This window comes from Kribbella sp. NPDC104740, assembly GCF_055583505.1.
Genome location: NZ_JBVJNV010000004.1, coordinates 1 through 112,242, shown reverse-complemented (window position 1 = coordinate 112,242; position 112,242 = coordinate 1). Strand labels below are relative to the sequence as shown.

The 112,242-nt window shown below is 70.5% G+C and carries 105 protein-coding genes (1 of these 105 only partly in view); 54 read left to right on the top strand and 51 right to left on the bottom strand.

Annotated elements, in window-relative coordinates; all coding sequences use genetic code 11:
- The 6 genes from ACZ6Z4_RS21555 to ACZ6Z4_RS21530 all read right to left on the bottom strand — a co-directional run.
- Positions 1 to 1,293 carry the 5' portion of a hypothetical protein gene (locus ACZ6Z4_RS21555; protein WP_465567141.1) on the bottom strand. 204 nt of this gene lie to the left of the window's left edge, so only the first 1,293 of its 1,497 coding nucleotides appear in the window; the start codon lies at positions 1,291 to 1,293; its stop codon lies off the left edge, out of view.
- On the bottom strand, positions 1,290 to 2,282 hold the full coding sequence (locus ACZ6Z4_RS21550) for a hypothetical protein (protein ID WP_465567138.1): 993 nt from the start codon (positions 2,280 to 2,282) through the stop codon (positions 1,290 to 1,292). The genes ACZ6Z4_RS21555 and ACZ6Z4_RS21550 overlap by 4 nt, the downstream gene beginning before the upstream one ends.
- A 27-nt stretch (positions 2,283 to 2,309) precedes the next feature.
- On the bottom strand, positions 2,310 to 4,979 hold the full coding sequence (locus ACZ6Z4_RS21545) for an alpha-L-fucosidase (RefSeq protein ID WP_465567134.1): 2,670 nt from the start codon (positions 4,977 to 4,979) through the stop codon (positions 2,310 to 2,312).
- 59 nt (positions 4,980 to 5,038) lie between these two features.
- A complete protein-coding gene (locus ACZ6Z4_RS21540; protein WP_465567131.1) occupies positions 5,039 to 7,561 on the bottom strand; it encodes a family 20 glycosylhydrolase in 2,523 nt (840 codons plus the stop codon).
- Between the two features lie 104 nt (positions 7,562 to 7,665).
- The gene (locus tag ACZ6Z4_RS21535) at positions 7,666 to 8,559 is read right to left on the bottom strand and encodes a MurR/RpiR family transcriptional regulator (RefSeq protein WP_465567128.1); all 894 of its coding nucleotides are present in this window, start codon (positions 8,557 to 8,559) and stop codon (positions 7,666 to 7,668) included.
- A gap of 68 nt (positions 8,560 to 8,627) precedes the next feature.
- A complete protein-coding gene (locus tag ACZ6Z4_RS21530) occupies positions 8,628 to 9,821 on the bottom strand; it encodes an MFS transporter (RefSeq protein WP_465567126.1) in 1,194 nt (397 codons plus the stop codon).
- A gap of 86 nt (positions 9,822 to 9,907) precedes the next feature.
- Between ACZ6Z4_RS21530 and ACZ6Z4_RS21525 the strand changes: the two genes are divergently transcribed.
- Entirely contained in the window at positions 9,908 to 10,222 is a 315-nt protein-coding gene (locus ACZ6Z4_RS21525; RefSeq protein ID WP_465567123.1) for an ArsR/SmtB family transcription factor, read from the top strand.
- Position 10,223: 1 nt separating this feature from the next.
- On the opposite strand, the gene ACZ6Z4_RS21520 is transcribed toward ACZ6Z4_RS21525, so the two are convergent.
- Complete coding sequence (locus tag ACZ6Z4_RS21520) at positions 10,224 to 11,354, bottom strand: mandelate racemase/muconate lactonizing enzyme family protein (RefSeq protein ID WP_465567120.1); 1,131 nt, start codon at positions 11,352 to 11,354, stop codon at positions 10,224 to 10,226.
- 123 nt (positions 11,355 to 11,477) lie between these two features.
- Here ACZ6Z4_RS21520 and ACZ6Z4_RS21515 point away from each other — a divergent pair, with 123 nt between their 5' ends.
- Positions 11,478 to 13,739, top strand: a complete 2,262-nt coding sequence (locus ACZ6Z4_RS21515; RefSeq protein ID WP_465567117.1) for an outer membrane protein assembly factor BamB family protein — start codon at positions 11,478 to 11,480, stop codon at positions 13,737 to 13,739.
- Here ACZ6Z4_RS21515 and ACZ6Z4_RS21510 read toward each other — a convergent pair.
- Positions 13,736 to 14,611, bottom strand: coding sequence for a Gfo/Idh/MocA family protein (locus ACZ6Z4_RS21510; RefSeq protein WP_465567114.1), 876 nt, complete (start codon positions 14,609 to 14,611; stop codon positions 13,736 to 13,738). The two genes, ACZ6Z4_RS21515 and ACZ6Z4_RS21510, sit on opposite strands and share 4 nt — an antisense overlap.
- Before the next feature lie 130 nt (positions 14,612 to 14,741).
- Between ACZ6Z4_RS21510 and ACZ6Z4_RS21505 the strand changes: the two genes are divergently transcribed.
- Positions 14,742 to 17,141 carry a hypothetical protein gene (locus ACZ6Z4_RS21505; RefSeq protein WP_465567111.1) on the top strand — a complete coding sequence of 800 codons (2,400 nt, stop codon included), beginning with the start codon at positions 14,742 to 14,744 and terminating at the stop codon, positions 17,139 to 17,141.
- A gap of 364 nt (positions 17,142 to 17,505) precedes the next feature.
- Complete coding sequence (gene tuf, locus ACZ6Z4_RS21500; protein WP_465567108.1) at positions 17,506 to 18,693, top strand: elongation factor Tu; 1,188 nt, start codon at positions 17,506 to 17,508, stop codon at positions 18,691 to 18,693.
- Between the two features lie 20 nt (positions 18,694 to 18,713).
- On the opposite strand, the gene ACZ6Z4_RS21495 is transcribed toward tuf, so the two are convergent.
- Together ACZ6Z4_RS21495 and ACZ6Z4_RS21490 are read right to left on the bottom strand one after the other, a co-directional pair.
- The gene (locus tag ACZ6Z4_RS21495) at positions 18,714 to 18,980 is read right to left on the bottom strand and encodes a DUF4031 domain-containing protein (protein ID WP_465567105.1); all 267 of its coding nucleotides are present in this window, start codon (positions 18,978 to 18,980) and stop codon (positions 18,714 to 18,716) included.
- Entirely contained in the window at positions 18,977 to 19,690 is a 714-nt protein-coding gene (locus ACZ6Z4_RS21490) for a copper homeostasis protein CutC (protein ID WP_465567101.1), read from the bottom strand. Before ACZ6Z4_RS21490 ends, ACZ6Z4_RS21495 begins: the two co-directional genes overlap by 4 nt.
- Before the next feature lie 98 nt (positions 19,691 to 19,788).
- Here ACZ6Z4_RS21490 and ACZ6Z4_RS21485 point away from each other — a divergent pair, with 98 nt between their 5' ends.
- The 10 genes from ACZ6Z4_RS21485 (at position 19,789) to ACZ6Z4_RS21440 (ending at position 26,037) form a co-directional block, all read left to right on the top strand.
- Positions 19,789 to 20,829, top strand: coding sequence for a LacI family DNA-binding transcriptional regulator (locus ACZ6Z4_RS21485; RefSeq protein WP_465567098.1), 1,041 nt, complete (start codon positions 19,789 to 19,791; stop codon positions 20,827 to 20,829).
- Between the two features lie 76 nt (positions 20,830 to 20,905).
- Positions 20,906 to 21,109 (top strand): hypothetical protein, encoded by a 204-nt coding sequence (locus tag ACZ6Z4_RS21480; protein WP_363665997.1) that lies wholly within the window; start codon positions 20,906 to 20,908, stop codon positions 21,107 to 21,109.
- A 222-nt stretch (positions 21,110 to 21,331) separates the two neighbouring features.
- The gene (locus tag ACZ6Z4_RS21475; RefSeq protein WP_184798424.1) at positions 21,332 to 21,676 is read left to right on the top strand and encodes a hypothetical protein; all 345 of its coding nucleotides are present in this window, start codon (positions 21,332 to 21,334) and stop codon (positions 21,674 to 21,676) included.
- 60 nt (positions 21,677 to 21,736) lie between these two features.
- Complete coding sequence (locus tag ACZ6Z4_RS21470; RefSeq protein WP_465567093.1) at positions 21,737 to 22,081, top strand: hypothetical protein; 345 nt, start codon at positions 21,737 to 21,739, stop codon at positions 22,079 to 22,081.
- Positions 22,078 to 22,455: a hypothetical protein gene (locus ACZ6Z4_RS21465; protein WP_465567089.1), complete on the top strand. Its 378-nt coding sequence runs from the start codon at positions 22,078 to 22,080 to the stop codon at positions 22,453 to 22,455. The genes ACZ6Z4_RS21470 and ACZ6Z4_RS21465 overlap by 4 nt, the downstream gene beginning before the upstream one ends.
- Positions 22,452 to 23,969: a multicopper oxidase family protein gene (locus ACZ6Z4_RS21460; RefSeq protein WP_465567086.1), complete on the top strand. Its 1,518-nt coding sequence runs from the start codon at positions 22,452 to 22,454 to the stop codon at positions 23,967 to 23,969. The genes ACZ6Z4_RS21465 and ACZ6Z4_RS21460 overlap by 4 nt, the downstream gene beginning before the upstream one ends.
- A 62-nt stretch (positions 23,970 to 24,031) precedes the next feature.
- Complete coding sequence (locus ACZ6Z4_RS21455; protein ID WP_465567083.1) at positions 24,032 to 24,373, top strand: ArsR/SmtB family transcription factor; 342 nt, start codon at positions 24,032 to 24,034, stop codon at positions 24,371 to 24,373.
- Positions 24,366 to 24,845: an SRPBCC family protein gene (locus ACZ6Z4_RS21450; protein ID WP_465567081.1), complete on the top strand. Its 480-nt coding sequence runs from the start codon at positions 24,366 to 24,368 to the stop codon at positions 24,843 to 24,845. The genes ACZ6Z4_RS21455 and ACZ6Z4_RS21450 overlap by 8 nt, the downstream gene beginning before the upstream one ends.
- Positions 24,842 to 25,447, top strand: a complete 606-nt coding sequence (locus ACZ6Z4_RS21445; RefSeq protein ID WP_465567078.1) for a dihydrofolate reductase family protein — start codon at positions 24,842 to 24,844, stop codon at positions 25,445 to 25,447. Before ACZ6Z4_RS21450 ends, ACZ6Z4_RS21445 begins: the two co-directional genes overlap by 4 nt.
- Positions 25,447 to 26,037 carry a dihydrofolate reductase family protein gene (locus tag ACZ6Z4_RS21440; protein ID WP_465567075.1) on the top strand — a complete coding sequence of 197 codons (591 nt, stop codon included), beginning with the start codon at positions 25,447 to 25,449 and terminating at the stop codon, positions 26,035 to 26,037. The genes ACZ6Z4_RS21445 and ACZ6Z4_RS21440 overlap by 1 nt, the downstream gene beginning before the upstream one ends.
- Here the strand turns inward: ACZ6Z4_RS21440 and ACZ6Z4_RS21435 are convergent.
- Positions 26,016 to 26,672 (bottom strand): peptidyl-tRNA hydrolase, encoded by a 657-nt coding sequence (locus ACZ6Z4_RS21435; RefSeq protein ID WP_465567072.1) that lies wholly within the window; start codon positions 26,670 to 26,672, stop codon positions 26,016 to 26,018. The two genes, ACZ6Z4_RS21440 and ACZ6Z4_RS21435, sit on opposite strands and share 22 nt — an antisense overlap.
- A gap of 51 nt (positions 26,673 to 26,723) precedes the next feature.
- Between ACZ6Z4_RS21435 and ACZ6Z4_RS21430 the strand changes: the two genes are divergently transcribed.
- The 13 genes from ACZ6Z4_RS21430 (at position 26,724) to ACZ6Z4_RS21370 (ending at position 41,639) form a co-directional block, all read left to right on the top strand.
- Positions 26,724 to 27,515 (top strand): thymidylate synthase, encoded by a 792-nt coding sequence (locus ACZ6Z4_RS21430; RefSeq protein ID WP_465567067.1) that lies wholly within the window; start codon positions 26,724 to 26,726, stop codon positions 27,513 to 27,515.
- The gene (locus ACZ6Z4_RS21425; RefSeq protein WP_465567064.1) at positions 27,512 to 27,979 is read left to right on the top strand and encodes a dihydrofolate reductase; all 468 of its coding nucleotides are present in this window, start codon (positions 27,512 to 27,514) and stop codon (positions 27,977 to 27,979) included. Before ACZ6Z4_RS21430 ends, ACZ6Z4_RS21425 begins: the two co-directional genes overlap by 4 nt.
- Positions 27,980 to 28,101: 122 nt before the next feature.
- Complete coding sequence (locus ACZ6Z4_RS21420) at positions 28,102 to 29,373, top strand: toxic anion resistance protein (RefSeq protein ID WP_465567061.1); 1,272 nt, start codon at positions 28,102 to 28,104, stop codon at positions 29,371 to 29,373.
- 31 nt (positions 29,374 to 29,404) lie between these two features.
- Positions 29,405 to 29,980: a hypothetical protein gene (locus ACZ6Z4_RS21415; RefSeq protein ID WP_465567058.1), complete on the top strand. Its 576-nt coding sequence runs from the start codon at positions 29,405 to 29,407 to the stop codon at positions 29,978 to 29,980.
- Positions 29,977 to 31,389 carry an AAA family ATPase gene (locus ACZ6Z4_RS21410; RefSeq protein ID WP_465567055.1) on the top strand — a complete coding sequence of 471 codons (1,413 nt, stop codon included), beginning with the start codon at positions 29,977 to 29,979 and terminating at the stop codon, positions 31,387 to 31,389. The genes ACZ6Z4_RS21415 and ACZ6Z4_RS21410 overlap by 4 nt, the downstream gene beginning before the upstream one ends.
- Positions 31,386 to 32,714 carry a hypothetical protein gene (locus ACZ6Z4_RS21405; RefSeq protein ID WP_465567050.1) on the top strand — a complete coding sequence of 443 codons (1,329 nt, stop codon included), beginning with the start codon at positions 31,386 to 31,388 and terminating at the stop codon, positions 32,712 to 32,714. The genes ACZ6Z4_RS21410 and ACZ6Z4_RS21405 overlap by 4 nt, the downstream gene beginning before the upstream one ends.
- Positions 32,711 to 33,685, top strand: a complete 975-nt coding sequence (locus tag ACZ6Z4_RS21400; protein WP_465567046.1) for a glutamate ABC transporter substrate-binding protein — start codon at positions 32,711 to 32,713, stop codon at positions 33,683 to 33,685. Before ACZ6Z4_RS21405 ends, ACZ6Z4_RS21400 begins: the two co-directional genes overlap by 4 nt.
- Complete coding sequence (locus tag ACZ6Z4_RS21395; RefSeq protein WP_465567044.1) at positions 33,685 to 34,833, top strand: hypothetical protein; 1,149 nt, start codon at positions 33,685 to 33,687, stop codon at positions 34,831 to 34,833. Before ACZ6Z4_RS21400 ends, ACZ6Z4_RS21395 begins: the two co-directional genes overlap by 1 nt.
- Complete coding sequence (locus tag ACZ6Z4_RS21390; protein ID WP_465567041.1) at positions 34,830 to 37,160, top strand: serine/threonine-protein kinase; 2,331 nt, start codon at positions 34,830 to 34,832, stop codon at positions 37,158 to 37,160. The genes ACZ6Z4_RS21395 and ACZ6Z4_RS21390 overlap by 4 nt, the downstream gene beginning before the upstream one ends.
- Entirely contained in the window at positions 37,157 to 38,221 is a 1,065-nt protein-coding gene (locus tag ACZ6Z4_RS21385) for a protein phosphatase 2C domain-containing protein (RefSeq protein WP_465567037.1), read from the top strand. Before ACZ6Z4_RS21390 ends, ACZ6Z4_RS21385 begins: the two co-directional genes overlap by 4 nt.
- Before the next feature lie 29 nt (positions 38,222 to 38,250).
- Entirely contained in the window at positions 38,251 to 39,528 is a 1,278-nt protein-coding gene (locus ACZ6Z4_RS21380; RefSeq protein ID WP_363666035.1) for a vWA domain-containing protein, read from the top strand.
- A complete protein-coding gene (locus ACZ6Z4_RS21375) occupies positions 39,525 to 40,253 on the top strand; it encodes an FHA domain-containing protein (protein ID WP_465567032.1) in 729 nt (242 codons plus the stop codon). The genes ACZ6Z4_RS21380 and ACZ6Z4_RS21375 overlap by 4 nt, the downstream gene beginning before the upstream one ends.
- Before the next feature lie 171 nt (positions 40,254 to 40,424).
- Entirely contained in the window at positions 40,425 to 41,639 is a 1,215-nt protein-coding gene (locus ACZ6Z4_RS21370; RefSeq protein ID WP_465567029.1) for an epoxide hydrolase family protein, read from the top strand.
- Between the two features lie 3 nt (positions 41,640 to 41,642).
- On the opposite strand, the gene ACZ6Z4_RS21365 is transcribed toward ACZ6Z4_RS21370, so the two are convergent.
- Together ACZ6Z4_RS21365 and ACZ6Z4_RS21360 are read right to left on the bottom strand one after the other, a co-directional pair.
- A complete protein-coding gene (locus ACZ6Z4_RS21365; RefSeq protein WP_363666040.1) occupies positions 41,643 to 42,083 on the bottom strand; it encodes a hypothetical protein in 441 nt (146 codons plus the stop codon).
- A gap of 165 nt (positions 42,084 to 42,248) precedes the next feature.
- Entirely contained in the window at positions 42,249 to 43,181 is a 933-nt protein-coding gene (locus ACZ6Z4_RS21360) for a GNAT family N-acetyltransferase (protein WP_465567025.1), read from the bottom strand.
- Positions 43,182 to 43,392: 211 nt separating this feature from the next.
- On the opposite strand from ACZ6Z4_RS21360, the gene ACZ6Z4_RS21355 reads away from it, so the two are divergent.
- On the top strand, positions 43,393 to 43,812 hold the full coding sequence (locus ACZ6Z4_RS21355; protein ID WP_465567022.1) for a guanyl-specific ribonuclease: 420 nt from the start codon (positions 43,393 to 43,395) through the stop codon (positions 43,810 to 43,812).
- A gap of 32 nt (positions 43,813 to 43,844) precedes the next feature.
- Complete coding sequence (locus ACZ6Z4_RS21350; RefSeq protein WP_465567018.1) at positions 43,845 to 44,357, top strand: DinB family protein; 513 nt, start codon at positions 43,845 to 43,847, stop codon at positions 44,355 to 44,357.
- 75 nt (positions 44,358 to 44,432) lie between these two features.
- On the opposite strand, the gene groL (ACZ6Z4_RS21345) is transcribed toward ACZ6Z4_RS21350, so the two are convergent.
- Both groL (ACZ6Z4_RS21345) and ACZ6Z4_RS21340 read right to left on the bottom strand, forming a co-directional pair.
- Positions 44,433 to 46,058 carry a chaperonin GroEL gene (groL, locus tag ACZ6Z4_RS21345; protein ID WP_465567015.1) on the bottom strand — a complete coding sequence of 542 codons (1,626 nt, stop codon included), beginning with the start codon at positions 46,056 to 46,058 and terminating at the stop codon, positions 44,433 to 44,435.
- Between the two features lie 239 nt (positions 46,059 to 46,297).
- Positions 46,298 to 46,723, bottom strand: a complete 426-nt coding sequence (locus ACZ6Z4_RS21340) for a Rid family hydrolase (protein ID WP_465567012.1) — start codon at positions 46,721 to 46,723, stop codon at positions 46,298 to 46,300.
- 140 nt (positions 46,724 to 46,863) lie between these two features.
- On the opposite strand from ACZ6Z4_RS21340, the gene ACZ6Z4_RS21335 reads away from it, so the two are divergent.
- Positions 46,864 to 47,787, top strand: a complete 924-nt coding sequence (locus tag ACZ6Z4_RS21335) for a GlxA family transcriptional regulator (protein WP_465567008.1) — start codon at positions 46,864 to 46,866, stop codon at positions 47,785 to 47,787.
- A gap of 312 nt (positions 47,788 to 48,099) precedes the next feature.
- Here ACZ6Z4_RS21335 and ACZ6Z4_RS21330 read toward each other — a convergent pair whose 3' ends face one another.
- Positions 48,100 to 48,435 carry an MmcQ/YjbR family DNA-binding protein gene (locus ACZ6Z4_RS21330; RefSeq protein ID WP_465567005.1) on the bottom strand — a complete coding sequence of 112 codons (336 nt, stop codon included), beginning with the start codon at positions 48,433 to 48,435 and terminating at the stop codon, positions 48,100 to 48,102.
- A 139-nt stretch (positions 48,436 to 48,574) separates the two neighbouring features.
- Between ACZ6Z4_RS21330 and ACZ6Z4_RS21325 the strand changes: the two genes are divergently transcribed.
- The 3 genes from ACZ6Z4_RS21325 (at position 48,575) to ACZ6Z4_RS21315 (ending at position 51,498) form a co-directional block, all read left to right on the top strand.
- The gene (locus ACZ6Z4_RS21325; RefSeq protein ID WP_465567002.1) at positions 48,575 to 48,910 is read left to right on the top strand and encodes a PspC domain-containing protein; all 336 of its coding nucleotides are present in this window, start codon (positions 48,575 to 48,577) and stop codon (positions 48,908 to 48,910) included.
- A 71-nt stretch (positions 48,911 to 48,981) separates the two neighbouring features.
- On the top strand, positions 48,982 to 50,211 hold the full coding sequence (locus ACZ6Z4_RS21320) for a M48 family metalloprotease (protein ID WP_465566998.1): 1,230 nt from the start codon (positions 48,982 to 48,984) through the stop codon (positions 50,209 to 50,211).
- Positions 50,212 to 50,232: 21 nt separating this feature from the next.
- Positions 50,233 to 51,498: a M48 family metalloprotease gene (locus ACZ6Z4_RS21315; protein ID WP_465566995.1), complete on the top strand. Its 1,266-nt coding sequence runs from the start codon at positions 50,233 to 50,235 to the stop codon at positions 51,496 to 51,498.
- On the opposite strand, the gene ACZ6Z4_RS21310 is transcribed toward ACZ6Z4_RS21315, so the two are convergent.
- Both ACZ6Z4_RS21310 and ACZ6Z4_RS21305 read right to left on the bottom strand, forming a co-directional pair.
- Positions 51,495 to 52,463 (bottom strand): glycerophosphodiester phosphodiesterase, encoded by a 969-nt coding sequence (locus ACZ6Z4_RS21310; protein ID WP_465566991.1) that lies wholly within the window; start codon positions 52,461 to 52,463, stop codon positions 51,495 to 51,497. The genes ACZ6Z4_RS21315 and ACZ6Z4_RS21310 overlap by 4 nt on opposite strands.
- Before the next feature lie 64 nt (positions 52,464 to 52,527).
- Positions 52,528 to 53,154 (bottom strand): lysoplasmalogenase, encoded by a 627-nt coding sequence (locus tag ACZ6Z4_RS21305; protein WP_465566988.1) that lies wholly within the window; start codon positions 53,152 to 53,154, stop codon positions 52,528 to 52,530.
- A gap of 61 nt (positions 53,155 to 53,215) precedes the next feature.
- On the opposite strand from ACZ6Z4_RS21305, the gene ACZ6Z4_RS21300 reads away from it, so the two are divergent.
- The 3 genes from ACZ6Z4_RS21300 to ACZ6Z4_RS21290 all read left to right on the top strand — a co-directional run bounded on the left by ACZ6Z4_RS21300 (position 53,216) and on the right by ACZ6Z4_RS21290 (position 57,797).
- Positions 53,216 to 54,277 (top strand): spore photoproduct lyase family protein, encoded by a 1,062-nt coding sequence (locus ACZ6Z4_RS21300; RefSeq protein WP_465566985.1) that lies wholly within the window; start codon positions 53,216 to 53,218, stop codon positions 54,275 to 54,277.
- Positions 54,278 to 54,342: 65 nt separating this feature from the next.
- Positions 54,343 to 56,064, top strand: coding sequence for an ABC transporter ATP-binding protein (locus tag ACZ6Z4_RS21295; RefSeq protein WP_465566982.1), 1,722 nt, complete (start codon positions 54,343 to 54,345; stop codon positions 56,062 to 56,064).
- Positions 56,061 to 57,797 (top strand): ABC transporter ATP-binding protein, encoded by a 1,737-nt coding sequence (locus ACZ6Z4_RS21290; RefSeq protein WP_465566979.1) that lies wholly within the window; start codon positions 56,061 to 56,063, stop codon positions 57,795 to 57,797. The genes ACZ6Z4_RS21295 and ACZ6Z4_RS21290 overlap by 4 nt, the downstream gene beginning before the upstream one ends.
- Positions 57,798 to 57,833: 36 nt before the next feature.
- Here the strand turns inward: ACZ6Z4_RS21290 and ACZ6Z4_RS21285 are convergent, their stop codons facing one another.
- Both ACZ6Z4_RS21285 and ACZ6Z4_RS21280 read right to left on the bottom strand, forming a co-directional pair.
- Positions 57,834 to 58,370, bottom strand: coding sequence for an rRNA adenine N(6)-methyltransferase family protein (locus ACZ6Z4_RS21285; RefSeq protein WP_465566976.1), 537 nt, complete (start codon positions 58,368 to 58,370; stop codon positions 57,834 to 57,836).
- A 61-nt stretch (positions 58,371 to 58,431) separates the two neighbouring features.
- Positions 58,432 to 59,589, bottom strand: a complete 1,158-nt coding sequence (locus tag ACZ6Z4_RS21280) for a CapA family protein (protein ID WP_465566973.1) — start codon at positions 59,587 to 59,589, stop codon at positions 58,432 to 58,434.
- 121 nt (positions 59,590 to 59,710) lie between these two features.
- Between ACZ6Z4_RS21280 and map the strand changes: the two genes are divergently transcribed.
- Positions 59,711 to 60,478, top strand: coding sequence for a type I methionyl aminopeptidase (gene map / locus ACZ6Z4_RS21275; RefSeq protein WP_465566970.1), 768 nt, complete (start codon positions 59,711 to 59,713; stop codon positions 60,476 to 60,478).
- Positions 60,479 to 60,791: 313 nt separating this feature from the next.
- Positions 60,792 to 60,983, top strand: coding sequence for a hypothetical protein (locus tag ACZ6Z4_RS21270; RefSeq protein WP_465566968.1), 192 nt, complete (start codon positions 60,792 to 60,794; stop codon positions 60,981 to 60,983).
- Between the two features lie 139 nt (positions 60,984 to 61,122).
- Here the strand turns inward: ACZ6Z4_RS21270 and ACZ6Z4_RS21265 are convergent, their stop codons facing one another.
- Both ACZ6Z4_RS21265 and ACZ6Z4_RS21260 read right to left on the bottom strand, forming a co-directional pair.
- Positions 61,123 to 62,277 (bottom strand): Rv2578c family radical SAM protein, encoded by a 1,155-nt coding sequence (locus ACZ6Z4_RS21265; protein WP_465566965.1) that lies wholly within the window; start codon positions 62,275 to 62,277, stop codon positions 61,123 to 61,125.
- Positions 62,278 to 62,314: 37 nt separating this feature from the next.
- Positions 62,315 to 63,154 (bottom strand): NAD(P)H-binding protein, encoded by an 840-nt coding sequence (locus tag ACZ6Z4_RS21260; protein ID WP_465566962.1) that lies wholly within the window; start codon positions 63,152 to 63,154, stop codon positions 62,315 to 62,317.
- An 87-nt stretch (positions 63,155 to 63,241) separates the two neighbouring features.
- On the opposite strand from ACZ6Z4_RS21260, the gene ACZ6Z4_RS21255 reads away from it, so the two are divergent.
- The 9 genes from ACZ6Z4_RS21255 to cpt all read left to right on the top strand — a co-directional run bounded on the left by ACZ6Z4_RS21255 (position 63,242) and on the right by cpt (position 71,786).
- Positions 63,242 to 64,027: a TetR/AcrR family transcriptional regulator gene (locus ACZ6Z4_RS21255; protein ID WP_465566959.1), complete on the top strand. Its 786-nt coding sequence runs from the start codon at positions 63,242 to 63,244 to the stop codon at positions 64,025 to 64,027.
- A gap of 208 nt (positions 64,028 to 64,235) precedes the next feature.
- Complete coding sequence (locus tag ACZ6Z4_RS21250; protein ID WP_465566956.1) at positions 64,236 to 64,733, top strand: hypothetical protein; 498 nt, start codon at positions 64,236 to 64,238, stop codon at positions 64,731 to 64,733.
- A 79-nt stretch (positions 64,734 to 64,812) separates the two neighbouring features.
- The gene (locus ACZ6Z4_RS21245) at positions 64,813 to 66,576 is read left to right on the top strand and encodes an HSP90 family protein (RefSeq protein ID WP_465566951.1); all 1,764 of its coding nucleotides are present in this window, start codon (positions 64,813 to 64,815) and stop codon (positions 66,574 to 66,576) included.
- On the top strand, positions 66,573 to 69,218 hold the full coding sequence (locus ACZ6Z4_RS21240; protein WP_465566948.1) for a tetratricopeptide repeat protein: 2,646 nt from the start codon (positions 66,573 to 66,575) through the stop codon (positions 69,216 to 69,218). Before ACZ6Z4_RS21245 ends, ACZ6Z4_RS21240 begins: the two co-directional genes overlap by 4 nt.
- A 56-nt stretch (positions 69,219 to 69,274) precedes the next feature.
- On the top strand, positions 69,275 to 69,652 hold the full coding sequence (locus ACZ6Z4_RS21235) for a hypothetical protein (RefSeq protein WP_465566945.1): 378 nt from the start codon (positions 69,275 to 69,277) through the stop codon (positions 69,650 to 69,652).
- 122 nt (positions 69,653 to 69,774) lie between these two features.
- Complete coding sequence (locus tag ACZ6Z4_RS21230) at positions 69,775 to 70,035, top strand: hypothetical protein (RefSeq protein WP_465566942.1); 261 nt, start codon at positions 69,775 to 69,777, stop codon at positions 70,033 to 70,035.
- A 75-nt stretch (positions 70,036 to 70,110) separates the two neighbouring features.
- Positions 70,111 to 70,614 (top strand): SigE family RNA polymerase sigma factor, encoded by a 504-nt coding sequence (locus ACZ6Z4_RS21225; RefSeq protein ID WP_465566939.1) that lies wholly within the window; start codon positions 70,111 to 70,113, stop codon positions 70,612 to 70,614.
- Positions 70,611 to 71,243, top strand: a complete 633-nt coding sequence (locus tag ACZ6Z4_RS21220; RefSeq protein ID WP_465566935.1) for a hypothetical protein — start codon at positions 70,611 to 70,613, stop codon at positions 71,241 to 71,243. The genes ACZ6Z4_RS21225 and ACZ6Z4_RS21220 overlap by 4 nt, the downstream gene beginning before the upstream one ends.
- 9 nt (positions 71,244 to 71,252) lie before the next feature.
- Complete coding sequence (gene cpt / locus ACZ6Z4_RS21215) at positions 71,253 to 71,786, top strand: chloramphenicol phosphotransferase CPT (protein WP_465566932.1); 534 nt, start codon at positions 71,253 to 71,255, stop codon at positions 71,784 to 71,786.
- 4 nt (positions 71,787 to 71,790) lie between these two features.
- Here the strand turns inward: cpt and guaA are convergent, their stop codons facing one another.
- The 8 genes from guaA to ACZ6Z4_RS21175 form a co-directional block, all read right to left on the bottom strand.
- Positions 71,791 to 73,341 carry a glutamine-hydrolyzing GMP synthase gene (guaA, locus tag ACZ6Z4_RS21210; protein WP_465566929.1) on the bottom strand — a complete coding sequence of 517 codons (1,551 nt, stop codon included), beginning with the start codon at positions 73,339 to 73,341 and terminating at the stop codon, positions 71,791 to 71,793.
- A gap of 61 nt (positions 73,342 to 73,402) precedes the next feature.
- On the bottom strand, positions 73,403 to 74,077 hold the full coding sequence (gene bioD / locus ACZ6Z4_RS21205) for a dethiobiotin synthase (protein WP_465566926.1): 675 nt from the start codon (positions 74,075 to 74,077) through the stop codon (positions 73,403 to 73,405).
- Complete coding sequence (locus ACZ6Z4_RS21200; protein WP_465566923.1) at positions 74,074 to 75,219, bottom strand: 8-amino-7-oxononanoate synthase; 1,146 nt, start codon at positions 75,217 to 75,219, stop codon at positions 74,074 to 74,076. Before ACZ6Z4_RS21200 ends, bioD begins: the two co-directional genes overlap by 4 nt.
- A complete protein-coding gene (gene bioA / locus ACZ6Z4_RS21195) occupies positions 75,219 to 76,520 on the bottom strand; it encodes an adenosylmethionine--8-amino-7-oxononanoate transaminase (protein ID WP_465566920.1) in 1,302 nt (433 codons plus the stop codon). The genes ACZ6Z4_RS21200 and bioA overlap by 1 nt, the downstream gene beginning before the upstream one ends.
- Positions 76,513 to 76,698 carry a biotin synthase auxiliary protein BsaP gene (gene bsaP / locus ACZ6Z4_RS21190; protein WP_363666103.1) on the bottom strand — a complete coding sequence of 62 codons (186 nt, stop codon included), beginning with the start codon at positions 76,696 to 76,698 and terminating at the stop codon, positions 76,513 to 76,515. The genes bioA and bsaP overlap by 8 nt, the downstream gene beginning before the upstream one ends.
- Complete coding sequence (bioB, locus tag ACZ6Z4_RS21185; RefSeq protein ID WP_465566914.1) at positions 76,695 to 77,684, bottom strand: biotin synthase BioB; 990 nt, start codon at positions 77,682 to 77,684, stop codon at positions 76,695 to 76,697. Before bioB ends, bsaP begins: the two co-directional genes overlap by 4 nt.
- Positions 77,685 to 78,129: 445 nt before the next feature.
- Positions 78,130 to 79,833, bottom strand: a complete 1,704-nt coding sequence (locus ACZ6Z4_RS21180) for a GMC oxidoreductase (protein WP_465566912.1) — start codon at positions 79,831 to 79,833, stop codon at positions 78,130 to 78,132.
- Positions 79,834 to 79,869: 36 nt separating this feature from the next.
- Entirely contained in the window at positions 79,870 to 81,462 is a 1,593-nt protein-coding gene (locus ACZ6Z4_RS21175; protein WP_465566909.1) for a succinic semialdehyde dehydrogenase, read from the bottom strand.
- Positions 81,463 to 81,599: 137 nt separating this feature from the next.
- On the opposite strand from ACZ6Z4_RS21175, the gene ACZ6Z4_RS21170 reads away from it, so the two are divergent.
- Positions 81,600 to 83,045: a hypothetical protein gene (locus ACZ6Z4_RS21170; protein WP_465566907.1), complete on the top strand. Its 1,446-nt coding sequence runs from the start codon at positions 81,600 to 81,602 to the stop codon at positions 83,043 to 83,045.
- A gap of 117 nt (positions 83,046 to 83,162) precedes the next feature.
- A complete protein-coding gene (locus ACZ6Z4_RS21165; RefSeq protein ID WP_465566904.1) occupies positions 83,163 to 83,741 on the top strand; it encodes a TIGR03086 family metal-binding protein in 579 nt (192 codons plus the stop codon).
- A 17-nt stretch (positions 83,742 to 83,758) separates the two neighbouring features.
- On the opposite strand, the gene ACZ6Z4_RS21160 is transcribed toward ACZ6Z4_RS21165, so the two are convergent.
- From ACZ6Z4_RS21160 to groES, 7 genes are all read right to left on the bottom strand, one after another.
- Positions 83,759 to 84,139, bottom strand: a complete 381-nt coding sequence (locus ACZ6Z4_RS21160; RefSeq protein WP_465566901.1) for a hypothetical protein — start codon at positions 84,137 to 84,139, stop codon at positions 83,759 to 83,761.
- Positions 84,140 to 84,242: 103 nt separating this feature from the next.
- On the bottom strand, positions 84,243 to 85,349 hold the full coding sequence (locus ACZ6Z4_RS21155; RefSeq protein ID WP_363666116.1) for a GuaB3 family IMP dehydrogenase-related protein: 1,107 nt from the start codon (positions 85,347 to 85,349) through the stop codon (positions 84,243 to 84,245).
- Positions 85,350 to 85,375: 26 nt separating this feature from the next.
- Positions 85,376 to 86,887 (bottom strand): IMP dehydrogenase, encoded by a 1,512-nt coding sequence (gene guaB, locus ACZ6Z4_RS21150; protein WP_465566896.1) that lies wholly within the window; start codon positions 86,885 to 86,887, stop codon positions 85,376 to 85,378.
- A 129-nt stretch (positions 86,888 to 87,016) separates the two neighbouring features.
- On the bottom strand, positions 87,017 to 88,462 hold the full coding sequence (locus ACZ6Z4_RS21145) for a hypothetical protein (RefSeq protein WP_465566893.1): 1,446 nt from the start codon (positions 88,460 to 88,462) through the stop codon (positions 87,017 to 87,019).
- Entirely contained in the window at positions 88,455 to 89,075 is a 621-nt protein-coding gene (gene shbA / locus ACZ6Z4_RS21140; protein ID WP_465566890.1) for an RNA polymerase sigma factor ShbA, read from the bottom strand. The genes ACZ6Z4_RS21145 and shbA overlap by 8 nt, the downstream gene beginning before the upstream one ends.
- Positions 89,076 to 89,286: 211 nt before the next feature.
- Positions 89,287 to 90,906 carry a chaperonin GroEL gene (groL, locus tag ACZ6Z4_RS21135; protein WP_465566886.1) on the bottom strand — a complete coding sequence of 540 codons (1,620 nt, stop codon included), beginning with the start codon at positions 90,904 to 90,906 and terminating at the stop codon, positions 89,287 to 89,289.
- Positions 90,907 to 91,026: 120 nt separating this feature from the next.
- Complete coding sequence (groES, locus tag ACZ6Z4_RS21130; RefSeq protein ID WP_184798551.1) at positions 91,027 to 91,323, bottom strand: co-chaperone GroES; 297 nt, start codon at positions 91,321 to 91,323, stop codon at positions 91,027 to 91,029.
- Positions 91,324 to 91,607: 284 nt separating this feature from the next.
- Between groES and ACZ6Z4_RS21125 the strand changes: the two genes are divergently transcribed.
- The 3 genes from ACZ6Z4_RS21125 to ACZ6Z4_RS21115 all read left to right on the top strand — a co-directional run bounded on the left by ACZ6Z4_RS21125 (position 91,608) and on the right by ACZ6Z4_RS21115 (position 93,997).
- Positions 91,608 to 92,120 (top strand): peptidoglycan-binding domain-containing protein, encoded by a 513-nt coding sequence (locus tag ACZ6Z4_RS21125; RefSeq protein ID WP_465566882.1) that lies wholly within the window; start codon positions 91,608 to 91,610, stop codon positions 92,118 to 92,120.
- 82 nt (positions 92,121 to 92,202) lie between these two features.
- Positions 92,203 to 92,811: a peptidoglycan-binding domain-containing protein gene (locus tag ACZ6Z4_RS21120; protein WP_465566879.1), complete on the top strand. Its 609-nt coding sequence runs from the start codon at positions 92,203 to 92,205 to the stop codon at positions 92,809 to 92,811.
- Between the two features lie 22 nt (positions 92,812 to 92,833).
- Positions 92,834 to 93,997, top strand: a complete 1,164-nt coding sequence (locus tag ACZ6Z4_RS21115) for a class I SAM-dependent methyltransferase (RefSeq protein WP_465566876.1) — start codon at positions 92,834 to 92,836, stop codon at positions 93,995 to 93,997.
- Between the two features lie 182 nt (positions 93,998 to 94,179).
- Here ACZ6Z4_RS21115 and ACZ6Z4_RS21110 read toward each other — a convergent pair whose 3' ends face one another.
- The 13 genes from ACZ6Z4_RS21110 to ACZ6Z4_RS21050 form a co-directional block, all read right to left on the bottom strand.
- Positions 94,180 to 94,860 carry an NUDIX domain-containing protein gene (locus ACZ6Z4_RS21110; RefSeq protein WP_465566873.1) on the bottom strand — a complete coding sequence of 227 codons (681 nt, stop codon included), beginning with the start codon at positions 94,858 to 94,860 and terminating at the stop codon, positions 94,180 to 94,182.
- Positions 94,857 to 96,590, bottom strand: coding sequence for a CTP synthase (locus ACZ6Z4_RS21105; RefSeq protein WP_465566870.1), 1,734 nt, complete (start codon positions 96,588 to 96,590; stop codon positions 94,857 to 94,859). The genes ACZ6Z4_RS21110 and ACZ6Z4_RS21105 overlap by 4 nt, the downstream gene beginning before the upstream one ends.
- Positions 96,591 to 96,611: 21 nt before the next feature.
- Positions 96,612 to 97,637 carry a glycosyltransferase family 4 protein gene (locus ACZ6Z4_RS21100; RefSeq protein WP_465566867.1) on the bottom strand — a complete coding sequence of 342 codons (1,026 nt, stop codon included), beginning with the start codon at positions 97,635 to 97,637 and terminating at the stop codon, positions 96,612 to 96,614.
- Entirely contained in the window at positions 97,634 to 99,223 is a 1,590-nt protein-coding gene (gene murJ, locus ACZ6Z4_RS21095; protein WP_465566864.1) for a murein biosynthesis integral membrane protein MurJ, read from the bottom strand. Before murJ ends, ACZ6Z4_RS21100 begins: the two co-directional genes overlap by 4 nt.
- A 28-nt stretch (positions 99,224 to 99,251) precedes the next feature.
- Positions 99,252 to 100,058, bottom strand: a complete 807-nt coding sequence (locus ACZ6Z4_RS21090; RefSeq protein WP_465566862.1) for a hypothetical protein — start codon at positions 100,056 to 100,058, stop codon at positions 99,252 to 99,254.
- On the bottom strand, positions 100,058 to 101,002 hold the full coding sequence (locus ACZ6Z4_RS21085) for a copper transporter (protein ID WP_465566859.1): 945 nt from the start codon (positions 101,000 to 101,002) through the stop codon (positions 100,058 to 100,060). The genes ACZ6Z4_RS21090 and ACZ6Z4_RS21085 overlap by 1 nt, the downstream gene beginning before the upstream one ends.
- Complete coding sequence (steA, locus tag ACZ6Z4_RS21080) at positions 100,999 to 102,180, bottom strand: putative cytokinetic ring protein SteA (protein ID WP_363666145.1); 1,182 nt, start codon at positions 102,178 to 102,180, stop codon at positions 100,999 to 101,001. The genes ACZ6Z4_RS21085 and steA overlap by 4 nt, the downstream gene beginning before the upstream one ends.
- Before the next feature lie 106 nt (positions 102,181 to 102,286).
- Positions 102,287 to 104,011 (bottom strand): DNA repair protein RecN, encoded by a 1,725-nt coding sequence (recN, locus tag ACZ6Z4_RS21075; RefSeq protein ID WP_465566856.1) that lies wholly within the window; start codon positions 104,009 to 104,011, stop codon positions 102,287 to 102,289.
- A gap of 4 nt (positions 104,012 to 104,015) precedes the next feature.
- A complete protein-coding gene (locus ACZ6Z4_RS21070) occupies positions 104,016 to 104,960 on the bottom strand; it encodes an NAD kinase (protein WP_465566854.1) in 945 nt (314 codons plus the stop codon).
- A gap of 18 nt (positions 104,961 to 104,978) precedes the next feature.
- Positions 104,979 to 105,797 carry a TlyA family RNA methyltransferase gene (locus ACZ6Z4_RS21065; protein ID WP_465566851.1) on the bottom strand — a complete coding sequence of 273 codons (819 nt, stop codon included), beginning with the start codon at positions 105,795 to 105,797 and terminating at the stop codon, positions 104,979 to 104,981.
- A 7-nt stretch (positions 105,798 to 105,804) separates the two neighbouring features.
- A complete protein-coding gene (locus ACZ6Z4_RS21060) occupies positions 105,805 to 107,166 on the bottom strand; it encodes a hypothetical protein (RefSeq protein ID WP_465566848.1) in 1,362 nt (453 codons plus the stop codon).
- Position 107,167: 1 nt separating this feature from the next.
- Positions 107,168 to 107,689: a phasin family protein gene (locus ACZ6Z4_RS21055; protein WP_465566845.1), complete on the bottom strand. Its 522-nt coding sequence runs from the start codon at positions 107,687 to 107,689 to the stop codon at positions 107,168 to 107,170.
- A gap of 198 nt (positions 107,690 to 107,887) precedes the next feature.
- Positions 107,888 to 108,997, bottom strand: coding sequence for an HAD-IIA family hydrolase (locus tag ACZ6Z4_RS21050; protein ID WP_465566841.1), 1,110 nt, complete (start codon positions 108,995 to 108,997; stop codon positions 107,888 to 107,890).
- A 24-nt stretch (positions 108,998 to 109,021) separates the two neighbouring features.
- Between ACZ6Z4_RS21050 and ACZ6Z4_RS21045 the strand changes: the two genes are divergently transcribed.
- The gene (locus ACZ6Z4_RS21045; RefSeq protein ID WP_465566838.1) at positions 109,022 to 110,176 is read left to right on the top strand and encodes a DUF1015 domain-containing protein; all 1,155 of its coding nucleotides are present in this window, start codon (positions 109,022 to 109,024) and stop codon (positions 110,174 to 110,176) included.
- A gap of 46 nt (positions 110,177 to 110,222) precedes the next feature.
- Here the strand turns inward: ACZ6Z4_RS21045 and ACZ6Z4_RS21040 are convergent, their stop codons facing one another.
- A complete protein-coding gene (locus ACZ6Z4_RS21040; protein WP_465566835.1) occupies positions 110,223 to 110,963 on the bottom strand; it encodes a hypothetical protein in 741 nt (246 codons plus the stop codon).
- Between ACZ6Z4_RS21040 and ACZ6Z4_RS21035 the strand changes: the two genes are divergently transcribed.
- Positions 110,928 to 111,578 (top strand): hypothetical protein, encoded by a 651-nt coding sequence (locus ACZ6Z4_RS21035; RefSeq protein WP_465566832.1) that lies wholly within the window; start codon positions 110,928 to 110,930, stop codon positions 111,576 to 111,578. The genes ACZ6Z4_RS21040 and ACZ6Z4_RS21035 overlap by 36 nt on opposite strands.
- The last annotated feature ends 664 nt before the right edge of the window (positions 111,579 to 112,242 follow it).

Genomic DNA, 112,242 nt, shown 5'->3' with positions numbered 1-112,242 from the left:
CCGCCGGGAGGCCCAGCGGGCTCGCATCTCGTTGCCGGCGCGGCGGGCGTCCTCGTCGGGGAACCACCAGCGGCGGCCGTCGCCCCGCGACCAGTAGCCGTCGATGTACGACGCCAGTTCCTCGCCGAGCGTCCAGTACGGGCGCGCGCGGTCCCGCACGGTCACCATGCGGATGTCCGGCTGCTCGTTGGCCGCCAGCCGCGCAGCGCACGCGTCGCACACGTCGACAGCCCTCTCGGCGCCGTGCTCAGGCGTCCAGTTCGCCGTACCGGTGCTGGGGCCGTGGCGCGGGTCGAAGAAGCACGGGGCCGTCGGCTCCGGCATCGGCTTGCCCGCTCGTACGGCGTCCAGGCAGAGCAGCCCGTAACGAGCAGAGCCGAGCAGCGTCGCCACCGCCTCCGTGTCGCTGTCGCCCTCGGCAGCGTCGAGCCGGTGCCGCGCCTTCTCCACCGCGTCGAGCACGTCCTTCGACAGCTTCGCCTGCTGCGCGTCACCTGTCGTCGGCAGCGCCGACACCTGCTGCGACAGCGCGATGATCTCCTCGTTCAGCAGCGGCTTCGAGACCTCCAGGTGCTCCCGCTCCTCCTTGCGGCGAGCCCGGCGAGCGCCCAGCGCAGTCACACCCCACCAGAGCCCACCGAGCCCAGCAGCTCCTCCAGCCCAGGGCGCAGCGTCGACGTAGAACGGCTTGTCGATCACCTGTCCGCGCTGGATGAACCGCTCGAGCATCTCCTCGTAGTCCGGCGCGCAGCAGTCCACCGCCTGGTCGACGGCGTCGCCCACGTAGTACGTCGGCCCCTTGTCGGCCCGCTGCACCGCGTGGAACCCGCGCCCGGCCGACTCCGACCGCGCATCCACCAGTACGGCGTACACACCCTCGACGCCGACCCGGTCGTACAGCTGGTCGGCGATCTCCTCGCCGTCCCAGGCCAACCGCGTGTACGACGAGATGCTGCTCGGCGCCGTGTCGATGGCCTCGGCCGGGATCACCGCGATCCGCATCGGCGCGGCAGCGGCCTTCGCGGCCCGGTCCAGCTCGGCGGTCTCGGTAGCGGTCAGCTTCTTCACCGCCGGGTCGACCCAGACCCCGGTGTCGCCGAGTGCGGCCGCCACCTTGTCCAGGTAGCGGCCCGCCTCCGCCTCTGCGCGCTTCCGGTCGCCCACGATGTCCGGCGGGGTGTAGCGGAAGGTAGGCCTCGGCTTGGTGGGAGTAGGCGTAGAAGCAGCGTGAGCAGCAGCCACTGGGAAGGCGGAGAGCAGCACTGCACCCAGCAGCACTCTGGCGATCGTCATCGGGTTCCTCCCGAGAGGCGGGCTTGGCAGGCAGCGCAGACAGGGACCTCGCGGCTCTTGCCACCGGGCGGCGTGTACATCCAGTCGGTCACGGACGTCCCATGGGCCGCGTCGAAGAAGCACAGCGCGCGCCGGGCGGGCTTCGGCGTACCGGCGACGAGTGCCTGCGCGCAGGCGAGCCTCCACCGCCCGTACTCGACCGTGGACCGGACCTCGCGCAGCTGCTCGTCGCTGGGCGCTGCGTCGACCACACGGCCGGCGTCGGCGTACGCGTCCATCGCCGCTTGCACGTCCGCACCTGTGTCCACGCCGTCCAGACGCACGTCCGCCGCATCCAGTTCCTCGCCGAACCGCGTCACGTCCTCCCGCGCCAGCGCCTGGCGCTCCTCCAGGCTGTCCGCCTCGTCCGGCAGTACGTCGTACGACGGCCGGTAGAGCGCAGGCCCCTCCTCCTGGCGCGGCCGGCGCCTCCACCACCACAGCCCGGCACCACCAGCGACCACCACCACGAGCAGCACGACCAGCCAGACCGGGAAGCCACCGTTGTCCGCCTTCGGCACGTCCAGCTGATCCAGTACGCCGTTGAGCGTGCCGACCGGGTCGGACCGGCTGTGCTTGCCCAGCTCGTCGGTGAGGATCCGGTCGATCGGGGTGTCCACCCCGACCGCGCTCCCCCACACGATCGCTCCGCCGAACACGACCAGGTAGATCCCGTCCTGCCGCTGCAGGTCGACCACCTGGTCGACGTACGAGCGTGCTGCCTGCTCCCGCGACCCGGTGGTCGCCAGCGACGCCGCCGGGACCACAGCGATCTGGATGGCCGGGTCCTGTCCCTCCACCCGCTCAGCGAGCTGGTCGGCCTGCTTGTCGGTGACCAGGGCTCGCTGGGTCGGGTCGACGTACACCGGACTGCTCTGCCAGCCCTCCACGACGGTGCTGGGACCAGTCAGTGGAACGGCGAGCAGGAGCAGTCCGGCCAGAAGACGCATGCGGGCTAGCTTGCCCCACGCAGGGTCCTAGTAGATCGACAGGGACAGCAGGTGGACCTTGCCGCGGGCCTGAGTGATCCGCACCCGCACCTGGTCGGTCGTCACCGGGCTGTCGAGCGTGAGGATCCGCTTGTGGCCGACGGCACCGAACGTGGCGACCTGCTGCCAGCTGCCCTGCGACCGGACTTCGACCACACCGGCCTCCACCTGCTGGCCGTGGCGGATGTCCTCGCCCAGCCACACCCGCCGCACTGTCGACGGGTGAGCCAGCCGAACGGTCATGCCGTCGTCGCTGACCCGCCCACCAGCGGCGAGATCGGTCGGCATGTCAGCAGCCAGTCTGGCTCGCCACTCGGCCAGCCGGGTCACGTCCTGGTCGTCCAGCCGGCCCTGGCGGTCCGGCGGGATGTTGAGCAGCAGCACCGAGTTCCGGCCGACCGACTTGTAGTAGATGTCGGCCAGCTCGTCCACCGACCGCGGCGACTGCTCCGGGTGGTGGAACCAGCCCTCCCGGATCGACACGTCCGACTCGGCCGGCCACCAGGCCAGCTCGGTCGCACCGGCGTCCCGCCCGGCCAGCAGCGCCTTCCGGCTGCCCTGGTCGGCAGCGGCGTACCCGAGGGCGTAGTCCGGTGCGCCGTTCGGCTTGGTGATCGTCGGTACGACGTTGAACTCGTCCGGCCGGGCCAGACCGGACTCGTTGCCGACCCAGCGCACGTCCGGTCCACTGACCGCGATCGTCGCCTGCGGAGCGAGCTCCCGGATCAGCTGGTACCAGCTGGGGAAGTCGTAGGTCTCCACCTTGTCCGGTGGGATCCGCCCCTGGGCTCCGTCGAACCAGACCTCGTCCACCGGCCCGTACTCGGTCAGCAGCTCGTACAGCTGGTTCAGCATGTAGGCGCCGTAGTCGGACGCGGTCAGCGTGTACTGCGGCAGGTCCTGCCCGGTGCGGTCGTCGCCGGGCACCAGCGTCGGAATGGTGCGCGCGGTGTGCGCGCTGCCGTTGGCGTAGACGCCGTCGAGGAACTGGTTCTCGTCGGCCGGGGACAGGTAGAGACCGACCTTCAGCCCGTACTTGCGCATCGACTTCACGAACGCCTCGACCACGTCGCCCTTGCCACCTTGCCAGGAGCTGGAGGCGACACTGTGGTCGCTGTAGCGCGACGGGTAGAGCAGGAAGCCGTCGTGGTGCTTGACGGTCAGGATGGCCAGCTTGAAGCCCGAGTCGCGCAGCGTGCGGGCCCACTGGTCGGTGTCCAGCCCGGTCGGCTGGAACAGGTTGGGGTCCTCGTCGCCGTGTCCCCATTCCAGCCCGGTGAACGTGTTGACGCCGAAGTGCAGGAACGCCGTCTGCTCCATCCGCTGCCACTCGACCTGCCGCGGCTCCGGCCGGATCGCGGAAGCCTTGGCGACCAGCGAGGTCACGCACTCGCCCTCCGCCACCGGCATCGTCTGCGCGGGCTTCAGCTTGCCCACCACACACGGCAGCGCCTTCAGCCCGGCCGGCGGCCGGCCCAGGAAGCTGCTGAGCCCGACCCCGTACGCCGTACCGCGTGCGCCGGTCAGCCAGCGCACCTCCTCGACCGGGCCGGTGGCACCGCTCGTGCTGAGCGCCGTCACCCCAGGAGCAGTCAGCACCCTGACCGCGCCCTCATCGACCACCACCCCCAAGTAGTGGTAGGCGACACCTTCCTTCACCGCAGCGGCCGGCAGCTTGAGCTCGGTCGACTTTCCACCCGCCCGAAGCATCACCGCATGCTTGCTCTGAGCAACCAGTTCCACGCCGCCCAGGTCGATCAGTGAGATCCCGCGGTCGAGCACATCAGGCGACACAACGGTCTCCGCCAGTACCCCGCCGTCGAGCTCCCCACGCCAGCTGACACCACCGCCGGCCAGCTTCAGCCGGCCAGGCTCGGTGATCTTCCCACCGGCCACCGCGAGCTGCGACGCCTTCTCCCCCAGGCCCGGCGCGTACTGCCCTTGGCTGATCGTCCCCTCGAACCCGACGCTCACCTTCGCCGTCGAAGCGATCGGCTTCGCCAGTCGCAGATCAGCCGGGTTGAACGCACCAGTGAACGTCGCCAGCCGCACCTGGCGGACCGACCCCGCCAGACCACGCTGCAGCGCCGACGGGTGCACCTCGTTGCCCACACCGATCTCCGCACCCGCGTCGGGGTGCCAGGTCGCCGTACCGGCTGTGCTGGTTGCAGCGGGGAGCTGCTGGCCGTCGAGGAAGGCGTGCAGCGTCGCACCGGCGCCGTCGACCTCGTAGGCCAGCGCCAGCACGTGCTGCTCACCAGCACTTGGCACCGGGACCGACTGGACGACGTCCGTCCACTGCCCGTTGACCTCCGAGCTGAAGCCGTACTGGAGGTTGCTGCCGCTGTAGCGGCCGAACACCGCGCCACCGACAGCGGTGACCGTCGCCAGGTCGGACTGGGTCGCCGCCGGGGTGAACGCCGTCTCGACCAGGAACGAGCGCTGCACCGCGCCGCCGCTGATCGGCGTACCGGGCTGGAACCGTACGCCGTCGGCAGCACCAGCGAGCACCACGCCACGGGCCGGGTCCAGCGACTCCGCGCCGGTCCGACGGGTCAGCGTGCCGCCCATCACCTCACCGGTCGCGGCTGTGTAGGTGTTGCCGCTGGAGAATGAACCGCCGAACGACACGTCGAGCACATCAGGATCAGCTGCCACAGCGGGCACGGTACCCATCACTCCGATCAACAGGGCCGAGGCCAGCAGGAGGCGGGCCTTCACTTCGCGTCCACGGTGATCTCAGCGGCGGTCCCGAACGGGTTGCCGCTCGCCTCGCTCAGCTGGACCAGCCGCACGTACCGGGCGGTCGTCGCCGCGACCGGCACCCACTTGGCGTCCGGGCTGTTGCCGAACGTGCCCTTGGACACCGGCTGCCCCCAGCTGACGCCGTCGCTGCTCAGGTAGAGCTCGTAGTCGGCAATGCGACCGTTGGTGGCGTTCTGCCGGGTCAGGTAGGTCACCGCACAGACCGACTTGTCAGCGCCCAGGTCCAGCTGGATCTCGTGCGGCGGCTGCGGCTGACGCGCCGACCACTCGGTGTGCCAGAACGTCGCCGGGTTCCCGTCGATCGCGTTGACCGCGCGGCCGTCCTCACCGGCGGTCTCCTCGCTGTCCACGAACTTCACCGCGACAGGACTGGTCGGCGCGGTCGCACAGCTCAGCCGTACGCCGGCTGTGGTGCTCAGCCGATGCGTTGTCCCGTTCTGCTTGTACGACGTGGTTGCGCCGAGCGCCGCCGTACCTGCTGGTGCGTCGGCCGGAGGGGTCGCGGTGAACGTCGCCGTGAAGCTCCCACCGGCAGCGATCGCCGCCGTGGACCTGCTGGCCGGGGTGACGCTCCAGCCGGCCGGAACCGTCGGCTGGACGGTGACGGACGTAGCGCGGTCCTTGGCCGTGACGGTGACCGACAGCTGCGCAGTGGAGCCCGCCACGACCGTTTGGCGGTCGACCGACGCCACAGCCCGCAGTACCGGCCTCAGCGTCAGCGGGGTCGCCCGATGGCCGTCGGGGACCTGCTGAACCAGCCCGCCGGAGCTGTCGAGGGTGGCGACCATGCGGGTGATCGCGTTGACCAGCGTGATCCTGCTGCCCGATTTGGTGACCTGCCAACGCTGCAGGCGGTTGGTGGAGTCGCAGGCCTCGGCGGTGATGGGCGTGCCGGGCTCCAGCGGGGTGTTGAGGTAGCGAACGCCGACCCGGGACTCGGCGCAGCGGCCGGTCGCGAGGTCGGTCAGCGTGTAGTAGCCGTCGGTGGTGGGCCTGACGTCCCAGGCCGACTCGGTGCGCGACAGCTTCAGCTGCGTCGTCGAGGTGCCGAGGTAGTCACGGCTGACGGAGAGCGAGTAGGTGCCAGCGGCAACCGGCGTACGGTCGACGTTGGCGAAGCCCGGCGCGCGGCCGACGGCGTCGGCGCGGGCGGAGAAGGCGGCGTACGTCGGGTCGGGCTTCACCGTGCTCCAGGTCGCCTGCGCGACCAGCCGCAGCGGCATCCGGACCTCGGCCTCGATCTCGTTCTCGGTGTTGCCCGAACCGTTGTCCGGCCAGAGGGTGAGCTTCGCGCCGGTGACACCGTTGCTATTGGCAAGCGTTTCACCTTCGAAGCGGAGCGGCGTCCAGTTCGAGTCGTAGAGCTGCTGCGCGTTGGTCTTGAAACCGCCGCGGACGTTGTAGAGAGCGTAGGCGGAGTTCATCACCTTGCGGCCCTCGGCGATCAGCCGGCTCGGCTTCACACCGCCGCTGAGCCAGTGCTCGACCACGATGTCGCGGTCGAGCGGGACGGTCGCGGCGTCGGTGATGCCGTCGTTCCAGATCCGCAGCGTCTTGCCCTGGGCCTTCACGTGCGCGTTGACCCGGTTGATGAAGTCGACGAACGCGTCCTGCGGGACGGCGTTCGGGCCGAACTTCTTCTGCGCGTACTCGAGGAGTTGCGGGTACTTCGCGTAGTCCGAGCCGAGCATGTACTCGTCGGCGCCCATGTGCCAGTACGGCGTACGGAACGTCTTCAGGTTCTCGTCGATGATCGCGGTCAGGAAGTCGAACGCCTCGGGCTTGGTGATGTCGAGCCGGGAGACCTGCTTGGCGCCGGTGTTGTCGGTCAGCTGCAGATCGGGGCGGTTGCGGATCCACGGCTCGATGTGACCGGGCGAGTTGACCTCGGGGACGATCGTGACGTGGTACTTGTCCGCGAGCCTTTGCAGGGCGGCGATCTGGGGTTTGGTGTAGTAGCCCCACTCGATCGACTCGGGGTGGGTGTCGCTCTTCACCTTGAGCTCGACCCAGAGCTGGTTGAGCTTGAGGTAGGCGGCGTCCTTGACGAGACGCTCGAACCATTGGGTCGAGACGTTGATCAGGCAGGCGCAGACGCCGACACCGCGTTCGGCGTACGCCGGGACGTCGATCACGCGGCCGGCGGGGACCTTGTCGTTCTTCAGCATCTGGAGGATGGTCCGGGTGCCGTAAAAGACGCCTGCGTTGGTCTTGGCGATGACGCTGATGGTCTTCCCGACGGAGAGCTCGTAGCCCTCGGCGCCGAGGTCTGTGCGCTTGGAGTCAACCGCGAGGACGATGTCGCCGGTCTTCGCACGACCGCTGACCACTGGTAGCCGAACATCCTCGGCGAACGTCGCAGCTTCTGCGCGTGCGGAGGTGGAGACGATTCTGCTGTGCTTGCTCAACTCGAACTGCCCAGCAGCAGACTGCCAACCAGACAAAGCAGGCAGTACCTGCGGAACACTCTTCACTTCAACAGCTTGTGCAGGAACAGCAAGACCTACAGCTGCCAGTACTGCGACCAGTAGAAGACGGATGGTGTGCTGCGGGCGGTGCAGCTTCACTGTGGGGCTCCTCAGCGGCGGCGGCGGGTGTGGTGGGGGCTGATGGATTTGGTGAGGTCGATGGAGTTGGCGGCTCTGTCCGAGGTCAGCTGGGCGACTCGGATGTAGAGGCAGTCGGTGACGACCAGTTGGGAGTGGCGGGCGGCCAGGCCTCCGCTGCGGAAGGTGGTTTCCAGGACGGCGGTGGCCAGGACCTCGTCGGCGGCTGCGGCCAGTGGGGAGCGCGGGTCGCTGGTGATGGCTATGACCTGGGCGCCTCGGTCCTGGGCCAGCTCTACCGGCTCCATGACCTCGGCGGTGGCGCCGGAGTGGGAGATGGCGACGACCGCGTCAGCTGAGGTGAGGAGGGCGGCGGACGTGGCGGCGCCGTGGATCTCCGGCCAGGCGCGCACCTGGCAGCCGATGCGGAACAGGCGCATCTCCAGCTCGGCGGCGATCGTCGAGCTGCCGCCGACGCCGTACACGTCGATCCGGCGAGCAGCTGCCAGTACGTGGGCGGCCCGGTCGAGCGCCTCCAGGTCGAGCTGGTCGACGGTCTGGGTGATCGCGCGGATGTCGGCGTTCGCCACCACCGTCGCGACCCGGGCGACGGTGTCGTCGTCGTTGATCAGCGGACCGAGGTCCGTGCTCCAGCCAGGCACCTCCGCGCGGCCCAGCTGTGCAGCCAGCGCGATCCGCAGTTGCTGATGGCTGGACAACCCCACAGCCTGCGCGAACCGCGTGACGCTCGCCTGCGAAACCCCCGCCCGCTCAGCCAGCGCAGCCGTCGACAGCTCCGCTGCAACAGCCGGCTCCGCCAGGACGAAGTCCGCCACCAACCGCAGCGCGCCCGTCAGCCGCGGCAGCGTCGCGCGGACGCGATCGGCGATGTCCGGGCCGGCGCCAACCGCGGAAGGATCGGACATGAAACAACCATTCATCGAAGGGCAGGTTCGATGAATGGTTGCGTCAGAGGCGAGCGGGTGTCAAGGGATCAGTCCGCGAGAACTCCCACGACCTCGTCGGAAGACTCCAGATCCTCGACCCGCTGCAGCTCCGGGTTCCGGCGCAGCTGCAGGATCAGCCCGAGCACGATCAGCCCCAGGACGGCGGCGATCGGCGGCAGCAACTCCACGCCGACCAGGTTGATCACCACGCCGCCGATGATCGCCGACAGCCCAGCACCCAGGTAGATCGCCGACGCGTTCAGCGCGAGCAGCAGTCCACCGCCGGATGCCATCTCCAGCAGCAGGTTCTGGATCGGCGGGTTGAACGCCCAGGTGAACACGCTCCAGACGAACAGCGCGACCGCGGCCCCACCGACGTTGACGGCGGTCAGCGACAGCGTGCCGATCACCACGACGAAGCCGGACATCGTCACCGTCAGCGTCCGCAGGCTGCCGAACCGGTCCGTCGCCCGCCCACCGAGCCAGTTGCCCAGCACAGCGCCCAGCCCGTAGACCAGCAGCAGGATCCCCACCACTCCCCCGTGCAGGTGAGCGGTCTTGTCCAGCAGCGGCACCACGTAGATGTAGACGCTCATCGTCCCCAGTACGCCGAGCACGGTCATCACCAGCACGGTCTGCACCCGCCGGTCGGTCACACCCGCGAACCGCTCCCGCAGACTCACCGGAGCCGGCGCCTCCACCCGAGGCAGCGCCAGCCGCACAGCCAGGGCGAACAGCGCAGCAACCACAGCAATCAACGCAAACACCCCGCGGTACCCCAGCGGCCCACCCAGCAGGCTCCCCGCCGGTACGCCGAGCACCAGCGCGAACGTCAGCCCACCGAACACCACCGCGACCGCTCTACCGCGCTCCTTCGGTGGCAGGAACCCGGTGGCGAACAGCGTCGCCGCCGGCGTGTACGCCGCCGCGCCGAACGCCGCCACCACGCGCCCCACGATCAGCAGCGGGTACGTCGTCGCCACCGCGGCGATGGCATTGCCCAGCGCCGCCAGGAGCAGCGCCGCGATCAGCAGCGTCCTGCGCTCCCAGCGACCGGTCAGCGTGGACAGCAGGGGCGCGCCGACGGCGTACGAGAGCGCGAAGGCAGTCGCCAGCTGGCCCGCGGCGGTCAGGGAGACGTGCAGCTCGGAACTGACCGACGGCAGCACCCCGGACACGACGTACGCGCTGGTCCCGACGGCGAACGCGCCGCCGGCCAGCAGGTAGATGCGTGCGGACATCAGCAAACCCCTCCAAGTCGAATGATTCGATGTCGATCGTACTACGATATTCATCGAACTTCGACAGGCGTCGTACTATGGAGTCCGTGAGCACCTCGAAACAGTTACCGCAGCCCGCCCGGGACGAGATCCGGGTCGACGCCGTGCTGCAGGCTCTCGGCGAGCCGGTCCGGCTGATGATCGTGCGGATGCTGGCCGGCACCTCCGAGGGGATCGCCTGCGGAGAGCTGGAGCTGCCGGTGACCGCGTCGACGCGCGCCCACCACCTGAAGATGCTCCGCGAGTCCGGTGTCCTCACCACCCGTACCGAAGGCACCCGGCGGATCAGTGCCCTGCGCCGCGAGGATCTGGACGCCCTCTACCCCGGGCTGCTCGACGGAGTCCTCGCCGCCAAGCAGTAGCTCACCAGTTGGTGACCGAGCCGTCCGGCCGGTGCAGCTGCGGGATGGCCGCCGTCTCCGGCGCACTGGCCTGGGACAGATCAGCCCGGATGCCGATCCCCGGGTCGGTGTCGGAGGCAATCAGCCGGCCAGGCTCCAGTACGACGCTGCTGCTGAACGCGCCGACCTCCGACGCGAAGTGGTGCGCCTGCTCCTGCACGCTGATGTTCGGCAGCGCGGTGGTGAGCTGCGTCGACGCCGCCGTACAGACCGGGCCGATGGAGTTGTGCAGCGCCAGCTGCACGTGGTGCGTCTCGCAGAGCGCCGCGATCTTGCGGCCCTCGGTGATACCGGTGTGGCCGATGTCGATCCGCGCGTGGTCGATCAGCTCGTCCTCCACCAGCTGACGGAACTCCCACTTGGTGACGAACTGCTCCCCCGCCGCCAGCGGTACGCCGACCCGCCCGCGCAGCGACTTGTACGCCGACAGGTGCTCGCTGCGCAGCGGGTCCTCGACGAAGAACGGCCGGACCGGCTCCAGCTCGCGGCACAGCTGCACCGCCTCGGCCAGGTCCAGCCGGGTGTGCGCGTCGACCAGCAACTCGATGTCGTCGCCCAGCCCGGCCCGCAGCTCCTGCATCAGCTCCACCGTCCACCGGACCGCCCGGCGGGCGTCGTACTCCGGCTCCTGCGGGTCCCAGGCCGTGAACCGCAGATGCTTCCACCCTGCCTCGGCGAGCTCCGCCGCGTGGTTCAGCACGTCGTCCATTCCGCCACCACGCACATGCGCGTACGCCGGTACGTAATCCCGCGACCGACCGCCCAGCAACGAGTACACCGGTACGCCGAGCGCCTGGCCACGCAGGTCCCACAGCGCCTGGTCGATGCCGGCCAGCACGGACCCGTGGTGGCGATCCGGCGGGAAGAAGACCGACCGGAACCCCAGCTGCCAGATGTGCTCGATCCGGGTCGCGTCGACCCCGACCAGCAACGGCCGCAGGTCCTCCACGACCCCGACCGCGGCCCGCTCGCGCCCACGCATCCCGACCTCGCCGATCCCGGTCAGCCCGTCGTCGGTGCGCACCACGACGACCAGCACGGGCCAGTCGCCGGCTCCGGGCAACGCGACCAGGTCGAGTTGAGCAATCTTCACCAGGACACTCCAACCGTCTCGGGAACGACTCGATCCGATGTCGAATCTCGCCGTGCAATCTCTCTCTTCCCCCAAGAATTGCACCCGCCGTTCCGCCTTCTCCTTCTCTGGCACACTGTGGCGGTGGTGGCCCTGCGCGAGCGATGGAACGAGCCGATCCCCGGCTCCGAGGCGTTGGCCGACGATCTGATCGCCAGGTACGTCGGACGCAACCGTCGCGCCTACCGTGACCACTACCTCGACACCGTGCTCTCGACGCTGGATTCGTTGCTGCAGCTCAGCACCGACCCGACCTCGGTCCGGCTGGCCGCCTGGTTCCACCGCGCGGTCCACGAACCAGGTGGCGACCCCAGCGAGGACGCCGAAGCCTCGGCCCGGTTGGCCGAGCAGCTGCTGCCGCAGTACGGCGTAGCTCCGATCCGGATCGCGGAGGTCGCCCGGCTGGTCCGGCTGACCGGCGAGCTGGCCACTCCACCGACCGACTCCTACGCACCACCCCGCCGTGACGCGAACGGTGACGTGCTGCTCGACGCCGTCAACTCAGTCCTCGCCACCGACCCGAGCCGCTACACAGCCCACGCTGCCGAAGTACGCCGGGACGCGGGCGAGCGCACGATCGCCATGGCCCGCCGGTACGACGAGGTGCGCGCCCTGCTCGACGGCCACCTCTACCGGACCCAGCTGGCCCGCCAACGGATGGGAGCCGTTGCCCGGGTCAACCTGGAGACCGAGCTCGCCGGCCTCGACAGCGAACTGCCCGCACCGTGGCGCGGCTGGCAGCAGGCGGCGCTGGCAGCAGCCGCGACGTTCGGCGCGATCGCAGCGGTTGTCGTGGCCATTGCCGCAGCCGGTGCTCCCTGGCAGGTCCCAGTCGTAGACCTGGAGTCCGGCTGGCCCCCTGTCGGTCTGGCGGTCTTCTCCTTCTTCTCTGCGCCACTGCTCTTCCGCAGCTCCCGCAGCAACACCCAGCGGGCGAAGCTCATCTCCGGCACGGTCATCGCCGTCGCCACGACCGGACTGCTCGTTGCCTGGGCCAAGGTTCCTACCACCAACCCTGCTGTGGGGGTTGGCCTCCGGGTGCCTCTGCTGATCTCCGCACTGCTCCTGCTGCTCGTAGCAGGCGTTGCTGCGCTGGTCGCCTCGTTGCTGCGGACCAGAGCCGCCCGCTACACCCCGACACGGAACGTCGGTCAGCAGCTGGCCTGGCTGGCTGTTCCGGCCGTGATCGCCCTGGTCCTGCTGCTGATCGTGCAGCCGCTGTCCAGGAACTACGTGCTCGAGTCCAACGAACGCGTCGAAGGCTCAGCGCCGGCTGCCGGTGCCGCACCGCGCTCGCTGGTCGACGGCCGGGTCGCCTGGGTCAGCCGGGCGCTGACCGGCGCCGGAGCCGAGGAGGCCGTCAGTACGCCGTACGGGATCGCTGTACCGCGGCAGACCGGGTCGGTGGAGATGCTGGACGCTGCGACGGGCGAGCTGCGCTGGCGCTACAGCCGGTCGGACTCGGACGAGAAGCCGAACATCGCCGCGACCGGCGACGGGCGATACGTGCTGGCCGAGTTCACCGACATCGGGTACCTGCTGCTCGACGCCGAGACCGGCCACCGCCAAGCAGCCTGGCCGGGTCGGACCAGAGACCACGCCATCGTCCAGGCGGACCCGCTGCTCACCCGGCAGGAGGTCAGCCGCGGCGCCGACCGGCTGCGCGGAGTGGACGCCGACGGCAGCGAGCGCTGGTCCTTCGAACCCGGCCGTTGTACGTCGGTCGACGCAGCTGCCACCACCGACACGGTGGTCGCGTTCCTCGGGCACAGCTGCGACGACAAGCCGGACGACATGGTCGGCCTGGACCTGAAGAGCGGCAAGGAGCTGTGGCGGAAGTCGCCGAGCAACCTGTTCCGCCGGTCGGTCGTCGTCGGGGGTCTGGTCGTCGTCGCCGAGCAGAGCGAGGAGGCGAACACGCCAGGCGCGCTGGTCGCCGTACAGCCGCGGACCGGTGAGATCCAGTGGCGCTGGCCGGTGCCGCGCGACTGGTCGTGCCGGACGTTCCTCAGCCCGGCCGGGAGGCTCCTGGTCGTCGTCGACTGCCCCGGACCCGATACGCGACAGAACAACAAGACCGTCGTCACCGCCATCGACTCGGCCACCGGCCGGACCGCCTGGCAGACCACCGCGGCCGTCAACCCGCGAGCGAGAGTGGCGGTCACCGAGGACGCCCGGGTCGTCTCGCTGTCCCGTGGCTTCGACGGCTGCTACGCCAACAGCATCGGCCGGACCGGGTTGCGCCGGGCGCGTTTGCCCGAGGGCATCTCCTGCAGCCGGGACATCCGGGCAGTGGGCAACCTGCTGCTGACCTCTGGCAACAGCAGCATCATCGCCCTCCGCTAGGAGAGCTGCGACTCGGCGGAGGAGAGCAGCTCGACCACCCGCGTGCCGAAGGCCGCGTCGATCTGATGCGACTCCCCGGACTCCGCGGCAGCGACCAGCTCTGCCGCTGCGATCGCCAGCGCGTCCACCGAGGAGGTCTCCGTCGGCGGCAGCAGTGCCGTCCCGGTCTCGCCCCAGATGCCGGTCTCGAAGTTGCTGCCGGCAGGTGGCGCGGACAGCGACAGGCTCGCCGTACTGGTCGCGCCGGACTCGTGGGTGAGCACCAGGTGGACAAGGCCGCTCTCGCCGCCGACAGCTCGCAGCGACGCGATCGGGCCGAGCATGGCGCTCAGGTTGGACAGGGCGTGCGGACCGACGTCCCAGAGCGCGCCGCGCTGCTCGCGGCGCCACTGGGACTCGCTGTACGGGTTACCGGGAGCGTCCAGCGAGGCCAGCATCCGCGCCCAGCCGCCCTTCCAGCCGCCGCGCTCGCGGACCTCGGCGAAGAATGACCGCAGCTCCGGCTGGAACCGGCCGGTGAAGAAGACCACCGACGCGATCCCCTCGGCCGCCACCTCGTCGGCCACCGCCTGCGCGTCGTCGAGCGAGTCGGCGACCGGCTTGTCCAGCAGCAGGTGCTTGCCGACCGCCGCCGCCTCCAGCGCCATCGTGGCCTGGACCCGCGGCGGAACGGCGAACGCCACCGCATCGACGACCTCGAGTAACTCCGCGTAGTCGTCGTACCCAGTGGTCCCGAGCTCGGTCGCCAGCGCGTTCGCGCGCCCCGCATCGCGTCCCCAGACCCCCACCAGCTCGACACCCTCGGCGGCCCGCAGACCGGGTCCGTGGGTACGCCGGGCCCAGGGACCGGTGCCGACCAGACCGAACCGCATGCTGTTCTCCGTTCCCGAACCCCTGTGCCCGACCCGCCCGGGCCGGGCAGCGGTCTGGTGACGAGCCGATATCGCTTTGGCCACGACCCTAACCGTGGACCCCGGATCGGTCGGTCCGGGGTGCTCCCGGGTGTCAGACTCCATAACCATGGACCTGCGCGACCAGTGGAATCGCCTGCTGCCGCACGCGCAGCCGCTGGGCGAGGACCTGCTGGCCCGTTACGCAGAGTTGCATCGCCACTATCACGACCAGCAGCACCTGTCGGAGATGCTGACCACGATCGACAAGCTGGCCGCGGTGGCCGACGACGCCGACACGGTCCGGCTGGCGGCCTGGTTCCACGACGCGATCTACGACCCGAAGGCCGACCCCGGCGAGAACGAGGAGGTCTCGGCGCAGCTGGCCGAGCTCGAGCTGGCGGCGTACGGCGTGGAGGCGGAGCGGGTGGCCGAGATCGGCCGGCTGATCCGGCTGACCGCTCGGCACGACTGCGAGCCCGACGACGCCAACGGCGCCGTGCTCTGCGACGCCGACCTGCGGGTGCTCAGCATGGACGCCGATCGGTACGACGAGTACGCGGTCGGTGTCCGGGCCGAGTACGAGCACATCGCCGAGCGCGACTTCGCCCGCGGCCGGATGACCTTCCTGCAGAACCTGGCCGAGACTCCGCTCTACGCGACCGCGCACGGCCGCGAGCACTGGGAGAAGCCCGCGCACGCCAACCTCGAGCGCGAGCTGACCCGCTGGGCCCCGAAGGCGGCCCGGCCGATCTCCGGCCTGATCCCGATGATCTACCTGGGCGCCGCGCTCGGAGTGGTGATCGCCGCCTCGGTGCTGCTCGGCCGTGGCCTCGGCGCCGCCGCTCGCTGGCCGGTCGCCCCGGACGAGTCCACCGGCTTCCCGGTCTGGGCCCCGATCGCCGGTACGGCGGTCGCGGCCGGGCTGGCCTGCGCCTGGTTCCGGCGCGCGCAGCCGAAGCTGATCACGATCCCCGCGATCGTCTTCTGCGCCGTCGGCGTGGTCGCGACCGGTGTCTGCTGGTGGCGCTGGCCGGCGACAGCTCCCGGCGCCGCGATGAGCGAGCGCTGGCCGTACCTGATGCTCGCCTCGGTCGCGCTGCTGATCGCCGGAGCCCTGCTGGCGCTGGCCAGGCGCCTGCGGCTGGCTCCGCCGTACGCCGTCGCTCCGCCGCGAGCGCTGGGCCTCGGCGTGACCGTCGTCTGCGCCGGTGTGCTCGCCTGGATCATGGTGTCCGCCGGCGAGCCCTTCGTACAGGCCCGGCTCGAGACGGCGAACACCGTCAGCACCACGGCGACCATGCCTGCGGGTGTGCTGCCGGTGCAGCTGGACGGCGAGCTGGCCTGGAGCCGTGAGGTCCCGGCCACCGGTGCTATCGCCGGGACTGTCGGTGGAGTCGCTGAGCTGCGTCCGGACGGCGTGGTGATGTCCGACGCGACCACTGGTCAGATCCGCTGGCGCTACTCCCGCGCCGACGTCGTCGACGCCGCCTCCAACGGCTCCCGCGGCCTGCTGGTCTCCAGCGACGGCCGGACCATCGCCGCCCACCTCCCCTACGGCAGCAACCGCGCACCGAGCGGCATCGACCTCCCGACGTACGCCGTACTGGATGCTGACACCGGAGACGTGCTCACCGAGGTCCACACCGACGGCACCGCGCTGGCCGTCGACCGAAACCAGCTGCTCGTCGCCGAGGGCAAGTACGTCGTGGCGCACGGCGTCAGCAACCCGACCCACTGGCGGACACGGCTGCAGTGCGCGGTGACCCAGGGCGTGCTGCTGGCCGACCAGGCCGTCGTGGTCGACGCCTGCGGCGGCAACGGTGCTGAGGTCCGTGGCCTCGACCTGAACAACGGCGACCAGAAGTGGGATGTCGACCTGGGCATCCAGTTCGAGCTGAGCGCCGAACTCGACCCCTCCACCTGGATCGGCGACCTGGTCGCCGTACCGGACACCCGAGAGGTCTCCGGCCTGGTCTGGACCAGCGACGCCGGCGGCACGCTGCACCAGTGGTCGGTCGACGTCGGCGAGGGCCGGATGCTCTGGACCACCCCAGTGCCCGGCACGCCGCGGCCGCGGCTCGGCACGTCCTCCTGCGACGCCCAGCTCGCCGCCACCCACAGCACGATCGTCCTGGTGACCTGCCGAACCAGCACCGAGCCCGGTGAACCCCAGACGTACGACGTCTCCGCAGCGAGCCCAGCCGACGGCACGCCGCAGTGGCACCACCTGCTGGAGGTCCCACCGAAGCTGCAGCACGCGTCCTTCCCCCGAGACGGCTTCGGCCTGCTGCCGGACGGCCGCGTGGTCACGCTGATGCCCCAGCAGAACGGCGTCTGCTCCCCCGTCATGATCGGCACCACCGGCGTCCAGCCCCGCCCGATCATCGCCAGCCCCGACGCCGCCAAGGCCTCCGAACGCGACAAGGTCACCTGCGACAAACCCGCCGTCGCGGTCGCCGGCGGCCGCCCGATCTTCAGCGACGGCGTCCGCCTCTTCGCCATGAACTGACGGACGCGGCCACCCTCATGGAGGCCTCCGACCGGCCGTTGCCGAGGGCTACCTCGGGCAGGGAATTCCTTTGCCGCCGTCCTGGTTGATCCCTATCGTGATGACCATGTTCCGCGCGGATTCTGCTGCGTACCTGTCGGCCCTGGGCCTGACGGGCGCTGCCGCGTGGACTCACACGTCAGCGGATTCAGATCTGTTCACCGGCGCGCGACGCCGACCCTCCTCCTGCTGAAGCAGGACCCGCGGAGGAGGGTGGCACGGCAACCGGCCCCCTCTCTCGCAGCAGTGCTTGCTGTGCGGTGACGTGGTGGCCGGGGGTCCTGGCTCTCGTCGGAACCACTGACCAGCAAGGAGAAACACCACCATGGCCAAGAGCCAGTTCGTGCGGACCAAGCCGCACCTCAACATCGGGACGATGGGTCACGTCGACCACGGCAAGACGACGCTGACCGCCGCGATCACCAAGGTGCTCGCCGAGCGCGACCCGAACCTGAACTCGTTCGTCGCCTTCGACGGGATCGACCGGGCGCCGGAGGAGGTCCAGCGCGGGATCACCATCAACATCTCGCACGTCGAGTACGAGACCGCCACCCGGCACTACGCGCACGTGGACATGCCGGGCCACGCCGACTACGTGAAGAACATGATCACCGGTGCCGCCCAGGTGGACGCCGCGATCCTGGTCGTGTCGGCGCAGGACGGCGCCATGCCGCAGACCCGTGAGCACGTGCTGCTCGCGCAACGCGTCGGGGTGCCGTACCTGGTGGTCGCGCTCAACAAGGCGGACGCCGTCGAGGACCCGGAGCTGCTCGACCTGGTCGAGCTCGAGGTCCGGGAGCTGCTGTCGGAGTACGGGTTCCCGGGTGACGAGGTTCCGGTGATCCGTGTCTCCGGGCTGCGTGCGCTGGAAGGCGACCCGCGGTGGTCCGCTTCGGTGGGCGAGCTGCTGGACGCCGTCGACAGCTACGTGCCGACGCCGGACCGTGAGCTGGGCGAGCCGTTCCTGATGCCGATCGAGAACGTGCTCACCATCAGCGGCCGCGGCACCGTCGTCACCGGCGCGGTCGAGCGCGGTGCGCTGAAGGTCGGCGAGGCCGTCGAGGTGGTCGGGCTCGGTGAGACCCTGACCACCACGGCGATCGGGATGGAGACGTTCGGCAAGTCGCTGGAGACCGCGGAGGCGGGCGACAACGCGGCGATCCTGCTGCGCGGCGTGAAGCGCGACGAGGTCCGTCGCGGTCAGGTCGTGGCACTGCCGGGCAGTGTGACGCCGCACCGGAAGTTCCGGGCGACGCTGCACGCGCTGTCGACGGCCGAGGGCGGCCGGCACAGCCCGTTCGGCGCGGAGTACCGGCCGCAGTTCTACATCCGGACCACCGACGTGGACGGTGGCATCGACCTGGGCGAGATCGCCCTGGTGATGCCCGGTGACACGATCGAGCTGGGGGTCGAGCTGGCCAAGCCGGTCGCGCTGAACGTCGGCCTCGGCTTCGCGGTCCGCGAGGGCGGCCACACGGTCGCCGCCGGGACCGTGACCGAACTGCTCGATTGAAGAACTGAGGGTGCCCCGGGCTAGTTGCCCGGGGCACCTTTTCTGTGCCTGAGGCCCGACTCGATCAAGCGCCGGACGAGCACCCGGCTCTCCACCGGGGTCGCGCCGGCGGCCACCATGTCGTCGTACCGGTCGGAGGGTACGTCGTAGTGGTCGCGGTCGAACCCGCGTGCGGGGATGCCGACCTTGCGGGCGAAGGCGTGCAGCTCGTCGTACGACTCGTCGCTGACCAGGTGCGACCAGACCCGGTCCCAGCCCGGCCAGACCGGGGGGTCGATCAGGATCACGCGGTCGTCTCCTTGGCGTCCTGGGCGTCGAGCAGGTTGCGCCACGCCTTGACGAAGCGCGAGTTCACGTACGCCTTGGTCCAGGAGCCGTCCTGGCGGACCGACGAGCCGACGTGGAACTTCCGGACGCCGGCCTGGTAGAGCCACGGCACGTGCTCGGGCTGCAGCGAACCGCCGGCCATCATCACCGACGCGACCGACGGATCGGCCTTCGCCAGCGCGGTCAGGTCGTCCAGCCCGTGCCGTACGCCGAGCGACGACCCGGCGGTCAGCACCGTGTCGAGCCCCGGCAGCGTCCGCAGCGCGCGCCAGGCCGGCCGTTGCTCCAGCACGTGGTCGACCGCGCGGTGGAACGTCCACGGCGTACCGGCGAACGTGGAGACCAGCGCGGCCGTCGACTCGGTGTCGACCTCGTTGTCCCCGGTCAGGAAGCCGAGCACGAACCCGTCCGCCCCCGCGCCGAGGTACGACTGCGCCGTCGCGGTCAGCTTGTTCAGCTCCGCGCCGTTCACCGCGAACGAGTCGCTCAGCCGCAGCATCACCCGCAACGGCAGGTCGGTCACCCGCCGGATCGCGCTCACCGTGGACACCGACGGGCTCAACCCGTCCGCCTCCATCGACGCACACAGCTCCAGCCGGTCCGCCCCACCCTCCTGAGCCGCCTCGGCGTCCGCCGGGTGCAACGCGATGACCTCGAGCAACGACCCCATGCGCACCATTCTCGCCGACGCCCGGGGCGGATTCGGTGTTGCACTCTCCCGAGGTCTTCTGTATCGTTTTTCTAGATCGATACAGAAAGGGGTTGGAGATGGCGCCGGGAGTCACGTTGAAGACGGTCGCGCAGGCGGTCGGGGTGTCGCCGTCGACCGTCTCGAACGCCTACAACAAGCCGGACCAGCTGTCGGCCGCACTGCGGGAGCGGATCCTCAGCACCGCGCAGGAGCTCGGGTACGCCGGGCCGGACGCCTCGGCGCGGGCCCTGCGCAGTGGCAAGGCGGGGGCGGTCGGGGTGCTGTTCACCGACAAGCTCGCATACGCCTTCTCCGACCCGTACGCCGTCGGCTTCCTCGCCGGGCTCGCGGAGGTCGCCGAGGAGTTCGCGACCAGTCTGCTGCTGATGCCGCTCAGCTCGACCGACATCCAGGGTGGGACGAACGCCGTCCAGCAGGCGGCGATCGACGCGGCGGCGATCTTCTGCGTCGCCGGCGCGCATCCTGGGCTCGACATCCTGCGGGCGCGGAACATCCCGATGGTCTCGACCGACCGCGGCGACCACCCGGACCTGTCGTGGGTCGCGATCGACGAGGTCGAGGCGGCCGCCAAGCTCGGGAAGCACCTGGCGCGGCTGGGGCACCGCGACATCGTCGTACTGGTCGACAACGCCGAGGCGGCCGGGACGCAGCCGGTCGAGATGACGCTCGACGAGGTCGGCTACACCGACTGCGAGCTGCGGATCCGCGGCCTGCAGAAGGAGATGCCGGACGCGCGGATCCGGCTGGTCTCCGGCGGGCACAACGCGTTCAGCTCCGGACTGATCGGGGCCGAGTGGGTGCTCGACTCCCAAGACCGGCCGACGGCGATCGTCGGGCTGAGCGACGTACTGGCACTGGGTGCGATGGAGGCGATGAAGGCGCGCGGCCTGGTCCCCGGGCGGGACCTGACCGTGGCCGGCTTCGACGACATCCCGCAGGCGGAGACGGCCGGGCTGACCACCGTCCGCCAGCCGATCAAGGACAAGGGCCGGGCGGTCGGGCGCGTGCTGCTCGACCCGTCCGTCGAGGACCGCCAGATCCTGCTGCCGACCGAGCTGGTCGTGCGCGCGAGCAGCGGTCCCGCTCCCCGCAACTGAACAACCCGTTCCGAACCACCGACGGCCGACTGGTCGCCGGGTACTCAACCACGCTCTTCTCGAAGGGAGCACCCTCATGTTCATCGCCGGAAACACCGCCGTGGAAAACGCGCGGTCGCTGTCACAGTCCGCACTTCCCGACGCTCCCCAGCAGCCGGACGAGCCGCGCCGCGGCTCCACTCTGCGCACCCGTCTCGGCGCCGCGCTCCGCACGGCGGCGACGCACGAGCTGCGGCTGGCCAACCGGCTCGACCCGCGCTGCGAGCCCGCCACGCACTAGCCGCAGGTCGCGCACCGCCCGCTGACCGCCAACCGCAGGTCGGCCGCCGGTCCGCCCGCTCACCTCTCCGGTGAGCGGGCGGACGTGCACCACCCACTAACCCGTCATCTGCCCGCGCCCGCGCCGCGCGCCAAGCGTGAACACCGAAGCGCGCAGGAGGTTAGTGGGTGGTGCACGTCCGCCACTTCGGTTTGTCGACGCCGTCTGGCACTCTGATGGGCGATGAGTGAGCCGGGGATCTTGCTGACCGCTCGTGCGCTGGTGCTCCACGACCTGGCCGCACGGGGATTCGACGACGCCGCGATGGTGTCCGCGCTCGAGGACGCGGTCGCCGAGCGCCAGTGGTGGCTCGACCAGTGGCCGGACGGCGCCGAGCACATCGCGGGCCTGGTCGCGCAGGACGTGCAGGACCGGCTGACCGACTCGGGCGTCCGGTGGCCGCGCTGCACGGCGTGCGACGACCTCAACGACCACGAGCTGCGGATCGAGCCCGAGCTCGGCCCGGATCCGCACTGGGTCTGCGAGCGCGCGGGGATCTCGGTGTCGCGGTTGGGGCAGCTCACCTAGGGGCGCCCCAGGGTTTTACCTGGTGCCGCTACATGTAGGCACGCTACTACTCTGAACGGCATGAAGCTTCTTCGTGCCGTCGCGGTGCTGCACGCGGGCGTGGTCTGCCTGCAGCCGCTGCTCGCCGGCCTCTACCTGAACGGTGATGGCGGCGCGATCCTGATCCACGAGCTGATCGGCCTGACCGCCGCGGCGCTGTGCGCGATCCAGCTCGCCCTGACGATCGCCACCCGCCTGGCCAGACCTGCTGTTCTCACCGCGGCCCTGCTGACCGGTGAGGCCCTGCTGATTCACGCCGGCTACAACCGCGAACTGGCTCTCCACCTACCCCTTGCCATTGCTGTGGTCGCCGGCGCTGTCACGTTCGCTTGCTGGGCAGTACGTCGTACGGCGGTGACAGCATGACTCGCTTCACCCTCTGGCTCCTCCGCATCATCCTTCTTCTGCACAGCGGGCTCGTCATCGCGCAGCCGATCCTCGCCGGCTACTTCCTCTCCGGGGAAGCCGACGCGATGGACATCCACGGACCGATCGGCTCCACGCTCTGGATGGTCGCGATGCTCCAGTTCGTCGTCGCCGTCCTCTACTGGCGACCCGGCGGCGGCCGCCTCTGGCCCGCACTCGTCACGCTCGCGCTGTTCTTCGCCGACTTCGTCCAGCTCACCTACGGCTACCTGCAGAACTTCGCCGTCCACGTCCCACTCGGTACGGCGATCGTCGGCACCGTCGTCGCGATGACGGTCTGGTCCTTCCGCCACGACCCGGAGGTCACCCGATGAAGCTGTCCCGCCGCGGATTCCTCGGCGTCGCCGGTGCCGCCACCCTGGCCGGCTGCGGCCTCGACCCGTCGCCCGGTCAGACCGCCGAGCTGCTCACCAGCGCCGTACCGCTCCCGGAGCCGTTCCAGGTGCCGCTGCCGATCCCGCCGACCAAGCAGCCGGTCCGCAGCGACGCCAGCACCGACTACTACCGCGTCGTACAGCGCAAGGCGTCACTGGAGATCCTCCCCGGTCTCCGCACCGAGGTCCTCGGGTACGACGGGTTGCTGCCCGGCCCGACGTTCGACGTGCGGAGTGGGCGGACCAGTGTGGTCGAGCAGGTCAACCAGCTCGACGTACCGACCGTCGTACACCTGCATGGTGGGCACACCCCCGCCAGCAGCGACGGCTGGCCGCTGGACCTGCTGATGCCCAACGGAAACCACCAAGACCACGCCGGGCACCACGGCATGACAGGTGGCGACGTGAAGACCGGCAGCCGTAGCTACACGTTCCCGAACTCCCAGCGGGCCGCCACGCTCTGGTACCACGACCACCGGATGGACTACACCGCTCCACAGGTCTACCGCGGGCTGTTCGGGCTGCACCTCGTCCGCGACGCCGAGGAGGACGCACTTCCCTTACCTGCAGGCGATCGGGAGGTGCCGCTGGTGCTGGCGGACCGGTCGTTCAACGAGGACGGGTCGTTCCGCTACCCGTCGCTACCGGACGGGCCTGGCGTGGAGTCGCGCTACATGGAGGGGGTGATCGGCGACGTCCAGCTCGTCAACGGAGCGCCGTGGCCGGTACTGGAGGTCGAGGCGGTCAGGTATCGCTTCCGGATCCTCAACGCGGCCAATGCGCGACGGTACGAGCTGGAGCTCGACGGGCCGGGGCGGTTCGTGCAGATCGGTAGCGACGGCGGGCTACTGGATGCGCCGGTCGAGCACGAGACGCTGGTGGTCGCACCGGCGGAGCGGTTCGACGTGGTGGTGGACTTCTCGCAGTACGCGGTCGGGACAGCAGTGACGTTGCGGAACAAGCTGGGGACCGGGCGGGCGGCTGAGGTGATGCGGTTTGTCGTTGCACGTAAGGCGGTTGACGAGAGCGCGGTGCCGGCGAAGTTGTCGTCGTACGTGAAGACGGTGGAGCCGAGCGGAGCCGTACGGCGGAAGTGGCGCTTCCGGCGTGGGACGGCCGGGGAGCATCGGGGGTGGACGATCAACGGCAAGGCGTTCGACCCGGCGGTGATGCAGGCGACCGTGCAGCTCGACCAGTACGAGGTGTGGTCGTTCGTGACCGATGTGCACCATCCGGTGCATGTTCATCTGGCGCCGTTCCAGGTGCTGCGGCGCGGGGGTGGTGCGCCGGGGCCGTACGACGTGGGGTGGAAGGACACGGTGGATGTGCGGCCGGCGGAGGTGGTGGAGGTGCTGGTGCGATTCACCGCTCACAAGGGGAAGTACCTGATCCACTGCCACAACCTCGAGCACGAGGACATGGCGATGATGGCGGCCTTCGCGACGGTGCCTTGACCATCCGGCCAACCTCTGCCTATATTCAACACATCAGTTGATCAAGGAATTGGTTGATAAAGATGATGTTCGACGAAGCAGCACTCGACCGGGCCTTCCTGGCTCTGGCCGACCCGGTCCGGCGGTCCTTGATCGCCCGGCTGTCCCGCGGTCCGGCGACGGTGAACGAGCTCGCCGAGCCGTTCCCGATCACGCTGCAGGCGGTCTCCCGGCACATCTCCGTGCTGGAGGCCGCCGGGCTGATCACCCGGACCCGTGACGGGCAGCGCCGGCCGTGCCACCTCGCGCCGAGCGCCCTCGAGCAGCTGACCAGCTGGATCGACCAGTACCGGCTGACCACCGAGCGCCGGTTCCGCCGGATCGACGCCGTACTCGAAACCGTGAAGGAGCAGGACCATGAGTGAGACCACCATCAACGCACCCGCGAACACCCCGTTCATCGAGGTGCTGCGCGAGTTCGCCGCCACCCCGGCCCAGCTGTTCAAGGTCTCCACCGACCCGGACCTGGTCGCGCAGTGGCTCGGCCCCAACGACCTGCAGATGGAGGTCGTCGAGTACGACGTCCGTCCGGGCGGACGGTACCGCTACATCCACCGCGACGCCGACGGCGGCGAGTACGCCTTCCGGGGGGTCTTCCACGCCATCGTGCCCGGCGAGATGGTGATCCAGACCTTCGAGTACGAAGGGTTCCCGGGTGAGGTCAGCCTGGAGAAGGCGACGTACACCGCGACCGAGAACGGCGTTCAGCTGCGGGTCTGGTCGGTGTTCCCGTCGATCGAGGCCCGCGACGGCATGGTCGCCAGCGGGATGGAGCGCGGCCTGAACGACGGGCTGGACAAGCTGACCGCGCTGCTGGCGAAGGAGACCGGCCGATGAGCCCGGTCGTGGTCGACATCACCGTCTCGCTGGACGGCTACGTCACCGGGCCGAACGCCGGCCCGGGCAACGGCCTCGGCGACAACGGCGAGGCGCTGCACAACTGGGTCTTCGACGGCACCGACGAGAACCGCGCGGTGCTCGACCGGAGCTTCGCCGAGACCGGCTCGGTCGTCCAGGGCCGCAACCTGTTCGACGTGATCGACGCCCCGGACGGCTGGACCGACGAGCTCGGGTACGGCGCGCAGCCGGACGGCGAGCAGAACCCGCCGATCTTCGTGGTCACCCACGAGGCGCCCGAGAAGACCCGGCTCGGCGACCGCTTCACGTTCGTCACCGACCTCGCCGACGCGATCCGCCAGGCCCGCGAGGCTGCCGGGGACAAGGACACGGTCGTCATGGGTGGCGGCGAGGTCTGCTACGCCGTGCTCGCCGCCGGCCTGGCCGACGTCCTGCGGCTGCACGTGGCGCCCGTCGTGCTGGGCGGTGGGACGCGGCTCTACCCGGCCGGCGACGGCCCGCGGGTGGACCTGGAGCTGACGTCCGCGATCTCGACCCCGAACGCCCAGCACCTCACGTACGCCGTACGAAAGGACTCGTGATGGGTAACGTCATCGCCACGGCCGCCGTCTCGCTGGACGGCTTCGTGGCCGACACCGAAGACGCCGTCGGGCCGTTGTTCGACTGGTACAACAACGGCCCGGTGGAGGTCTTCGGCACCGACCCCGGCCGACCGTTCCACGTCAGCGAGGCCACCGCCGCATACATGAACGCCACCTGGCCGAACATCGGGGCATGCGTGATCGGCCGGCACCTGTTCGACATCACCAACGGCTGGGACGGCGTGCCGCCGGTCGGCGACCACGTCTTCGTCGTCACCCACCAGCCGCCGACCGACTGGCCGTTCCCGGACGCGCCGTTCACGTTCGTCGACGGGATCGAGGCGGCGATCGAGCAGGCGCGGGCGCATGCCGGTGAGCGGGACGTGGCGGTGACCGGTGGCTACCTGGCCGGCCAGGCGCTGGCCGCTGGGCTGGTGGACGAGGTTGCGTACAACCTGGTTCCGGTGGTCTTCGGGACTGGGGTCAGGTTCTTCGGGGACTTCAGCGGCGAGCAGGTGCTGCTGGACAACCCGACGGTGGTTGAGGGCGACCGGGTGACGCACCTGCACTACCGGGTGAGTGCTGGGTGATCCGCGATGACGGTGCGGCTGCCGGGCTCGATCTCGGTGAAGCCGGCGTCCTGTACGACGGGGAGGCGGGTGCGCAGCAGCTGCTTCCACTGGTCTGCGGAGGCCGTCCGGACGGCCAGCTGGAACCCGTCGTCGGCCCACGCCTTGCGGGCGGTGTCCGGCAAGCGCCACCACGCCAGATGAGCCGCGTGGCCGACCTGGGCCATCGTCTTGCCGGTGGACATCTCCAGGCCGGGGTTGACCCAGAGCACGGGCAGGCCAGGCGCGACCGGCGGTAGGTCCTCGTCCTCCAGGTCGGTGCCGGTGACCTGCAGCTTGGCCAGGTCCTTCGGGACCCCGTCGAGAGGAACTGGTGGGAAGACTCGCACTTCAGCTGACCCACCGGTGACTGTGATCCCCGGCAACGCAGCCGCTCGGCGCCACTCGGCGCCTCGCCCTCGGCGGACCACCTTCCGGATCCGCGCGTCCTGCCAGGCGTACATCGCCTCGGCCCACTCGCCCTCACCCGTCGAGCGCTCGTCGGCCAGGATCGCCAGCACCGCGCGCGCCGCGGTCTCCAGCGCGTCGGTCTGCGCCGGGCGCTCGGTCTTCTCCACGTGCAGCACCAGCGTCAGCACGTACTCCACGTCACCCACGGGCGCGAGTCTGCCAGTACGCCGTACAGCGCCGGTTGTAAGGTCGGCACCATGCGGCAGTACTTGGACCTCCTCGACCACGTCCTCACCCACGGTGTCGAGAAGGGCGACCGCACCGGGACCGGCACGCTGAGTGTCTTCGGGCACCAGGCGCGGTACGACCTGAGCGCCGGGTTCCCCGCGGTGACCACCAAGAAGCTGCACCTGAAGTCGGTGGTCGGCGAGCTGATCTGGTTCCTCAGCGGCTCGACGAACGTGAAGTGGATGCAGGAGAACGGCATCTCGATCTGGGACGAGTGGGCCGACGAGAACGGCGAGCTCGGCCCGGTCTACGGCTACCAGTGGCGCTCCTGGCCGACCCCGGACGGCCGGCACGTCGACCAGATCAGCGGCGTCATCGAGGCGATCAAGAAGAATCCCGACTCGCGCCGGCACCTGGTGAGCGCGTGGAACGTCGCCGAACTGGACGATATGGCGCTGCCGCCGTGCCACACGATGTTCCAGTTCTACGTCGCCGAGGGGAAGCTGTCCTGCCAGCTGTACCAGCGCTCGGCCGACATCTTCCTCGGCGTCCCGTTCAACATCGCGTCGTACGCGCTGCTCACGCACATGGTCGCCCAGCAAACCGGGCTCGAGGTCGGTGACTTCGTCCACACGCTCGGCGACGCGCACCTGTACCTGAACCACCTCGAGCAGGCGAAGCTGCAGCTCACCCGCGACCCCCGCCCGCTGCCGACGCTGGAGCTGGCCCAGCGCGACTCTATCGACAGCTACGAGATCGCGGACGTCGTCCTGACCGGCTACGACCCGCACCCGGGGATCAAGGCGCCGATCGCGGTATGAGCGTCGTCCTGATCGCGGCCGTCGGCCGCAACGGCGTGATCGGCCGCGACAACGACCTGCCCTGGCGGATCCGCGAGGACCTGCAGCACTTCAAGCAGCTGACGCTCGGGCACACGCTGGTGATGGGCCGCAAGACCTACGACTCGATCGGCCGCCCGCTGCCGGGCCGCCGTACGGTCGTCGTCACCCGGCAGGCCGACTGGTCGACCGAGGGTGTCGACGTCGTCCACAGCCTGGACGACGCGCTCAAGCTTGCCGACGGCAACGACCTCTACGTGGCCGGCGGCGGCGAGATCTACCGGCTGGCCCTCCCGTACGCCGACCGGCTGGAGCTCACCGAGGTCGACCAGTCCCCCGAGGGCGACGTCACCTTCCCGGAGATCGACCCCGCGGCCTGGACCGAGACCGCCCGCGACCCCCGCGAGGGCTTCACCTTCGTCAGCTACGCCCGCTCCTTGTCCTGACAACGACTACGTTACGTCTGGTCCCAACGGACCGGGAACCGCGTAGATTGTGTGCGCGTCACGGAGTGTGTGACAGGGGACGCGGGCGCGGGCCCGTGGCAGGCCACCGGAGGGGAACGACGATGACCGAAGCCGACAACACCGCGGGGACACCCGGAGCAGCGGGGGCCGCGCAGGCGCAGCCGGCGGTGTCGCCGCTGCAGCCGCCGACCGCGACCGCGCCGGGGCTGATACTCACCGCACCCGCGCCGACACAGCCGGTCGCCGCGACGGCCGCGCCGAGCATGGCGCCCGCGGTCGACCCGGCCGCGCTGCCGGGGCTGGACTCGAAGGTCGACACCTACCTGACCTCGCTGATGACCGCGGCGCCGCGCTCGCCGGAGTTCGCGGCCAAGGCCAGCGACGTGCGCAGCATGGGTGACGTCGACATCCGGCACGCCGCCGAGAGCTCGAACCGGCTGCTCCAGTCGCCGGTCAAGGCGCTGACCGCCGGTGGGCTGGCCGAGGGCTCGACGGTCGGCAAGACGCTGCTCGAGCTGCGCCGTACGGTCGAGAACCTGGACCCCAAGGAAGCCACCGGGACCAAGAAGCTGCTCGGGATGATCCCGTTCGGCGACAAGATCGAGGACTACTTCCGCAAGTACCAGAGCGCGCAGAGCCACCTCGAAGGCATCCTGCACTCGCTGCGCAACGGCCAGGACGAGCTCGGCAAGGACAACGCCGCGCTGAACCTGGAGAAGCAGCAGCTCTGGGACGCGATGGGCCGGCTGAACCAGTACGTGTACGTCGCCGAGCGGCTGGACGCGCGGCTGTCGGCGACCATCGCCGAGCTGGAGGCGACCGACCCGGACAAGGCCAAGGCACTGCGCGAGGACGTGCTGTTCTACGTCCGGCAGAAGCACCAGGACCTGCTCGTCCAGCTGGCCGTGTCGATCCAGAACTACCTGGCCATCGACATCGTGATCAAGAACAACATCGAGCTGATCAAGGGCGTCGACCGCGCCTCGACCACGACCGTCTCCGCGCTCCGTACGGCGGTCATCGTGGCGCAGGCGCTGGGCAACCAGAAGCTGGTGCTCGACCAGATCACCGCGCTGAACACCACCACCAGCGGGATGATCGAGCGCACCTCGCAGATGCTGCGCGACAACTCGGTCGCGATCCAGCAGCAGGCCGCCTCGGCGACCATCGGGCTGCCGCAGCTGCAGGCGGCGTTCGCGAACATCTACGCCACGATGGACGCGATCGACACCTTCAAGGTGGAGGCGCTGGACAACATGGCCGCCACCATTGGCACGCTGGAGAACGAGGTGACCAAGTCCCGCAGCTACCTGGACCGGGTCGCCCAGCAGGACCAGCGGGTGGTCCAGGGCAGCCTGGACCTCGGCCGCTGAGCCGAGACACGAGCGGGGGGACAAGGACTGCATGGCGCTGGGTGACTTCTTCGCGCGGCTGACCGGTCGCAAGGCGGAGCCGGAGCCCGACCCTGGTCCCCGCGCGCCCACGACCGACGACCTGCTCGCGGCACTGGTCCGGGTCGAGCAGCTGGTCGCGGACGGCGCCGTACCGGCGGTGGTGGCGTCGCGGGTCAACCGGGTGGTCCGGATCGTGCGGGAGACCATCCCGCGGCTCGGCAACCTCGGCGGCAGCCTGCAGGCGTACTCCGTGATGGCGACCGCGACGGACTACCTGCCGGAGGCCATCGGCGGGTACCTGCGGCTCCCGCGGCAGTGGGCCGACAGCCGGCCGGTCGACCGCGGCAAGACGTCGCTGATGCTGCTGATCGACCAGCTGGACCTGCTGGGGGCCACGATGGACAAGGTCTTCGACGCGGTGAACCGGGCCGACGCGGCCGCGCTGGTCGCGCACGGCAGGTTCCTGCAGGAGAAGTTCGGCACCGGGTCGACCGGTGGTGCACTGGCTCTCGGCGAGACACCGCCAGCTGAACCACCACCAGGGCCAGGACCACTGCAACCACCGCCAGGACGAGGAGGGGCATGAGCAGCGTGGGGGGTACTTCGCTGAAGGACGCACTGGCGGCGCTGCTGACCGTCGCCGGGCGTGCGGGGGTGTCCGAGGACACTGCGCGGGCGGAGGCGCTGTCGCTCGCCGCTGCACTGGCTGAGTCGGCTCCGGGTGCTCCGGCGGACTGGGCGGCGGTGACGTCGGGTGCTACCACTCAGGACTTCTTCGACGCCGCCGTACGGGGTCGGAGGTGGCGGGGGTCGCCTACCGCGGTGCTGACCGAGCTGGTTGCGCAGGGGTCGGCGGAGAAGGTCGCGTACGCCGAGGCGCTGGCGGAGGTGGCTTCCGCGAGTTGTTCGCTGGGTGAGCCGACGATGCGGGTGATCGGCAATGCATCGGTGGCAGCTGCCGCACAATTGCAGGCCGCTGGAGCACGACCAGTGCAGATCAGTAGTAGTCCTCCAGTACCTGAAACTCCACAAGAAGTACCAGTACCTGCTGAGCCTGAGCGGTCCGTTGAGGAGCTGCTGGCTGAGCTGGACGAGCTGACCGGGTTGGAGAAGGTCAAGCGGGAGGTGCACCGGCAGGTCGCCGTACTGCGGGTGGAGAAGCTGCGGACCGACGCCGGGCTGAAGAGCCCGACCATCACCCGGCACCTGGTGTTCGTGGGCAACCCGGGGACCGGCAAGACGACGGTCGCTCGGCTGGTCAGTGGGATCTACAAGGCGCTCGGGCTGCTCAGCAAGGGGCAGCTGGTCGAGGTGGACCGCTCCGAGCTGGTCGCCGGATACCTGGGCCAGACCGCGACCAAAACCGCCGAGGTGGTCGCGTCGGCGGCCGGTGGCGTGCTGTTCATCGACGAGGCGTACAGCCTCACCTCCGGTGACCAGGGCACCGACCAGTACGGACGGGAGGCGGTCGACACCCTGGTCAAGGAGATGGAGGACCGCCGCGACGACCTGGTCGTGATCGTTGCCGGGTACCCCGAACCGATGGAGACGTTCATCGCCGCCAACCCCGGCCTGGCCAGCAGGTTCCGGACGACGATCGGGTTCGAGGACTACACCGACGCCGAGCTGACCGACATCCTCACCGGGCTGGCCGAGGCGGCCGACTACGAGCTGACCGAGAGCGCGCTGACGCACTTCCAGGTCGTGCTGGAGTCGACGCCGCGCGGGCGGTCGTTCGGCAACGGGCGGTTCGCGCGGAACACCCTGGAGGCCGCGATCGGCCGGCACGCCTGGCGGTTGCGCGACGTCACGGCACCCACCACCGAGCAGCTGCGTCAGATCGTCGCCGAGGACCTCACCGACGAGGACCTGCACCCACCGACCACCGCCGACCAGCCAGAGGTCGGAGCCGAGCTGTCCAGCCCGGCCGAGACCGAGCGGGCCGACGTACCGGCTGAGACCGCTGTGCTGCCCGAGCAAGGAGAACAGGCGTGACCCAGACAGTCAGTGCGCCCCCGGCGACCTGGTCGCCGCCGGCCGCGCCCGTCGCGTCCAGCGGCGCGCCGCAGCAGCCGCCACCGGCTCGTAAGCCGCACGGCGTCGTCAACATCTTCTTCTACGGTACGCCGGGCCGGATGCGCGCACTGCTCATCCTGACCGCCGTCGTCGCCGTACTGTTCGGCCTGGCCGCGGCCCAGGGCTTCCGCCAGTCCGACGGCGCTCTGAAGCGAGCGGAGGCGAACACCGCGCAGCTGGTCCGGGTGCAGGCGATCCACACCAACCTGGTCGCGGCCAACGCCGACGCCACCAACGCGTTCCTGGTCGGCGGCCTGGAGCCGCCGGCCCAGCGCCAGCACTTCGTCGACTCGCTCGCGACGGCCTCCCGGCTGATCGCCGAGGCGGCCACGGCCCAGCCGGCCGACCAGACCGTGCTCGGCGCGCTCAACATGACTCTGCTGACCTACAACGGCCAGATTGAGCAGGCGCGGACCAACAACCGCCAGGGCCTGCCGATCGGTTCGCAGTACCTCAAGGACGCCAACGCCACGCTGCAGAACGAGTCGCTGCCGCTGCTGAACGCGCTGGTCACCGCCAACGAGGACCGGGTCAGAACCGAGTTCAACGGTGTCGGCCGCGGCAACATCTGGCTGATCGTCAGCGGACTGCTCAGCCTCGCCGTACTGGTGCTGACGATGGTCTGGCTGGCCAAGCGCACCCACCGGTACCTGAACGTGCCGCTGGTCGTCGGAGCCGTCCTGGTGCTGCTGACGATGGTGGTCGGAGGTGCCGGGCTCGCCGGAGCCAGCAGCTCGGCCAGCGACACTCGTGCCGACGAGTACGCCGACGCGCTGGCGCTGGCCGGGGCCCGGATCGCGGCGTACGACGCCAAGTCGAACGAGAGCCTGACGCTGATCGCCCGCGGCTCCGGTGCCGACTTCGAGAAGGCGTGGAAGTCCGCCGCCGAGCGGGTCGACAAGCAACTCGCCGCGATCGGCTCCGGCGCCGGCTCGGCGGCGAGCGCCTGGCAGCAGTACAAGGCGGCCCACGTCGCGATCCGCTCGGCCGACGACAGCGGCAAGTGGGACAACGCCGTGGATCTCGCGATCGGCACCGGAGCAGGCTCCGCGACCACGCCGTTCACCAACTTCGACAAGGCCTCCGCCTCGACCCTCGGAGTGAGCAGCGACGCCGCCCAGCAGAACCTCGCCGACGCGCGCGGCTCGCTGCCGCCGATCGGGTGGCTCGGCCTGCCGATCGGGATCGCGGCCGCACTGCTCGCCGCCTGGGGCCTGTCCCAGCGACTGGGGGAATACCGATGAGGAAGCAGCTGATCGCCGCCGGCAGCGCTGTGGCGCTGCTCGCCCTGGCCGCCTGTGGCTCGGGCGACTACGCGGCCACCGAGGTCCCGCCGAACCCGGCCGCCCCGACCAGTACGGCGCCGCCGCCGGCCGGGCCGACCTGCAAGAACAACCTGACCGACGAGCTGCGCTCGTACGCACCCGAGGGCGCGCTCCCGGCCCCCGGGCAGGCGAGGCTCGGCTCGACCGTGGACAGGATCTACCGCAACGGCCGGCTCCGGGCGGGGATCTCCGCGGACAGCCTGAACCTGGGCTCGCGCAACCCGATCACCGGCGCCATCGAGGGTTTCGACATCGACATGGTCCGCGAGGTCGCCCGGGCCATCTTCGGCGACCCGAACAAGGTCGAACTGGTGGTGATCTCCAGCCCGCAACGCATCCCGGTGCTGCAGAACAAGGCGTCCAACATCGACATCGTGGCCCGGAACATGACGATCAACTGCGCCCGCTGGCAGCAGATCGCGTTCTCGGCGGAGTACTACCGATCCGGCCAGAAGACGCTGATCCAGCGCGACTCGACCGCGACCAAGCTGGAGGACCTCGGCGGCAAGACGATCTGCGCGCCGGCCGGTTCGACCAGTCTGGACAACCTGAAGAAGTACAAGGACATCACGCCGATCACCGCCGACACCGACACCGGCTGCCTGGTGCTGTTCCAGCAGGGCAAGGCGTACGGGATCAGCGGTGACGACACCGTGCTCGCCGGTGAGGCCGCGCAGGACCCGTACGCGAAGATCATCAGCCAGCGGATCAGCGACGAGCCGTACGGTCTCGGGATTCCGAAGGAGAACGTGGACTTCGTCCGGTTCGTCAACGGCGTGCTGGAGCAGATGAAGGCCGAGGGGCGCTGGAAGGCCTCCTACGACAAGTGGCTCGCGCCGACCCTCGGGCCGGCACCGGCGCCGCCGAAGCCCCTCTACGGCAGGGGCTGATGACCGTTCGTACGCCGACCGCCGCCGCGCCGGCGCCTCCGGGCCGGATCGGCAGCAGCGTTCCCGCCGCGGAGCTGCTGGCGTTCCTGGACGCGCTCGGGACCTGGCGGGACCGGCGCCGCGCGGAGCTGGACGAGCTCGACCAGGCCGCCCTGCACGCCGCCGACGCGGACGCGCTGAGCGCCGACGTGGTGCTCAGCATGGCGGTCTGGAAGGCCGTCTCGGACCGGTACGAGCTGATCCTGCTGACCTGGGACTCCGGACGGGTCGGCGCGGCCGAGACCGAGCGGATCTCGACGCTGATCTGGGGCGGCCTGGACACCACGTCCGGTGCCGGCGCGGCCGGCGGGTCGCTCGCGGTTTCGTTGCCTGAGGCATGCACTTTGTCGGACGCGCTGGCCGCGACGCTGCGGGCGAAGCTCGCGCTGGAGCCCGGTGACGCCGACCTGGCGGCCCGGCTGCGGCAGCTGCGCGCGCAGGTCGAGCGGATCAGCGACCTGGTCACGCGGGAGCCCGCGGTGAGCCGGAACGACGCGATCGCCAAGCACCACGACCTGGACCGGCGCGTCACCGACGTGACCGAGCGGTCCAAGCGGGGCGCCGATGTCGGCGGGCTGATCGGGCCGCTGGAGATCGACGCGGCGCTGGTCGAGCGGGACCTGATCGTCGGGTCCGCCACCCGGCGGGAGCGTGCGGCCGACGTGGCCCGGGCGCGGACGCTGCGGACCGAGCTGGAGGCGCAGGGGACGGCTGTGCGGGCGCTGGCTGACCAGTGCGTCGCGGCGGTGGCGCCTGCGCCGCGGCTCGGCGTACCGGATGTGACTGCGCTCGGGGCGGTGCCGAACACGCCTGCTGAGTTGGAGAAGTACCTGACCCGGCTGGACGCCGTACGGCGGGCGCTGGGGCAGGCGCAGTCGGCGTACGGTGCTGCGCTCGCGCGGCGGGACGAGCTGGCGGCGCGGCTGGACGCGTACCAGGTGAAGGCGGGCAGCGTGGCTCGTACTGGTGGAGCTACTGAGGACCTGGCTGAGCTGTACCGGCGAGGGCGGGAAGTACTGAAGGCGGAGCCGGTGGATCTGGTCCGGCTGGCGGCGCTCGTTGCGGCGTACCAGATCTACTTGGACAACAGTGTCGGAGGGACAACATGACCTGCACCCAGCCGGGATGCACCGGCACCATTGCTGACGGGTACTGCGATGTTTGCGGATCCCCTGCTGCCACTACGGGCAGTGGGACTGCTGGTCTGGGAGCACCTGCTGCCGCTGGGGGCTGCCAGCAACCAGGTTGCTCGGGAACAGTTGTCGATGGGTACTGCGATGTCTGTGGAACACCTGCTTCTGCTGAAGCCGCACCTGAGCCCATCAGCTCTCCCTCTACTGTTTCTCGGGCTTCCAACCGGCTGGCTTCCACTCCCCTGGGCTCGGCTCGAGCCCAGGCGGCCGGCTCCAAGCTGACTCGACGCCTTGGCACCTCTTCGACTCGCCTCCGTGGCGCACGGCTCGGTGCTGGCCTGACCAGCGTCCCCACGATCCCGCCGATCGACGCCAGCAAAGCCATCCTGCAGAACCCGATGGTCCCCGAGGACCGCCGGAACTGCCCGAACTGCGGGAACGCCGTCGGTCGCGCCCGTGGCGACCAGCCGGGACGCACCGAAGGCTTCTGCCCGAAGTGCCGCAGCCCGTTCTCGTTCTCGCCGAAGCTGAAGGCCGGCGACCTCGTCGGCGGTCAGTACCGGGTGGCCGGCTGTCTGGCGCACGGCGGGTTCGGCTGGATCTACATGGCTCAGGACCAGAACGTCTCCGACCGCTGGGTGGTGCTGAAGGGTCTGCTGAACTCCGAGGACCCCGACGCGGTCGCCGCGGCGATCGCCGAGCAGCAGTTCCTGGCTCGCGTCGAGCACCCGCTGATCGTCGAGATCTACAACTTCGTCACCCACGACGGCGCCGGCTACATCGTGATGGAGTACGTCGGCGGTACCAGCCTGAAGACCCTGCTCAAGCAGCGGATGCAGGCCAACCGCGGCCAGTACAACGCGCTCCCGGTCGACCAGGCGATCGCCTACCTGCTGGAGATCCTGCCGGCGTTCTCGTACCTGCACGACCTCGGCCTGGTCTACTGCGACTTCAAGCCGGACAACATCATCCAGGTCGGCGACGCGGTGAAGCTGATCGACATGGGTGGTGTGCGGCGGATCGACGACATGGACTCGGCGATCTACGGCACCGTCGGCTACCAGGCACCGGAGGTCCCGGAGGTCGGCACGTCGATCGCGTCCGACATCTACACGCTCGGGCGCACGCTGACCGTGCTGGCGATGGAGTTCCGCGGCTACCAGTCGACGTACATCGCGTCGCTGCCGCCGGTGAGCGACGTGCCGCTGTTCCAGGAGTACGACTCGTTCTACCGCCTGCTGCTCAAGGCGTGCGCGAAGGACCCGGCCGACCGCTTCGTCTCCGCCGACGAGCTGCGCGTGCAGCTGCTCGGCGTACTGCGGGAGGTGGTCGCGGCCAAGCAGCCGTACGGCGCCGCGCAGCACTCCACGTCGTCGCTGCTGTTCGGCAGCCCAGGTGACCGGGCCGCGGCGCTCGGCGAGGCCGCTCTGCCGTGGCAGCGCCTCCCCTCCCTGCTGCCGGACGACGGCGACAAGATGGCGGGCTGGCTGAAGACGGTCAGCGTGCAGGACCCGGAGCAGCGGCTGGAGGCCATCTCCAACGCGCCGGAGCAGACGCCGCAGACGCTGCTGGAGTTCGCCCAGGCCGCTCTGGACTCCGGCCAGCACGACATGGTCGACACCGCGGTCAGCGACCTGCTCAAGCAGGACCCGTGGGAGTGGCGCGCGGTCTGGATGGCCGGACTGGTCGCACTGGCCCGCAACGACATCCCCGCCGCGCAGTCGGCGTTCAACGCGGTCTACGGGCAGGTACCGGGTGAGCTGGCACCGAAGCTGGCGCTGGCGGAGTCCTGCCGGCTCAGCGGCGAGTACGACGTCGCCGAGGGCCTCTACCTGACCTGTGCCCGGACCGACGCCAACTACATCGCCCCGTCGGCCTTCGGGCTGTCGACGATCCGGTCGGAGCGCGGTGATCTCGACGGCGCGGTCGCAGCGCTCGACCTGGTCCCGCCGACCAGCGGCGCCTACATCCGGGCCCGCCGGCTTCGGGCTGGGCTGCTGGCCGGATCGGGTCGCGGCCTGGGCGCACTGGCCGAGGCCATGGGCAGTATCGACGACCTGACCATCGACCCGGTGGACCGGGCGAACCTGTCGGCGAGCGTGTTCGCGACCGCGCTGGACGTGGTCCTGGCCAACGGCCCGGACCCGCAGGTGGTGATCTCCAAGCACGCCGCGACCGAGTCGGACCTGCGCGCCGGCCTGGAGTCGGCCTACCGTGAGCTGGCCGGCCACGCGCGCAGCCGGGAGGAAAGGATCGCCCTGGTCGACCTGGCCAACGAGGTTCGAGGATGGACGCTGCGATGACGAGTACGACCCGGACGGTCTGCCCCAGCTGTGGCGAACCGGTGTCCGACGCCGACCTGTACTGCGAGAGCTGCGGCGCCGAGCTGCAGCCCGGCGCCGCACCGAGCACGCCCGCGCTGGACACCGACACCGAACCGACCATCGAGCTGCACACCGGTGCCCCGGCGCCGGCGTTCACGCCCGGTCCGTGCCGCTCCTGCGGCGGCACGGTCGGTGCCGACGGCTACTGCGAGACCTGCGGTACGAAGGCCAGCAAGCCGCGCGACCACTTCAGCGAGCAGCCCGCTCCCTGGGTCGCCGCGGTCTGCGACCGAGGCATCCGGCACAGCCGCAACGAGGACGCGGTGGCGATCGCTGCCGACGCAGAGCCGGGCAGCCGCGCGTTGCTGGTGGTCTGCGACGGGGTGAGCTCGTCGCTGGACTCCGACGTGGCCAGCCTGGCCGCTGCTCGCGCGGCGCGCGACGTACTGGCTGCTGGGCACGCACAGGGCATGGGTACCGAGTCGTCGCGGGAGGCGGCGGTGATCGCCCGGCTGAACGCGGCCGCCGACGCCGCGAGCGACGCCGTACTGGAGAACACGAGTCCGGACAGCCCGAACCCGGCGTCCTGCACGTTCGTCGCCACTGTGCTCGAGGCTGGGCTGCTGGTGGCCGGTGTGGTCGGCGACAGCCGGGCGTACTGGTTCCCGGACAACGCCGAGGCCGTCGGGCTCACTGTGGACGACTCCTGGGCGGCCGAGCTGATCGCCACCGGCGTACCGCGGCACGAGGCCGAGACCGGTCCGCAGGCGCACGCGATCACCCGCTGGCTGGGCAAGGACGCCCCGGACCACACCCCGCGAACCACCACGCTCCGGGTGGACGGTCCGGGCTGGCTGCTGGTCTGCTCGGACGGGCTGTGGAACTACTGCTCCGAAGCGGCACCGCTGGCCGACCTGGTCCGTCAGACCGCTGCGGCCAACAGTGGCGAACCGCTGGCCACCTCGTCCGCACTGGTCGACTGGGCGAACGCCCAGGGCGGCCAGGACAACATCACCGTCGCGCTCGCGCGCCTCCCCTGATCCCGCCGGACCGAAAGGAACCCCACGAGATGGCCGAGTTCTCCGCCACCGTCTACCAGAACGAGTTCCTGCCCGACGGCGGTACCGACGTGCACGCGATCGTCACCGTCGACTGCGCCGGCGCGGGCGTCGCGGGCCAGACCGGGTCCGGCGACGCCGGCGAGATCATCATCGTCGACACGTCCGGCTCGATGGGCGCCGAGGGCGTCCGGGCCGCCGCGTACGCCGCGCAGACCGCGATCGACCAGATCCTCGACGGGGTCTGGTTCGCGGTGATCTCCGGCAACGACCGGGCCCAGCTGGCCTTCCCGCCGTCGGCGGAGCCGGTGATGGTCCGGATGGACGCCTACACCCGGCAGGCCGCCAAGGAGGCCGTGTCGCGCTTCTACGCCGACGGCGGCACCGCGATGGGTACCTGGCTGCGGCTCGCCTCGCGGGTCTTCGCGACCGTGCCGTCGCTGTCGCAGAAGCACGCGATCCTGCTCACCGACGGCGAGAACCAGCACGAGTCGCCCGAGGTGCTGACCGCGACGATCGAGGCGGTCACCGGCCAGTTCCAGTGCGACTGCCGCGGCGTCGGGGTGGCCTGGCAGGTCGACGAGGTCCGCCGGATCGCCACCGCGCTGCTCGGCACGGTCGACATCATCCCGGCGCCGGAGCAGCTGGCGGCCGAGTTCCAGAAGCTGATCCAGCAGGCGATGAGCAAGGGCGTCGCCGCGGCCGACCTGCGGGTCTGGGCGCCGCAGGGCGCGCAGGTGCTGTTCGTCCGCCAGGTCGCACCGACCGTGGACGACCTGACCGCACGGCGTACCGAGGTGAACGCGCTGACCGGGTCCTACCCGACCGGCTCCTGGGGCGACGAGTCCCGCGACTACCACGTCGCAGTACGGCTTGCTGCGAAGGGAATCGGGCAGGAGCAGCTCGCTGCTCGCGTCCAGCTGGCTGTCGGCGACCAGGTGCTCGCGCAGGGCCTGGTGAAGGCACTGTGGTCGGCCGACGAGGCTCTGACCACCCGGATCAGCCCGGAGGTCGCCCACTACACCGGGCAGACCGAGCTTGCCGACGCGATCCAGGAGGGCCTGGCGGCGAAGGCGGCCGGTGACACCGCGACCGCGACCACCAAGCTCGGCCGGGCCGTCCAGCTGGCCGCCCAGACCGGTAACGAGGAGGCCACCTCGCGGCTGCGCAAGGTGGTCGACATCGATGACCAGGACACCGGCACCGTGCGGCTCAAGCGCACGGTCGAGAAGGTCGACGAGATGGCGCTCGACACCGCGTCCACCAAGACGACCCGGGTGAAGAAGTGAGCGGGACGACCTGCCCCAGCGGGCACCCGTCGACCTCGACCGACTACTGCGACGTCTGCGGGCTTCCGATCGGAGCTGCTGCCACACCGGCGGCTGCCGCCGTACCGGCTCCTGCTGTGGCGGCTCCTGCTCCGGCGGCGCCGACCACGCAGGCCTGCCCGAACTGCAACGAGTCCGCTGCTGTGGACGCGCTGTTCTGCGAGTCCTGCGGCTACGACTTCACTACGGGCACGATGCCCCGGGCCGCTTCGCCGCTGGACCTCGGACCGAGTACGGCGCCGCCGCCGGTGCCGCCTGCTCCGCAGGAGGTCGCCGAGTGGGTCGTGGAGCGTTGGGTCGACCCCGACTGGTACGCCGTGCAGCAGAGCGACGACCCGTGCCCTTCGCCGGGCCTGCCGGTCGTCGTACCGCTGACCGAGAAGAGCGTGCTGGTCGGGCGGCCGTCGCGCAGCCGTGGGATCAGCCCGGAGGTGGACTGCGGTGACGACACAGGTGTCAGCCGCCGGCAGGCGCAGCTGACCACCGACGGGCAGCGCTGGTGGGTGGAGGACCTGCAGTCGTCCAACGGGACCTTCGTCGGGCCGGCGTCGGGGCCGCTGCCTGAAGACCCGGTCCCGCCGGGGCAGCGGCGTGAGCTGAACGCCGACGACCGGATCTACGTGGGTGCGTGGACGCGTCTGGTGGTCCGGAAGGCGACGCCGGAGGAGCAGGCCGGGCAGGCGTAGCGCGCGACCGGGCCGGCGTTCGCCCCGGCTGGGCGATCGCGCCGGCTCTGGCTCGCGCCGGCTCTGGCGCGCGCGGTTGGCTCAGCTTTTGCGCCTGGGGTCAAGGGTTTGCCGACGTCGTCCGCGGTGGGATGGGATCCGATCACCACCCACCACGGAAGGACGTTGCCGATGACGACCAGCAGCGCGGTCCAGGCCTTCGCCATCGACATCCCGCAGGCCGACCTCGACGACCTCCGGGCGCGGCTGCGGAACACCCGCTGGCCGGCCACGGCCCACGACGGCTGGAGCCGGGGCGTGCCGAGCGGCTACCTGCGCGAGCTGGCGGCGTACTGGGCGGACGGGTACGACTGGCGTACCCAGGAGGCGCGGCTGAACGAGGTCCCGCAGTACGTGACCGAGATCGACGGGCAGCGGGTGCACTTCCTGCACCAGCCTTCGCCGGAGCCGAACGCGCTGCCGTTGCTGCTGACGCACGGCTGGCCGGGGTCGCCGGTGGAGTTCGCGCGGGTGGTCGGGCCGCTCAGCGACCCGCGGGCGCACGGTGGTGACCCGGCGGACGCGTTCCACGTCGTCGTACCGTCGCTGCCGGGGTACGGGTTCTCCAACCCGCTCGGGCCGGCTGGGTTCAACCTGTTCGCGGTGGCTGGGATGTGGTCGCAGCTGATGAGCCGGCTCGGGTACGAGCGGTTCGCTGCGCATGGTGGGGACGCAGGTGCTGGGGTGAGCGGGATGCTGCCGTTCACTGCGCCGGGGCGGGTGGCTGGGGTGCACCTGGCGGCGGTGAGCGCGTCGGAGCCGTTCGGTGGGCCTGTTGATGTGGAGGCGTTCAGCGGAATGGATCGGGAGCGGGCCGAGCGGTTCAACAACTACCTGCGGGACGGGCTGGGGTATCTGACGTTGCAGTCGACGCGGCCGCAGACGATCGGGTACGCGCTGAACGACTCACCGGTCGGGCAGCTGGCGTGGATCGTGGAGAAGTTCGCCGAGTGGACGGATCCTTCGGCGGCACTGCCTGAAGATGCTGTGGACAAGGACCAGCTGCTGACGAACGTGAGCTTGTACTGGTTCACCGGCTCGGGTGCTACCTCTGCGCACGCCCTGTACGACGGGATGGCCGCCTGGCGGGCGTTCGCGGAGCAGCCGGCGCCTGCCGAGGACAGCTGGAGCGGCGGCGCGGACGACGGTGGCTGGGCGGGTGCCTCTGCCGCTCCCCCGACCGGTGTCGCCGTGTTCGGCGCCGAGACGGCGATCCGCAGCCTGGTCGACCCGGAAGGCAAGATCGAGCACTGGAACGAGTACGAGCGCGGCGGGCACTTCGCGGCGATGGAGGTCCCCGAGCTGCTCACCGACGACCTGCGCGCGTTCTTCCGCCGGCTGCGCTGAGCGTCAGACCCGCGTCCATGCGACGGCCGGGCGGAAGCAGAGCCACTCGATCAGGGCGGTGCCGAGCACGATCGGTACCGCCCAGGTCCACGGGTGATCCGCGGCGCTGACGACCAGGATCGCTGTCCACAAAGCGATCCAGCCGCCGCCGTACCCGCGCAGGACGCCGCGGTACCAGAGCCCGCCCGGTGCCTCCGCCGAGCGCTGACCGAGGTACACGAACAGGTACGACGCGAGCGAGATCGGCCAGAACACCCACAGCCCGGCCCAGTCGTACGGCACCATCACCAGCGCGGACAGGCAGACCAGGGCGACCGCCCAGTGGTAGATCTCCCCGACCCAGTTCAGCCCCTTGCGCCGCAGCGTCAGCGCGATCGCGAACGGCCCCAGCAGGACCGCGAGCGCCCCCGACGCGACGTGCAGGATCAGCGCGATGTCGCGCATCGTCCACCCTCACCCCGCCCGACGAAGACCCGAAGGTCTCTGACATGTCAGGGAGCATAGGGCGCACCTGCCCAGCCGTCTGCCCCTCGCGCACAACTTTCGCGAGGGGCGACGCCCGGATGGGCCGGGGCGACTCGGCGGCCGCCCCGACCCGGCGATCGATGGCTAGGCGATCGGGTGGCTGGCGACCATCCGGACCGCGTGGTTGCGGTAGCCCTGGCGCTCGAAGCTCGCGGCCATCGGGCGGTTGGTCAGATCCGTGTCGGCGCGGATCCGCTCAGCGCCCGTCTCGGCGAGGATGTGCGTCCCCTCCGCGAGCAGGTCGTCGCTGTAGCCGTGCCCGCGCTGCTCGGGCAGCACCCCGACGTACCCGATCACCGGCCCGCCGTTGTTGGCCGACGGCAGGATGAAGCCGACCAGCGCGCCGGCTTCGTCGTACGCGAGCCTCCACCAGTCCCGCTCACCGGGCATCTCCTGGTAGATCTCCAGATCTTCCTTGGCCGACGCCTCAGCCCCACCACGCGCAACCGCCCGCGCAGTGGAGGCGTCCAGGCTCCCCTCGATGACCCGAACGAACGCATCCAGGAACGCGTCGTCCTCGGCCGGCTCGAACCGCAGCCGCGTCGACCGGCTCGGCAGCCCGTACGACGACAACCACTCGTAGCGCAGCCGCTCAGTCACCGCTGACAGCCCAGCGAGCGCAGCTGCCGCCAGCCGCGGCTCCAACGCAGCAACAACCTCTGGCTGCTCGCGCCAGCCGTTCGGCACGAACAGGTGATACTCCGGCTCCTCGGCCCCCGCCGGGATCGAGTCGAGCCCGGCGCGGATCAGCTCGGCCCACACAGGCACCGGGTCGCCGTCGCCGGCGTAGTACAGGCCGTCGATGCTGAACGGGTGCTCGAACTGCGGCATCTCCCACCAGACGGCCAGCGCGATGATCCGGCCGTCCTGCTCGACGACCCAGGTCCAGGCGTCGCGGTAGTAGCCGACGCCGACGTACTCGTCGTAGCGCTCACGGGTGACGGTGTTGATCGACTGGTCGGCGATCAGGGTGTGGATGGTGTCGAGATCGGACTCGACGATGGTGCGGATGGTCACGGTACCTCCGGAAAGAGGCGCGGGCTCCGCTCAGTGCGAGCTGGACGAGCGGACCGGGCGCGCCGTGGAACACGTCTGAGTGGTCATCGGTCGCTCCTTTCGCTCGAGTCGTTCTCGCAGCCAGAACAGTAGGGCGGCAGAGGGTCATAGTCCACCGGTTAACCACAGCTGGGATGTCCCGCGGGCGGTTGGAGCGGGAAGCCTCCAGCCCATGCGAACCCCCGTCGTCACGAAGACCGTCAGCGCCGTCGTCGCCGTGCTCGCCTCAGTCCTGCTGGGCTTCAGCACCGCCACCGCGGCTCCCGCCCCGACCACCCTGTACGCCGTACCGCAGCTCGCCGCGATCCCTTCCTGCGATCTCAGCTCCCTTCCCGCGGAGGCCTCGGAGACCCTCGACCTGATCCACTCCGGCGGGCCGTTCCCCTACGACCAGGACGGCACCGTCTTCCAGAACCGGGAGGGCATCCTCCCCGACGAGTCGACCGGCTACTACCACGAGTACACCGTGGAGACGCCCGGCTCTCCCGACCGCGGCGCCCGCCGGCTGATCGGCGGCGGCGAGACCACCGACCCGGCATTCGTCTACTACACCGCCGACCACTACGCGTCGTTCTGCCTGGTCAGCTCCTGAGCGTTGTCGGGAGGCCCTGAGAGAATCACCCGGTGACGATCACAGGTGTGTTGCGCGGGCAGTTCGAGCTGACCTGGTCGCTGTTCGAGTACCACCTGGACCGGCTGGTCCCGGAGGACCTGCTCTGGGAGCCGGCCGAGCTGAACTGGGCCGTCCGGCCGGACGCGACCGGCGTCTGGCGGCCGGACTGGGCCGATCAGGAGCTCGACCCGATCCCGGTGCCGACGGTCGGCTGGCTGACCTGGCACATCGGGTGGTGGTGGACGACGGCGCTGGCGCACGCCCGGCAGACCGTCCCGCCGCACCGCACCGACGTACCGTGGCCGGGCACGCTGCTCGGGACCAGGGACTGGATGCACCACCTGCGCGACGAGTGGTCCGCCGTACTGGAGGACTCCTCGCGGCTCACGCTCCCGGTGGCCTTCCCGTGGCCGCCGGAGGCGGGACGGACCGTGGCCGACCTCTACGGCTGGGTGAACTCCGAGCTGATGAAGAACGCGGCCGAGATCGGGCAGCTCCGGCTGCTGCGCGCCGCCAAGGGCTAGACACAGCAAAGCGGCCCCGGGCTGGGACCCGGGACCGCTTTGTTCAGTACTGGTACTACGAGGAACTTCCGGGGATCAGAAGTCCATGCCGCCCATGTCGGGCGCGCCACCCGGAGCGGCCGCGGCCTTCTCCGGCTTGTCGGCGATGACCGCCTCGGTGGTGAGGAACAGGGCCGCGATCGAGGCCGCGTTCTGCAGCGCCGACCGGGTGACCTTGGCCGGGTCGATGATCCCGGTCTTGATCAGGTCGACGTACTCACCGGTCGCGGCGTTCAGGCCGTGACCCGGCTCGAGGTTGCGGACCTTCTCCACCACGACGCCACCCTCGAGGCCGGCGTTGACGGCGATCTGCTTGAGCGGGGCCTCGACGGCCGACCGCACGATCGCGGCACCGGTCGCCTCGTCACCCTCGAGCTCCAGCTTCTCGAACGCGATCACCGACGCCTGCAGCAGCGCGACGCCACCACCGGCGACGATGCCCTCCTCGACGGCCGCCTTCGCGTTGCGCACGGCGTCCTCGATGCGGTGCTTGCGCTCCTTCAGCTCGACCTCGGTGGCCGCGCCGACCTTGATCACCGCGACGCCGCCGGCCAGCTTGGCCAGCCGCTCCTGCAGCTTCTCGCGGTCGTAGTCGGAGTCCGACTTCTCGATCTCGGCGCGGATCTGGTTGACCCGGCCCTGGATCGAGTCGGCGTCGCCGACGCCCTCGACGATGGTGGTCTCGTCCTTGGTGACGACGACCTTGCGGGCCTGGCCGAGCAGCTCCAGGTCCACGGTGTCGAGCTTGAGGCCGACCTCCTCGGAGATGACCTGACCACCGGTGAGGATGGCGATGTCACCGAGCATGGCCTTGCGGCGGTCACCGAAGCCCGGCGCCTTGACGGCGACGGTCTTGAAGGTGCCCTTGATCTTGTTCACGACCAGGGTCGCCAGCGCCTCACCCTCGAGGTCCTCGGCGATGATCGCCAGCGGCTTGCCGGTCTGCATGACCTTCTCGAGCACCGGGACCAGGTCCTTGATGCTGGAGATCTTGCTGTTCACCACGAGGATGTACGGGTCGTCGAGGACCGCTTCCATCCGCTCGGTGTCGGTCACGAAGTACGGCGAGATGTAACCCTTGTCGAAGCGCATGCCCTCGGTGAGCTCGAGCTCGAGGCCGAAGGTGTTGCTCTCCTCGACGGTGATGACACCTTCCTTGCCGACCTTGTCCATCGCCTCGGCGATGATCTGGCCGACCTGGGTGTCCGCGGCCGAGATCGAGGCGGTCGCCGCGATCTGCTCGCGGGTCTCGACGTTCTTGGCCAGCGCCAGCAGCTGCTCGCTGACGGCCTCGGTCGCCTTCTCGATGCCCTTCTTCAGGCCCATCGGGTTGGCGCCGGCGGCGACGTTGCGCAGACCCTCGCGCACGAGCGCCTGGGCCAGCACGGTCGCGGTGGTGGTGCCGTCACCCGCGACGTCGTCGGTCTTCTTGGCAACTTCCTTGACGAGCTCGGCCCCGATCTTCTCGTACGGGTCCTCGAGCTCGATCTCCTTGGCGATGGAGACACCGTCGTTGGTGATCGTGGGGGCGCCCCACTTCTTCTCCAGGACGACGTTGCGGCCCTTCGGGCCAAGCGTCACCTTGACGGCGTCGGCGAGGGTGTTCATTCCCCGCTCGAGGCCGCGGCGCGCCTCTTCGTTGAAAGAAATCAGCTTGGGCATTCTCCGCGAGTCCTCCCGCGTCGAGTTTCTGGTGGTTCAGCCGGCCCGATGCCCGCGACGGACGGTACCGGTGTCGTCGCGGTCACGTCCCGCCTGACTCCGGCACCTCATCGAGGCCGTCTTCTAACAGCTCCCCGCGGGCACGAGCGTTATCACTCTCGCCCACTGAGTGCTAACCAAGTATTAGCACTCGCCCCAAGCGAGTGCAAGCCAGCCCCCGACGCGGTGGACCCCTCGGACTACACCCTGACGACGAACTTGACCTCGATCAGCTGCTGCGGGAGGGCCAGCCGGGTGACGCCCAGGATGGTGCTGGCGACCTGCGGGTCGTCCCGCCGGTACGCCGCCTTGCGGACCTCCCCGGCGACGCTCATCGCGGTGTCGACGTCGAGCACGTAGACGACCTCCTCCACCACGTCGTCCAGGGTCGCGCCGAAGCGCTTCAGCAGCTCCTCGGCGTTCACGTAGGTGCGCCGCCACTGGTCGGCGGTCGCCGAGAAGTCGGTCACGACGCCGTCCGCACCGACCGGCGCGGGCGCGACGAACTCGGCGCCGTCGTGCGACAGCTGGCCGGACAGGTAGATCGTGTCACCACGCCGGACCGCCTGGACGTAGCCGTAGTCGTGCTCCCACGGGACCCCGAAACTCTCCGTCTGTACCGCCATCAGCACTCCCTGTTAGGTTGAACAAGATTCAACCAACCTAGGAAGTCGCGCCGCGGGTCACCAGCGGCGGCGGTGCCAAAGACGGCATCGTTCGTGCCACCGCTCGCGCGACCGTTGTGCCACCCGGTCGAGGAGGTCCCGTGCTGAGCGTCGCGATCCTGGTCGTGCCCCGCGTGATCGACCTCGACGTCACCATCCCGGCGTACCTGCTCGGCAAGCAGGGCGGGTACGACGTGCTGCTCTGCGGCGAGACCGACGTCCCCGGCTCCGCGCTCCGCCCGGCGCACCCGCTCGCGGCTGCCGCGACCGCGGACATCGTCGTCGTCCCCGGGTACGACGACCCGGAGGTCCCGCTCCCGGCGGAGTACCTCGACCTGATCCGCTCCACCGCCGACCGCGACGCCCGCCTGGTCGGCATCTGCACCGGCACCTTCGCGCTGGCGGCGAGCGGCGTGCTCGACCGGCGCGACGCGACCACCCACTGGCAGTACGTCGACGCGCTGCGCGCGCTGCACCCGACGGTGAACGTCCAGGGCGACCAGCTGTTCGTCGAGGACGGCCGCGTGCTGACCTCCGCGGGCGGTGGCGCGGCGATCGACGCGTGCCTGCACCTGATCCGGTCCGACTTCGGCGCGGCGGCGGCCCACGCGGCCGGGCAGGGCGTGGTCGCCGCGCCGGTCCGCGCCGGCGACCAGCGCCAGCACGTCGACGGGCAGGTGCCGCCGCGGTCCGACCTCGCGCCGACGCGGGCCTGGATGCTGGAGAACCTCGGCGAGCCGATGACCGTCCAGCAGCTGGCCGACCGCAGCCACCTGCCCCGGCGTACGTTCATCCGGCACTTCGCGGCCGAGACCGGGCAGTCGCCGATGCGCTGGGTCACGGTGCAGCGCGTGCTCAGCGCGAGGCGGTTGCTGGAGGCAACGGACTTGCCGGTCGAACGGATCGCCACCGTCGCCGGCTTCGGCAGCGCCGCGAACTTCCGGACCGTCTTCCGGCGCGAGGTCGGCACGACGCCGAGTGCTTACCGGAAGGGCGGGAGTGTGGCTGGGGTTTCGGGGCGGTAGGGGGCGCGTTCGGGGGCTGGGGTTGGTTGTACGGCGAGCGGCTGAGGCTGGGGTTGCTTGTCGGGTGACCGGCTGGGGTTGACGCACGTAGGTCGGGTGCGGGTGGTTCGGGCCTCGCGGCGCCGGCCGCGGGTTGGTGGTTGGGTGCGGGTAGGTGCCACCTGTGCACTTCTCGCCTACCTCCCACCGCTGACCAGGTGCAGGTGCGCTGTTTGGGCGAGAAGTCAGCAGGCGTCACCTTGGGGTGGGCCATTGCCCTTGTCACCTTTGGCTTCGGTGGTGGGCCTGCTGTGGTTGAGGTTGTCTGTGGGCTTACTCCTCCCACTGGGCGATCAGGTACTTCGGAGCGTTCAGCCGCCACGCCTCGGTGACCAGCTCCTCGATCTCGTCGGGGTCGGCGTGCTCCAGGTCGATCTCCAGCCAGCCGAACCGGCCGGACTCCCACCAGGACGAGTAGACCTCGGGGTTCTCCGCGATCATCGCCTGCTGCTCCTCGCGGAGCGCCTTCACGAACAGCTTCGCGTCGTCCTCGGACAGGTACGCGAAACCCTTCTTGCGCACCTTGAAGGCCGGCTGTCCTGCCCAGCCCTCGTGTTCCTCCGTGCCGGGCAACCGCAGCACCAGCTTCTGCACCGCTTCCGCGTCCATCTGTTCAAGCTAGCCGCGACCACCGACAAAGTCCGGAAGTCGTCAGGGGCGCCGGACCAGGGATGCCGGGGTCGGGTCAGGGGTGGGTCGGTACCGATCCCGATGTGCGGGCAGGCTCCCGAGCGGCACAGTTGTGGACATGACGAACAACACCGCACCCTTCCAGAACCTGTCCGGCAAGACCCTCCGCCGCTCGCGCGACCAGCGGATGCTGTCCGGTGTCTCCGGCGGTATCGCGGAGTACCTGAACATCGACGCGACGCTGGTCCGGCTGGGCATCGTCGCGCTGACCCTGCTCACCGGTGGTACCGCGCTGATCGGCTACGTGATCGCCTGGGTCGTGATGCCCGAGGCCGACGGCAAGGCCGTCTGGCAGAGCGCCCACCAGAGCATGCAGAACAACCACCAGCCGCAGACGACGCCGGAGGGCGACATCGCCGCCCGCATCTACGACGACAAGCCGCCGGCCGCGTGACCTCGCTGCCACGGCAGCAGTGACCACGCCCCGAGTGGGCAACGGCCCCGTCCAGGGACCACACTGCTGCCGTGCAGACCGAGTCGGGACTGTCGCACTGCCCGCGGTGCGACCACGAGCTACCGGCCGACCCGCGCTACGTGACGTGGTGCGACCGGTGCGACTGGAACGTCGACCCGCACCCGGAGCACCACAAGGTCGCCGCCTGGCAGCAGCGACGACAACTCTCCGTCTACCGCGAGTGGGAACGCGGTGCCGTCAACCGCCCGGGCTCACCACTGGCCCGGGCTTCGGCGTACCTAGTGACTGTCCCGGTACTGCTGATCCCCTGCGCCGGTCTCCTCGGTGCAGTCGCACTACTGCTCTTCTACCGGCCGCTCTGGTTCAGCGCCCTGCTGGCCGTCGTAGCGCTGGTCATCGGCGCAGCCTTCCGCCCGCGCCCGCAGGACCTCCCGCCGGACGCCCAGCCCGTCTCCCGCGCTGAGGCCCCCGGCCTGTACGCCGTACTCGACGCGGTCGGCCCGGTCTCCGGCGTCTACGTGCACAGCGGCCCGACCGTTAGTGCCGCCCGGATCACCTGGCGCTTCCGCCGGGTGCTGGTCATCGGTACGTCGTACTGGAGTGCGCTGGAGCCGCAGGAACGGGTAGCGGTGATCGCGCTGAGCCTGGTCAGGTCGAGCCGGCTGGCTGCGGCCATTACTGCTGCTCGCCGCGTGCTCACTGGTCTCATCGACTCGTTCCGGCCCGGCCCTCTCGACGAGACCCGGCACGACGAGGCCCAGCGGGTGCTGCCGAGCCCTGCGGGCGGTGTGGTCTCGGCGCAGGACGACGTGATCGTCAACTACTACCTGACCAAGCTGGCCAACCTCCTCTTCGGCCCGCTGCTCCGCCTGTACCTGGCGGCGTTCCAGCGCGTCACCCTCCGCTTCACCCAGTACGACGCGTACGCCGCCGACCAGCGGGCCGCCCAGCTCGCCGGGACCTTGGCGACGGCCGGCGCGCTCGAGAAGGCGCTTCTGTCCGACACAGCCTTCCGAGCCCTCGAACGAGCGCTCCGCTACAACCGCGACATCGACCCGACCACCGCGGCCAGCCGGGCCGTCACCGAGGTCCCCCGCCGCGAGCTGGACCGCCGGATCCGCCTCACCCGCCTGTGCTGCTCGCCGGACCACCCGCCGACGTACCTGCGCCTGCGGCTCCTGCAGCACTCCCAGCCACAGGTCATCCCCCGCAGCGACCTGAACGAGGAACTGGCCCACGCCACCAGCGAGGCCCTCGCCGCCTTCCGCCGCGAACTCTGACCGCACTGTCACACTGCTGCCGTGCAGACCGATGCCGGCGTGACCCGGTGCCCCCAGTGCGCCCAGCAGATCCGCGTCGACCCCGGCTACGTCACCTGGTGCGACCAGTGCGACTGGAACGTCGACCCGACCGGCCCCGACCACCAGCAGCCCGCCTGGCGCGTGAAGCTCGAGCACCAGCTCGCCGACACCCTCTACCGCGAGCTGGAGCACGGCCGCATCCAGCGCCCGGGTGTCGACGCAGCACGCATCACGGCGTACCTGCTGTCGGCTGCCCTGCTGGTGCTGCCTCTGGTCGCGCTGGTCGGTGGCGTGGCGTTGCTGATCTTCTACCGGCCGCTCTGGCTGAGCATCCCGCTGGCAGCGATCGCCATCGCCATCGGGCTGATGCTGCGTCCCCGTGCCACCCGGCTGGATCCTGACGTCCAGCTGGTCTTCCGCGAGGACGCACCGGTGCTGTTCGGTCTGCTGGACCAGATCGCTGCAGCCATTGGTACTGCGCAGGTCGTTGCTGTTGCGCTGGATGCTGAGCCGAACGTCTGCTTCGTGCGGGTCGGGTGGCGGTTCCGGCCGGTCATCGGGATCGGGCTGCCGCTCTGGACCGGGCTGCGGCCGCAGGAGCGGGTGGCTGTGCTGGCGCACGAGCTGGGGCACGGGAGGAACGGGGACGCCCGGCACGGCTGGGTGGTCGACGCCGCTGAGTCGGTGCTGGAGCAGGTCGAGGCGGCGTTCACCGAGCAGCCGTACGACGAGTACAAGCTGGATGCGGCGCACGCGCTGGGCACCGACACCTCCGCCAGTCACCTCACCCGGGTGATCAACAGCATCGTCGGGCCGATCGTCCGCGGCTACGCCTGGCTGCTGGACCGGGTGAGCCTGCGCGGCAACCAGCGGGCGGAGTACCTGGCCGACCGCACCGCTGCGGAGGTGGCCGGCTCCGAGGCCGCCGCCTGGGCGCTGGAGCGGACGCTGCTCGGCGACACGTCGTACAGGGCGTTGGAGCGAGCGCTGCGCTTCGAGAAGGACCTGCCGCCGCTGGAAGCAGTACGGCGTGCGGTGGCCGAGACACCGCAGCGCGAGATCGAGCGGCGGCTCCGGGTCAGCAGGCTGCGGGAGACGCGGACCGACTCCAGTCACCCGCCGACCTACCTGCGGGCCAAGCTGATCCGTGCCCGCCCGGCGACCAGCGCCCGCGTCGTACTGGGCCTCAACGAGAACCAGGCGATCGACCGGGAGCTGGCAGCCGCTGCGGAGCTGGTACTGAAGGACCTGCGGGGCTCGCTCTAGACCTTCAGCGTGGCCCGGCGGGTCATGGTGGCCACGGCGATGTCGGGGTGGTCAGCGAAGACGCCGTCGATGCCTGTGGCCGCGAAGGCCTTCAGCTCGGCGGCCAGGTCCATGCCGGTCGGCAGGAAGCGGCGCTCGGCCCGGAACGTCCAGACCTGCACCTTGAGCCCGGCGCGGTGCGCCTGGTCGACCAGGCGGGTCGGAGCGTCCAGCGCGCCGTCGGAGCGGCGCGGGATGACCAGGTCCTTGTGCGGCGCCAGCACCTCGGCGTACGTCGAGATCTCGCGCAGCCCGGCCGGTGCGGTCAGGTCGGTGAAGGTCCGGTCGTCGCCGAAGCGCTGGAAGTCGTTGGGGGTGCCCTCGGAGTCGACCAGCTGCACCAGCGGTACGTCGGTCATCACCGCGAGCCGCCGCAGGCTGGTCGGCTCGAACGACTGCACCATCGCCTCGCCACGGCGGACGCCGAGCGCGGTCAGCCGCTCGGCGAGCAGCTCCTCCAGCGGCAGCCCGAGCCGCCGGAAGTACGCCGGGTGCTTGATCTCGGGGATCACGCCGATCGGCCGCCCGAGCCGCGCGGACTCCTGCCGGGCCAGCGCCACCACCTCGTCGAAGGTCGGGATCGCCTCCCGGCCGTCGTACGCCGTGTTGGCGGCGCGCAGCGCGGGCATCCGCTCCCGGGCGCGCAGTGTGCGCAGCTCGGCGTACGTGAAGTCCTCGACGAACCACCCGGTGACGGCCTCGCCGTCGACGATCTTGGTGATCCTGCGGTCCGCGAACACCGCGTGGTCGGCCACGTCGGTGGTTCCGGAGATTTCGTTCTCGTGCCGGGCCACCAGGACGCCGTCCAGCGTGGCGACCAGGTCCGGCTCCAGGTAGTCGGCGCCGAGCGCCGCAGCCAGGCGGTAGGCCGCCGGCGTGTGTTCCGGACGGTAGCCGCTAGCTCCACGGTGCGCGATGACCAGCATGCGATCCAGGACAAGCGCCCGAGGTGACCCCGCGGGAACTAGTTGCCCAACGCAAGATGAAGCTCTACCGAGCCACTGGCACCGCCGCCGCCACCCGTTCCCGACCTGGAACCAGACCGACGACCAGCAGGTATTGCGCCAGGCAGTAGGTCGCCATCACCAGGTAGTCCCGGCCGGCGAAGCCGTACCCGGCCAGCTCGACGCCGATCAGCCCGTCGGACACCATGAACACCAGTCCGCCGACACCGGTCCGCCAGCCGAACCACATGCTCGTCAGCGCGGTACCGGTGACCAGCAACGAGTAGACCGCGACCGGCAGCCGCTGGTCGCCCAGCCCGGGCCAGAGCAACACCATGCCGGCCAGCCACAGCACGCCGTACGCCGCCGCTACCTTCCAGGAGCGGTGGGTGGTGCGCTGGGAGAACAGGACGATGTAGCAGACGTGGGCGACGCCGAAGGCGGCCATGCCGAGCAGCAGCTCGTCGCCTTCCAACAGAGCGTCGCCGAGCAGGGACGCCGCCAGCGCACCGACCAGGAGCCAGGCGGCACCCTGGAGGCGGGCCCAGACGGCCAGCGTCGGCATCAGCGCCAGCTTGGTGAGCAGGCGTGGCAGCTTCTCGTCGAGCGCGATCGCGACCAGGTGAGCGAGAGACAGCACGGCGTACAGGACCAGCCCCCAGCGGTTCCTCATGTCTCGATGGTCGGCGGTCCGGGGTCCAGTTCCTGTCGGTGGCGTCTGGGATCGTCGAAGTGTGCCCGTTCAGGAACTGCTGGAGATCACCCGCATCTACGCCGAGCCCGCCGCGGCGGCGTCGGAGCGCGGGCAGCAGGTGCTGGCCCGGTGGCCGGAGGCCGCGGTGGTGGAGGTGGACAGCCACTGGAACATCCCCGAGTTGCACGGTGACCAGGCGAACGTCCGGCGCTGGGTCCGGATCAAGCGCGAGGCGCTGGTGCTCGGCGAGAAAAAGGCGCTCGCGGTCCGGCCGAACGGCCGCTCGGCCGACTTCATCGCGCCGTCCTCGGCCAACGGCTGCGCGATGGCGTGCGCGTACTGCTACGTCCCGCGCCGCAAGGGCTACAGCAACCCGATCACGGTGTTCACCAACCTCGACAAGATCATCGCGACCACGGTCCGCCACGTGGGCCGGCAGGGGCCGAAGATGGCCAACCAGTGCGACCCGGACGCGTGGGTCTACGACCTCGGCGAGAACAGCGACTGCAGCGTCGACGCCCTGGTCAGCGACAACGTCGCCGAGCTGGTGGCGGCGTTCCGGACCCTGCCCACCGCCAAGGCGTCGTTCGCGACCAAGTACGTGAACCGCGCGCTGCTCGGCCTCGACCCGGGCGGGCGGACCCGGATGCGGTTCTCGCTGATGCCGGAGCGGGTCGCGAAACTGCTCGACATCCGTACCAGCCCGGTCGCCGAGCGGCTGGCGGCGCTCGACGACTTCGTCGCCGCGGGGTACGAGGTGCACGTCAACTTCTCGCCGGTCGTCGTGTACGACGGCTGGCTCGCCGACTGGGCCGAGCTGCTGCAGCAGCTGGACGCGGCCGTCGGCCCGGCCACGCGCCGCCAGCTCGCCTGCGAGGTGATCTTCCTGACCCACAACGAGGCGCTGCACGAAGTCAACCTCGGCTGGCACCCGCAGGCCGAGCAGCTGATCTGGCGGCCGGAGCTGCAGGAGACCAAGCGGTCGCAGAACGGAGCGGTGAACGTCCGGTACCGCTGGCGGGACAAGCAGCGGTACCTGGCGGAGCTCGCGGAGCTGCTGCGTGCGCACGTCCCGTACTGCCGGGTCCGGTACGCCTTCTGACGTTCTTCCGCCCGCCGTTAAATCGGATGCTCGTTGTCGGTGGCCGGACCTAGCCTGGACAGGTTATGAAACAACTTCCTCTGGCCGATCCCGGCACTCCGGACCATCGTTCTGCCGCGCGCTACCTGCTCTGGGTGGCGCGCGGCCAGAAGGCGACGCTGCTCGGCGGCATGACCTTCGGGATGCTCTGGATGGGGGCGCAGGCGTTCGTGCCGGCGATCCTCGGGAAGGCGATCGACGAGGGGATCGCGGGTGGGGACGTCGACCGGCTGCTGGGCTGGACGGCGCTGCTGTTCGCGGTCGGGGTGGTGCAGGCGCTGGCCGGCATCATGCGGCACCGGTTCGCGGTGTCGAACTGGCTGAGCGGCGCCTACCGGACCGTCCAGGTGGTCACCCGCAAGTCCGCCGACCTGGGTGCGACCCTGCCGAAGAACCTGGCCACCGGTGAGGTGGTCAGCGTCGGCGCCGGCGACCTGGCCTACATCGGGAACCTGCTGGAGATCTCGGCCCGGTTCAGCGGCGCGATCGTCGCGTTCGTGGTGGTCGCGGTGATCCTGCTCAGTACGTCGACGGTGCTCGGCCTGGTGGTGCTGATCGGTGTCCCGCTGATGCTGTTCGCGCTCGGCCCGATGCTGCGTCCGCTGCACCACCGGCAGTCCGCGCAGCGCGAGGCGGTCGGCGAGCTGAACTCGCTCGGCTCCGACATCGTCTCCGGCCTGCGTGTGCTGCGCGGCATCGGCGGCGAGGAGTCGTTCTCCAAGCGCTACCGCGCCGAGTCGCAGCGGGTCCGCGGCGCCGGCGTGAAGGTCGCCGGGATCCAGTCCGTGCTCGACGCGGCGCAGGTCTTCCTGCCGGGCATCTTCGTGGTCAGCGTGGTCGGCCTCGGCGCGCACTTCGCCGTCCGCGGCGACCTGAGCGCGGGCAGCCTGGTCGCGTTCTACGGGTACGCGACGTTCCTGGTCCTGCCGCTCCGGACGGCGACCGAGATGGCGAACGCCCTGATGCGCGCGCTGGTCGCCGGGCGCCGGATCGTCCGCGTGCTCGAGCTGACGCCCGACGTGACCGACTCGGCCCAGCCGGTCCGGCTGCCGGAGCGCGGCGACCTGGTCGACCCGGTCTCCGGCATCCGCGTCCGCGACGGCCGGCTGACCGCGATCGTCTCCGCCGAGTCCGAGCAGGCCGCGCTCGTCGCCGACGTCCTGGGCCGGTACGACGACGCCAGCGAGGTCCGGTACGGCGGGGTCACGCTGGCCAGCGCCACCCGGGCCGACGTCCGGCAGCGGATCCTGGTCAGCGACACCGGCTCGCAGCTGTTCACCGGCGTACTGCGCGACGAGCTGGACCCGAGCGGCCGGCGTACGGACGAGGAGCTGATGGCGGCGATCCGGACGGCCTCCGCCGAGGACGTGCTGGTCGCGCTGGCCGACGGGCTCGACGCCGAGGTCGAGGAGAAGGGCCGCTCGTTCTCGGGCGGCCAGCGGCAGCGGCTGGTGCTGGTCCGGGCGCTGCTGGCCGACCCGTCGGTGCTGGTGCTGGTCGAGCCGACGTCCGCGGTGGACGCGCACACCGAGGCCCGGATCGCCGACCGGCTCCGCGAGTACCGGGAGGGCCGTAGCACCGTCGTACTGACGTCCAGCCCGCTCCTGCTCGACCGCGTCGACGAGGTGATCTTCGTCGCCGACGGCCGGGTCGTGGCGACCGGTCAACACCGGCAGCTGCTGGAGACCGAGCCGCACTACCGCCGTACTGTCACCCGCCAGACCGAGGACGAGGAGGTGCTCGCATGAAGCAGATCCTGCCGGTCGCCGACTCGGCACAGGTCCGCAGGCACGCCCGCCTGCTGGCCAGGCGACACCCACGCGCTCTGCTGATCGCGCTCGGCCTGCACGCCCTGGCGGCGGTCACCGGTCTGGCCACGCCGCGGCTGATCGGTGAGCTGGTCGAGAACGTCCAGCGCGGTACGACGGCCTCCGCGGTGAACCAGGTGATCGTGGTGATCGCCGTGTTCGTCGTGGTGCAGTCGCTGCTCACCCGCTGGGCCCGCTACCGGTCGTTCGCGCTCGGCGAGCAGGTGCTGGCCGAGCTGCGCGAGGACTTCGTCGACGACGCCCTGGCGCTCCCGATCGGAACGGTCGAGCGCGCCGGGACCGGGGACCTGCTGTCGCGCACCTCGCGGGACGTGGACACGCTGTCGCGGACCGTGCGGTTCGCCGTCCCGGAGACGATCATCGCGTTCGTCACCGTGCTGTTCACGGTCGGTGCCGCGATGCTGGTCGGCGTCTGGGTGCTGGTGCCGCTGCTGGCGATGGTGCCGGTGCTCTGGCTGAGCACCAAGTGGTACCTGCGCCGCGCCAAGGACGGGTACCTGCGGGAGAACGCGGCGTACGCGCAGATGACCAGCTCGCTGGCCGAGACGGTCGAGGGTGCGCGCACGGTCGAGGCCCTGCGCCGGTACGAGTCGCGCGTTCGCCAGGGCGACAAGGACATCCGCGGCTCGTACGACGCCGAGCGGTACACGCTGTTCCTGCGCACGGTCTACTTCCCGGTGGTCGAGGTCGGGTACCTGGTGCCCGTCGTCGGCACGCTGCTGTTCGGCGGCTGGCTGCACATCAACGGGCACGTCTCGCTCGGCGCGGTGACGGCCGCGGTGCTCTACGCCAGCCAGCTGATCGACCCGGTCGACCGGCTGATCTCCTGGCTGGACGAGCTGCAGTCCGGCGGCGCCGCGCTGGCCCGCCTGCTCGGCATCACCGACGTACCGGACGACCGGACGCCGACCGGCGAGCAGCCGTCCGGCGAACTGGTCGAGGCGCGCGACGTGCGGTTCTCGTACGTCGACGGCCGCGACGTGCTGCACGGTGTGGACCTGACCGTCCAGCCGGGCGAGCGGATCGCGATGGTCGGCCCGTCCGGTGCGGGCAAGTCGACGCTCGGGCGGCTGATCGCGGGCATCCACCCGCCGCGGACCGGCTCGGTCAGCGTCGGCGGGGTCGGGATGACCGACCTGCCGCTCGACGAGCTGCGCCGGCAGGTCGCGCTGGTCACCCAGGAGCACCACGTGTTCGTCGGCACGCTGCGCGACAACCTGTCGATGGCGTCGCCGGAGGCGTCGGACGAGACGCTGCTGGAGGCGCTCGACGCGGTGGACGCGCGCGAGTGGGCCGAAGCTCTGCCCGAGGGGCTGGACACGCGGGTCGGCTCGGGGCAGTTCGCGCTGACTCCGGCGCAGGCTCAGCAGCTGGCGCTGGCGCGTCTGGTGCTGGCCGATCCGCACACGCTGGTGCTGGACGAGGCGACGTCGCTGATCGACCCGCGGGCCGCGCGGCACATGGAGCAGTCGCTGGCCGCGGTGCTGGAGGGCCGGACGGTGATTGCGATCGCGCACCGGCTGTACACGGCGCACGATGCGGACCGGGTCGCGGTGGTCGAGGACGGGACGATCAGCGAGCTGGGCAGTCATGACGAGCTGGTTGCTCGGGATGGTTCGTACGCCGCGTTGTGGAAGTCCTGGCACGGCTGAGATGCGAAAGGCCCGCTCCTGGTGGAGCGGGCCTTTCTATCTCTTGGTGATTCTCAGGACAGCGGAATCGACATGGGGTGGTGGGGTGAACGCCTTGCGGGGAAGGCGGATACCGATCGAGGTGTCGTAGTGGCGGGTCCAGCGGGCTGCTCCCGGGGCACGGCCTTCGACCCAGCGGTTGACCACCTGACGCTGCAGGACGAGGTCTGCGGACAACAGGCGTGAGCCTGGTGAGAGCAGCCTCTTCAGCAGCGCGGTCGAGACGCCGTACGGCGGGCTCGAGATCACTCGGAACGGGCGATTCGGCAACCGCAGATCGGTTGCATCGACCTGAATCACCTTGATCGCCCCAAAGCGGTCGCGGAGCTTGGCCGCGCGGCCTGGGTGCAGCTCGACGGCGATGACTTCGGCGCCGGCTCGCACCAGCGGCCCGGTCAGCGCGCCGAGACCGGCCCCGACGTCGAGGACGAGGTCACCGGAGCGCACTCCGGCGGCGTCGACGACGCGCTGGGCCCAACGACTATCGAGCGGATGCCATCCCCAGGCACCCCTCGCCTGCCCGGAGGCGGGCACGACGGACCATCACGAAGTACGTAATCATGGTCGCGAGCCTAGAGCGCTTCGTGCCTTGTTCTCAAAGGGTTTTCGGCGCCTTGGTGAGACTCTCGACGGTCTCCGCAGTCCGGCGCTCGGCCAGCTCGAGCCGTTCGCGCTTGGCCGCCGACAGGTCCGGCTTCGCGAGCTCACGCCGTACGTCGAGCACCCGCACCGGCAGCGCGTCGGTGACCAGCAGCGGTGCGTACTCCGGAGCCGCAGCCTTCCACCGGTCGCCGTCGCGCTTGAACGTGAACTTGACCAGCAGTCCCTCGGACTTCGGTGCGTTCGGCGTCCGGTGCGCGGCGACCAGGTTGCCGAGGCCGTAGGCGACCCACTTGCCGTTCACCTGCTCGATCGGCTGCACCACGTGCGCGTGGTGCCCGAGGATCAGGTCGATGTTGCTGTCGGCAAGCAATTCCGCGGCCAGCGTGCGCTGCTCGGGGCTCGCAGTGGACGAGTACTCGGTACCCCAGTGCGCGCTGACCACGACGATCTGCGCGCCGAGGTCGCGGGCCTTGGCCGCCATCGCCTTGATCTTGACCGGGTCGAGCTTCCCGGCCCGCCAGGTCTCGCCGTTCGGGTACGGCATGCCGTTGAAGCCGTAGGTGTAGCTGAGCAGCGCGACCTTCACGCCCTGTACGTCGACGATGGTCGGCGTCGCCGCCTCTTGCGGCGTCCGCGCCGTACCGGTGTGCTTCAGGCCGGCCTTGTCGAGGGTGCGCAGCGTCCGGTCGATGCCGGCGGCCCCTTTGTCGAAGCTGTGGTTGCTGGCGGTCGTGCAGGCGTCGTACCCGGTTGTCTTCAGGGCGGGCACGATCTGCGGCGGGCCCTGGAAGAGCGGGTAGCCGGAGTACGGCGCACCGAGCGGGGTCTCGAGGTGACAGACGGCGAGATCTGCGTCCTGGACAAGGGGTTTGACGCCGCTGAGCAGGGGCGCGAAGTCCCACTGGCCGTTGCTGCCGTCCTGGCGGGCGGTGGTCCACAGGCGTTCGTGGAGCAGGACGTCGCCGGTGGCGACGAGGCTGATCTCCTGGGCGTTGGTCTGCGACTGGGGTCCCGAGCCTGAACCCGTCCCGGGGCCTCCGCCTTTGCTGGCGCCCTCGCCGCTCGAACCACCGCCGACCGGTACGTCGGCACAACCGCTCAACCCGGCCAGCAGAACGCCGACCGCCAACACCTTCCACCGCACGCGCATGGCCAAGCCCCCAGGTCTCCGCCCCGGCAGGACGGACACCTACAAGACGTCGTGAGCCGGCAAAAGGTTGAACGTGATTATGATACCGGGATAACTATCCCGCGACCCGAGGACGCAGCCGATGGTGGACCTGAAAACCCCGGCCGAGGTCGAGGCGATGCACGCGGCCGGACAGGTCGTCGCGGCCGCACTCACCGCCGTGAAGACCGCTGCGGCCGTCGGCGTCTCGTTACGCGAGCTCGACGAGATCGCCCGCGACGTCCTGCGCACCGCCGGCGCGGTGTCGCTCTTCGACGGGTACCAGCCAGGCTTCGCATCGTCGCCGTTCAAAGGCGTCATCTGTACGTCGGTCAACGACGCGGTGCTGCACGGCCTGCCGAGCGACCTGCGCCTGCAGGACGGCGACCTGCTGAACGTCGACTGCGGCGCCTCGGTCGACGGCTGGTGCGCCGACTCCGCCACCAGCTTCGTCGTCGGTACGCCGCGCCCGGAAGACCTGGCACTGATCGCCACCACCGAGCGCGCCCTCGCGGCGGGCATCGCGGCCGCCGTACCGGGCGCACGCCTGGGCGACGTCGGCGCAGCGATCGGTGCCGTCGGCACCGAAGCCGGCGTCGGCACGAACCTCGACTTCGGCGGCCACGGCATCGGCCGCCGAATGCACGAGGAACCCCACATCCCCAACGGCGGCCGCCCCGGCCGAGGCCTGAAACTCCGCACCGGCCACGTCCTCGCCATCGAACCCTGGTTCTGGCACGGCCCCGGCTCGACCTACCTCATCGACCCCGACGCCTGGACCCTCCGCTCCACCGACGGCACCCGAGGCGCCCACGCCGAACACACCGTCGCTGTCACCGACCAGGGCCCAAGAATCCTCACCCTCCGCTGAGCCCACCTCGCCGTCGAGCCACCACTCCCCATCTCCACCGAGCCGGCGCCCCGCTCCGCCCAGCCGGCGCTGCCGAGCCGCCCCCTTCAAACTCCGCCGCACCACCGCCCCCTCAACCCCCGACGAGCCGCCGCGCCGCTCCGCCCAGCCGGCGCTGCCGAGCCACCGCTCCTCACCCCTCCGTCGAGCCCACCCTCCCCTGCCACTGAGCCACCCGCTCAAACCTCCGCCGCACCACCGCCCCTCCAACCCCCGCCGAGCCGCCGCCCCCTGTTCCGCCGAGATGCCACGCCACCACTCCCCTGCAAGCGCAGTGCGCGAGGTCGGCTGGGCTCATCAGCAACTGCTCGCGGCTTGCCGCCAGACGGCGAGGCTGCTGGTCGCCGCACCGGAGGCGGTGCTGCAGCTCGGCAATCCAGGCGCGGGCCTGGACGCAGGTCTGAGCGCCGAGGTCTTCGACGCGCGGCGGCTCAGAACAACGTTTGCTGTTCAGCCTCCGGCGTGAGCGGCGGCTGGCGCCGATCCGCGGCGAGCAGGCGCACTGGCCGGCGCCGGCCTGCGGTGGACCCACGCGGTCAACAGCACGGATCAGCGCGGCGGCGGAGTCCGCTGGACGAAGGCGATCGATCCTCCGCAGGTGCGGCTCAGAACAGCGCCTGCTGTTCGGGTTCCGGGGTGATCGGTGGGACCGGTGCCGGTCCGCGGCGGGTGTGCGTCGGGCTGCGGTGGGGTGAGGTGTTGAGCGGCGCCGGGTCAGCGCGGCGCGGGCCCCGGAAGCGTTCGTTCGGTTCGCCCCAGCCGGAGAAGGAGCCCTCGCCGGGGGCTTCGATGATGGTGCGGGAGTTGTGTTTCGGCGTACCGAAACCATGTTTGGCCAGTAGCGGGCGGACCTTGGACTCGAAGGCGTTGCGGTAGCTGGGGGCGGCGTTGGGGCCGTGGGCGTACAGGGACTCGTAGCGTGCGACCAGGTCGGGGTGATCCTCGGACAGCCACTTCATGAACCAAGGTTTGACGCCGGGGCGCAGGTGCAGGACGAGGGTCGTCACGCCGGTGGCACCGGCGGTGGCCAGGCGGGCGAAGAGATCGTCTAGCTGCTCCGCAGAGTCCGTGAGCCACGGGAGCACCGGGGCGACCATCACCCCGCACGGCAGGCCGGCCTCGCGCACCGCTCGGATCAGCTCCAGGCGGCCGCGGACCGACGGTACGCCGGGCTCGAGGCGTCGGCGCAGCTGCTCGTCGGCGAGCGCCAGCGACACCCCGATGCCGACCGGGACCTGCTCGGCCGCGGACTGCAGCAGTGGCAGGTCGCGGCGGAGCAGCGTGCCCTTGGTCAGGATCGACAGCGGCGTCCCGGAGTCGGCCAGCGCGGAGATGATCCCGGGCAGCAACTGATAGCGCCCCTCGGCGCGCTGGTACGGATCAGTATTGGTGCCGAGGGCAACTTGTTCACCACGCCACGACGGCCGGGCCAGCTCCCGGCGCAGCACGTCGGCGACGTTGGTCTTCACCACGATCTGGCGGTCGAAGTCCAGCCCGGTGTCGAGCTCCAGGTATTTGTGCGTCGGGCGGGCGAAGCAGTACCGGCAGGCATGAGTGCAGCCCCGGTACGGATTCACCGTCCAGTTGAACGGCAGACCCGACCCCGGCACCGAGTTCAGCGCCGACCGCGCGACCACCTCGTGGAACGTGACGCCCTGGAACTCCGGTGTCGTCACCGACCGGACCAGGCCCGCGATCGAGCCCAGCCCCGGCAACGCGCCGGGTGTCTCCACGTCGAGCTGCTGTCCCGCCCATCTCATGGAGTACAGTCGAACACATGTTCGGCAAGCTTTCAAATCACGCCCGGAACGCGGCCACGTTGTCCCGGGCCCACGCGCGGTACGGCTTGGCCGGACGCCCGGTCACCTCCTGCACCACCGGCGACGGCTCGGCGGCGTACTCGGCCATCATCCGGAAGCCGTCGACCAGCCACTCGGCCGACTCGGCGCCCATGAACGGCGTCCACGCGGCCACGGCCTCCGCGTGCGTCAGCTCCTCGAAGCGCAACTCGCGGCCGAGAGCCTCGCCGATCAACGCGACCTCCTGCGGCTGCGTCAGCTGCTCGGGCCCGCTCATCAGCAGCTTCTGCCCGGTGTAGCTTTCGTCGCGCAGTACGACGCTCGCCACCGCCGCGATGTCGCCGAGGTCGATCGGCAGCTGCACCGCACCGGCGTACGGGCCGCGGACGACGCCCTCGGTCTTGATCGACTCGGCCCAGTCGAGGGTGTTGTTCATGAACTGGCCGGGCCGCAGGTGCGCCCACTCGAAGCCGCCGTCCTCGATCGCGCGCTCGACCTTGTAGTAGTGCCACGACTCCGGATCGCCCATCGCCTCGTACTCGGCCGGCTCCCCCGACAGCACCACCACCCGCCGTACGCCGGCCTTCTGCGCCGCCGTCACGAACTCGTCGACGAACGCCGGCAGCGGCGCCAGGTACACCGTGTCGATCCCCTCCAGCGCCGCGGGCAGCGTCGCCGGCTTGCCCAGATACCCGCGCGCCACCTCGACACCAGGCGGCAGCGCCGCCTTCGCCGGGTTGTTCGTCAACGCCCGTACGCCGGCCACGCCCGCCGCCACCAGTTCGTCCACCAGCAGCCGCCCCACGCTGCCGGTCGCACCCGTCACCAGGATCGACATCCCCAACTCCGTCCACTCGGAGAGCAATTCTCGTATGGTATACGAGAATCAGCTCTCATAGGATGCGGCGACGAGAAGAGGTGCGGAATGACGGTGCAGCACAGCGGTGGCGGCCCGGCCGCGCGCACGCTCGCGCTGCTGTGGCGCAAGCAGTCCCAGCAGGCCACCACGAAGGCCCGCGGCCGGAAGCCGACGCTGCAGCTGGACACCGTGGTCGACACCGCGGTCGCGCTCGCCGACGAGCGCGGGATCGCGGCCGCCTCGATGGGCAACGTCGCCAAGGCGCTCGGCGTCGGGACGATGACGCTCTACACCTACGTGCCCTCCAAGGAGGAACTGCTCGACCTGATGGTCGACCAGGTCCTGCTCGAGCGCGGCCTGCCCGGCCCCGGCGAGGACCGCCCCGCCGACTGGCGTGCCCAGGTCGAGCTGTACTCCGACGAGACCCGCGCGATGTACTCCCGGCACCCCTGGCTGGCCCGGGTCTCCACGATCCGCCCGCCGATCGGGCCGGGCATGCTGGCCGCCCGCGAGTACCTGCTGTCCACGATGTTCGCGCTCGGCCTGCCGCCGGCCCGCGCGAACCTGGCCGCCCTCGCGATCGCCACGTACGTCGACTCCGCCGCCGGCGGCGAGGCCGAGAGCGACCTGATCGAACGCTCCACCGGCCAGACCCACGACGCCTGGTGGCACGAGCGCGGCGACCTGTGGGAGCACTACTTCGACGTCGACCGCTACCCGACGATGACCGCGGTCTGGAACGACGGCGCCGGCGCCGGTTCGGCGTACGGCGACGGCACCCGCGAGGTCACCGCCGAGGCCTACCGCTACGGCCTCGACCGCCTGCTCGACGGGATCGCCGCGACAGCGTAGCTCCCTTCGTGGGAACCCGGCGGAGATAAAAGGTTGGTGCCGGGTGCGTCGACGACACTCACCGACGGTGTAGCTGCCACCGATATCGGCAGCGACGTATTCCACTCTGCCTATACGCAGTATCTCGCTGAAGCGGGACGTCCAGCAGGCCAAGGACGAAGCGACTGATGCCAAGGCCATCGCCCGAAGTGCGATTCAAAGCTCCGAGGTGGCTCAGACGGCCAGCCTCAGATCACCGCGAAATCGGATCGGCACCGCCGGAGCGCCGATCCGCGCTGAGATCGACCAACTAGCCAACGAGTACAACAGCATCCGTGACGAGCAGCGATCAAGCAGTGCGCGGACTGCGCGACTGTCGACCTTGGTCTCGAAGATGATCTCGATTCTGAACAAGGCTCCGTCGGACGCCCTGGATCCCCTTGTCAATCTGAACTCAGACGACGGCGGGCAACGTATTGCTGCGTATGCGCAGTTGTACGCCCATCCCGATCCACGGCATGCGCAACGCCTGGTCAACGCGATCGTCGACGAGGAGGCACCCTTCGGGCAGTACTGGGCTCTCCGCGCTCTACGTCGTCTGGTCTCCGTCGACTCATCTCTCGGTGCTACCTCAAGACAACAGCTCCGCGGGCTGCAGAGTCGACTGGCTGTCGGATCTGACCGTGCCTACGAGCTGTCCGCCGTGCTGGCTGCCGTTGACGGGTAGGCCTCGCTCGTCCGCAACGCGGAGGTTGCCTCTCGAATGCCGTAGCGTTCAGGCAGTTGTGGGCTGGAGGGGCTGGGGAATGGGTAGCGAGAACTTCCAGGTGGACCTGCAGGGGGTCGTCGATCTCCTGAGTCATCACCTGTACAGCAGTCCGCGGGTGTACCTGCGGGAGCTGCTGCAGAACGCCGTCGACGCGGTGACCGCGCGCCGGGCCGGGGACGCGGCGGCGCCGGGCGTGATCGGGATCGTGGTGGACGGGCAGCGGCTCAGTGTCAGCGACACCGGGATCGGGCTGCGGCCGGAGCAGGTGCGGGAGCTGCTGGCGACGATCGGGCGCAGCTCGAAGCGCGACGAGATCGGGTTCGCGCGGTCGGAGTTCCTCGGGCAGTTCGGGATCGGGCTGCTGTCGGCGTTCATGGTGGCCGACGAGATCGAGGTCGTGACGCGTCCGGCCGACGGGCCAACCACACGCTGGAACGGTACGGCGGACGGCCGCTACACGATCGGCGAGTCCGCGGCCCGCGAAGAAGTCGGTACGACGGTGACCGTGCAGGCCCGGCGCGGTGCCGAGCAGTGGTTCAAGACCGCGACGGTGATCGAGCTGGTCAAGCTCTTCGGAGCCCTGCTCCCGTTGGAGATCACGGTCAACGGCGAGCGGGTCACCGACGGCGTCGCGCCCTGGGAGGGCAACGGCCGGGCCGACCTAGTCGGTTACGCGCAGGACCAGCTCGGCTTCACGCCGTTCGACGTGATCCCGCTGAACAACCCGGCGGCCGGCCTGACCGGTGTCGCGTTCGTGCTGCCGTTCGCCGCGAACCCGGCCGAGCGGGCCACGCACCGCGTCTACCTGAAGCGGATGCTGCTGGCCGAGGGCGTCGAAGGGCTGCTGCCGGACTGGGCGTTCTTCGTTCGCGCGGTGATCGACACCTCCGAGCTGCGCCCGACGGCCAGCCGCGAGGCCCTGTTCGACGACGGGCACCTGGAGACCACCAGGGAGGCGCTGGGCGAGCAGCTGCGTGGCTGGATGGTCCGGCTCGGCAGCACCGACCCGCAGAAGCTGGACCGGTTCCTGGGGATCCACCAGCTCGGTGTGAAGGCCCTGGCGCTGCACGACGACCAGATGCTCCGGCTGGTGCACCGCTGGCTCCGGTTCGAGACCAACCACGGCCGGATGACCGCCGCCGAGCTGCAGGAGCTCAAGGGCGAGATCCGGTACGTCGGAACGATCGAGGAGTTCCGTCAGCTCGCGGCGGTCGCCTCCGCACAGAACCTGACCATCGTCAACGCCGGCTACACCTACGACGCGGAGCTGCTGGCCCGCCTGCCGGACGTCGTACCGGGGCTGGTCACCAGCAGGTTCGACCCGACCGAGCTGAGCACCAGCTTCGACAGCCTGGACCCACAGACCGCGCTGGAGCTGCGCCCGTTCGTCCAGCTCGCCCAGGAGGCGCTGGACTCGGTCGGCTGCGAGGTGGTCGTCCGTGCCTTCGACCCGGCGTCGCTGTCGGCCATCTACCTCGTCGACCGGTCAGCACAGTTCGCCAGTGAGCTGCGCGCGACCAGGGAACGCACCGACGCGCTCTGGTCGGATGTGCTCGGCGCACTCGACACCAACGACGACAGCCGCCCCCAGCTCGTGCTGAACCACCGCAGCCCTCTCGTACGCCGGATGGCCGCGCTGACCGACCCGGAGCTGGCCAAGCTCGCTGTGGAAGGCCTGTACGGGCACGCGCTGATGCTCGGCTACCACCCGATCGGCCCGGCGGACTCCGCCCTGGTGAACCGCTCCTTCCTCGGCCTGCTCGACCAGGCTGTTCCTACCTCGGAGGACCCGACGCGATGACAGACGACCTGGTCGACCGCCTGCACCAGGCCCAGTCGGCGCCGTACGGCAAGGCCCGTACGGCGATGCTGGAGGACGTGGTCCGGCGGGCCGACGCCGCCGGCGCCGAGGACATCGCGTTCTTCAGCCGGCTCAACCTGGTCACGTCGTACGTGATGGGTGGGGAGCCGCGCCGGTCGCTGGTGCCGTTCGCGCGCTGCGTCGCCGACTGGGACGCTGACCCGGCCAAGTACCAGGAGCACTCGCACTCGTTCCTGTGGTGCTTCAAGTACGCGCCGAACACGCTGACCAAGTTCCCCGAGGTGCCGCTCGACCGGACGTACGCCGTACTGGACGACATGGAGCGGCGCTGGCGGGTTGGTGGCCACAGCCCGCACGCCGTGCACCAGCATCGCTGGCAGGTGGCCGCGCACATCGGTGACGACGCGGCCGCTGCCGAGCAGTTCCGGCTCTGGTCGACGTCGCCGCGCGACGACCTGTCCGACTGCATCGGCTGCGACCCGACGCACAAGGTGCTGCACCTGACGACCACCGGGCAGACGGCCGAGGCAGTGGCGCTGTCGGTCGGCGTACTGGACGGGCAGCTGACCTGCAACGAGCAGCCGCAGCAGATGCTGACCACGCTGCTTCCGGCGTACGTGGCCGAGGGCATGTACGCCGAAGCCGTCGACGCGCACCGGCGGGCCTACCGGATCCTCCGCAACCAGCCTGGCGAGCTGAGCGCGTACGCCGACCACGTCCGCTTCTGCGCGCGGACCGGGAACCTCCCGCGCGCTGTCGAGCTGATCGAGCGGCACCTGCCGGACCTGGCCGAGCCGCCGAGCCCGCTGGCCGCGATGGACTTCGCCGCGGCCGCGTCGCTCGCGCTGAGCCGCGTCGACCTGCGGATCCGGCGCTCGTCCGGCGAGGTGGAGTCGCGGCAACTGGCCGAGGAGCTCGCGCAGCAGGCGCTGGAGCTGGCGGCGCAGTTCGACGAGCGCAACGGCACGACGCGGCAGAGCGACAACGTGAAGGCTGTGCTGGCTGCGGAGCCGTGGGTGGACTACCTGCCGCTGTCGGAGACCGCCCGGCGCGCGCACGAGCGCGTGCAGCCGGCGCCGGTGCCGAGCGAGCCGCTGCCGGTGGGTGGCGGCCAGGCCTGGCTCGACCGGGCCGAGGAGGCGTGGCAGACCGACCGCCGGACGGAGGCGGGTGCGGCGTGGGCCGCGTTCGAGCAGGAGGTGCCGGAGAGCGAGCGGTCGCCGCTGGACCGTGCCCGGGTGCTCGACGGTCGCGGATTGGTTGCCTCCGACAACGATAAGGCCGAGGTCGCGCTGGAGGCGTGGCGCGAGTCCCTGACCCTGTACGCCGAGCTGGGCGAAGAGATCCGGGTCCTGCGCGACCGCGGGCGGATCGGCCGCGTGCTGTGTGACGCCGGGCAGCTGGACGAGGGCCTGGCCACCGGCGAGGTCCCGTTGCGCCGGCTGATGGAGGAGGACGAGCCGCGACGTCGCGCCGGGTGGCAGTACTCGCTGGCGACCATGCTGGCTCAGGTCGGCCGTACGGAGGAGGCGCTGGCTGAGCTGGCGGTGCTCCGGAGCAGGCAGGACACCGACCCGGATCTCCAGTCGGGCGCCGGGATCCTGCAGTGCAACCTGCTGCTGCAGCTGGAGCGGCTGGAGGAGGCGGAAGAGGCAGCTACCGCCGGCACGGCCACGCGGCAGCAGATGCCGCGCTCGTTCGCCTACCGCCAGCGCGGCTGGATCCGGCTCGCGCTGCAGCGTCCGGAAGAGGCCGTGGCTGACCTGGAAGAGGCGATCGCCCTGGCCACCGGTACGCCGGACAGCGAGGTACACCTGGCGATCTGCCGGCTGGAGCTCGCCAAGGCGTACCTGTTCAGCGGGCGCGCGCTGGAGTCGGCCGAGACCGCTGAAGAGGCGCTGCCCGCACTGCGCGACCCGGAGCTGGCCGGCCTGCTCGGCGACGTACGCGGCGTACTGGCTGATGCGTACAAGTCGCTGGGCGAGATGGAGTCGGCGCTGGTGCAGGTGCGAGCGCTGCTGGCGGAGGCGCCGGCCGACGCGCACCCGTACTGGCTCGGACAGACCAAGCAGGACGAAGGCAACCTGCTCGAACGCCTCGACCGCGACAAGGAAGCGGTGGAGGTGTTCGTGGCTGCGGCGGCGTACTTCGAGGCCGCTGAGCAGCCGCTGGAGACAGTGCAGGCGCTGCGGCTTGCTGGGCAGTCGGCACGGTACGCCGGTGAGTTCGACCGGGTGCGGGAGCTGCTGCAGCGCGCGCAGTCGGTGCTGGAGGTGCTGCCGTCTGCTGATGAGCACGTGCTGTTCCAGCAGGCAGGCATCTACTGGGACCGCGGCATCCTCGCGCTGCAGCAAGGCAACGTGACGACGCTCGTTGCTGATGTGACGCGTGCAGCGGAGGCCTACGAGCGGGGTGGGTACGAGGACCAACACCTCAACGCGCAGCTGCTGCTGGCGGAACACGCCAGCGCTGACGCAGCAGCGCTGGAGGGGATCTTCAACAGCCTGACGACGAGCCACCCGCACTACCACCGGGCGGGCTACCTGCTGGCCGACCGCCTGCGCCAGCTGGACCGGCACCAGGAGGCCGACGCGCTGGAGGATCAGCTCAACCGAGCCTGAGCTGCAGCAACCTGCACTCTCCGACTACGGCTCCACCACGCGGGTACACGAATGGGATGAACCAACGCCGGTGGGTCGCCCTGCTGACCGTCGCGATCGTGCTGAGCCTCGCCGGCGGCGTCCTCCAACTGCTCGACGGGCGCTGGCTGTCCAGTCTGCCCACCCTGCTCAGCGCCTCGATCGGCCTGGTCCTCCTGCAGCGCATCCGCCGGCCCGACTGGACCCCACCGCGGAGGATTCCCCGTTGGCGACTGGTCCTCTTCTGGGCCCTGATCCTGGCCACCAGCGCAGCTTTCGCCATGGCTGCCGCCGTCAGCCCGCACACCAGTCGCCGCTGGATCGCCGCCGTCCTCGTCCTGGTACTGCTCGCCATCGGCGTCGCCTTCACCGCCGTGGTGCGGAACGCCAACTCAACGGCCGGACGAACAGAGTGAGCTCCGGGCGACAGCCGTGGTCGGTGACGCTGCAGCGTGCTCTGACCAGGAACCCACGGCAGCCGTGGTGGGTGTCGGCGCTGTTCGCTGTCACACCTGCGTGCCTTTTACTGTTTCGCCACGTGCTGGGCGCCTGGACGGTCTGGATCATTGCGGCTCTCGGGCTGCTGTACCTCACCCTCCGGGCTGTTCGGCCTCGGGCCGTGGCTGCGGTCGCCGGCCCGTACGCACTGGTCGACGCTTCCGCGGTCGCGTTGATGGTGCTCCTGTTCCTCGTAGCCGGCGACTACTTTCCGACCGCCCTCACCATCACGCTGGGAGCACTGGCGCTTGCGACCTGTCTGACACTCGGCGAGGTCTGTCGACGGCGGGAGCGGGAGTGAGCTTCGGGGGCATGCAACCTTCGGCGGTGGTTCTGCCTCTTCGTCGGTATGCAGGGTGATGTGGAGACCGCACCGGTGAGCACGCGGGCCGACTTCGAGGGCTACGTGTCTGCTCGGTACGGCGCGCTGCTGGGCCTGGCGTACCTGCTGACGCAGGACCGCGCGCTGGCCGAGGATCTGGTCCAGAGCACGCTGACCAGGTGCTGGCTGAGCTGGCACAAGGTGCAGGCCGAGGACCCGACGGGGTACGTGCGCCGGGTGATGGTCAACACGCACACCGAGTGGTGGCGCCGGCGGCGCGGCGGCAAGGAGGTGCCGACCGACGACCTGGCGGCGGTGGCGCCTCCGGCGTACGGGGCTGTGCAGCTGGTCGAGCACTCCGACCTGATGCAGGCGCTGCGGCGGCTGCCGAAGCGGATGTGCGCCGCGGTCGTCCTGCGGTACTTCGAAGACCTGTCCGAGGCCGAGACGGCCGACGTGCTGGGCTGCTCGATCGGGACGGTGAAGAGCCAGACCCACCGGGCGCTGACGAAGCTGCGCGTCGATCTCACCTCCCAAGCGACCGTGGAGAGCCGATGAACACCGATGAGCTACGCACGCTGCTGAAGGAGGCGGGCCGGCCGGTCGACTCCCCTGGTGACCCGGTCCCCGTCATCCGGCGCAGGGCGAAGCGCTACCGGAGGCGGCAGGTTGTCGCGGCCGTTGCCTGTATGGCGGTGGTTGCCGCCGGTGTGGTGAGTGCGGTGGACCTGTGGCCACGCGGACAGGCTGAGCCTGCTGGGCCGGTCGCTACCGAGTTCCTGCTGCAGGAGCTCGACGACACCCCGCTGCAGGTCGGCGACCGGCAGCTGTTGGGAGACCCGGCGCCGCACCGCGAGCTCGAGGCGAACGGTGGGCTGTACCTGGCGGTCGACGGGCTCGTGCCCGGCGACCTGGTGCGGGTACGGACGGCCTGTCCGAACGCGACCGCGGCCGATCCGGTGATGCTGTCGGTGTCGCTGAACTCGTACCAGGAGCAGCAGCTCGACCCGCGAGCGACGCCACCGGGCACGCCGGTGCCGGGCGCGCGCCGGGTCGCGTGCACCGACTCGATCAGCAGTACCGACTTCGTCGTACCGGCCAGATGGGCCTGGTACGCGCTGGTCCAGGTCGGGATGAGGGCGAACGAGATCCGCAGCGTGAAGCTCGAGGTCGCGGCGTACCGCTAGCGTGGCCTGGTGATTCAGGTGATCGTGCTGAACGGTGGATCGAGCTCCGGCAAGTCACGGCTGGCCCGGGAGCTGCAGGGACTACTGCCGGGCGCTTGGCTGAGCCTGAGCATCGACGATCTGGTGGACGCGATGCCGCCGGCGCTCGTCAGCGGCGGGGACGGGATCGGGTTCGGGGACGCCGGTGAGGTGTCGGTGGGTGAGCAGTTCCGGGCGCTGGAGACGGCCTGGCTCGCGGGGATCGCGGCGATGGCCAGGGCGGGAGCGCGGGTGGTGCTGGACGACGTGTTTCTCGGTGGCGCGGAGTCGCAGAGCAGGGTTCGCACGCAGCTCGAGGGGCTCGACGTCCTGTGGGTGGGCGTTCGGTGCGCGCCGGAGATCGCCGCGGAGCGGGAGAAGGCCCGCGGCGACCGGACGACCGGGATGGCGGAGCTCCAGGCGGAGGTCGTGCACGAAGGCGTGCACTACGACCTGGAGGTTGACACCGGGGTGAGTGCTTCGCTGGAGTGCGCCCGCGCGGTTGCCGCGCGGGTCGACTCCTAGCGGGCTACTCCCACTCGATGGTGCCCGGCGGCTTGCTGGTGATGTCGAGGGTGACGCGGTTGATCTCGTCGACCTCGTTGGTGATCCGGGTGGAGATCTTCTCCAGTACGTCGTACGGCAGCCGGGCCCAGTCGGCGGTCATCGCGTCCTCGCTGGTGACCGGGCGCAGGACGACCGGGTGGCCGTAGGTGCGGCCGTCGCCCTGGACGCCGACCGAGCGGACGTCGGCCAGCAGCACCACCGGGAACTGCCAGATGTCGCGGTCCAGGCCGGCCGCGGTCAGCTCGGTGCGGGCGATCAGGTCGGCGGCGCGGAGGATCTCCAGCCGGTCCTTGGTCACCTCGCCGACGATCCGGATCGCCAGGCCCGGGCCCGGGAACGGGTGCCGGTAGACCAGCGACTCGGGCAGGCCGAGCGCGACGCCGAGCTCGCGAACCTCGTCCTTGAACAGCGTCCGCAGCGGCTCGATCAGCGAGAACTGCAGGTCGTCGGGCAGGCCGCCGACGTTGTGGTGCGACTTGATGTTGGCCGCGCCGGTGCCACCGCCGGACTCGACGACGTCCGGGTAGAGCGTGCCCTGGACCAGGAACTCGATGTGCCGCTCGGCGTCCAGCTTGCGCGCGGTCGCCTCGAAGGTCCGGATGAACTCGCGGCCGATGATCTTGCGCTTCTGCTCCGGGTCGGTGACCCCGGCCAGCGCGGCCAGGAACTGCTCCTCGGCGTCGACGACCTCGAGCCGCGTCCCGGTGACCGCGACGAAGTCTTTCTCGATCTGGTCGGACTCACCGGCGCGCTGCAGCCCGTGGTCGACGTACACGCAGGTGAGCTGGTCACCGATGGCCTTGCTGACCAGAGCAGCAGCGACCGCGGAGTCCACACCGCCCGACAGCGCGCAGAGGACCTGCTTGTCGCCGACCTGCTGGCGGATCAGCTCGACCTGCTCGTCGACGACGTTGCTGGTCGTCCAGTCACCGGTGCAGCCGGCGATGTCGTACAGGAAGTGCTCCAGCACGGCCTGCCCGGCCTGCGAGTGCAGGACCTCCGGGTGCCACTGCACACCGGCCAGCCGGCGGTCCAGGTCCTCGAAGGCGGCGACCGGCGCACCACCGGACGCGGCCAGTACGGCGAAGCCCGCCGGCGGCGCGTGCACGGCGTCACCGTGCGACATCCAGACGTTCAGGTCCTCCGGGATCCCGGCCAGCAGCGTGCCGGCCTCGCTGACCGTGACCGGTGTCCGGCCGAACTCGCGCAGCCCGGTCTTGCGGACGTCGCCGCCCAGCGTCTGCGCCATCGCCTGGAACCCGTAGCAGATCCCGAACGCCGGGACGCCGGCGTCGAACAGCCCGGAGTCGACCCGCGGCGCGCCCTCGGCGTACACCGACTGCGGGCCGCCGGACAGGATGATCGCCTTCGGCTCGCGGGCCAGCATCTCCTCGACCGGCATCGAGTGCGGCACGATCTCGGAGTACACCTTCGCCTCGCGCACCCGGCGGGCGATCAACTGCGCGTACTGCGCACCGAAGTCGACGACGAGAACCAGGTCATGATCAGTCACGCCTAGAGGGTATCGGTGCTGGTCAGCCGGGCTGTAATCGCGCTGGACAACCTGTCCGGCGTCAGCTGACCGGAGCCGCGGTGAACCACGCCGGCGCGGCTGCCCGGAAGCTCGCCTGGTCCAGCGCCCCGGCCCCTTCCGGGACACGGCCCAGCACCGGTACGCCGGTGGTCGCGGGCAGGTCGTCGGCGTTGCACTGCTCGGCCAGGTCCGGCTCTTCCGGCCAGGACCCGATCACCAGTCCGGCGATCGGGAGCCCCCGGGTGCGCAGCGCCTCGACAGTGAGCCCGGTGTGGTTCAGCGTGCCGAGCCCGGAGCGGCAGACCACGACGAACGCGAACGGCACGGTCAGTAGTGCGGCCAGGTCGGCCAGGTCGTGCCCGTCCTCGTCCAGCCCGACCAGCAGTCCCCCGGCGCCTTCCACCAGAACCAGGTCGCGCTCGGCGGCCAGGTCGTCGACCGCCTTGGCGTGGGTGTCGACCGAGGGCAGCGCGAGTCCCTGCCGCCGCCCGGCCGTCGTAGGAGCCAGCGGGTCGAGCAGGCGGATGCCCTCGTGCAGGTCGGTCAGGCCGGTGAGGCGCTGGACGTCCTGCAGGTCTCCCGGCTCGTCAGCGGTCACACCTGTCTGTGCAGGCTTCATCACCGCAACGCTGCCGGAGGCTGCAGCAGCCAGCGCGGCGGTGACGACGGTCTTGCCGACCCCGGTGTCGGTCCCGGTGACGATGAGGACGGTCACGAGACCTCCTGGATAGCGGCGGTGATGGTCTGACACGCGTGGTCGAGCTCAGCGGACGACAGCCCGGCGCGAGCGGTCAGCCGCAGCCGGCTGATGCCGTCGGGCACAGAGGGCGGCCGGAAGCTTCCGACCCGTACGCCGTTCGCCAGGCACAGCTCAGCGGCCCGGACCGCCTCGCGAGGACCAGGCATCGGCACGGAGACCACAGCACCAGCGGATGGCGTGACACCGCACTCTGCGGCCAGCCGGAGCGCTGTGCTGTGAATGGCGTCGGGCAGCGAGGGGTCATCGGCCAGGACCTGCAGCGCGGCGAGGGCAGCAGCGCAGGCAGCGGGGTTGAGACCCGTGTCGAAGATGAACGGCCGAGCCCGGTTGACCAGGTGCTCGCGCAGGATCGCCGGACCGAGTACGACGCCGCCCTGGCTGGCCAGCGCCTTGGAGAGAGTCACGGTGACCACTACATGGTCGAGCCCGGCCAGCCCGGCTGCTGCGACTCCCCCGCGGCCGCCGCCGGTGACACCCACCCCGTGGGCCTCGTCGACGAGCAGGACAGCGCCGTGCTCCAGCGCGACGGCTGCCAGCGCGGCCAGCGGCGCTGCGTCGCCGAGGACGCTGTAGACCGATTCGACCAGCACCAGAGCGCGGGGCTCGTTGCGGTTGGCAAGAGCCTTGCCGACGGCTTCGACGTCGTTGTGCGGAACGATCTGCACACGGGAGCGGGCGAGCCGGCAGGCGTCGACCAGCGAGGCGTGCACGTGGGCGTCGGAGACCAGGAGCGTGTCAGGCCCGCCCAGTGCGGTGACGACACCCAGGTTGGCCAGGTAGCCGGAGGAGAAGGCCAACCCGGCTTGATGTCCTGTGTAGGCAGCCAGAGCGGTCTCCAGCTCAGCGTGCAGTGAAGTCGTGCCAGTGACGAGCCGAGAGGCAGTCGCACCAGCACCCCACTCCCGCACAGCAGCTGCTGCAGCCTCCACCACTTGGGGATGGCGAGCCAGCCCCAGATAGTCGTTGCCGGCCAGATCAACCAACTGCTCGCCGGACGATCGAGCGCACAACCGACGAGTCAACCCGCGGGCTTCCCGCTCGGCAGCCAGCGGCGCCAGCCACTCCCCGAGCAGTCCGCCGCCGGGCGCCTCCGACATCAGTTGCCCTCGGCAATGGCTTCGGTGATCGCCGAGGTGATCGTCGCGATCTCCTCGTCCGTGCACACGTACGGCGGCATCGTGTACACGAGATCCCGGAACGGCCGCACCCACACACCACGCCGCAGCACAGCCTCCGTCATCCGCGGCAAGTCCACCGGCCCACCGAGCTGCACCACCCCAACAGCACCGAGCACCCGCACGTCCTTCACCCCGGGCAACTCAGCAGCGGGCGCCAGACCAGCAGACAGCCCGGCCGAGATGCGCGAAACCTCAGCAGACCAGTCGGACGCCAGCAACAAGTCGATGCTCGCCAGAGCGACCGCACAGGCCAGCGGGTTCGCCATGAACGTCGGTCCGTGCATCAGCGCGCCGCCAGGCCCGCCCGACACCGTCCGCGCCACGTCCGTCGTACAGAGCGTGGCAGCCATCGACAGGTAGCCGCCGGTCAACGCCTTGCCCACGCACAGGATGTCCGGCTCGACACCTGCGTGCTCCGACGCGAAGAGCGTTCCGGTACGTCCGAAACCGGTAGCGATCTCGTCCAGGATCAGCAGGAACCCGTACTCGTCGGCCAGCTCCCGCAGCAGCCGCAGGCACGCCGGGCTGTACGGGTACATCCCACCGGCCCCCTGCAGGATCGGCTCGACCACGATCGCCGCCACCTCGTCGCGATGCGCAGCGGCCAGCGCACGCATCGTCTCGGCCCAGGCCAGGTACTCCGGGTCGTCAGCAGCCCGTGAGAACCCAGCCGGAGGCTGCGGCCCGAAGACCTGCTCCTTCAGCGCCCCGGTGAACAGCGAGTGCATCCCGTTGACCGGGTCGCACACGCTCATCGGCGCGAACGTGTCGCCGTGGTAGCCACCGCGCACAGTGAGCATCCGCGTCCGCCCGGAGAAGCCGCGCGCGACCTGGTACTGCAGCGCCAGCTTCAGCGCCACCTCGACCGACACCGACCCGCTGTCGCAGAAGAACACGTGCTGCAACGGCTCCGGCGTGATCTCCACCAGCCGCTCCCCCAGCCGGACCGCCGGCTCGTGGGTGAGCCCGCCGAACATCACATGGCTGAACGAATCGACCTGCTCCTTCACCGCAGCGTCCAGCACCGGATGGCGGTAGCCGTGGATCATGCACCACCACGACGCCATCGCATCGATCGCCTCGACCTCACCACCGCGCCCGTCCGCCAGCGTCAGCCGTACGCCGGAAGCGCCGGTGACCAACCGCGTCGGCGACGGCTCGGTCAGCGAGGCGTACGGGTGCCAGAGCAGCGCCGCGTCCTGCGCGAGCAGGTCAGCCATGGATCTCACCGTGCACCGAGCAGCGGGCCGACCAGCCCATCGGGTGCACCTGGACGACCATCCGCCGCCGGCACTGGTCGCAGTAGCGCGGCGGCTCCATCGCGAGCGCCGTACGGCAGTTGTCGTGGCCGCTGCCGGTCAGCTCCTGACCGCAGTGGCCGCAGTACCCAAGCGTCATAGCGTCTTCTGGAGCTCCTTCACCGGCATCTTCAGGTCGGCCAGCAGGTCCAGGTCCGCGGTCGCCGGGCGGCCGAGGGTGGTCAGGTAGTTGCCGACGATGACCGCGTTGATGCCGCCGAGCAGGCCCTCGCGGGTGCCCAGGTCGCCGAGGGTCAGCTCGCGGCCACCGGCGTACCGCAGGATCGTCTTCGGCATCGCCAGCCGGAACGCCGCGATGGTGCGCAGCGCGTCCTTGCCGGCCATCACCTCCAGGTCGCCGAACGGCGTCCCCGGCCGCGGGTTCAGGAAGTTCAGCGGGACCTCGTGCGGCTCCAGCTCGGCCAGCTGGGCGGCCAGCTCGGCGCGCTGCTCCAGCGTCTCGCCCATCCCGACCAGGCCGCCGCAGCACAGCTCCATGCCGGACTCCTTGACCATCACGCAGGTCTCCCAGCGCTCCTCGAAGGAGTGCGTGGTGACCACGTCGCCGAAGTACGAGCGGGCCGACTCGAGGTTGTGGTTGTAGCGGTGCACGCCCATCGCGCGCAGCTCGTCGACCTGCTCCTGGCTGAGCATGCCGAGCGAGCAGGCGATGTTGATGTCGACCTCGGCGTTGATCGCCTCGATGCCGGCCTTGACCTGCGCCATCAGCCGCGCGTCGGGCCCGCGGACGGCGGCGACGATGCAGAACTCGGTCGCGCCGGTCTTCGCGGTCTCCTTGGCCGCCTCGACCAGCTCGGGGATGTTCAGCCAGACCGAGCGCACCGGCGAGGTGAACTGACCGGACTGGGAGCAGAAGTGGCAGTCCTCGGGGCAGCCGCCGGTCTTCAGGGAGATGATCCCCTCGACCTCGACCTCCTCACCGCACCACTTCACCCGGACGTCGTGCGCCAGCGCCAGCAGGTCGGCCAGCTGGTCGTCGGGTGACCGCAGCACCTCCACCAGCTGCTCCTGGTTCAGACCGGCACCACGGCCAAGGACCTGCTCACGGGCGACGTCGAGGATCATGCGGGTCACAGTAGGCCAGCCGTGGCGATCCGCACTGCGAGGGGCGTCACGCTGCCCCGAAAGAAAGCCGGAAAAGTTTTTGCCGAACCTCGTAACCCCTTGTAGACGGGCTCGTTGATGTGTGCAGAGGCGGTCGCCGCAAGGAAGACCGCCACTCCGAAACCTGGAGTATTACGAACAGCACGCAGAGTGATCACATTCACTCGCTGCCGCTCGAAACTCCAGATTGAGGATGTAGAGTGAGGTTACGAGCTCGGGTCGCCAGCTGTGGTTGGTGACCCGATCCCAAAGCGCCGGGCGCCTCACCCCGGCTTGAGTGGGTCCCTCGGGAAACGATTTGGGCGGAAACGTTCCCGAGGGACCTGCTCCCTTTTCTGGCACTAAACACAAACCCTCAGCTCCGGAAATACCTCGAAGCTGAGGGTTTTTCGCTATTTCCAGCCAGTTACGGTTTCGTCACAGGCTGATTGATCTCGACAATCGGCAGCCGCAACGCACCCGGCGCATCGGCCGGTACGACCGGGTGCTCCGGCGCCACCGCGGTCACTCGCTGGTACGCCGTACCGGCCGCCGGCCGCGGATCCGGCTGCCCCTTGTTCGGCCAGAACGCCAGCGCCCGCTCCGCCTGGGCGGTGATCGTCAGCGACGGGTTGACACCCAGGTTCGCCGAGATCGTCGACCCGTCCACGATGTGCAGCCCGTCGTACCCGTAGACCCGGTGGTACGCGTCGACCACGCCCGTCTCGGCCGAGTCACCGATCGCGCAGCCGCCGATGAAGTGCGCCGTCATCGGCACGTTGAACGGCTCCCCGATCGTCCCGCCCGGCGTCCCGCGCATGATCGTCGCCATCCGCCGGACCACCTGGTTCGCGACCGGGATCCAGGACGGGTTCGGGGCACCGTGCCCCTGTTTCGAGGTCAGCCGCCAGCGGCCGAACCGGTCCCGCCTGCCGAAGGTGGTGATCGAGTTGTCCGCGGTCTGCATCACCAGCGCGATCACCGTCCGCTCCGACCAGTGCTTCAGGTCGTACAGCCGCCGGATGTTCTTCCGCTGGATCCCCAGCTCACGCAGCCAGGTCCGCCAGCGCGGCCGGTCCCCGTCGCCGTCGGTCAGCACGGTCTGCAGCAACGACATCGCGTTGCTGCCCTTGCCGTAGCGGACCGGCTCGATGTGGGTGATCTCGTCGGGGTGGAACGACGACGTGATCGCCACCCCGCGGCTGTAGTCGACGTCGCGGTCCTTCGCGATCGCGCCAAGCAGGGACTCGGAGTTCGTCCGGGTCAGTACGCCGAGCCGGCGCGACACCTTCGGCAGTTTGCCCTCGTCGCGCAGCCGGTGCAGCAGCTTCGCCGTCCCGAGCGCGGAGGCGGCGAAGACCACCTGCTCGGCGGTGAACCTGCGCGTGAGCTTGCGGTTCGACGTACGCCGGGTCTCGACCGCGTAGCCGCCGCCGGGCAGCGGCTCGACCGACGTCACCGTGGTCATCGGGAAGACCTCCGCGCCGGCCTTCTCGGCCAGGTAGAGGTAGTTCTTGGTCAGCGTGTTCTTCGCGTTGTGCCGGCACCCGGTCATGCACTCGCCGCAGTCGATGCACCCCGTACGCCGCGGCCCGGCGCCGCCGAAGAACGGGTCGTCGACCTCGACCCCGGGCTCGCCGAAGAACACCCCGACCGGCGTCGGGTGGAAGGTGTCCCCGGCCCCCATCTCGTCGGCGACCTGCTTCATCACCTCGTCGGCCGGCGTGAAGTGCGGGTACGTCGTGACGCCGAGCATCCGCTTGGCCTGGTCGTAGTACGGCGCCAGCTCGGCCTTCCAGTCGGTGATGTGCGCCCACTGGCGGTCGGCGTAGAAGGCCGGCAACGGCTCGTACAAGGTGTTGGCGTAGACCAGGCTGCCGCCGCCGACGCCCGCGCCGGACAGGATGATCACGTCCCGCAGCGCGCTGATCCGCTGGATCCCGTACCAGCCGAGCGACGGCGCGAACAGGAACCGGTTCTTGTCCCAGGAGTTCTTCGCGAACCCCGCGTCGTCGAACCGCGCGCCCGCCTCCAGGACCGCGACCTGGTAGCCCTTCTCGGTCAGCCGCAGCGCGCTCACGCTGCCGCCGAACCCGGAGCCGATGATCAGCACGTCGTGGTCGAAACTCATGCCGTCCTCCTTCGTGCAGCCTGGCCGGTGGGCACCCTACGCGCGTCCCAGTTTCTTCAGCACCCGCATGGCCGTGACCAGCACCTCGGCGTACGTCTCGTCGCTGATGCCGTGCGACGCGGCGATCGGCAGCACCCGCTGGGTGGCGATCGCCTGCGGGTCGACGTACCGGCGGATGCCCTCGACGCCCTGGCGGCGGCCGAGGCCGGAGGACCGCATGCCGCCCATCGGGGTGTCGATCGAGCCGAAGGTCGCGGCGTAGCCCTCGTTGACGTTGACCGTGCCGGCCACCAGCTGGGCCGCGATCGCGCGGCCGCGGCGGCCGTCGCGGGTCCAGACGCTGGCGTTCAGGCCGTACTCGCCCTCGTTCGCGCGCTCGATCGCCTCGGACTCGTCGGAGAACCGGTAGAGCGAGACGACCGGCCCGAAGGTCTCGTTGTCGAAGCACTCCATCTCCGGCGTCACGCCGGACAGCACGGTCGGCTCGTAGAACAGCGGGCCGAGGTCCGGACGGGCCTTGCCACCAGCGAGTACGACGGCGCCCTTGGCCTTGGCATCGTCGACGTGCCGGCTGACCGTCTCCAGCTGCGCCTTCGAGATCAGCGAACCCATGTCGACGTCCCAGCCGGTGCCGGCCGAGAGCCGCAGCTTCTTCACCCGGTCCAGGAACGCGGTCACGAACGCGTCGTAGATCTGGTCGGCGACGTACAGGCGTTCCATCGAGACGCAGAGCTGGCCGCCGCTGTTGAAGCAGGCCCGGATCGCGCCCTCGGCCGCGCGGTGCACGTCGGCGTCGCGCAGCACGAGCATCGGGTTCTTGCCACCAAGCTCGAGGCTGGCGCCGATCAGTCGCTCACCGGCCTGCTGCGCGACCAGCCGGCCGGTCCTGGTCGAGCCGGTGAAGCAGATGTAGTCGACGTTCTGGATGATCGCTCCGCCGACAGTCGGGCCGTCACCGTTCACGACCTGCCAGGCGTCGCGCGGCAAACCGGCCTCGTGGAGCAGCTCGACCGCTCGCAGCGCGGTCAGCGGGGTCTGGCTGTCCGGCTTGAGCACGACCGCGTTTCCGGCCAGGATCGCGGGCAGGCCGTCGGAGATCGCCATCGTCAGCGGATAGTTCCAGGGCGAGATGATCCCGACGACGCCCTTCGGCACGAACCGCTGCTCGGCCCGGGTCAGCACCGGGAACATGCCGAGCTTGCGCTGCGGCCCGAGCAGCTCGGCCGCCTTGCGCGCGTAGTACCGGGCGGTCAGCGCGACGTGGCCGACCTCCTCGAAGGCCTGCTTGCGGGCCTTGCCGGATTCCAGGATGACCAGGTCGACCAGCTCGTGGCGGTGGTCGAGCACGAGGTCGTGGTACCGGAGCAGGATCGCGGCCCGGTCGGCCAGCGACGTGCCCTTCCAGCTGCGCTGCGTCCGGCGCGCGGCCCGGACCGCGGCGACCACGTCGTCGGCGCTGGACAGCGGCAGCTCGGCGACCGGCTGCCCGGTGGCCGGCGCGTACGACGTACGGGTGCCTGCCGTGGCCCGGAGCAGACCGCTCAGCCGCCGGACGGCCGACTGGTCGGTGGCCCAGGACGCGGTCGGGTCCAGCTCGGGGTCCGCGGGGATCGAGGTCTGCTCGCTCATTGACCCAGGCTACCTGTGGGTAATCAGATGTGTCAGTAGTGCGCCATTGGCACGGGACTCACGGGTCGAGGTGAGGTGGATCACTGCGGTTGGCACTAAGGTGATCCGTTGAGTCAGCGAAGGGGTGGAAGCACACGATGGTGGACAGCGGGGGGCTTTGGACGCCTCCTGAGGACGAGCTCGGTGAGGCGCTGCAGACCGCCCAGGTGCTGATCGAGGAGGGCCGCGCCGACGAGGCCGGGCCCTACCAGCAACGGGTGATCGAGCTGGCCCGGGAGCGGGCCAGCGACCGGCCGGACCACTACGAGGCCAAGCACCTGATGGCGGCCACGCAGTACGAGCTGGCCGGCTCGCTGAACGCGTCGGGGCGGCACGAGGAGGCGCTGGCCGCGCTCCACGAGGCCCAGCTGGGCTACACCGAGCTGAGCGACGCCGGCGTGCTGGACGCGACCTCGTTCCTGGCCGACGTCCGGGCCCGGCGGGCGATGACGCAGGCGCATCGCGGGTGGGGCGCCACCGCCGTACTGGAGATGGACGGCGCGGTGATCGCGTACGGACAGCTCGTCGGCGGGCCGGACAGTCTGCACCACCAGCCCGACTTCGCCCGGGTGCTGGCGATGAACGCACTCATCCTGCGCCGGTACGGCGACCCGGACCTGGCGGTGGCCTCCGCCGACGCCGCCGTGCAACTGTTCCTGCAGCTGGCCGGGCAGATCAACGAGAGCGCCCAGTCGCTGTCCTACGCGCGGTACCTGTGCTCCGCGACCGCGGTGTCGGCCGACATCCACGCCGCCGAGAGCCGGCTCGACCTGGCGCTCGAAGCGGACGAGATCGGACTCAGTACGGCGGACACGCTCGCCGACTCGGAGTCCGCGACCGACCTGCGCACGCTGGTCGCCGCGCTGGCTCGCAAGGGCCGGCACCTCAACCAGGTCGGACGCGTCCTCGAAGGTGAGAACTGCCTGCGGACCGCGTTCGCCACGGACGAGGAGGCGGCGCAACGCGTCGTCGACGAACTGGACCGCGGCATCCCGCCGTCGCTGCGGACCGCGCTGGAGACGGCCGAGATCAAGCTCGGGCCGTTCGAGCAGTACTACCGGCTGCTGGCACTGAGCGAGCCGGCACCGGGGATGACGCTGGCGACCGTCTCGGGCCGGACGGATCCGGAGTCGGCCTGCGTGCGCGCGACCGAGCTGGCCGAGCTGGTCCGCCCGCTGCTCGCGCACGACGCGGAGACCGCGCTGACGCTCGGGCTCGAGGCGCACTACCTGTTCGCGATCTCGTCCGAGCGCGAGTCGCACCGGATGCGCTACGAGACCAGCACCTACGCGCCGATCTGGGCACGGCTGCTGCTCGACATCTCCGAGGCGTACCACGCGGCCGGGCAGACCGAGATGGCGCTCGACCTCGCGGGCTGGAGCGCCGAGGTCGCGACCGCGCTGATCCCGTTCACCACCAGCGACACCGAGGTCGCCGACCTGGCCGGCTCCTGCTACCGCCACCACGGCGACCTGCTGGCCGCCAAGGGCGACTTCCTGGCGTCGCAGCACGCGCACGAGGCGGCGGCTCAGCTGCAGACGTGACAGTCGCGAAGTACGGCGACGACCTGGACGCCGTCGCGACCGGTTGCCGCCGCCGACCTGGCCCGGATTGACCGCTCGGCGTAGCGGGCGCACTCTGGCGCTGAGGGGGCGAGCGCCATGGATGTTGTCGAGATGCATCAGCGGGCCGGGGCGGAGTTCGTTCGGCAGGTGGGGGCGGTTGGTGCCGAGCAGTGGGGTGCGCCGACGCCGTGCTCGGAGTGGGACGTGCGGGCGCTGGTGAACCACGTGGTCGGCGAGGAGCGGTGGGCGGTGCCGTTGCTCGCGGGACGATCGATCGCGGACGTCGGTGACACGCTGGACGGGGATCTGCTGGGCGAGGATCCGGCGGCGGCTGCGGCGGAGGCCGCTTCGGCGGCGGTTGGAGCGACGGCCGACGCGGTTCCGGTCGTGCAGCTCTCGTACGGCGAGGAGGACACCGGCGAGTACCTGCGTCAGCTCTCGGCCGATCTGCTGGTGCACGGGTGGGATCTCGCGGTGGCGATCGGGGCAACGCCGCGGATGGATCCGGAGGTCGTCAGTGAGGTCGCCGGGTGGTTCGCGCAGCGGGAGGCGGCGTACCGGGACGGTGGGGCGATCGCGGAACGGGTGCCGAGTGGATCCGATCCGGTGGCTCGGTTGCTCGGGGCGTTCGGGCGGGACGTGACCTGGACAGCTGACAACGCACAGCTGTCCTGAACGGCGGCGGCCCGGGGCTAGGCCTGCAGGGCTCCGACGAACAGGCCGGCTTCGGCTTCGGTCATGCCGGTTTCGCTGACCACCAGCGCGGTCGCCTGGTGGAGCTCACCGGACGCCTTCAGCGCCCGGGTCCGCTCGGCGAGATTCGTGCCGGGGAGCCGGACGACCGGCGTACCGGTGACCGGGGGGACATAGCGGCCGAGGCGGATGTCGTCGACCAGCTCCTTGGCGTGCTTGAGCTCCGACCCGGTCCGGTCCATCACGTACTTCACCGCGAAAACGCTCTTCCGCGTGGTGAGCAGGAAACGGACCTGGTCGACGTCCTCGGAGGAGAGTTGCGCCCGCGCAGCGGCGAGGGCGACGTTGTCGGCTTCGGTGCGGCGGCTGAACAGTCCCATAGGCCAATCCTTCCAGAACCGCCCAACCCACGAGCAGCCGCCACAGGTGTCTCACCTCACGAACGGCGAGTCCACCCCTCGACCGCGGCGGTCCGTCAGAATGTCAGCCCACGACAACTTCGACGCGCTGGAACTCCTTCAGCTCGGTGTACCCGGTGGTGGCCATCGCGCGCTTCAGGGCGCCGACCAGGTTCATCGTGCCGTCCGGGACCCAGGACGGGCCGAACAGGATCTGCTCCATGGTGCCGGTGACGCCGACCTCGACCCGCTCACCGCGCGGGAGGTCCGCGTGCCACGCTTCGGCGCCCCAGTGGAAACCGCCACCGGGGGCGTCGCTCGCGCGGGCCAGCGGCGAGCCGACCATCACCGCGTCGGCGCCGCAGGCGATCGCCTTCGCCACGTCGCCCGAGCGCCCGACCGAGCCGTCGGCGATGACGTGCACGTACCGACCGCCGGACTCGTCCATGTAGTCGCGCCGGGCCGCGGCGACGTCGGCGACCGCCGACGCCATCGGCACCGCGACACCGAGCACCTTGCGGGTCGTGTGCGCGGCGCCGCCGCCGAAGCCGACCAGTACGCCGGCCGCGCCGGTCCGCATCAGGTGCAGCGCGGCCTGGTGCGTCGCGCAACCGCCGACGATGACCGGGACGTCGAGGTCGTAGATGAACTGCTTCAGGTTCAGCGGCTCGGCCTGGCCGGAGACGTGCTCGGCCGAGACCGTCGTACCGCGGATGACGAACAGGTCGACACCCGCGTCGACCACGTGCTTGGCGAACTGCTTGGTCCGCTGCGGCGACAACGCACCGGCGACCGTGACACCGGAGTCGCGGATCTCCTGCACCCGCTGCGAGATCAGCTCGGGCTTGATCGGCGCCGAGTAGATCTCCTGCAACCGGGTGGTGGCCTGCTCGCGCCCGAGGGTGACGATCTCCTCGAGCAGCGAGCTCGGGTCCTCGAAGCGCGTCCACAGACCCTCGAGGTTCAGCACACCGAGACCGCCGGCCTTGCCGATCGCGATCGCGGTGGCCGGCGACATCACCGAGTCCATCGGCGCGGCCAGGATCGGCAGTTCGAAGCGGTACGCGTCGATCTGCCAGGCGACCGAGACCTCCTCGGGGTCCCGGGTCCGCCGCGACGGCACGATCGCGATGTCGTCGAACGCGTACGCCTGCCGGCCGCGCTTGGCCCGGCCGATCTCGATCTCGGTCATCTGGTGGTTGTCCTAACGTTGGCGGGTCAGCGGCCGGAGTAGTTCGGCGCTTCGACCGTCATCTGGATGTCGTGCGGGTGCGACTCCTGCAGGCCGGCCGAGGTGATCCGGACGAACCGGCCCTTGTCCTGCAGCTCCGGGACCGTGCGGGCGCCGGTGTACCACATCGACTGGCGCAGGCCGCCGATCAGCTGGTGGGCGACCGCGGACAGCGGGCCGCGGTACGGCACCTGGCCCTCGACACCCTCGGCGATCAGCTTCTCGTCGCTGCCGACGTCGCTCTGGAAGTACCGGTCCTTGGAGTACGACTTGCGCAGGCCGCCGGACTGCATCGCGCCCAGCGAACCCATCCCGCGGTACGCCTTGAACTGCTTGCCGTTGATGAAGACCAGGTCGCCCGGCGACTCCTCGCAGCCGGCCAGCAGCGAGCCCAGCATCACGGTGTCGGCGCCGGCGACCAGCGCCTTGGCGATGTCACCGGAGTACTGCAGACCACCGTCGCCGATCACCGGGACGCCGGCCGGCTTGCAGGCCAGCGACGCCTCGTAGATCGCGGTCACCTGCGGGACGCCGACGCCGGACACGACGCGCGTCGTACAGATCGAGCCCGGGCCGACGCCGACCTTGACGCCGTCCGCGCCCGCGTCGACCAGCGCCTGCGCGCCGCCGCGGGTCCCGACGTTGCCGCCGACGACGTCGACGCCGCGGGTGGCCGGGTCGGCCTTGAGCTTGCGGATGATCTCCAGCTGGGCCTGGGAGTGACCGTGCGCGGTGTCCACCACGAGCAGGTCGACGCCGGCCTCGACCAGGGTCATCGCGCGCTTGTACGCCTCGCCGAAGAAGCCGATCGCGCCGCCGACGCGCAGCCGGCCGGTCGCGTCCTTGGTGGACAGCGGGAACTGGTCGCGCTTGACGAAGTCCTTCAGCGTGATCAGGCCGGTCAGCTTGCCCGCGTCGTCGACCAGCGGCAGCTTCTCCACCTTGTGCCGGCTGAGCAGCGCCATCGCGTCGTCGGCGGAGATGCCCTGCTTGCCGGTGATCAGCGGCTGCTTGGTCATCACCTCGCGGACCGGCCGGTCCTGGCTGGTCTCGAAGCGCATGTCGCGGTTCGTCACGATGCCGACCAGGACGCCGGCGTCGTCGACGACCGGGACACCGGAGATCCGGTACTGGCCGCACAGGGCGTCGGCCTCGCCGATGGTGGCGTCCGGGCCGATGGTGATCGGCTGCGCGATCATCCCGGACTCCGAGCGCTTGACCAGGTCGACCTGCTGGGCCTGGTCCTCGATCGAGAGGTTGCGGTGCAGCACGCCCAGGCCGCCCTGGCGGGCCATCGCGATCGCCATCCGGGCCTCGGTGACGGTGTCCATCGCGCTGGACAGCAGCGGGATGTTCACCTCGATGTTGCGGCTGACCTTGGAGCGGGTGATCGCCTCGGACGGGATCACGTCGGACTCGTTGGGCTGCAGCAGCACGTCGTCGAAGGTCAGACCGAGGACGGCGAACTTGTCGGGAACTCCGGAGGGGGTGATGTCCATGAGGGTTGCAGGCACCTTTGCACGGCGAGAACGGGACACCATGGTATGCCGCCCGCGCCTGGTCCCCCGCATCGGTCCCCGCGGCTGTGGACAAGGCGGGTTCCGTGGGGGAACCCGCCTTGTGTCAGGTCAGCGGCCGGTCGGGTGGTTCAGCACCCAGAGGATCTGGCGCAGGGTGACCGGGTTCATCGAGCCGTGCGCCCGCTCGAAGGCGGCGTGCCGGCCCTCGACGTACTGGCCGTTGGAGTGCTTGCCCTTGGCGTACTGCTGCTTGGCCCAGCCCAGCGAGAACTGGCCGTTGGAGTGCTTGGCCGAAGCCTCGAGCCGCTTGTTCACGTACTGCTCGAGGCGGGTCGGCTCGGCCGGCGTCTCGGGCGGCAGCGCCGGCTTGGCGTCGTCGGCGGGCGTGGAGTCGTCGGCCGGCTTGGAGTCGGTCGCGCCACCGGTCTGGTCGGCGCCGTCGGTCTGGCCTGCGCCGCCGGTCTGGTCCGCGCCACCGGTCTGCTCGCCGTCGTTGCGGCCGCCACCGGTCTGGTCACCGGCCGGCTGGTCCTCCGGCTTGGTGTCACCCGGCTTGGTGTCGCCCGAGCCGGTCTGGGTCTCCCCGTCGCCGACGCCGGTCTGGCCGCCGGGGACACCGGTCTCGCCACCCGGCGTACCGGTCTCGCCGCTGCCTTCGCTCGGCTGCGTCGACGGGTCCGAACCAGGCGTGTCGGTCTGGCCGTTGTTGTTGCCGCCGCCACCCTCGCTGGGCTGGTCGGTCGGCTCCTCGGTCGGAGTGGTCGGCGGCGGGTCCGTCGGCGTGGTCGGCGGGTCCGTGGGCTCGTCGACCGGCGTGCTCGGCGGGTCGCTCGGCTTGTCCGTCGGGTCGTCGGTCGGCTCGTCCACCGGAGTGGTCGGCTTGTCGACCGGCTTCTCCTCGCCCGGCTGGGCCGGCGGGAGCAGCGGGTCGCGGGTACCGGCCTTGTCCTCCACCTTCGGCGGCTCGGGCCGGGCCAGCGGCGGCTTCGGCATCACCGTCTCGAGCTCGGTCAGCCCGAGCGCGAGCGGATCGGTCAGCCGCTGCTCGGCCTTGCGCTGCTCGACCTCGCGCAGGTCGGCCTGCTTCTGCTGGTAGTCCTTGGCGACCTTGACGATCTTGGACTTGTCGACGACCGGCATGCCGTCGAGCTGTTCCTTGGGGAAGCTCGTCTCCGGCCGCAGCTGCTCGACGACCTTCTCGACGATCTTCTCGTACGGCGCCAGCGGGTCGCCGTTCACCGCGGCCGCGACCCCCGACACCGACAGCGCGGCCACGGCGGCGACGCCGACGGCCAGACCGCGGGCGGCGATCTTGCGGGTGAACGGGTCGGTCACCGGGTTCAGGGCCGCGCAGCGGGCCAGGAACGTCTCCGGGTCGTCGATGGTCTCCACCGGGAGCTCACCCTCGACCTCGACCGCGAGCCGGAGATCGGCCAGCAGTTTCAGCGTCGGGTCGTGCTCGCCCGCCTCCCACGCGGACTCCCCACCGGCTGCGAGCAGGTCGAGCAGCGCGTCGTCGGCTTCGATCGCGTCTAAGTCAAAGCGCTCAGCCATTCCGCTCCTCCCCTGCTCCTCGCTCGAGCTTTGCCTCATGCCCCACAAACCCCCTGAGCGTGTTCAACGCCCGATGTTGTGCGACCCTCACCGCCCCCGGTGTCATCCCCAGTGCCCGGCCGGTCTCTTCGGCTGACATCCCCGCTACCACCCGGAGCCGCAGGATCTCCCGCAGCTTCTCCGGCAATCTTTCCAGCAGGCCCACGATGTGCTGGACCTCGGAGTGTCTGACCGCGTGCTCTTCCGGCGTCGGGGACTCGTCGGCCCCGTCCGGAAGGTCCGGTGTCGACACGTCGGCGACCGCGAACGCACGCTGGGCGTCGGCGACCTTGCGGGCCGCGATCCCGTACACGAACGCCTCGAACGGCCGTCCCTCGTCGCGGTAGCGCCCGAGCGCCCCGAAGACCGCGACACAGACCTCCTGCGCGACGTCGTCGACCATGTCGGCGCCGCCGGGATAGGTCCACAACCGGGACCGCACGTACCGATGAGCGACCGCGCGCACCCTGGTCAGCAGATCGTTCAGAGCCCCCGGATCCCCACCCGCCGCCAGTGCGGCCAGATCCCTGAGCTCGACCCGGTCGTGGGTGTGCGGCATTTGAACCTCGGTCACCCCTCGCCCCCTCGTGTAAGACCGGTCAGCCTGCAAGATGCTACGGCTCGGACGCCCCGCTGCCTAGTGGCAATTCGTGATCACTGAGCAATTTTCATTACAACCTGTCACTACCCCCGGGTATCCACAGGCCGAACACGAAACTGCCCGGCCGGTCCGAGGACCAGCCGGGCAGTTCGGTACTACCAGGTACTGCGGTGGTACGGAGGAATCAGTGACCGTGACCGTGGCCGTGACCGGCGGCGGCGGGCTCCTCTTCCTCGGGCTTGTCGACGACCAGGGTCTCCGTGGTGAGGAGCAGGGCCGCGATCGAGCCGGCGTTGGCCAGCGCGGAACGGGTCACCTTGACCGGGTCGAGAACACCCTGCGCGAGCAGGTCGCCGTACTCACCGGTGGCGGCGTTGAAGCCGCTGCCGACCTCGAGCTCCGCGACCTTGGCGGTGACGACGTAGCCCTCGTTGCCGCCGTTCTCGGCGATCCAGCGCAGCGGCTCGACGACCGACTTCTTGACGATCCGGACACCGGCGAGCTCGTCGCCCTCCAGGCCCAGGCCGTCCTCCAGCACCGAGGCGGCGTGGACGAGAGCGGAGCCGCCACCGGCGACGATGCCCTCCTCGATCGCCGCACGGGTCGCCGAGACGGCGTCCTCGATGCGGTGCTTCTTCTCCTTGAGCTCGACCTCGGTGGCCGCGCCGACCTTGATCACGCAGACGCCACCGGCCAGCTTGGCCAGCCGCTCCTGCAGCTTCTCGCGGTCCCAGTCGGAGTCGGTGCGCTCGATCTCGGCCTTGATCTGGTTGACCCGGGCCTCGATCTCGTCGGTCTTGCCGGCGCCCTCGACAACGGTGGTGTTGTCCTTGCTGACGACGATCCGGCGCGCGGTGCCGAGCACCTCGAGGCCGACCTGGTCGAGCTTCAGCCCGACCTCGGGAGCGATCACCTGCGCGCCGGTCAGCGCGGCCAGGTCCTCCAGCATCGCCTTGCGGCGGTCACCGAAGCCCGGCGCCTTGACGGCCACGGAGGTGAAGTTGCCGCGGATCTTGTTGACCACCAGGGTCGACAGCGCCTCGGCCTCGACGTCCTCGGCGATGATCAGCAGCGTCTTGCCCGACTGCACGACCTTCTCCAGCAGCGGCAGCAGGTCCGCGACGGCGGAGATCTTGCCCTGGTTGATCAGGATGTACGGGTCGTCCAGCACCGCTTCGCCGGCCTCGGCGTCGGTGATGAAGTACGGCGAGATGAAGCCCTTGTCGAACTGCATGCCCTCGGTGAACTCGAGCTCGGTGCCGAAGGTGTTGCTCTCCTCGACGGTGATCACACCGTCCTTGCCGACCTTGTCGAAGGCGTCCGCGATCAGGCCGCCGATCTCGGCGTCCCGGGCGGAGATGGTGGCGACGTGGGCCATGTCGCCCTTGTCGTCGACCGGACGGGCGGTCTCGACCAGCCGGGCCGACACGGCCTCGACGGCGGCCTCGATGCCCTTCTTCAGGCCCATCGGGTTGACCCCGGCGGCGACGGCCCGCAGGCCCTCGTGCACCAGCGCCTGCGCCAGCACCGTGGCGGTGGTGGTCCCGTCACCGGCGATGTCGTTGGTCTTGGTGGCCACCTCCTTGGCCAGCTGCGCGCCAAGGTTCTCGAACGGGTCGTCCAGCTCGACCTCACGGGCGACGGTGACACCGTCGTTGGTGATGGTCGGGGCGCCCCACTTCTTGTCCAGCACGACGTAGCGGCCCTTCGGCCCCAGCGTCACCTTCACCGTGTTCGCGAGCTTGTCGACGCCACGCTCCAGGGCGCGCCGCGCGTTCTCGTCGAACTCGAGGATCTTCGGCATGGAAAAACCAGTCCCTCTCTGAATTCTTGCGTTCAATGGCCCAGCCGGTTCTGGACCGACTCCGCCCCGGCGCCGGTGTTCGGCACCGGGGCGGTGTCAGTCAGAAACTCTGAGCAGTCGTCACTTGCTGACGACGGCGAGGATGTCGCGGGCGCCCAGGATCAGGTAGTCCTGGCCGTCGTACTTGACCTCGGTGCCGCCGTACTTGGAGTAGATGACCTTGTCGCCGACGGCGACGTCCAGCGGGACGCGGTTGCCGTTGTCGTCGATGCGGCCGGGGCCGGTGGCGAGGACCTCGCCCTCCTGCGGCTTCTCCTTGGCGGTGTCCGGGATCACCAGGCCGGACTTCGTGGTCTGCTCGGCTTCGAGCGGCGCAACGAGGACGCGGTCCTCGAGCGGCTTGATCGTGACCGACACTTGCTGACCTCCACGGTCGAGTTCTTGATGATTCACAGTGCATCAGGACGGCCGTCCCGCCGCCTGCCGTCGCGGGGGTCAGGGGCCGGGGCCGCTGGCACCCTCGCATGGAGAGTGCCAACACCGAATCTAGGCCGCGATTAGCACTCGGTCAACTCGAGTGCCAGAACTCGGCCCACGGCGAACACGCCGACCCGAACCATGACTCAACCTTCGCGTGCCGCCAGGCCGTCTCACTCGGCACAGGGCCCCGCCCAGCGGGCCCCCACGGGAGGGAAGTCACCATGTCCGATCTCCGCCGGTTCCGGCGTCACGTCACCGCCCGCCGTACCGCCGTCGTGCTCACCGCCGCCGCCGTCGCCGCCGTCCCGCTGACCTTCGTCGCGTCCAGCGCGTCGGCCGGGACACAGGCGCTGACCCAGTGCCAGCAGGTCTACAACAAAACCGTCAACAGCGCGGGCTGGACCGTACCGGCGCTGTCGATCTGGGAGGAGAGCAGCACCGTCTGCAACCTGAAGCCCGGTGACCTGCCGCACCGCGACCCGCGCAACCCGTTCGGCGACCCGGAGACGGCGATCAAGACCCTCCAGCGCAACCTGAACTACTGCTACGGCTCCAAGCTCACAGTCGACGGCCGGTACGGCGCCAGGACGGAGGCGGCCGTCGCCGCGGTCCAGCGCCGCCACGGGCTCACCGCCGACGGCATCTACGGCCCGGCCACCCGCTCGGCGATGAACTGGCGGCTCTGGAACCCGAAGCTCGGCCTGTCCAGCGACGCCTGCTACAGCCCGCTGTAACCCGGCCCGTACTTTCTGCGACCAGGGTCTGGGCCTGGGCGGTACGACGTGGGACCGTTCTGTGTGGAGACAAGGAGCCCACATGAGACTGCCCTTCACGGTGCGCAAGCCGTCCGGCAAGGCCCTGGTCGCGATCGCCGCGCTGGTGATCAGCCCGATCGCCGTGGGCGTTGCTGCCGGCGGTGGTCACTCCGCCGACGCACCGCAGGGTGCAGGTGGACCGGCGGCGGCAGCGCCCGAGCCGGCGCCTGAGCAGGTGGCCGGGCCGGCTGCTGACCTCGGCGTACGGGCTGCTGCTGCGGCCGCTGCGCTGGAGCAGTGCCGGAGCGCTCGGCTGGTTCCGGTCGGGAGCGCTGGCTGGGGCGTACCAGCACCGTCGGTCTGGGAAAGCAGCAGCACCCGCTGCAACCTCATGTACGGCGACGACCCGCAGCGCGGCAACGAGACGTTCGGCGACCCGGACACCGCGATCCGCACGCTCCAGCGGAACCTGAACTACTGCTACGGCTCCAAGCTCACCGTCGACGGCGTATACGGCAGCAACACCCGTGCGGTCGTCAAGCAGGTGCAGCAACGGCACAAGCTCGCAGCTGACGGCATCTACGGCCCAGCGACCCGCTCGGCGATGAACTGGCGGCTCTACCACCTGGCCAAGCGCATCTGGAGCAGCGGCTGCTACAGCTCGCTGTGAGCCGTCAGCGCAGAATGAGCGCGTGACACCCCACTCGATCGCCGCCCTGCTCGCCCCACCGGGCTCCGACGTCCTGGCCGAAGCCTGCGCGTCGTACAGCCCTGGCGGCGAGCTGCAGCTGGTCGAGAAGCTCCGCCGCCGGTACGACGCGGAGGTGGTCACCGCCGCGGTCACCCAGGCGTCGCTGCGGCACCGGGCGGTCGCCAAGTTCGGCGCGGACGACGCGGCCCGGATGTACTTCACGCCGGACGGCCTGGAGCAGTCCACCAGGACAGCGGTCGCCGCACACCGCTCCGAGCGGATCGCCTCGGCGCTACCCGGCAGCTCAGTGATCGACCTCGGCTGTGGCATCGGCGGCGACCTCATCAGTGCAGCGCGCGCCGGCCTGCGAGTCACCGGCGTCGAGCGCGACCCGGCGACAGCTGCTGCCGCTGCCGCGAACCTGTCTGCGTTGGGGTTGCCCGGCGAGGTGCTGCTCGGTGACGCGGAGGAGCAGGACCTCACGCCGTACGAGGTGGTCTTCGCGGATCCGGCTCGACGGGCTGATGGCCGCCGGGTGTTCGACCACAACGCGTACTCGCCGCCCTGGTCGTTCATCACCTCGCTGCTGGAGGGCACCGCGTGCGTGAAGGTCGCGCCGGGGATCCCGCACGACGCCATACCGGAGGGGGTCGAGGCGGAGTGGGTGAGCGACGCCGGCGAGGTCAAGGAGGCAGCGCTCTGGTCCGGCAAGCTGTACGGCGGTGCTGCGCGCCGGGCGACGCTGCTGCCGAGTGGCGCATCCGTTGCCGAAGCGCCGGAGGCTGAGGTCGGGCCGGTCGGCCAGTACATCTACGAACCGGACGGCGCGGTCGTGCGCGCCGGGCTGGTCACTGCGGTGGCCGCTGAGGTGGACGGGTGGTTGCTGGACCCGCGGATCGCCTACGTGACCGGGCCGTTCCTGGTCGAGACGCCGTTCGCGTCGGCGTACGAGGTGATCGAAACGCTGCCCTACAAGGAGAAAGCGCTGAAGTCGTGGGTGCGGGCGAACGGGATCGGGACACTGGAGATCAAGAAGCGTGGCGTCGATCTCGATCCGGCGGTGCTGCGGAAGAGGCTTTCGCCGAAGGGTTCTGAGAGCGCGACGCTGATCGTGACGCGGATCGGGCGGGACGCCGTGGCGTACTCGTGCCGGCGGCCGAGCTGACTTGCGCTCGCGGAGTATTCGAACATATACTCGAACACGAGAGCGGGCCTCCGGGAAGCCTGCCGACGGGCGAGGTGCTGCGCTCGTTGCCGACGACTCCCGGAGGTCCGCCACTAACTCGGCCGCGCAGTGCGCGGGCTACGCGCGGGCGGGAGCTCGACCGTCGTACCGCGGGCGCGGGCTCAGCGGTCCTTCGCGGGCCAGGGCGAATCTGCTGGGCGGAGCGCGTCGAAGCCGTCGCCGTTGAGTGCTGCCCAGGCGGCCAGCGAGCCCATCACCAGGATCGGGTTGTGCAGATCCCCCGCGAGCGCCGCCTTCACGACGTCCTCGAGCGGCGCCCACACCGTCTCCATGTCGGCTTCCTCGTGCAGCCGGTCGTATACCTCGTCGGCCGCCGACAGCTCACGCGCCAGGAAGATCCGGACCGCCTCGGTCGTCAGGCCCGGTGAGGTGAACGCGTCCACCAGGACCCGCCAGTCGGCGGCCTTCGTCGCCGCCTCCTCCCACAGCTCCCGCTCGGCACCGATCCGGTACGCCTCACCCTGTACGTCGAGCAGCCCAGCGGGCGGCTCCAGCAGGCGGTAGCCGACCGGGTGCCGGTACTGGCGAACCAGCAGCATCCGGTGGTTCTCGTCGAGCGCGACCACGCCGACCGCGCCCGGGTGCACCACGACGTCCCGCGTGAACGGCTCGCCACCGGCAGGCGGGACCACCTGGTCCCGCCGTACGGAGATGACGCGACCGGTGGCGTGCACGGTCTCCGACGAGCTGACCGACCAGGAGGTCGGCACGTCGACCAGCCCGGCCCCGAACCGCAGCTCGGCCTGCTCCCCCGCCGCGTCCGGCGTACCGGACTGCGTCATCGGGTCTTGGCCTTCGCGGCGCCGGCCTTCACCGGCTCCTTGACCTCCTTGGCGGCCGCGGGGACCTCCTCGACCGGCAGCCGGGACTCGCGCTGCCGGACCAGAGCGGCGGCGATCAGCCCGGAGAACAGCGGGTGCGGCTTGGTCGGCCGCGACCGCAGCTCCGGGTGCGCCTGGGTGGCCACGAAGAACGGGTGCTTGTCGCGGTCCAGCTCGATGAACTCGACCAGCTCGTTGTCCGGCGACAGCCCGGAGAACACCAGCCCGGCGGTCTCCAGCTTGTCCCGGTAGGCGTTGTTGACCTCGTAGCGGTGCCGGTGCCGCTCCTGCACCGACGGAGCGCCGTACAGGTCGCGGACGATCGACCCGTCGGCCAGGTTCGCCGGGTAGAGGCCGAGCCGCATCGTGCCGCCGAGGTCACCGGAGCCGGAGACGATGTGCTTCTGCTCCTCCATCGTCGCGACCACCGGCTGCGCGGCGTCCGGGTCGAACTCGCTGGAGTTCGCCTCGTCCAGGCCGGCCAGGTCGCGGGCGACCTCGATCACCATGCACTGCAGCCCCAGGCAGAGCCCGAGGATCGGGATCCGCGCCTCGCGGGCGTACCGGATCGCGCCGATCTTGCCCTCGATCCCGCGCACCCCGAACCCACCGGGGATGCAGACCGCGTCCACGTCGCCGAGCAGCTTCGCCGCGGCCTCCGGGGTGGCGGCCTCGTCGGAGGCGATCCAGCGCAGCTTCACCTTGGCGTCGTTGTCGAAGCCACCGGCGCGCAGCGCCTCGGCGACCGACAGGTACGCGTCCGGCAGGTCGATGTACTTGCCGACCAGCGCGACCGTGACCTGGTCCTTCGGGTGGTGGACGACCCGGAGCAGCTCGTCCCAGCGGGTCCAGTCGACGTCGCGGAACGGCAGGTTCAGCCGCCGTACGACGTACGCGTCGAGCGCCTCGGAGTGCAGCACCTTCGGGATGTCGTAGATGCTCGGCGAGTCGACGGCGGCCACCACGGCCTCGACGTCGACGTCGCACATCAGCGAGATCTTGCGCTTGACCGCGTCCGGGATCGGCCGGTCGGCGCGGCAGACGATCGCGTCGGGCTGGATACCGATCGAGCGCAGCGCGGCCACCGAGTGCTGGGTCGGCTTGGTCTTCAGCTCACCGCTCGGCGCCATGTAGGGCACCAGCGAGATGTGCAGGAAGAACACGTTGTCGCGGCCGACGTCGTGCCGGACCTGGCGGGCGGCCTCGAGGAACGGCAGCGACTCGATGTCGCCGACGGTGCCGCCGATCTCGTGCAGCACCACGTCGACGTCCGGGCCGGCCATCGCCAGCATCCGGTCCTTGATCTCGTTGGTGATGTGCGGGATCACCTGGACGGTGTCGCCCAGGTACTCACCGCGCCGCTCCTTGGCGATCACCGAGCTGTAGATCTGCCCGGTGGTGACGTTCGCGACCTGCGACAGGTCGCGGTCGAGGAAGCGCTCGTAGTGACCGATGTCCAGGTCGGTCTCGGCGCCGTCGTTGGTGACGAACACCTCGCCGTGCTGGAACGGGTTCATGGTGCCGGGATCCACGTTGAGGTACGGATCCAGCTTCTGCATGGTCACCCGGATGCCCCGTGCCGTCAGCAGACTGCCGAGGCTGGACGCTGTCAGCCCCTTGCCGAGACTGGAGGCCACGCCGCCGGTGACGAATACGTGCTTGGTCTGCTGGGAATTCGAAGCCCTGTCCACGGGCCTTCAGCCTACCTGCTGTCAAGCAGTGGTCGCGACGAGCCCCGCGTAGATGTCGAGAAGATTCTTCGCCACGGCGTCCTCGTCCGGCCATCCGGCGGCCAACTGAAGGCCTTCTGCCCGCCTCGCAGCAGCCGTTTCCGGTTCGGAAAGAAGTTTCCGTACGCCGTCCGCGAGCCCGCGCGTGTCGCCGGGAAAGACCAGCACCGCGGCGTCCCCGACCAGCTCCGGTACGCCGCCGACCGCCGTCGCCACCACCGGTACGCCGGCCTGCAGCGCCTCCTGCAGCACCAGCGCCCGGGCCTCCCAGTGCGAGGTGAGCAGGAAGACGTCGGCCGCGCCGAGCAGGTCGGCCACGTCGTCGCGGTGCCCGAGCAGCCGGACCGGCAGGCTCTCGACGTCGATCCGCGCCTGCAGGTTGTCCCGGAGCGGCCCGTCGCCGACCACGGCGAACACCACACCGGGTTCGGTCTTCGCCACCTCGGCCGCTACCGACAGCAACGTCGGGTAGTCCTTCTGCGGTGCCAGGCGACCCACGGTGAGCACCAGCGGCGCGTCACCGATCCCCAGCTCCTCGCGGACGGCAGCGGAGGGCGTACGGATCTCCGGCATGGCTGGAGCCGCTACCGGCGCCAGGCGCGCCTGGCGGGCTCCTAGGCGCCTGGCGAGCTCGACCAGGTCAGTGGACGCACCGAGCGTCAAGTCGGCGCCACGGGCCACCAGACGCTGTCCCAGGCGCATCACCAGGCCACGGGGGCCTGGCGCGATCACCGCGTTGTGCCAGGTGACCACCAGCGGCCGCAGGTGGGACCGGTCGCGCAGCGCGGCCATGCCCGCCCGGTACCCGTGCGCGTGGACCAGATCGGAGCCCCGCAGGCCTACCGCGGTCCCGACGACAGTTGCGTCGCCGAAGTCGAAGTGCTCGGCCGTGCCGGGCGGTGCGCAGACGACGACCTCGTGACCGGCTGCCAGGTAGCGCGGGACCAGTGAGGCGACGTGCTGGCCGATCCCTCCGCGCGACTCCGCCAGCAGCAGGCCGATCCTCATTGCTTCTCCTCCACCACGGTTGGGACGCCCCGGCGCAGCAGCGCCCTGGCGTCCGGACGGTCGACCAGTACGGCGACCGCGGCGTACACGATCACGACAGCGAGCCCGGACAGTACGGCGAACAGCAGCGCACTCCCCCAGCCGCCGTCATCAGCCGGCAGCGACACGACCCAGCCCGCCGCACCGGCCAGAGCAGCGCCGATCACAGCGGCCACAGTCGCGCGGGACAACCCCTGCAGCACACCAGCTCCAGCAACCCGCTGCAACACCAGCAGCAGGACAACTGCGCCGGCGAGCATCCCCACCGACATGGCAGCAGCCAGAGCCGGTACGGCGTCCCAGCGCAGCGTCAGCACCAGTCCAGCGATCGCCACGAGCAGCCAGGCGCCGCCTGTCACCAGCGCGACCGCCCGGCCGGTGTGGCGGGCGTAGAGCACGCGGCCCGCGTGCATCAGCACGGCGAACCCGATGATCGCCGGAGCGAACGCAACCAGGCCCTGTGCCAGCGACGTCGCCTGGGCTTCCTGCACGCGGCCGTCGTCGTACGCGAAGATCCGGGCCACCGGGATCGCCGTACCGACCAGCAGGGCAGCGCCGGCGCCTCCGGCGAGCATGACGGCGCGCGTGGAGGTTGAGGTGAACAGGGCAAAGCCTGCCTCGTCCTTCGCCTCGAAAGCCGCAGCCAGCCTGGGGAACACCGCTGTGGTGATCGGCACCGCCAGTACGGCGTACGGGAGGAGGTAGACCGCGTTGGCCCAGGTGTAGACGGCGATGCTGCCCGGTACGCCGCGGTGGTTGGCCAGGTAGGTGGTGACGAGGAAGGCGAACTGCTGGGCGACCAGTACGGCGAGGCCGGCCATGGCGAGCTTCCGCAGCACCGGGCCGACCCCTGGGTCGAGCCGGAGCGTCGGGCGCAGCGGCAACCGCAGCAGGAGCATGGGGATCAGCACGGTGAGCGCCAGCGCCAGAACGCCTGCTGTGGTCCCCCAGGCGAGCAGGTCGGCCGCACCGCGCGAGGCCTGGTCGGCGACCGGTGCCTCGACGGCGAACACCAGGTAGGTGGCGACGACGACCAGGCTGGAGATCAGCGGCGCGAGCGCACCGGCCGCGAAACGCTTGTGGGACTGGAGAACGGCCGTGCACACCACGGCGATCGCGTAGCCGAAGATCTGCGGGACGAAGATCACCAGCATCCGGGTGGCCGTCGTAGCAGAGGCGCAGTCGTCGGAGTCGAGCATCGCCGCCGTGTACTGCGAGGCCAGAAGCCAAGCCAGCAAGGCGACCGGCGCCAGCAGGATCAGCGACCAGGTCAGCAGCGCGCTGACGATCCGGCCCTGGGCGGCCTTGTCACCGCGCGCCACCGGCCCGGCGAGGATCGGGATGACGGCACCGGCCAGCGCACCGCCGACGACCACTTCGAACAGGACGTTGGGGAGTTGGTTGGCCGTCGCGTAGGCCTCAGCCAAGCAGCCGGCGCCGACAGTCTTCGAGAAGACCAGCCACCGCCCGAACCCGACGACGCGCGCCAGCACCGTGACGCCCGCGACCAGGAGCGCGGCGCGAGCGATCCGGCCCCCGGCGCTCACCGGGATCGAGCCGGCGAGACCGAGCCGCTCACCGGGGCCGTCGGCCCCACTGGTCGATCTTGTCGAGCGTCGGGTTGCCCGCGATCACCTTGGTGAAGCTGACCTTCTCGCTGGCCAGGTTCAGCGCGACGACCGCGCCGAGCGCGAGCACCTTCAGCGGCCGCGGCAGCGACGCCGCCAGCGCCGTACCGGTGATCGCGCCGAGTCCGTTCGCGCCGCAGTCGCCGAGCATCGAGCGCTCGCCGAGGTCCGACGGAGCGGAGGCCACCGCAGCACCGACAACTGCTCCCGCAGGCCCGGTCAAAGCAACCGGCGCACTCACCGCGGTCACAGCCTTCAACGCGCGCCCCGGCCGCAAGTCCAGCAGGTTCGCCAGGTTCGCCGTACCGGCGATCAACGCACCGTCAGCGACAACCTCGACAATCGCACCCACACCCGACGACTTGCGCGGCAGCAACGCCGCCGCGGCCAGCCCGGCCGCACCGACGCCGAGGATCTTCACCGCGCCGCTCGTCACCTCGCCGCGCTTCAACGCCGACAGGTGACCGCGAAACCCCTTGGTTTCGGTCGCTCCGGCGAGATCGTCGTACGCGCCGACAGCGCCCGACACCGCACCGGCCACCAGCGCGGCCGCCTTGACCCGGCCACTGCCGGAGCCGGCGGCGACACCCGCCAAAGCACCCAGTACGGCGACCGGTCCCTCCAGCAGCGTGACCGTCTCGCCGCGGTGGTTCGTCCGCTCGAACGGGGCCCGCTGCTCCTTCGGCAGCTTCGCCGCGGCACGCTCCAGCCCCGCGGTGGCCGCGGCCGCGACGACCGCTCCGAGCAGACCCATCAGTTCTCCTTCGCCTGCACCGCGGGCGGTGCGACACCGTTCTTCGCGTCGACCCCGCCGTACTGGCCGGCCTTGCCGCCGGCCTGCTCGACCAGGGCGAAGACGACCGTGGCCTGGCCGCTCGGCATGTTCGCGACGTCCACCGAGGAGACGATCTTGGTGGCGTCGTTGTCGCCGCGCAAGGCCTTCAGCATGCCGCCGTTCTGCGCGCTCTCCGGTACGCCCGCGACGACCGCGCCCGAGCTGCCCAGGTCGAGGCCCTCGACGAAGTCGACGGTGTCGGTGTACGACGAGTTGTCCGGCACCGGCGTCGGCGGCTTCGCGGCCACCACGACGACCAGGTTGGCCCGGTCCTTCGGGGTCGGCTTCACCGAGACCAGCTTGGAGTCGGTCAGCCCGCTGAGGATCTTGGTCGACTCCGCGTCGAAGGTCTTGGTGTTGTCGTGGGCGAGCACGCCGCGGGCCAGGATCAGGCCGGCCCGCTGGTAGGTGTTGCTGTCGGCCGGGAAGGTGATGTCCGGGGTGACCAGCTCGTTCACCAGCGGCTCGATCAGCTGGCGCTGGCCCTGGTCGAACAGCTTGGCGTCCAGCGCGACCCGGGTGGTGACCTGCGCGCCGGCCTTCTCGATCGACTCCTGCAGCGCGTTGGTCATGTCACCGTCGGCGTTCGGCACGGTGACGATCGCGATCTTCTGACCGGCCAGCTTGCCGTCGGTCAGCCCCGCGGTCACCTTGGCCACGTAGTCGTCGCGGTACTTGTCCAGCGACTTGGCCTGGATCGCGTCGGCGCGCGCCTGCTCCAGGGCCTGGCGGTCCCGGTCGGCCTGGTCCGCGACGACCTGCGAGGCGGTGCCCTTCAGCGGGCCGGCGCCGAGTACCACGCCGGCTCCGAGGGCGAAGAAGATCGCCACGATCGAGACGATGTGGTAGCGAAAGTCGATCACGTGAACAGCTCCCGGATGTGGAAGTAGATTTCGTTCCAGCGCGCCCGCAGGATCGACCACAGGATGTCGTCGGCCCCGATGGCGACCATGGCCACCCCGAGCGCGAACAGTCCGGACACGATCAGCGCGACCATCTGGAAGGTGGAGACGCGGCTGCGGTAGAGCCGGCCGACGCCCTTGGCGTCCACCAGCTTGGCACCGACGCGCAACCGGGTGATGAACGTGCTGGCCATCCCGGCGCGTCCCTTGTCCAGGAACTCGACCAGCGAGTTGTGCGTGCCGACCGCGACGATCAGCGACGCGCCCTTGGAGTCGGCCAGCAGCATCGCGACGTCCTCGCTGGTCCCGGCCGCCGGGAACTCGATCGAGTCCACCCCCAGCCGCTCCAGCCGCTCCGAGCCCGGCGCGCGGCCGTCACGGTAGGCGTGCACGACCACCTCGGCGCCGCACTTCAGCGTCTCGTCCTTGACCGAGTCCATGTCGCCGACGATCAGGTCCGGGACGTAGCCGTTCTCGACCAGAGCGTCGGCGCCGCCGTCGACCCCGATCAGGACCGGCCGGTACTCGCGGATGTAGGGCCGCAGCGCGACCAGGTCCTCGCGGTAGTCGTAGCCGCGGACGACGATCAGCACGTGCTTGCCGTCCATCGCGGTGTGCACAGCCGGTACGCCGACGCCGTCGAGCAGCAGGTCGCGCTCGCGGCGCAGGTACTCCAGGGTGTTCGCCGTGAACGCCTCGAGCTGAGTCGACAGCCCGGCGCGGGCGTCGTCCATCAGCTGCGCGACGGTCTGGCTGTCCTGGGTGACACCCTTCGCGACGACTTCCTCACCGCGGTACAGGACGCCGTCGTGCAGGCGGACCCGCTCGCCTTCGTGCAGGACCGAGAAGACCTCGCGGCCGACCCCGTCGACCAATGGGATCCCGGCCTCGACCAGGATCTCCGGACCGAGGTTCGGGTACCGGCCGCTGATCGAGTCGGCGACGTTCACCACCGCCGCGACCTGGCAGTCGACCAGCGCCTCGGCGCTGACCCGGTCCAGGTCGACATGGTCGATGACGGCGACCTCGCCCGGCTTCAGCCGTTTGGTGAGATTCTTGGTACGCCGGTCCAGCCGGACCACTCCGGCGATCCCGGGCAGCTCGGTGGGGCGTGCTCTACGCAGGCTGGGCAGTTTCATCGCGCTCTCATCCTGCCATGTCAAGAGCCCCCCGCTCGCCTTTTGCGGGCATCCAGCGACAGGTACCCGGGTGACGTAGCGTTAAATCATTCCTTTGACGGAGCGCTCAGCGCTTCTTCCGCTTCGGTTTGGTGCGACGCTCCGCAGCCAGCGCGAGCAGCTCCTCGGCGTGCGCCTGGGCGGCGTCGGAGTTCTCCAGGCCGGCCATCATCCGCGACAGCTCCTTGAGCCGGGCGTCGTCGTCGAGGGCGACCAGACCGCTGGTGGTCACCGACCCGTCGTCACTCTTCAGTACGACGGCGTGACGGTCCGCGAACGCGGCCACCTGCGGCAGGTGGGTGACCACGATGACCTGCGCCTTCTCGGCCAGCCGGGCCAGCCGCTTGCCGACCTCGACCGCGGCCCGGCCGCCGATCCCGGCGTCGATCTCGTCGAAGACCAGCGTCGGCACCGGGTGGGTGTCGGACAGGATCACCTCGAGCGCCAGCATCACCCGGGACAGCTCGCCGCCGGACGCCGCCTTCTGCAGCGGGCGGGCCGGGCTGCCCGGGTTCGCCGCGAAGCAGAACTCGATCTCGTCCGCGCCGTACGGGCCCGGTTGCGTCTCGTGCACCTCGACGGTCAGCGTCGCGTGCGGCATCGCCAGCCCGGTCAGCTCCTCGGACACCGCGACACCGAGCCGCTCGGCCGCCTCCCGGCGGGCCGCGCCGATCTTGCCGCCCAGCTCCGTCAGCTGCACCTGCAGCTCGGCGCGCTCGGCGGTCAACTGCTCGACGCGCTCGTCGCTGCCGTCCAGCTCGATCAGGCGCTCGGCGGACCGCTTCGCCCACTCGATCACCTCGTCGACCGTGCCCTCGGCGTCGCCGTACTTACGCACCAGGCCGGTCAGCAGGCTGCGGCGCTCGCTGACCACGGCCAGCCGCGCGGGGTCGGTGTCGACGTCAGCGACGTACGACGAAAGCTCGCCGGCCAGGTCGGCCGCCAAGTACCCGAGCTCGCCCGCACGGTCGGCCAGCTCGGCCAGCTTGGCGTCGTGCTCCCGCTCGCCGTCGAGGACCTGCTTGGCCAGCGACAGCAGACCCAGCACGTCACCCGGCCGCGTCGAGTCGAGATCCTCGGAAGCCAGCGCCTCGGCCGCTGTCGTCGCCGCGGTGCGCAGGCCGTCGGCGTACGCGAGCCTGCCCTCCTCGGCGGCCAGCTCCGCGTCCTCACCGGGCAACGGCTCGGCCTTGGCGATCTCGTCCAGCCCGAAGCGCAGCAGGTCGGCCTCGGCGAGCCGGTCGCGCTGCCGCGTCGTCAGCTCGGTCAGCTCGGCCTCGACCTCACGATGCCGCCGGTACGCCGTCGCGTACTCGCCGAGCGGAGCCAGCACGGGCTTGCCCGCGAAGGTGTCCAGCGTCTCCCGCTGCCGCGCCGGCTGGAGCAGCCGCCACTGGTCGGCCTGGCCGTGGATCGCGACCAGGTCGCCGGAGACCTCGCCCAGCACCGATACGGGGACGGATGCGCCGCCGAGGAACGCCCGGGAGCGGCCCTCCGACGACAGCTCGCGCGCGATCAGCAGCTCGTCGTCGTCCAGCTCCCCGCCACGGTCCTCGGCCTGCTGCACGATCGACCGCGGCACCGCGCTGGCCCGGCCCTCGACCCGCGCCCGGCGTACGCCGTGCCGCACCAGGCCGCTGTCGGCGCGACCGCCGAGCAGCATGTTCACCCCGGTCACGACCATCGTCTTGCCCGCGCCGGTCTCGCCGGTGACCGCGGTGAACCCCGGATCGAGGTCCAGCGTCGCGTCCTCGATCACGCCCAGCCCGGTGATGCGGATCTCCGAGAGCATCTGCCTAGATCTCCTCTTGAGCGGACTTCTTACGGCGGTGTTCGGCGGCGCCGCGCCATCCCAGCACAGGAAGGTCGAACTTGGCCACCAAACGGTCGGTGAACGGTGCCTCGTGCGCGCGGGCCAGCCGGACCGGTGTCTTGCCGCGACGGACCTGGATCCGGGCGCCCGGCGGCACCTCGACCATCCGCCGGCCGTCGCACCACAGCACGCCGCGACCGTGCCAGGCCGCGATCAGCTCGACCATGACCTGCGAGTTCGGCGCGACGACGATCGGGCGCGAGAACAGTGCGTGCGCGCTCAGCGGGACCAGCAGGATCGCCTCGACGTCCGGCCAGACGATCGGCCCACCGGCGGAGAACGCGTACGCCGTACTGCCGGTCGGTGTGGCCAGGACGACGCCGTCGCAGCCCCAGCGCGAGAGCGGGCGCCCGTCGACCTCGACCAGCACCTCGAGCATCTTCTCCCGCGCGGCCTTCTCGACACTGGCCTCGTTCAGCGCCCAGGTGTCGAAGATCAGGTCGTCACCGACGTACACGTCGACGGCGAGCGTCATCCGCTCCTCGACCGTGTAGTTGCGATCGACCACGACCTCGACGATCCGCTCCAGGTCCTCCACCTCGGCCTCGGCGAGGAAGCCGACGTGGCCGAGATTGACGCCGAGCACCGGCGTACCGTGCGGGCGGGCCAGCTCGGCGCCGCGCAGGATCGAGCCGTCACCACCGAGCACGATGATCAGCTCGACGTCCTGGGCCGCCTGGTCCGGGTCGTCGGAGATCTCCACCGGCTGCAGGTCGAGCTCGGCGGCCTCCGCGCCGACCAGCCGCACGACGATCCCGGCCGCGGTCAGCAGCCGGTGCGCCTCGCGGGCGACCTCGACCGCCTGATCACGCCCGGTGTGCGTGACCAGCAGGACGCGCCGCGGCTCGGTGACAACCGGCTCAACCACGCGGACCTGCTTTCCGGATCACTGGGGACCGTTCTCGACGGCGTTCTGGAGCATCGTCTCATCGAGTGGCGGTGCGGAACGCCGTATCCACAGGAAGTACTCCACATTTCCCGACGGCCCCGGCAACGGACTCGCCGCCACCCCCTGCACACCCCACCCCAGCCCGGCGGCCTTCGCGGCCACCCCGCGTACGGCGTCCGCCCGCAACTCGGGGTCGCGCACGACGCCGCCCTTCCCGAGCCGCTCCTTGCCGACCTCGAACTGCGGCTTCACCATCAGCACCAGATCGCCGTCCTCCTTGACGACGCCGAGCAGCGCCGGCATCACGATCGTCAGCGAGATGAAACTCAGATCGCTCACGACCAGATCAACCGGCTCCCCGCCGATGTCCTCGAGGGTCAGCGTCCGGACGTTGGTCCGATCCATCACGGTCACCCGCTCGTCGGTCTGCAACGCCCACACCAGCTGGCCGTACCCGACGTCGACCGCGATCACGCTCCCGGCGTCGTTCCGCAGCAACACGTCGGTGAACCCACCGGTCGAAGCGCCCGCATCGAGGCACCGCCGACCCTTCACCTGTACGCCGCTGAACGCCTCCAAGGCGCCGATCAGTTTGTGCGCCCCACGACTCGCATACCCCGGATCGTCACTCTCCGACGTATCCACCAGAATCGCCGCGTCCGCTCCCACACCTGTCGCCGGCTTGGTCGCCACGGTCCCCGCGACCTTCACCTTCCCCGCCGCGACCAGCTCACTCGCATGCTCCCGCGACCGAGCCAGCCCCCTGCGCACCAACTCCGCATCCAGCCGAGACCGCTTGACGCCTCCCTTGGCCACTTCCCAGTCAGCCCCGGTCGCCCGACTCAGCGTCCGCCTCCACCAAGGCCGCCTGCAACCGCTCATGCAGCTCGGCGTAAACCTCAGCGTGCTCGCCGACGGGAAGATCCCGAAGCCCGTCCAACCGAGCCATGGTCTCCTCGACGAGCGGATGAGAGTCGCCCTCGAAGACCTCCTCCCGCTGCACCGGCTGAGCCGGCCGCGAGCTGAACTCACCCGGTTGCCCCGCCTGCACTGGCGGCGCAGGCCGAGGCGAGGCCCCGCTCGGCTGCCCCGGCGCTCCCTGAGGAGCCGCAGTCCGAGGCGGCCCACCAGCCGGAGCACCAGGCCGAGGCGCAAACCCACCCGCCGGTGCCGGCGGCGCAGGCCGCGGCGTGAACGCAGCAGGTGCTGCCGGACTCGGCGACGGCGACGTCTGCCGGTTGGCAGCTTCCTCCGCCTCCAACTCAGCCATCAGCTCAGCTTCAGCGCGGCGCTCGGCCTCGTCCGCCTCCGACTCCTCGGCCGGCACCGGCGTACCGTCCGCCGACGTCAGCTGAAAGCCGGGCACCGCAGGCGGCGTCGCGCGGGGAGTGAACGCAGCAGGTGCAGCCGGGGTCGGGGCAGCAGGCTGCACCGGCGTACCGTCGGCGGACGTCAACTGGAACCCAGGCACCGCAGGCGGGGCCGGGCGGGGAGTGAACGCAGCAGGCGCTGCCGGGCTCGGGGACGGCGGGCTCGGGGGTGTGGACTGCGTGCCAGCGGCTTCTTCGGCCTCCAGCTCGGCGAGCAGCTCCGCCTCGGCTCGGCGCTCGGCCTCCTCAGCTTCCAGCTCCGCCTGGAACTCCGCCTCCGCGCGCCGTTCGGCCTCATCCGCCTCCGGCTCAGCTGGGGGCTGGTACGGCGCGGCCGCGATCGGCGTACCGTCCGCGGACGTCAGCTGGAAGCCAGGCACCGCAGGCGGCGTCGGGCGGGGTGTGAATGCAGCAGGTGCGGCCGGGCTAGGTGCGGCGGGGTCTGGTGAAGCCGACTGCGTAGGGGCGGCTGCACCCAGCTCCGCGGACGGTGCCGGCCGCTCAGCCGGTGCAGATTCGGACCGGTCCGCAGGCTGCGTAGCGGCTGCCTCCTCCGCCTCCAGCTCGGCGAGCAACTCGGCCTCGGCTCGGCGCTCGGCCTCCTCGGCGTCCAGCTCCGCCTGGAACTCCGCCTCCGCGCGGCGTTCAGCCTCGTCGGCCGACTCCAGCGACGCCGCGAAGGTTTGTTCGGTGTCCTCGGGTTCCGGCTCGGTGTCGTAGTCGGGGGCCGGGCGCTCCGTGGGGTCAGGGTCGAAACCGGGTTCGACGTCGGGGTCGAACGCGGGCCGCACCTGCTCACCGGGGTGTTCGGTCACTTCACGCCTTCTTCGCCGGAGCCTTCTTGGCCGTCTTCTTCGCCGGGCCGGCCGTCTTGTTCGCGACCGGCGCGGGCTTCTTCGGCGCGCTCTTGCGCACCGCCGGCTTCTTCAACGGCGTGGCCTTCTCGGCTGCCGCTGCCGCCGTACCGGCTGCGGTCGCGGCGGCAGATCCGGCCACCGCCGCCGACTCCGCCGCGGCCCGCGCCTCGGCGAGCTCCTTCTCCAGCTTGTCCACGCGCCGACTCAGTACGCCGACCTCCTCGGTGCGCACGAACCCGAGCCGCGACACCGCGCCCTCGACCTCGTTGGCCACGATCGCCTGCAGCAGCTGGCGGTTGCTCTTGCTGGTGGCAACGATCTCGTCGGCCAGGTCGGTGACCTTGGTGGTCAGCCCGGACGTCAGCGCGTCGGCCCCGGTCTGCTGGAGCAGCGCTTTCGCCGCCTGTTGCGCCCGCTGCCGAGTCACCTCGGTCAGCCCGTTCGCCAGCTGTACGTAGCCGCGCAGTGCGTCCATCACCATGTCTGCCTCCTCGCGTCGTCCCCGCAACGGTATCGCGCCACCCCCGCAACACCAGCCTGGACGCCCTCCGCCACACCCGAATCCCGGCCCCTCGGACACCGAACCGAGGCAGCGGACAGGAAATACCCAGTCCCCACCCCCGATTTCCTGTTCAAGCCCCCGACTGCAGGCTCGGCGAGGCGGGGGCGGGGGCGGGGGTTACTTGTCGAGGCCTACGCGGTGGAGGGCGGCGTCGATGGCGATCGAGCCGAGGGCGGGGCCCGGCTTCGGCAGTGGGCGTCGGCCGCGGCCAACCGCCTTCGCGGTCGGCTTGGCGGTCTTCGCCGGCTCGTCGGTCGCCGTCCACACCGCCGACAGGATCGCCCGCAGCCCGTCGTACGGCTCGCCCTCGCCCTTCACCGACACAGCGCCGCTGACGACCTCGGCGATCCACCCGCCGCAGGTGTGCTTGGCGCCCTCGACCTTCACCCCGGGCTGCTTCTGCGCCAGAGCGCTCAGGTCAGGAGCGATGTACGTCGGCCGCTGGTCCTTCGGCGCCCGCGCGAGGTCGTGCGCGTCGTGCACCCCGGTCGCCACCCAGAGGCTCGCGATCCCCACGGCGTGCGCCCCGGCGATGTCCGAGTCGAGCCGATCCCCGATCATCAGCGGCTTCTTCGCCTTCAGCCGCTCGATGCTCGTCTCCAGCAGCGGCGGCTCGGGCTTGCCGGCGACCACCGGATCGACCTCGACAGCAGCCCGGATCGCCTGCACCAAGGTCCCGTTCCCGGGCGCCATCCCGCCGGCGGTCGGGATCGTCAGGTCGAGGTTGGTGGCGTACCACTTCGCGCCCTCGTTGATCGCGTGCGCGCCGTCCGCGAGCATCACCCAGCTCACATCGGGATGAAAGCCCTGCGCGACAGCAACCGGGTGCGCGTCGCTCGACCGCACCGGCCGCATCCCGTACTCCTCCAGCGCCGAGGTCAGCCCCTCACCCCCGACGACGAGCACCGGCGACCCCTCCGGGAACTCCTCGGCGATCAGCTTCGCGGCCGCCTGCGCGGACGTGACGACGTCCTCGGCGATCACGTCCAGCCCGAACGACGCGAGGTGCTCGGCGACCACCGAGGCCGGCCGGCTCGCGTTGTTGGTGATGTAGCCGATCCGCAGCCCTTCCTTGGCCGCTTTCCGCAGGTTCTCGGGCGCGTCCGGGACCGGATCGGGCCCGACGTAGACGACCCCGTCGAGATCGAGCAGCGCCACGTCGTACCGAGTGGCGAGCGGTTCGTCACAAGCGGACAGTGGTGCGGGTGATTCGCGTTCGTCCGTCATCTGTCCCCCCGTACGATGCGGCCCATGTCTGACGCCACCCTGCGCCTCGAGCCGCTGCGCGCGTGGCGGTTCGTCGCGGGCAAGGTGAGTGCGCTGGGTGCGGTCACGTCGCCGCCGTACGACGTGCTGGAACCGGCGCTGGTCCGGCGGCTGACTGACTCTGATCTGCACAACATGGTGAGGCTCATCCTTCCACGCGACCCTGAACTCGGTTCCAGCCGGTACGACGGTGCAGCGCGCCGCCTGGTCGACTGGCAGCAGGCGGGGATCGTGGTGCAGGACAGCAGGCCCGCGCTGTACGTCTACGAGCAGAAGTTCCGCGGCGCTGTGCTGTGCGGACTGGTCGGTGCGCTGGGCCTCGACCCGGAGCGCCGGGTGGTGCTGCCGCACGAGGACGTGATGCCGCAGTGGGTGGACGACCGGTTCGAGCTGATGGTTGCCACCGACGCCGATCTGGAGCCGATCCTGCTCGCGTACGGCGGTGGCGGCGCGGCCAGTGATGCCGTCGACGCGGCCCGGTCCGGTAGGCCGTGGCTGGTGGCCGAGACGGAGAACGGCGCGCATCACCGGATCTGGCGGATCGACGACCCGGAGCAGTTGGCGATGATCGCCGCCGAGCTGGCCACGCACGAGGCGCTGATCGCCGACGGCCACCACCGGTACGCGGCGTACCTGGAGCGGGCCCGCCGGGAGCCGCACCGGCCCGGGAGCGCGGTGGGGCTCGCCATGCTCGTCGACAACGACCGGCACCCGCTGACGCTCGACCCGATCCACCGCGTCGTACCTGGTCTGTCGCTGGAGACAGTAGAGCGCCGTACGCCGGACAGCTGGGAGGTGCTCCCGGGGCGAGTGGACGGCGTACCGGACCGGGTGGCGGTGTCTGACGGGTCGTCGTGGGTCACGCTGCGCTCTACTGCGCACCGGGTGGAGCCGACAGTGTCACTGCTGCACGAGGAGCTGCTGCCTGCGTGGGGCGTACCTGTGGACGAGGTGACGTTCCACCACGCCCTGGCGGACGCGCTGGCCCTGGCTGGGCCGTCACAGGCCGCTGTGGAGCTTGTGGCACCGCGGCTGGACCAGGTGCTGCAGTCGGCTGTCCGGGGGATCGTGCTGCCGCAGAAGGCGACGTCGTTCGGTCCGAAGCCGCGGGTGGGGCTGCTGTTCCGCACGCTCGACTGAACGCGAAAGGGCCCGACGCGTCGGCGTCGGGCCCTTCCGGTTCGTACTAGTCCTTCTTGTCGTCCTCGGCGTCGAGGTCCTCGTCGGCGTCGTCCTCGTCGGTGTCGTCTTCCGAGTCGACCTCGTCGGTCTCGTCCTCGTCGGTGACCTCGATGATGGTGTCTTCGTCGTCCTCGTCGTCGAGGTCGGTGAAGTGCAGGCCCTCGAGTTCGGCGGCGCGCTCAGCGGCTCCCGTGGAGCCGTCCTGGTCGGCACCGGCGGCGCGGTGGAACCAGATCAGCGCGTCGTCGGTCCGGCCGGCCTCGGCCAGCGCGTCGGCGTACGCGTACCGCAGGCGCGGCAGCCAGTCGGCGCGGGTCCGCTTGGTCAGCTCCGGCACCTCGAGGGTCTGGATCGCGGCGGCGGTCTGGCCCATGTCGCGCCGGGCGCCGGCGGCCACGATCAGCATCTCGATCTGGGTGGACTCCTCGAGCTGCAGGACGATCGGCTCCCGGGACAGCGCGAGCGCCTTCTCCGGGCGGCCGAGCGCGCGCTCGCAGTCGGCCATCATCGCCAGCACCTCGTGGTTACCGGTCATCCGCCGTACGGCGCGGAACTCGGTCAGCGCCTCGTCGTAGTGCTCAGCCAGGTACGCCGTGATGGCGACCGCTTCGCGGACCCCACCGAGACGCGCGGCGAGCCGGCGGGCGACGCGAGCGTGCTGGTAGGCGAGCTCCGGCTCGTCGTCGAGGAACCGGCCGGACGCGACCAAGTGCTGCGCGACCAGGTCGGCCAGGCTGCGCGGCAACGACCGCAGCTCCGCCTTGACGCCGCGGTCGAGCTCGGCCCCGGTGATCCCTTCCGGAATCTTCGGATCGTCCCGACGCGGACCGGCCTTCTCCTCGTCCCGACGGTCGTTACGCCGGTCGTCGCGGCCGCGAACGTCCCGACGCCCGGCAACCCGCTCGTTCGGACGGGGCGTCCCGGTACCGCGCTGATCGCGCCCACCGCGCTCTTCCCGCCGGAACCCACCGGACCGCTCACCGCCACGGGCCCCACGGTCGTCCCGCGAGAACCCACCAGACCGCTCACCACCGCGCGAACCGCCACGGTCGTCCCGCGAGTAACCGCCGGACCGCTCGCCCCCACGGGATCCACGGTCATCCCGCTGGAACCCACCGGAACGCTGCCCACCACGGTCGTCGCGCTGGAACCCACCCGAGCGCGGCGCACCACGGTCATCGCGCTGGTAACCGCCGGAGCGCTCGCCCCCGCGGTCGTCCCGCTGGAACCCGCCGGAGCGCTGCCCACTGCGGTCATCGCGCTGGTAGCCGCTGCGGTCGTCACGCCGGTAGCCACCCTCGCGGGAGCCTCCACGGTCGTCACGGTCGTTCGAGCGGTAACCGCCGCGGTCGTCGCGTGAGCCGCCGCGGTCGTCACGCCGATCGCGACGGAAGCCTTCGTCGTCGCGCCGGCCGCGGTACCCACCGCGGTCGTCACGCGAGTCACCGGAGAGCTGTCCCTTGAAGGGGTCCCTCTCCGCCTTGTCGTCCCCACGGGAGCCGGCGAACCCACGCCGGTTCTCACCGTCACGCGGTGCACTGCTTCCACCCGTACGAGGAGCGCCCCCGCTGCGGGGACCTCCACCCGTACGAGGAGCTCCGCCGGAACGCGGCGCACCACTGGAGCGCGGCCCACCTGCGCGCGGACCGTCTCCACGACCCGATGCACCCCGGTAGCCCGAGCCACCAGAGGAGCCAGAACCGCTCGAGCCTGAGTTGCCGGAGCCGGAGCGGCCTCGGCCAGTGGAGTCGGAACGCCCACCGCCTGCTCGACCGGGACGGCCGGCGACGCCGGACGAACCACGGCGATCACCCGAGCCGGGACGGGGGTTACGAGGTGGCGTAGCCACGGTGACTCCTAACGGTCGTGCGTAGGTGTTGCGCTCAACAGACAAAAGTACAGGGTCGGACGCGGTGCTCCGGCCCCCACAAATGTTAAGGGCCACCCCGGTGTGGGGTGGCCCTTAACAGTGTGAATGTCCGGCGACGTCCTACTCTCCCACGACCTCCCGGTCGCAGTACCAT

What these genes read in the sequence shown, in the direction of transcription:
- ACZ6Z4_RS21550 (WP_465567138.1), bottom strand. Translation starts at nt 2,282, where the DNA reads ATGCGTCTTCTGGCCGGACTGCTCCTGCTCGCCGTTCCACTGACTGGT.
- ACZ6Z4_RS21535 (WP_465567128.1), bottom strand. Translation starts at nt 8,559, where the DNA reads ATGTCCGATCCTTCCGCGGTTGGCGCCGGCCCGGACATCGCCGATCGC.
- ACZ6Z4_RS21530 (WP_465567126.1), bottom strand. Translation starts at nt 9,821, where the DNA reads ATGTCCGCACGCATCTACCTGCTGGCCGGCGGCGCGTTCGCCGTCGGG.
- ACZ6Z4_RS21510 (WP_465567114.1), bottom strand. Translation starts at nt 14,611, where the DNA reads ATGCGGTTCGGTCTGGTCGGCACCGGTCCCTGGGCCCGGCGTACCCAC.
- tuf (WP_465567108.1), top strand. Translation starts at nt 17,506, where the DNA reads ATGGCCAAGAGCCAGTTCGTGCGGACCAAGCCGCACCTCAACATCGGG.
- ACZ6Z4_RS21490 (WP_465567101.1), bottom strand. Translation starts at nt 19,690, where the DNA reads ATGGGGTCGTTGCTCGAGGTCATCGCGTTGCACCCGGCGGACGCCGAG.
- ACZ6Z4_RS21485 (WP_465567098.1), top strand. Translation starts at nt 19,789, where the DNA reads ATGGCGCCGGGAGTCACGTTGAAGACGGTCGCGCAGGCGGTCGGGGTG.
- ACZ6Z4_RS21480 (WP_363665997.1), top strand. Translation starts at nt 20,906, where the DNA reads ATGTTCATCGCCGGAAACACCGCCGTGGAAAACGCGCGGTCGCTGTCA.
- ACZ6Z4_RS21475 (WP_184798424.1), top strand. Translation starts at nt 21,332, where the DNA reads ATGAGTGAGCCGGGGATCTTGCTGACCGCTCGTGCGCTGGTGCTCCAC.
- ACZ6Z4_RS21470 (WP_465567093.1), top strand. Translation starts at nt 21,737, where the DNA reads ATGAAGCTTCTTCGTGCCGTCGCGGTGCTGCACGCGGGCGTGGTCTGC.
- ACZ6Z4_RS21465 (WP_465567089.1), top strand. Translation starts at nt 22,078, where the DNA reads ATGACTCGCTTCACCCTCTGGCTCCTCCGCATCATCCTTCTTCTGCAC.
- ACZ6Z4_RS21460 (WP_465567086.1), top strand. Translation starts at nt 22,452, where the DNA reads ATGAAGCTGTCCCGCCGCGGATTCCTCGGCGTCGCCGGTGCCGCCACC.
- ACZ6Z4_RS21455 (WP_465567083.1), top strand. Translation starts at nt 24,032, where the DNA reads ATGATGTTCGACGAAGCAGCACTCGACCGGGCCTTCCTGGCTCTGGCC.
- ACZ6Z4_RS21450 (WP_465567081.1), top strand. Translation starts at nt 24,366, where the DNA reads ATGAGTGAGACCACCATCAACGCACCCGCGAACACCCCGTTCATCGAG.
- ACZ6Z4_RS21445 (WP_465567078.1), top strand. Translation starts at nt 24,842, where the DNA reads ATGAGCCCGGTCGTGGTCGACATCACCGTCTCGCTGGACGGCTACGTC.
- ACZ6Z4_RS21440 (WP_465567075.1), top strand. Translation starts at nt 25,447, where the DNA reads ATGGGTAACGTCATCGCCACGGCCGCCGTCTCGCTGGACGGCTTCGTG.
- ACZ6Z4_RS21430 (WP_465567067.1), top strand. Translation starts at nt 26,724, where the DNA reads ATGCGGCAGTACTTGGACCTCCTCGACCACGTCCTCACCCACGGTGTC.
- ACZ6Z4_RS21425 (WP_465567064.1), top strand. Translation starts at nt 27,512, where the DNA reads ATGAGCGTCGTCCTGATCGCGGCCGTCGGCCGCAACGGCGTGATCGGC.
- ACZ6Z4_RS21420 (WP_465567061.1), top strand. Translation starts at nt 28,102, where the DNA reads ATGACCGAAGCCGACAACACCGCGGGGACACCCGGAGCAGCGGGGGCC.
- ACZ6Z4_RS21415 (WP_465567058.1), top strand. Translation starts at nt 29,405, where the DNA reads ATGGCGCTGGGTGACTTCTTCGCGCGGCTGACCGGTCGCAAGGCGGAG.
- ACZ6Z4_RS21410 (WP_465567055.1), top strand. Translation starts at nt 29,977, where the DNA reads ATGAGCAGCGTGGGGGGTACTTCGCTGAAGGACGCACTGGCGGCGCTG.
- ACZ6Z4_RS21400 (WP_465567046.1), top strand. Translation starts at nt 32,711, where the DNA reads ATGAGGAAGCAGCTGATCGCCGCCGGCAGCGCTGTGGCGCTGCTCGCC.
- ACZ6Z4_RS21395 (WP_465567044.1), top strand. Translation starts at nt 33,685, where the DNA reads ATGACCGTTCGTACGCCGACCGCCGCCGCGCCGGCGCCTCCGGGCCGG.
- ACZ6Z4_RS21390 (WP_465567041.1), top strand. Translation starts at nt 34,830, where the DNA reads ATGACCTGCACCCAGCCGGGATGCACCGGCACCATTGCTGACGGGTAC.
- ACZ6Z4_RS21385 (WP_465567037.1), top strand. Translation starts at nt 37,157, where the DNA reads ATGACGAGTACGACCCGGACGGTCTGCCCCAGCTGTGGCGAACCGGTG.
- ACZ6Z4_RS21380 (WP_363666035.1), top strand. Translation starts at nt 38,251, where the DNA reads ATGGCCGAGTTCTCCGCCACCGTCTACCAGAACGAGTTCCTGCCCGAC.
- ACZ6Z4_RS21370 (WP_465567029.1), top strand. Translation starts at nt 40,425, where the DNA reads ATGACGACCAGCAGCGCGGTCCAGGCCTTCGCCATCGACATCCCGCAG.
- ACZ6Z4_RS21365 (WP_363666040.1), bottom strand. Translation starts at nt 42,083, where the DNA reads ATGCGCGACATCGCGCTGATCCTGCACGTCGCGTCGGGGGCGCTCGCG.
- ACZ6Z4_RS21355 (WP_465567022.1), top strand. Translation starts at nt 43,393, where the DNA reads ATGCGAACCCCCGTCGTCACGAAGACCGTCAGCGCCGTCGTCGCCGTG.
- groL (WP_465567015.1), bottom strand. Translation starts at nt 46,058, where the DNA reads ATGCCCAAGCTGATTTCTTTCAACGAAGAGGCGCGCCGCGGCCTCGAG.
- ACZ6Z4_RS21340 (WP_465567012.1), bottom strand. Translation starts at nt 46,723, where the DNA reads ATGGCGGTACAGACGGAGAGTTTCGGGGTCCCGTGGGAGCACGACTAC.
- ACZ6Z4_RS21330 (WP_465567005.1), bottom strand. Translation starts at nt 48,435, where the DNA reads ATGGACGCGGAAGCGGTGCAGAAGCTGGTGCTGCGGTTGCCCGGCACG.
- ACZ6Z4_RS21325 (WP_465567002.1), top strand. Translation starts at nt 48,575, where the DNA reads ATGACGAACAACACCGCACCCTTCCAGAACCTGTCCGGCAAGACCCTC.
- ACZ6Z4_RS21310 (WP_465566991.1), bottom strand. Translation starts at nt 52,463, where the DNA reads ATGCTGGTCATCGCGCACCGTGGAGCTAGCGGCTACCGTCCGGAACAC.
- ACZ6Z4_RS21305 (WP_465566988.1), bottom strand. Translation starts at nt 53,154, where the DNA reads ATGAGGAACCGCTGGGGGCTGGTCCTGTACGCCGTGCTGTCTCTCGCT.
- ACZ6Z4_RS21295 (WP_465566982.1), top strand. Translation starts at nt 54,343, where the DNA reads ATGAAACAACTTCCTCTGGCCGATCCCGGCACTCCGGACCATCGTTCT.
- ACZ6Z4_RS21290 (WP_465566979.1), top strand. Translation starts at nt 56,061, where the DNA reads ATGAAGCAGATCCTGCCGGTCGCCGACTCGGCACAGGTCCGCAGGCAC.
- ACZ6Z4_RS21280 (WP_465566973.1), bottom strand. Translation starts at nt 59,589, where the DNA reads ATGCGCGTGCGGTGGAAGGTGTTGGCGGTCGGCGTTCTGCTGGCCGGG.
- map (WP_465566970.1), top strand. Translation starts at nt 59,711, where the DNA reads ATGGTGGACCTGAAAACCCCGGCCGAGGTCGAGGCGATGCACGCGGCC.
- ACZ6Z4_RS21265 (WP_465566965.1), bottom strand. Translation starts at nt 62,277, where the DNA reads ATGAGATGGGCGGGACAGCAGCTCGACGTGGAGACACCCGGCGCGTTG.
- ACZ6Z4_RS21260 (WP_465566962.1), bottom strand. Translation starts at nt 63,154, where the DNA reads ATGTCGATCCTGGTGACGGGTGCGACCGGCAGCGTGGGGCGGCTGCTG.
- ACZ6Z4_RS21255 (WP_465566959.1), top strand. Translation starts at nt 63,242, where the DNA reads ATGACGGTGCAGCACAGCGGTGGCGGCCCGGCCGCGCGCACGCTCGCG.
- ACZ6Z4_RS21245 (WP_465566951.1), top strand. Translation starts at nt 64,813, where the DNA reads ATGGGTAGCGAGAACTTCCAGGTGGACCTGCAGGGGGTCGTCGATCTC.
- ACZ6Z4_RS21240 (WP_465566948.1), top strand. Translation starts at nt 66,573, where the DNA reads ATGACAGACGACCTGGTCGACCGCCTGCACCAGGCCCAGTCGGCGCCG.
- ACZ6Z4_RS21235 (WP_465566945.1), top strand. Translation starts at nt 69,275, where the DNA reads ATGAACCAACGCCGGTGGGTCGCCCTGCTGACCGTCGCGATCGTGCTG.
- ACZ6Z4_RS21220 (WP_465566935.1), top strand. Translation starts at nt 70,611, where the DNA reads ATGAACACCGATGAGCTACGCACGCTGCTGAAGGAGGCGGGCCGGCCG.
- ACZ6Z4_RS21200 (WP_465566923.1), bottom strand. Translation starts at nt 75,219, where the DNA reads ATGTCGGAGGCGCCCGGCGGCGGACTGCTCGGGGAGTGGCTGGCGCCG.
- bioA (WP_465566920.1), bottom strand. Translation starts at nt 76,520, where the DNA reads ATGGCTGACCTGCTCGCGCAGGACGCGGCGCTGCTCTGGCACCCGTAC.
- bsaP (WP_363666103.1), bottom strand. Translation starts at nt 76,698, where the DNA reads ATGACGCTTGGGTACTGCGGCCACTGCGGTCAGGAGCTGACCGGCAGC.
- bioB (WP_465566914.1), bottom strand. Translation starts at nt 77,684, where the DNA reads ATGATCCTCGACGTCGCCCGTGAGCAGGTCCTTGGCCGTGGTGCCGGT.
- ACZ6Z4_RS21180 (WP_465566912.1), bottom strand. Translation starts at nt 79,833, where the DNA reads ATGAGTTTCGACCACGACGTGCTGATCATCGGCTCCGGGTTCGGCGGC.
- ACZ6Z4_RS21175 (WP_465566909.1), bottom strand. Translation starts at nt 81,462, where the DNA reads ATGAGCGAGCAGACCTCGATCCCCGCGGACCCCGAGCTGGACCCGACC.
- ACZ6Z4_RS21170 (WP_465566907.1), top strand. Translation starts at nt 81,600, where the DNA reads ATGGTGGACAGCGGGGGGCTTTGGACGCCTCCTGAGGACGAGCTCGGT.
- ACZ6Z4_RS21165 (WP_465566904.1), top strand. Translation starts at nt 83,163, where the DNA reads ATGGATGTTGTCGAGATGCATCAGCGGGCCGGGGCGGAGTTCGTTCGG.
- ACZ6Z4_RS21160 (WP_465566901.1), bottom strand. Translation starts at nt 84,139, where the DNA reads ATGGGACTGTTCAGCCGCCGCACCGAAGCCGACAACGTCGCCCTCGCC.
- ACZ6Z4_RS21155 (WP_363666116.1), bottom strand. Translation starts at nt 85,349, where the DNA reads ATGACCGAGATCGAGATCGGCCGGGCCAAGCGCGGCCGGCAGGCGTAC.
- guaB (WP_465566896.1), bottom strand. Translation starts at nt 86,887, where the DNA reads ATGGACATCACCCCCTCCGGAGTTCCCGACAAGTTCGCCGTCCTCGGT.
- ACZ6Z4_RS21145 (WP_465566893.1), bottom strand. Translation starts at nt 88,462, where the DNA reads ATGGCTGAGCGCTTTGACTTAGACGCGATCGAAGCCGACGACGCGCTG.
- groL (WP_465566886.1), bottom strand. Translation starts at nt 90,906, where the DNA reads ATGCCGAAGATCCTCGAGTTCGACGAGAACGCGCGGCGCGCCCTGGAG.
- ACZ6Z4_RS21125 (WP_465566882.1), top strand. Translation starts at nt 91,608, where the DNA reads ATGTCCGATCTCCGCCGGTTCCGGCGTCACGTCACCGCCCGCCGTACC.
- ACZ6Z4_RS21120 (WP_465566879.1), top strand. Translation starts at nt 92,203, where the DNA reads ATGAGACTGCCCTTCACGGTGCGCAAGCCGTCCGGCAAGGCCCTGGTC.
- ACZ6Z4_RS21110 (WP_465566873.1), bottom strand. Translation starts at nt 94,860, where the DNA reads ATGACGCAGTCCGGTACGCCGGACGCGGCGGGGGAGCAGGCCGAGCTG.
- ACZ6Z4_RS21100 (WP_465566867.1), bottom strand. Translation starts at nt 97,637, where the DNA reads ATGAGGATCGGCCTGCTGCTGGCGGAGTCGCGCGGAGGGATCGGCCAG.
- ACZ6Z4_RS21090 (WP_465566862.1), bottom strand. Translation starts at nt 100,058, where the DNA reads ATGGGTCTGCTCGGAGCGGTCGTCGCGGCCGCGGCCACCGCGGGGCTG.
- steA (WP_363666145.1), bottom strand. Translation starts at nt 102,180, where the DNA reads ATGAAACTGCCCAGCCTGCGTAGAGCACGCCCCACCGAGCTGCCCGGG.
- recN (WP_465566856.1), bottom strand. Translation starts at nt 104,011, where the DNA reads ATGCTCTCGGAGATCCGCATCACCGGGCTGGGCGTGATCGAGGACGCG.
- ACZ6Z4_RS21055 (WP_465566845.1), bottom strand. Translation starts at nt 107,689, where the DNA reads ATGGTGATGGACGCACTGCGCGGCTACGTACAGCTGGCGAACGGGCTG.
- ACZ6Z4_RS21050 (WP_465566841.1), bottom strand. Translation starts at nt 108,997, where the DNA reads ATGACGGACGAACGCGAATCACCCGCACCACTGTCCGCTTGTGACGAA.
- ACZ6Z4_RS21045 (WP_465566838.1), top strand. Translation starts at nt 109,022, where the DNA reads ATGTCTGACGCCACCCTGCGCCTCGAGCCGCTGCGCGCGTGGCGGTTC.